The organism is Salipiger mangrovisoli (assembly GCF_015223355.1).
GTDB lineage: Bacteria > Pseudomonadota > Alphaproteobacteria > Rhodobacterales > Rhodobacteraceae > Salipiger > Salipiger mangrovisoli.
The window spans coordinates 1-111922 of the sequence record NZ_JADFFK010000016.1; the positions used below are offsets into that span (position 1 = coordinate 1).

113 protein-coding genes and 1 riboswitch (1 of these 114 cut by a window edge) are annotated in these 111922 nt (G+C 66.7%); of the genes, 67 read left to right on the plus strand and 46 right to left on the minus strand.

Annotated features, from left to right (window positions below; genetic code table 11):
- Positions 1-197: 197 nt before the first annotated feature.
- Positions 198-596, minus strand: a complete 399-nt coding sequence (locus tag IQ782_RS19260) for a hypothetical protein (RefSeq protein WP_194136301.1) — start codon at positions 594-596, stop codon at positions 198-200.
- A 349-nt stretch (positions 597-945) separates the two neighbouring features.
- Here IQ782_RS19260 and IQ782_RS19265 point away from each other — a divergent pair, with 349 nt between their 5' ends.
- Together IQ782_RS19265 and IQ782_RS19270 are read left to right on the plus strand one after the other, a co-directional pair.
- Positions 946-1362 (plus strand): hypothetical protein, encoded by a 417-nt coding sequence (locus IQ782_RS19265; protein WP_194136302.1) that lies wholly within the window; start codon positions 946-948, stop codon positions 1360-1362.
- Positions 1363-1364: 2 nt separating this feature from the next.
- The gene (locus tag IQ782_RS19270) at positions 1365-2600 is read left to right on the plus strand and encodes an HlyD family secretion protein (RefSeq protein WP_194136303.1); all 1236 of its coding nucleotides are present in this window, start codon (positions 1365-1367) and stop codon (positions 2598-2600) included.
- A gap of 22 nt (positions 2601-2622) precedes the next feature.
- Here the strand turns inward: IQ782_RS19270 and IQ782_RS19275 are convergent, their stop codons facing one another.
- Positions 2623-3255, minus strand: a complete 633-nt coding sequence (locus IQ782_RS19275) for an isochorismatase family protein (RefSeq protein WP_194136304.1) — start codon at positions 3253-3255, stop codon at positions 2623-2625.
- Between the two features lie 327 nt (positions 3256-3582).
- Here IQ782_RS19275 and IQ782_RS19280 point away from each other — a divergent pair, with 327 nt between their 5' ends.
- The gene (locus IQ782_RS19280) at positions 3583-5097 is read left to right on the plus strand and encodes an acetyl-CoA hydrolase/transferase family protein (RefSeq protein ID WP_194136305.1); all 1515 of its coding nucleotides are present in this window, start codon (positions 3583-3585) and stop codon (positions 5095-5097) included.
- A 77-nt stretch (positions 5098-5174) separates the two neighbouring features.
- On the opposite strand, the gene IQ782_RS19285 is transcribed toward IQ782_RS19280, so the two are convergent.
- From IQ782_RS19285 to fabA, 3 genes are read right to left on the minus strand one after another with little or no spacing between them, the layout of a single operon-like run.
- The gene (locus tag IQ782_RS19285; protein WP_194136306.1) at positions 5175-5966 is read right to left on the minus strand and encodes an enoyl-ACP reductase FabI; all 792 of its coding nucleotides are present in this window, start codon (positions 5964-5966) and stop codon (positions 5175-5177) included.
- Positions 5967-5982: 16 nt separating this feature from the next.
- Entirely contained in the window at positions 5983-7212 is a 1230-nt protein-coding gene (fabB, locus tag IQ782_RS19290; protein ID WP_194136307.1) for a beta-ketoacyl-ACP synthase I, read from the minus strand.
- Between the two features lie 14 nt (positions 7213-7226).
- A complete protein-coding gene (gene fabA / locus IQ782_RS19295) occupies positions 7227-7736 on the minus strand; it encodes a bifunctional 3-hydroxydecanoyl-ACP dehydratase/trans-2-decenoyl-ACP isomerase (protein WP_194136308.1) in 510 nt (169 codons plus the stop codon).
- A gap of 188 nt (positions 7737-7924) precedes the next feature.
- Between fabA and irrA the strand changes: the two genes are divergently transcribed.
- Positions 7925-8341, plus strand: a complete 417-nt coding sequence (gene irrA, locus IQ782_RS19300; RefSeq protein WP_194136309.1) for an iron response transcriptional regulator IrrA — start codon at positions 7925-7927, stop codon at positions 8339-8341.
- A 200-nt stretch (positions 8342-8541) separates the two neighbouring features.
- Complete coding sequence (locus IQ782_RS19305) at positions 8542-9228, plus strand: FAD-binding oxidoreductase (RefSeq protein WP_194136310.1); 687 nt, start codon at positions 8542-8544, stop codon at positions 9226-9228.
- A 33-nt stretch (positions 9229-9261) separates the two neighbouring features.
- On the opposite strand, the gene IQ782_RS19310 is transcribed toward IQ782_RS19305, so the two are convergent.
- Complete coding sequence (locus tag IQ782_RS19310) at positions 9262-10143, minus strand: hypothetical protein (protein ID WP_194136311.1); 882 nt, start codon at positions 10141-10143, stop codon at positions 9262-9264.
- A gap of 112 nt (positions 10144-10255) precedes the next feature.
- On the opposite strand from IQ782_RS19310, the gene miaB reads away from it, so the two are divergent.
- The 15 genes from miaB (at position 10256) to IQ782_RS19385 (ending at position 24354) form a co-directional block, all read left to right on the plus strand.
- Positions 10256-11578 carry a tRNA (N6-isopentenyl adenosine(37)-C2)-methylthiotransferase MiaB gene (gene miaB, locus IQ782_RS19315; protein ID WP_194136312.1) on the plus strand — a complete coding sequence of 441 codons (1323 nt, stop codon included), beginning with the start codon at positions 10256-10258 and terminating at the stop codon, positions 11576-11578.
- A gap of 238 nt (positions 11579-11816) precedes the next feature.
- Complete coding sequence (locus IQ782_RS19320) at positions 11817-12425, plus strand: OmpA family protein (protein ID WP_194136313.1); 609 nt, start codon at positions 11817-11819, stop codon at positions 12423-12425.
- 13 nt (positions 12426-12438) lie between these two features.
- The gene (locus IQ782_RS19325) at positions 12439-12750 is read left to right on the plus strand and encodes a hypothetical protein (protein ID WP_194136314.1); all 312 of its coding nucleotides are present in this window, start codon (positions 12439-12441) and stop codon (positions 12748-12750) included.
- Between the two features lie 150 nt (positions 12751-12900).
- Positions 12901-13881: a PhoH family protein gene (locus IQ782_RS19330; RefSeq protein ID WP_194136315.1), complete on the plus strand. Its 981-nt coding sequence runs from the start codon at positions 12901-12903 to the stop codon at positions 13879-13881.
- Between the two features lie 68 nt (positions 13882-13949).
- A complete protein-coding gene (ybeY, locus tag IQ782_RS19335; RefSeq protein ID WP_194136316.1) occupies positions 13950-14465 on the plus strand; it encodes an rRNA maturation RNase YbeY in 516 nt (171 codons plus the stop codon).
- A gap of 23 nt (positions 14466-14488) precedes the next feature.
- Complete coding sequence (locus IQ782_RS19340; RefSeq protein ID WP_240989413.1) at positions 14489-15463, plus strand: hemolysin family protein; 975 nt, start codon at positions 14489-14491, stop codon at positions 15461-15463.
- 94 nt (positions 15464-15557) lie between these two features.
- On the plus strand, positions 15558-17045 hold the full coding sequence (lnt, locus tag IQ782_RS19345; RefSeq protein WP_338092613.1) for an apolipoprotein N-acyltransferase: 1488 nt from the start codon (positions 15558-15560) through the stop codon (positions 17043-17045).
- A 36-nt stretch (positions 17046-17081) separates the two neighbouring features.
- Positions 17082-17130: riboswitch (SAM-SAH riboswitch) on the plus strand.
- A gap of 3 nt (positions 17131-17133) precedes the next feature.
- Positions 17134-18315, plus strand: coding sequence for a methionine adenosyltransferase (gene metK / locus IQ782_RS19350; protein WP_194136317.1), 1182 nt, complete (start codon positions 17134-17136; stop codon positions 18313-18315).
- 148 nt (positions 18316-18463) lie between these two features.
- The gene (locus IQ782_RS19355; protein WP_194136318.1) at positions 18464-19366 is read left to right on the plus strand and encodes an EamA family transporter; all 903 of its coding nucleotides are present in this window, start codon (positions 18464-18466) and stop codon (positions 19364-19366) included.
- A 68-nt stretch (positions 19367-19434) separates the two neighbouring features.
- Entirely contained in the window at positions 19435-20223 is a 789-nt protein-coding gene (locus IQ782_RS19360) for an exodeoxyribonuclease III (RefSeq protein WP_194136319.1), read from the plus strand.
- Positions 20224-20340: 117 nt separating this feature from the next.
- Positions 20341-21759, plus strand: coding sequence for a cardiolipin synthase (gene cls / locus IQ782_RS19365; protein ID WP_194136320.1), 1419 nt, complete (start codon positions 20341-20343; stop codon positions 21757-21759).
- 11 nt (positions 21760-21770) lie between these two features.
- Positions 21771-22502: an endonuclease/exonuclease/phosphatase family protein gene (locus IQ782_RS19370; RefSeq protein ID WP_240989414.1), complete on the plus strand. Its 732-nt coding sequence runs from the start codon at positions 21771-21773 to the stop codon at positions 22500-22502.
- An 83-nt stretch (positions 22503-22585) separates the two neighbouring features.
- Positions 22586-23497, plus strand: a complete 912-nt coding sequence (trxA, locus tag IQ782_RS19375; protein ID WP_194136321.1) for a thioredoxin — start codon at positions 22586-22588, stop codon at positions 23495-23497.
- Between the two features lie 27 nt (positions 23498-23524).
- Positions 23525-24169 (plus strand): LON peptidase substrate-binding domain-containing protein, encoded by a 645-nt coding sequence (locus tag IQ782_RS19380; RefSeq protein ID WP_194136322.1) that lies wholly within the window; start codon positions 23525-23527, stop codon positions 24167-24169.
- Positions 24166-24354 (plus strand): Trm112 family protein, encoded by a 189-nt coding sequence (locus IQ782_RS19385; RefSeq protein WP_194136323.1) that lies wholly within the window; start codon positions 24166-24168, stop codon positions 24352-24354. The genes IQ782_RS19380 and IQ782_RS19385 overlap by 4 nt, the downstream gene beginning before the upstream one ends.
- 101 nt (positions 24355-24455) lie before the next feature.
- Here the strand turns inward: IQ782_RS19385 and IQ782_RS19390 are convergent, their stop codons facing one another.
- Entirely contained in the window at positions 24456-25427 is a 972-nt protein-coding gene (locus tag IQ782_RS19390; protein WP_194136324.1) for a threonine ammonia-lyase, read from the minus strand.
- A 65-nt stretch (positions 25428-25492) separates the two neighbouring features.
- Between IQ782_RS19390 and IQ782_RS19395 the strand changes: the two genes are divergently transcribed.
- From IQ782_RS19395 to pnp, 4 genes are all read left to right on the plus strand, one after another.
- Complete coding sequence (locus IQ782_RS19395) at positions 25493-26044, plus strand: DUF1643 domain-containing protein (RefSeq protein ID WP_338092614.1); 552 nt, start codon at positions 25493-25495, stop codon at positions 26042-26044.
- Between the two features lie 89 nt (positions 26045-26133).
- Positions 26134-27132: a calcium-binding protein gene (locus tag IQ782_RS19400; RefSeq protein ID WP_194136325.1), complete on the plus strand. Its 999-nt coding sequence runs from the start codon at positions 26134-26136 to the stop codon at positions 27130-27132.
- 152 nt (positions 27133-27284) lie between these two features.
- The gene (gene rpsO / locus IQ782_RS19405; protein ID WP_194136326.1) at positions 27285-27554 is read left to right on the plus strand and encodes a 30S ribosomal protein S15; all 270 of its coding nucleotides are present in this window, start codon (positions 27285-27287) and stop codon (positions 27552-27554) included.
- Positions 27555-27831: 277 nt separating this feature from the next.
- Entirely contained in the window at positions 27832-29973 is a 2142-nt protein-coding gene (pnp, locus tag IQ782_RS19410) for a polyribonucleotide nucleotidyltransferase (protein ID WP_194136327.1), read from the plus strand.
- Between the two features lie 88 nt (positions 29974-30061).
- On the opposite strand, the gene IQ782_RS19415 is transcribed toward pnp, so the two are convergent.
- The gene (locus IQ782_RS19415) at positions 30062-30850 is read right to left on the minus strand and encodes a hypothetical protein (RefSeq protein WP_240989415.1); all 789 of its coding nucleotides are present in this window, start codon (positions 30848-30850) and stop codon (positions 30062-30064) included.
- A 542-nt stretch (positions 30851-31392) separates the two neighbouring features.
- Positions 31393-32079 carry a response regulator transcription factor gene (locus tag IQ782_RS19420; RefSeq protein WP_095880623.1) on the minus strand — a complete coding sequence of 229 codons (687 nt, stop codon included), beginning with the start codon at positions 32077-32079 and terminating at the stop codon, positions 31393-31395.
- Positions 32080-32293: 214 nt separating this feature from the next.
- On the opposite strand from IQ782_RS19420, the gene ribA reads away from it, so the two are divergent.
- Both ribA and IQ782_RS19430 read left to right on the plus strand, forming a co-directional pair.
- Positions 32294-33385, plus strand: a complete 1092-nt coding sequence (gene ribA / locus IQ782_RS19425; RefSeq protein WP_194136328.1) for a GTP cyclohydrolase II — start codon at positions 32294-32296, stop codon at positions 33383-33385.
- Between the two features lie 8 nt (positions 33386-33393).
- Positions 33394-33915 (plus strand): L,D-transpeptidase family protein, encoded by a 522-nt coding sequence (locus tag IQ782_RS19430; protein ID WP_194136329.1) that lies wholly within the window; start codon positions 33394-33396, stop codon positions 33913-33915.
- 125 nt (positions 33916-34040) lie between these two features.
- Here the strand turns inward: IQ782_RS19430 and argE are convergent, their stop codons facing one another.
- A complete protein-coding gene (gene argE, locus IQ782_RS19435) occupies positions 34041-35204 on the minus strand; it encodes an acetylornithine deacetylase (protein WP_194136330.1) in 1164 nt (387 codons plus the stop codon).
- Complete coding sequence (locus tag IQ782_RS19440; protein ID WP_194136331.1) at positions 35201-36394, minus strand: M24 family metallopeptidase; 1194 nt, start codon at positions 36392-36394, stop codon at positions 35201-35203. Before IQ782_RS19440 ends, argE begins: the two co-directional genes overlap by 4 nt.
- 422 nt (positions 36395-36816) lie before the next feature.
- Here IQ782_RS19440 and IQ782_RS19445 point away from each other — a divergent pair, with 422 nt between their 5' ends.
- The 5 genes from IQ782_RS19445 to IQ782_RS19465 all read left to right on the plus strand — a co-directional run bounded on the left by IQ782_RS19445 (position 36817) and on the right by IQ782_RS19465 (position 43456).
- Entirely contained in the window at positions 36817-37920 is a 1104-nt protein-coding gene (locus IQ782_RS19445; protein ID WP_194136332.1) for an ABC transporter ATP-binding protein, read from the plus strand.
- A 121-nt stretch (positions 37921-38041) separates the two neighbouring features.
- Entirely contained in the window at positions 38042-39148 is a 1107-nt protein-coding gene (locus tag IQ782_RS19450) for an extracellular solute-binding protein (protein WP_194136333.1), read from the plus strand.
- 104 nt (positions 39149-39252) lie between these two features.
- Positions 39253-40896 carry an ABC transporter permease gene (locus IQ782_RS19455; protein WP_194136334.1) on the plus strand — a complete coding sequence of 548 codons (1644 nt, stop codon included), beginning with the start codon at positions 39253-39255 and terminating at the stop codon, positions 40894-40896.
- 5 nt (positions 40897-40901) lie between these two features.
- A complete protein-coding gene (locus tag IQ782_RS19460; RefSeq protein WP_194136335.1) occupies positions 40902-42089 on the plus strand; it encodes an ABC transporter permease in 1188 nt (395 codons plus the stop codon).
- 116 nt (positions 42090-42205) lie between these two features.
- Positions 42206-43456 carry a PAS domain-containing protein gene (locus IQ782_RS19465; protein WP_194136336.1) on the plus strand — a complete coding sequence of 417 codons (1251 nt, stop codon included), beginning with the start codon at positions 42206-42208 and terminating at the stop codon, positions 43454-43456.
- A gap of 100 nt (positions 43457-43556) precedes the next feature.
- Here the strand turns inward: IQ782_RS19465 and IQ782_RS19470 are convergent, their stop codons facing one another.
- Complete coding sequence (locus IQ782_RS19470; protein ID WP_194136337.1) at positions 43557-44426, minus strand: branched-chain amino acid aminotransferase; 870 nt, start codon at positions 44424-44426, stop codon at positions 43557-43559.
- Positions 44427-44581: 155 nt separating this feature from the next.
- Here IQ782_RS19470 and IQ782_RS19475 point away from each other — a divergent pair, with 155 nt between their 5' ends.
- The 10 genes from IQ782_RS19475 to queF all read left to right on the plus strand — a co-directional run bounded on the left by IQ782_RS19475 (position 44582) and on the right by queF (position 52371).
- The gene (locus IQ782_RS19475; RefSeq protein WP_194136338.1) at positions 44582-45094 is read left to right on the plus strand and encodes a MarR family winged helix-turn-helix transcriptional regulator; all 513 of its coding nucleotides are present in this window, start codon (positions 44582-44584) and stop codon (positions 45092-45094) included.
- Positions 45091-45795 carry a response regulator gene (locus IQ782_RS19480; protein ID WP_194136339.1) on the plus strand — a complete coding sequence of 235 codons (705 nt, stop codon included), beginning with the start codon at positions 45091-45093 and terminating at the stop codon, positions 45793-45795. The genes IQ782_RS19475 and IQ782_RS19480 overlap by 4 nt, the downstream gene beginning before the upstream one ends.
- Positions 45796-45886: 91 nt before the next feature.
- Positions 45887-46813 (plus strand): histone deacetylase family protein, encoded by a 927-nt coding sequence (locus IQ782_RS19485; RefSeq protein ID WP_194136340.1) that lies wholly within the window; start codon positions 45887-45889, stop codon positions 46811-46813.
- Positions 46810-47052, plus strand: coding sequence for an exodeoxyribonuclease VII small subunit (locus tag IQ782_RS19490; protein WP_194136341.1), 243 nt, complete (start codon positions 46810-46812; stop codon positions 47050-47052). Before IQ782_RS19485 ends, IQ782_RS19490 begins: the two co-directional genes overlap by 4 nt.
- A 6-nt stretch (positions 47053-47058) precedes the next feature.
- On the plus strand, positions 47059-47928 hold the full coding sequence (locus IQ782_RS19495) for a polyprenyl synthetase family protein (protein WP_194136342.1): 870 nt from the start codon (positions 47059-47061) through the stop codon (positions 47926-47928).
- A gap of 17 nt (positions 47929-47945) precedes the next feature.
- Complete coding sequence (gene dxs, locus IQ782_RS19500; protein ID WP_194136343.1) at positions 47946-49886, plus strand: 1-deoxy-D-xylulose-5-phosphate synthase; 1941 nt, start codon at positions 47946-47948, stop codon at positions 49884-49886.
- A gap of 217 nt (positions 49887-50103) precedes the next feature.
- A complete protein-coding gene (queC, locus tag IQ782_RS19505; protein ID WP_194136344.1) occupies positions 50104-50805 on the plus strand; it encodes a 7-cyano-7-deazaguanine synthase QueC in 702 nt (233 codons plus the stop codon).
- Positions 50805-51173, plus strand: a complete 369-nt coding sequence (locus IQ782_RS19510; RefSeq protein ID WP_194136345.1) for a 6-pyruvoyl trahydropterin synthase family protein — start codon at positions 50805-50807, stop codon at positions 51171-51173. The genes queC and IQ782_RS19510 overlap by 1 nt, the downstream gene beginning before the upstream one ends.
- Position 51174: 1 nt before the next feature.
- Positions 51175-51882, plus strand: a complete 708-nt coding sequence (queE, locus tag IQ782_RS19515; RefSeq protein WP_194136346.1) for a 7-carboxy-7-deazaguanine synthase QueE — start codon at positions 51175-51177, stop codon at positions 51880-51882.
- 24 nt (positions 51883-51906) lie between these two features.
- The gene (gene queF, locus IQ782_RS19520) at positions 51907-52371 is read left to right on the plus strand and encodes a preQ(1) synthase (RefSeq protein WP_194136347.1); all 465 of its coding nucleotides are present in this window, start codon (positions 51907-51909) and stop codon (positions 52369-52371) included.
- Positions 52372-52455: 84 nt separating this feature from the next.
- Here the strand turns inward: queF and IQ782_RS19525 are convergent, their stop codons facing one another.
- Complete coding sequence (locus IQ782_RS19525) at positions 52456-53310, minus strand: SDR family oxidoreductase (protein ID WP_194136348.1); 855 nt, start codon at positions 53308-53310, stop codon at positions 52456-52458.
- Positions 53311-53450: 140 nt separating this feature from the next.
- Between IQ782_RS19525 and IQ782_RS19530 the strand changes: the two genes are divergently transcribed.
- Complete coding sequence (locus IQ782_RS19530) at positions 53451-53948, plus strand: lytic transglycosylase domain-containing protein (protein ID WP_194136349.1); 498 nt, start codon at positions 53451-53453, stop codon at positions 53946-53948.
- Between the two features lie 3 nt (positions 53949-53951).
- On the opposite strand, the gene IQ782_RS19535 is transcribed toward IQ782_RS19530, so the two are convergent.
- On the minus strand, positions 53952-54935 hold the full coding sequence (locus IQ782_RS19535) for a DNA topoisomerase IB (RefSeq protein WP_194136350.1): 984 nt from the start codon (positions 54933-54935) through the stop codon (positions 53952-53954).
- Positions 54936-55063: 128 nt separating this feature from the next.
- On the opposite strand from IQ782_RS19535, the gene IQ782_RS19540 reads away from it, so the two are divergent.
- Entirely contained in the window at positions 55064-56548 is a 1485-nt protein-coding gene (locus tag IQ782_RS19540) for an AMP nucleosidase (RefSeq protein ID WP_194136351.1), read from the plus strand.
- A 132-nt stretch (positions 56549-56680) separates the two neighbouring features.
- On the plus strand, positions 56681-56968 hold the full coding sequence (locus IQ782_RS19545) for an HU family DNA-binding protein (protein WP_095881830.1): 288 nt from the start codon (positions 56681-56683) through the stop codon (positions 56966-56968).
- A 66-nt stretch (positions 56969-57034) separates the two neighbouring features.
- Here the strand turns inward: IQ782_RS19545 and IQ782_RS19550 are convergent, their stop codons facing one another.
- Positions 57035-57733: a GNAT family N-acetyltransferase gene (locus tag IQ782_RS19550; RefSeq protein ID WP_194136352.1), complete on the minus strand. Its 699-nt coding sequence runs from the start codon at positions 57731-57733 to the stop codon at positions 57035-57037.
- A 1-nt stretch (position 57734) separates the two neighbouring features.
- The gene (locus tag IQ782_RS19555) at positions 57735-59132 is read right to left on the minus strand and encodes an aminotransferase family protein (protein WP_194136353.1); all 1398 of its coding nucleotides are present in this window, start codon (positions 59130-59132) and stop codon (positions 57735-57737) included.
- A gap of 373 nt (positions 59133-59505) precedes the next feature.
- Here IQ782_RS19555 and IQ782_RS19560 point away from each other — a divergent pair, with 373 nt between their 5' ends.
- From IQ782_RS19560 to IQ782_RS19570, 3 genes are all read left to right on the plus strand, one after another.
- Complete coding sequence (locus IQ782_RS19560) at positions 59506-60498, plus strand: taurine ABC transporter substrate-binding protein (protein ID WP_194136354.1); 993 nt, start codon at positions 59506-59508, stop codon at positions 60496-60498.
- Between the two features lie 115 nt (positions 60499-60613).
- Positions 60614-61429, plus strand: coding sequence for a taurine ABC transporter ATP-binding protein (locus tag IQ782_RS19565; protein ID WP_194136355.1), 816 nt, complete (start codon positions 60614-60616; stop codon positions 61427-61429).
- Positions 61426-62691 (plus strand): ABC transporter permease, encoded by a 1266-nt coding sequence (locus IQ782_RS19570; protein ID WP_194136356.1) that lies wholly within the window; start codon positions 61426-61428, stop codon positions 62689-62691. The genes IQ782_RS19565 and IQ782_RS19570 overlap by 4 nt, the downstream gene beginning before the upstream one ends.
- Positions 62692-62793: 102 nt before the next feature.
- Here the strand turns inward: IQ782_RS19570 and IQ782_RS19575 are convergent, their stop codons facing one another.
- On the minus strand, positions 62794-63726 hold the full coding sequence (locus IQ782_RS19575) for a zinc-ribbon domain-containing protein (RefSeq protein ID WP_194136357.1): 933 nt from the start codon (positions 63724-63726) through the stop codon (positions 62794-62796).
- 159 nt (positions 63727-63885) lie between these two features.
- On the opposite strand from IQ782_RS19575, the gene IQ782_RS19580 reads away from it, so the two are divergent.
- From IQ782_RS19580 to IQ782_RS19600, 5 genes are all read left to right on the plus strand, one after another.
- Positions 63886-64563 (plus strand): ATP-binding cassette domain-containing protein, encoded by a 678-nt coding sequence (locus tag IQ782_RS19580; protein WP_194136358.1) that lies wholly within the window; start codon positions 63886-63888, stop codon positions 64561-64563.
- Complete coding sequence (locus IQ782_RS19585) at positions 64560-65465, plus strand: FtsX-like permease family protein (RefSeq protein ID WP_194136359.1); 906 nt, start codon at positions 64560-64562, stop codon at positions 65463-65465. Before IQ782_RS19580 ends, IQ782_RS19585 begins: the two co-directional genes overlap by 4 nt.
- Positions 65465-66202 (plus strand): lysophospholipid acyltransferase family protein, encoded by a 738-nt coding sequence (locus tag IQ782_RS19590; protein ID WP_194136360.1) that lies wholly within the window; start codon positions 65465-65467, stop codon positions 66200-66202. The genes IQ782_RS19585 and IQ782_RS19590 overlap by 1 nt, the downstream gene beginning before the upstream one ends.
- The gene (locus IQ782_RS19595) at positions 66189-66794 is read left to right on the plus strand and encodes a pyridoxamine 5'-phosphate oxidase family protein (protein WP_194136361.1); all 606 of its coding nucleotides are present in this window, start codon (positions 66189-66191) and stop codon (positions 66792-66794) included. Before IQ782_RS19590 ends, IQ782_RS19595 begins: the two co-directional genes overlap by 14 nt.
- 94 nt (positions 66795-66888) lie before the next feature.
- Positions 66889-67761, plus strand: a complete 873-nt coding sequence (locus IQ782_RS19600; protein WP_194136362.1) for an intradiol ring-cleavage dioxygenase — start codon at positions 66889-66891, stop codon at positions 67759-67761.
- An 80-nt stretch (positions 67762-67841) separates the two neighbouring features.
- Here IQ782_RS19600 and IQ782_RS19605 read toward each other — a convergent pair whose 3' ends face one another.
- The 14 genes from IQ782_RS19605 to IQ782_RS19670 all read right to left on the minus strand — a co-directional run bounded on the left by IQ782_RS19605 (position 67842) and on the right by IQ782_RS19670 (position 83614).
- A complete protein-coding gene (locus IQ782_RS19605; RefSeq protein ID WP_194136363.1) occupies positions 67842-68462 on the minus strand; it encodes a YdeI/OmpD-associated family protein in 621 nt (206 codons plus the stop codon).
- A gap of 271 nt (positions 68463-68733) precedes the next feature.
- Positions 68734-70128: a dihydrolipoyl dehydrogenase gene (lpdA, locus tag IQ782_RS19610; RefSeq protein ID WP_194136364.1), complete on the minus strand. Its 1395-nt coding sequence runs from the start codon at positions 70126-70128 to the stop codon at positions 68734-68736.
- Positions 70129-70300: 172 nt separating this feature from the next.
- Positions 70301-70693, minus strand: coding sequence for an MAPEG family protein (locus IQ782_RS19615; RefSeq protein ID WP_194136365.1), 393 nt, complete (start codon positions 70691-70693; stop codon positions 70301-70303).
- On the minus strand, positions 70690-70923 hold the full coding sequence (locus tag IQ782_RS19620) for a hypothetical protein (RefSeq protein WP_194136366.1): 234 nt from the start codon (positions 70921-70923) through the stop codon (positions 70690-70692). Before IQ782_RS19620 ends, IQ782_RS19615 begins: the two co-directional genes overlap by 4 nt.
- A gap of 102 nt (positions 70924-71025) precedes the next feature.
- A complete protein-coding gene (gene odhB / locus IQ782_RS19625; protein WP_194136367.1) occupies positions 71026-72537 on the minus strand; it encodes a 2-oxoglutarate dehydrogenase complex dihydrolipoyllysine-residue succinyltransferase in 1512 nt (503 codons plus the stop codon).
- A 4-nt stretch (positions 72538-72541) separates the two neighbouring features.
- Entirely contained in the window at positions 72542-75511 is a 2970-nt protein-coding gene (locus IQ782_RS19630; protein WP_194136368.1) for a 2-oxoglutarate dehydrogenase E1 component, read from the minus strand.
- 145 nt (positions 75512-75656) lie between these two features.
- Positions 75657-76541: a succinate--CoA ligase subunit alpha gene (gene sucD / locus IQ782_RS19635; RefSeq protein ID WP_194136369.1), complete on the minus strand. Its 885-nt coding sequence runs from the start codon at positions 76539-76541 to the stop codon at positions 75657-75659.
- 79 nt (positions 76542-76620) lie between these two features.
- On the minus strand, positions 76621-77814 hold the full coding sequence (gene sucC, locus IQ782_RS19640; RefSeq protein ID WP_194136370.1) for an ADP-forming succinate--CoA ligase subunit beta: 1194 nt from the start codon (positions 77812-77814) through the stop codon (positions 76621-76623).
- 301 nt (positions 77815-78115) lie between these two features.
- A complete protein-coding gene (gene mdh, locus IQ782_RS19645) occupies positions 78116-79078 on the minus strand; it encodes a malate dehydrogenase (RefSeq protein ID WP_194136371.1) in 963 nt (320 codons plus the stop codon).
- 293 nt (positions 79079-79371) lie between these two features.
- Entirely contained in the window at positions 79372-80097 is a 726-nt protein-coding gene (locus tag IQ782_RS19650; protein WP_240989427.1) for an ABC transporter permease, read from the minus strand.
- Between the two features lie 8 nt (positions 80098-80105).
- A complete protein-coding gene (locus tag IQ782_RS19655) occupies positions 80106-81041 on the minus strand; it encodes an ABC transporter ATP-binding protein (RefSeq protein ID WP_194136373.1) in 936 nt (311 codons plus the stop codon).
- Entirely contained in the window at positions 81038-82081 is a 1044-nt protein-coding gene (locus IQ782_RS19660) for an ABC transporter permease (protein ID WP_240989416.1), read from the minus strand. The genes IQ782_RS19655 and IQ782_RS19660 overlap by 4 nt, the downstream gene beginning before the upstream one ends.
- A 143-nt stretch (positions 82082-82224) precedes the next feature.
- On the minus strand, positions 82225-83127 hold the full coding sequence (gene osmF, locus IQ782_RS19665; RefSeq protein ID WP_194136374.1) for a glycine betaine ABC transporter substrate-binding protein OsmF: 903 nt from the start codon (positions 83125-83127) through the stop codon (positions 82225-82227).
- Between the two features lie 127 nt (positions 83128-83254).
- Entirely contained in the window at positions 83255-83614 is a 360-nt protein-coding gene (locus IQ782_RS19670; RefSeq protein ID WP_240989417.1) for a hypothetical protein, read from the minus strand.
- A 303-nt stretch (positions 83615-83917) separates the two neighbouring features.
- On the opposite strand from IQ782_RS19670, the gene IQ782_RS19675 reads away from it, so the two are divergent.
- The 11 genes from IQ782_RS19675 to IQ782_RS19725 all read left to right on the plus strand — a co-directional run bounded on the left by IQ782_RS19675 (position 83918) and on the right by IQ782_RS19725 (position 92190).
- Positions 83918-84769, plus strand: coding sequence for an HpcH/HpaI aldolase/citrate lyase family protein (locus IQ782_RS19675; RefSeq protein ID WP_194136375.1), 852 nt, complete (start codon positions 83918-83920; stop codon positions 84767-84769).
- 39 nt (positions 84770-84808) lie between these two features.
- Entirely contained in the window at positions 84809-85354 is a 546-nt protein-coding gene (locus IQ782_RS19680; RefSeq protein WP_194136376.1) for an NnrU family protein, read from the plus strand.
- A gap of 20 nt (positions 85355-85374) precedes the next feature.
- Positions 85375-85578 (plus strand): DUF1737 domain-containing protein, encoded by a 204-nt coding sequence (locus IQ782_RS19685; protein ID WP_092425002.1) that lies wholly within the window; start codon positions 85375-85377, stop codon positions 85576-85578.
- Complete coding sequence (locus IQ782_RS19690; RefSeq protein WP_194136377.1) at positions 85578-86609, plus strand: MaoC family dehydratase; 1032 nt, start codon at positions 85578-85580, stop codon at positions 86607-86609. The genes IQ782_RS19685 and IQ782_RS19690 overlap by 1 nt, the downstream gene beginning before the upstream one ends.
- Positions 86610-86876: 267 nt before the next feature.
- Complete coding sequence (gene sdhC, locus IQ782_RS19695) at positions 86877-87272, plus strand: succinate dehydrogenase, cytochrome b556 subunit (RefSeq protein ID WP_194136378.1); 396 nt, start codon at positions 86877-86879, stop codon at positions 87270-87272.
- Positions 87273-87286: 14 nt separating this feature from the next.
- Positions 87287-87658 (plus strand): succinate dehydrogenase, hydrophobic membrane anchor protein, encoded by a 372-nt coding sequence (gene sdhD / locus IQ782_RS19700; RefSeq protein ID WP_194136379.1) that lies wholly within the window; start codon positions 87287-87289, stop codon positions 87656-87658.
- A gap of 15 nt (positions 87659-87673) precedes the next feature.
- Complete coding sequence (sdhA, locus tag IQ782_RS19705) at positions 87674-89476, plus strand: succinate dehydrogenase flavoprotein subunit (protein WP_194136380.1); 1803 nt, start codon at positions 87674-87676, stop codon at positions 89474-89476.
- Positions 89476-89784: a hypothetical protein gene (locus IQ782_RS19710; RefSeq protein ID WP_194136381.1), complete on the plus strand. Its 309-nt coding sequence runs from the start codon at positions 89476-89478 to the stop codon at positions 89782-89784. Before sdhA ends, IQ782_RS19710 begins: the two co-directional genes overlap by 1 nt.
- A 9-nt stretch (positions 89785-89793) precedes the next feature.
- Positions 89794-90573 carry a succinate dehydrogenase iron-sulfur subunit gene (locus tag IQ782_RS19715; protein WP_194136382.1) on the plus strand — a complete coding sequence of 260 codons (780 nt, stop codon included), beginning with the start codon at positions 89794-89796 and terminating at the stop codon, positions 90571-90573.
- 187 nt (positions 90574-90760) lie between these two features.
- Positions 90761-90922 (plus strand): hypothetical protein, encoded by a 162-nt coding sequence (locus IQ782_RS19720; RefSeq protein WP_194136383.1) that lies wholly within the window; start codon positions 90761-90763, stop codon positions 90920-90922.
- Between the two features lie 422 nt (positions 90923-91344).
- Entirely contained in the window at positions 91345-92190 is an 846-nt protein-coding gene (locus IQ782_RS19725) for an urea carboxylase-associated family protein (RefSeq protein WP_194136384.1), read from the plus strand.
- A gap of 48 nt (positions 92191-92238) precedes the next feature.
- Here IQ782_RS19725 and deoD read toward each other — a convergent pair whose 3' ends face one another.
- From deoD to IQ782_RS19740, 3 genes are all read right to left on the minus strand, one after another.
- The gene (gene deoD / locus IQ782_RS19730) at positions 92239-92943 is read right to left on the minus strand and encodes a purine-nucleoside phosphorylase (protein ID WP_194136385.1); all 705 of its coding nucleotides are present in this window, start codon (positions 92941-92943) and stop codon (positions 92239-92241) included.
- Positions 92943-93254, minus strand: coding sequence for an H-NS family nucleoid-associated regulatory protein (locus IQ782_RS19735; RefSeq protein WP_194136386.1), 312 nt, complete (start codon positions 93252-93254; stop codon positions 92943-92945). The genes deoD and IQ782_RS19735 overlap by 1 nt, the downstream gene beginning before the upstream one ends.
- A gap of 159 nt (positions 93255-93413) precedes the next feature.
- Positions 93414-95390, minus strand: coding sequence for a protein meaA (locus IQ782_RS19740; protein ID WP_194136441.1), 1977 nt, complete (start codon positions 95388-95390; stop codon positions 93414-93416).
- A 326-nt stretch (positions 95391-95716) separates the two neighbouring features.
- Here IQ782_RS19740 and ccrA point away from each other — a divergent pair, with 326 nt between their 5' ends.
- Positions 95717-96997: a crotonyl-CoA carboxylase/reductase gene (gene ccrA / locus IQ782_RS19745; protein WP_194136442.1), complete on the plus strand. Its 1281-nt coding sequence runs from the start codon at positions 95717-95719 to the stop codon at positions 96995-96997.
- A 144-nt stretch (positions 96998-97141) separates the two neighbouring features.
- On the opposite strand, the gene IQ782_RS19750 is transcribed toward ccrA, so the two are convergent.
- The 8 genes from IQ782_RS19750 to IQ782_RS19785 all read right to left on the minus strand — a co-directional run bounded on the left by IQ782_RS19750 (position 97142) and on the right by IQ782_RS19785 (position 105238).
- On the minus strand, positions 97142-99307 hold the full coding sequence (locus tag IQ782_RS19750) for a 3-hydroxyacyl-CoA dehydrogenase NAD-binding domain-containing protein (RefSeq protein ID WP_194136387.1): 2166 nt from the start codon (positions 99305-99307) through the stop codon (positions 97142-97144).
- Complete coding sequence (locus tag IQ782_RS19755) at positions 99304-99783, minus strand: cupin domain-containing protein (protein WP_194136388.1); 480 nt, start codon at positions 99781-99783, stop codon at positions 99304-99306. The genes IQ782_RS19750 and IQ782_RS19755 overlap by 4 nt, the downstream gene beginning before the upstream one ends.
- Positions 99783-100994, minus strand: coding sequence for an acetyl-CoA C-acetyltransferase (locus IQ782_RS19760; protein WP_194136389.1), 1212 nt, complete (start codon positions 100992-100994; stop codon positions 99783-99785). Before IQ782_RS19760 ends, IQ782_RS19755 begins: the two co-directional genes overlap by 1 nt.
- Before the next feature lie 51 nt (positions 100995-101045).
- Positions 101046-101684, minus strand: coding sequence for a glutathione S-transferase family protein (locus tag IQ782_RS19765; protein ID WP_194136390.1), 639 nt, complete (start codon positions 101682-101684; stop codon positions 101046-101048).
- Positions 101685-102108: 424 nt separating this feature from the next.
- Positions 102109-102321: a hypothetical protein gene (locus tag IQ782_RS19770; protein ID WP_194136391.1), complete on the minus strand. Its 213-nt coding sequence runs from the start codon at positions 102319-102321 to the stop codon at positions 102109-102111.
- 35 nt (positions 102322-102356) lie between these two features.
- Positions 102357-104162, minus strand: coding sequence for an acyl-CoA dehydrogenase family protein (locus tag IQ782_RS19775; RefSeq protein WP_338092615.1), 1806 nt, complete (start codon positions 104160-104162; stop codon positions 102357-102359).
- A gap of 49 nt (positions 104163-104211) precedes the next feature.
- On the minus strand, positions 104212-104607 hold the full coding sequence (locus tag IQ782_RS19780) for a MerR family transcriptional regulator (RefSeq protein ID WP_194136392.1): 396 nt from the start codon (positions 104605-104607) through the stop codon (positions 104212-104214).
- A gap of 259 nt (positions 104608-104866) precedes the next feature.
- Entirely contained in the window at positions 104867-105238 is a 372-nt protein-coding gene (locus IQ782_RS19785) for a MerR family transcriptional regulator (protein WP_194136393.1), read from the minus strand.
- Positions 105239-105354: 116 nt separating this feature from the next.
- Between IQ782_RS19785 and IQ782_RS19790 the strand changes: the two genes are divergently transcribed.
- From IQ782_RS19790 to IQ782_RS19800, 3 genes are all read left to right on the plus strand, one after another.
- Positions 105355-105819: a PaaI family thioesterase gene (locus IQ782_RS19790; protein ID WP_194136394.1), complete on the plus strand. Its 465-nt coding sequence runs from the start codon at positions 105355-105357 to the stop codon at positions 105817-105819.
- Complete coding sequence (locus IQ782_RS19795) at positions 105816-106325, plus strand: PaaI family thioesterase (RefSeq protein WP_194136395.1); 510 nt, start codon at positions 105816-105818, stop codon at positions 106323-106325. Before IQ782_RS19790 ends, IQ782_RS19795 begins: the two co-directional genes overlap by 4 nt.
- 91 nt (positions 106326-106416) lie before the next feature.
- A complete protein-coding gene (locus tag IQ782_RS19800) occupies positions 106417-107745 on the plus strand; it encodes an MATE family efflux transporter (RefSeq protein WP_240989419.1) in 1329 nt (442 codons plus the stop codon).
- A gap of 365 nt (positions 107746-108110) precedes the next feature.
- Here the strand turns inward: IQ782_RS19800 and glmM are convergent, their stop codons facing one another.
- The 4 genes from glmM to IQ782_RS19820 all read right to left on the minus strand — a co-directional run.
- The gene (gene glmM, locus IQ782_RS19805; RefSeq protein ID WP_194136397.1) at positions 108111-109457 is read right to left on the minus strand and encodes a phosphoglucosamine mutase; all 1347 of its coding nucleotides are present in this window, start codon (positions 109455-109457) and stop codon (positions 108111-108113) included.
- Complete coding sequence (gene folP, locus IQ782_RS19810; RefSeq protein WP_194136398.1) at positions 109454-110458, minus strand: dihydropteroate synthase; 1005 nt, start codon at positions 110456-110458, stop codon at positions 109454-109456. The genes glmM and folP overlap by 4 nt, the downstream gene beginning before the upstream one ends.
- A 52-nt stretch (positions 110459-110510) precedes the next feature.
- A complete protein-coding gene (locus IQ782_RS19815; protein WP_194136399.1) occupies positions 110511-111440 on the minus strand; it encodes a dihydroneopterin aldolase in 930 nt (309 codons plus the stop codon).
- Between the two features lie 96 nt (positions 111441-111536).
- On the minus strand, positions 111537-111922 hold the 3' portion of the coding sequence (locus tag IQ782_RS19820) for a cell wall hydrolase (RefSeq protein WP_194136400.1). Its footprint extends 259 nt past the window's final position; only the last 386 of its 645 coding nucleotides appear in the window; its start codon lies off the right edge, out of view; its stop codon occupies positions 111537-111539.

The window sequence follows — 111922 nt, forward strand, 5'->3', positions numbered from 1 at the left end:
TGCTTACGATCGCGGAAGTGCCTGTAACGGGAGTAGAACCGCAAATCTGCGGAGCCAACTCCGGCCGCGGGTACCAAGGGTTGATCGGTCGCGGGCGTGCGGCGTGATCGCGTTTGCGCAGTCCGCTTTTGCGCAGGGCCGCGCGCCATGCGAGTGGTCACGGCGCGCGGGATTGGCGCCCGAAAGGCGCTTGGCTGTCAGTTGCCGACCATCGCCTTGATCCGGGCTGCCTTTTGGTCATGGTTTTCATCTCTGCTGATGATCGCCAGGGCATCGCCGATTTGCTGTCCAGACATTTTCGCAACCACGTCAGGTGGGACGTAGTCCTCGAGAAGCGCGATCTGGGCCTCGGAGAAGGTCATAGGTTCGGTGCCGCCGCCGCCGGCGATGAACGCGATCTGCGCCCGCTTTTCCGCGTCAGTGTCGCTGCCGTTCGCGGCGGCGAAGGCGGCGGCGACCTGCTGGTCGCTCATCATCGAGACGTCGACGTCGGGCGCGTACTGATTGATGGCTGCGGCCTGTGCGGGCGTGGCCTCGGCATGGGCTGTGCCGGTGGCGAGACCCGCCGCGAGCAGCGCTGCAATGACAGGTTTCATGGTATCCTCCCTTTCCAAGGGCAAGATTGTGACCTCGGTCGCGGCGTGTGATGCACATCCCTTCCTGCCGTCTCTGCACGGGTGGCGCGCGGGGCGCCGGGAACTCGGCAAGGAACAAAGGGCCTTCGCGTCGCCCGAGAGCGTCGGAGTGACCATGTCGCTGCACGACCCCCGACCTTTCCCTAGGTAAGTGCGAACGGCCGAAGGTCCAGAGCCCCTCACCACCTTGTCAGCGGACGCGCCTGCGCGGCTGCCCGAGGCCCGACGCAACCCGTCAGAAAAAAAGCTGACCGCATCGGTGCGAATCCGCTTACGCTGCGGCAATCTACTGAAATCAAAGGAGTTGCCGGTGGAGAGTCAGACAGTTCACCCCTTGGCCCCCGATCACATTCCAGGATACGTGGTCGGAGCCGACGGAAGCGATGTATTGTTCACCGCGATGACGATCTTCGGGATTGTGCTCGTCGTCGGCCTTGGTGTCCTCTACCTGACGCTGCACTCCATTCCCGAGCGGATGGCGCATAAGTCCAGCCACCCGCAGTTGCAGATTGTCGGCATCCTCGCGCTGCTGGCGCTGTTCACCCACAACAACCTGTTCTGGGTCGCGGCCGTGCTGGTCGCTGGCTTCCAATTCCCGGACATGCTTTCGCCGCTGCAGTCCATCGCGCGCTCGCTGGCGCGGCTCGCGGGCCGCCCGGTCGAGGAGGACATCCCCGAGGCCGAGCTGTCCGGTCCGGCTTTCCACCACCGCGACGGGGAGGGCTGACCATGCTCGAAGCCATTCTCTGCTCGCTGGTCACGCTGCTGCCCGACTACCTCTACCGCCGCTACGCGCAGGGCAAGCAGTTCGGCCGGGAGCTGACGCTCTTCTCTGTCTGGTACGAGCTGCGCTGGGGGCTGACGCTGTGGATCTTCCTGACCGTGTCGCTGATCACCGTGCTGTTCTACTACCACCCGGCGAGTCTTTCGGTATCGTCCTACTTCCGCACCGTGACGATCCTTCCGCAGGTCAGCGGGCGGGTGTCGGACATCTACGTGAAGAACAATCAGAAGGTGTCGGCGGGCGATCCGCTGGTGCGGCTCGACGGTCTGTCGCAGCAGGCACAGGTGGATGCGGCGCAGGCTCTTCTGGCCGAAACCGAGGCGTCGGCGAAGCTGGCGCAGACCGATCTGGCGCAGGCCGATGCGGGTATCGCGCAGGCCCGCGCGGCGCTGGTGCAGGCGCAGGAGGAGTTGCAGCGGAACGAGCAGCTGCGTGACCAAGGGTCGAGCGCCGTGCGACTCGTCGAGATCGAGCGCTACGAGAACATCGTCGATCAGCGCGAGGCGCAGCTGCGCGCCGCCGAGCTGCAGAAGGAGAGCGCCCAGCAGCAGATCGACGCGGTGCTGCCGGCCAAGCTCGAAAGCGCGCGGGCCCAGCTGGCATTGGCCAGGGCGGAAATGGACAAGACGCTGATCTCTGCCGGGGTCGACGGGCGTATCGAGCAGCTGGCCCTGCAGGTTGGGGATTTCATCAGCCCGCTCGCCCGGCCCGCGGGCATCTTCGTGCCCACCGGGGCAGGGGCCGAACGCTTTCAGGCCGGGTTCAACCAGATCGCGGCCCAGGTGATCCATCCCGGCATGGTTGGCGAGATGGGCTGCATGAGCAAACCGCTCGACATCATCCCGATGGTGGTGACCGAGGTGCAGGATGTGATCCCCTCGGGGCAGCTACGGCCTTCGGACCGGCTGGTCGACCCGCAGGACGACGTCCGGCCGGGCAGCGTGCTGGTCTACCTCGAGCCGCTCTATACCGATCAGCCGACGAAGGTGCCGCCCGGAAGCAGCTGCACGGTCATGCTCTACACCGACAACCACCACCGGCTCGAGCACGAGGAGATGGGCACCGGCAAGCGCATTTTCCTGCATGTGGTGGACACCATCGGCGTGGTTCACGCTGCCGGGCTGCGGCTGCGCATGCTGTTCATGCCGGTGCAGACGCTGGTTTTCTCCGGCGGACACTGAACAGGCCGGAAAGGGCGGCCGTTCAGGCCGCCTGCGGCAGGCTCTCGAGATGCGTCAGCACCTCGCCGAGCGGCAGCACATCCGCGTAGCGCCGACCCATGTCGCCGAGATTGGCGGCATGGGTCTGCGGGTCGTGGTCGCCGCAGCACTCCTCGGGGAGGATGACCCGGAATCCATGCGAGAAGGCGTCGATCACAGAGGCCCTGATGCACCCCGAGGTGGCGCATCCGGTGACGATCACCGTGTCCACGGCCTCTTGCGTGAAGAAGCTCGAGACGCCGGTCTGGAAGAAGATCGACGGGGCGCGCTTGATGACCTGCGTGTCGTAGGCGGGGTCGATAATGCGGGGATCGAACTCGCAGCCCGGTGTGCCGAGGATCCAGTTCTCGACGTCGGCGATCTTCCAGCGCAGCGCGTCGCGCGTCGAGCTGTAGCCGGTGACGCAGCTGGCCACGGGCAGGCCCGCGGCGCGGGCCGGGGCAAGCAGCCGCGCGGTCGCCTCGACCGCGGCGTCGATGCGGGGGCCGCCGCCCATCGGAAAGGCCGGGTCGGTCAGGCTGCGCTGGAAGTCGACGACGACGATGCCGCAGCGTCGCCCGAAGCCAATCTGCCCGGTGCCGAAGCCGAGGCGCGCGTAACGGGTGAGCAGGTCCATCAGGGTCTCCGGTAAAAGTCCGGACAATCTGGGGCGGTCGTGGTGGCGCTTGTCAAGCGGTACGCGGGCCGGACGGTGGCGGCGACGCAACCTTCCTCAAAGCTGCACAATGGGCAAGCGCCACGGCGCGTCGTCGCGCAAGGCATGCGCCCGTCGCGTAGCTCATGCCCTTATCTATGCATTAAGTGCATGGCTGATTTGCGGAGGCGATCTCCATCTGGTGACCGCCGCCGAGTCTTGCGTAGATGGGGGCAAGGACCGCGGCAGGGCTGTGGCGCGGGCAGGGGTCCGCGGACGCAGTTCGGGACCGCACAGGAGGACTTCCGCATGAACACCCACGCGCGTATCGCTTTTCCCGCCCTCCAGGCCCGGACCATGAGCGCCGAGGATGCCGCCGCGCTGATCCACGACGGCATGACCATCGGCATGAGCGGCTTCACCGGCTCGGGCTATCCGAAATCGGTGCCCGTGGCGCTCGCGGCGCGGATCGAGGCGGCACATGCGGCGGGCGATCCGTTCCGTGTGAAGGTGTTCACCGGCGCCTCGACCGGTCCCGAGCTTGACGGCGCGCTGGCCAAGGCAAATGGTATCGAGTTCCGGCTGCCCTACAACTCCGACCCCATCGCCCGCGAGCAGATCAACTCAGGCGAGATGAACTACGTCGACATGCACCTCAGTCAGGTCGCTCCGGTGGTCTGGGAGGGCTTCCTCGGCAAGCTCGACATGGCGGTGGTCGAGGTGTCGGGCATCACGCCGGACGGCGACCTGATCCCCTCGACCTCGATCGGCAACAACAAGACCTGGCTCGATCAGGCCGAGAAGGTGATCCTCGAGGTCAACCACTGGCAGAGCCACGCGCTCGACGGAATGCATGACATCTACTACGGCACGGCGCTGCCGCCGAACCGTGTGCCAATCCCGCTCGTCCGTCCCGACGACCGCATCGGGCAGACGCATTTCCGCATCGACCCCGCCAAGGTGGTCGCGGTGGTCGAGACCGAGGCGCCGGACCGCAACCTGCCCTTCGCCAAACCCGATGCCGTGGCTGAGGCCATCGCCGGGCACCTGCTGGAGTTCCTCGGCCATGAGGTCGCGCGGGGTCGGCTGCCGGAGAACCTGCTGCCGTTGCAGTCAGGGGTGGGCAACGTGACCAACGCGGTTCTCTCGGGGCTGATGGATGCGCCTTATCACGGCATGACCGCCTTTACCGAGGTGGTGCAGGACGGGATGCTGGATCTGCTCGACGCGGGCAAGCTGCGCATGGCCTCTGCCACCGCCTTTTCGCTCAGCCCCGAGGCGGCGGAGCGCTTCAACCGCGACGCGCTGCGTTACCGCGACAAGCTGGTCCTGCGCCCGCAGGAAATCTCGAACCACCCCGAGCTGGTGCGCCGCCTTGGCTGTATCGCGATGAACGGGCTGATCGAGGCGGACATCTACGGCAACGTCAACTCGACCCATGTGATGGGCTCGCGCATCCAGAACGGCATCGGCGGCTCGGGCGACTTCGCGCGCAATGCCTACCTGTCGATCTTCATGACGCCCTCGACCGCCAAGGGTGGCAAGATCTCGGCCATCGTGCCGCAGGTGGCGCATGTGGACCACATCTCGCAAGACGTGCAGGTCATTGTCACCGAGCACGGGCTCGCGGACCTGCGGGGGCTGGCGCCGCGCCAGCGTGCCGGGGTGATCATTGACCGCTGCGCCCACCCCGACTTCAAGCCGATGCTGCGCGACTACTACGCGCGGGCGCTGCAGGGGTCCTTCGGCAAGCACGCCCCGACGCTGCTGAACGAGGCGTTGAGCTGGCACCAGCGTTACGTCGAAACCGGCTCGATGAGGTAGGGCAGGGCCTTGCCGCCGCAGAAAGCGGAAAGCCCGGCCAATGGCCGGGCTTTCGCGTCTCTCGAGGGGCGGGACCCTCAGATGAATTCGGCCTGCGGCATGCCAAGGATATGGAAGCCGCCGTCCACGTGCAGGATCTCGCCCGTGGTGCAGGCGCCCGCGTCCGAGACAAGGTAGACGGCGGTGCCGCCCACGGCCTCGAGCGTCGCGTTGCTGCGCAGCGGGGTGTTCTGCTCGGTGAACTTGTAGGTCTTGCGTGCGCCGCCGATCGCCGCACCGGCAAGCGTCTTCATCGGGCCGGGCGAGATCGCGTTGACGCGGATGCCGTCCGGGCCGAGGTCGTTGGCAAGATATCGGGTCGCCGATTCCAGCGCCGCCTTGGCCACGCCCATGACGTTGTAGTTCGGCACGACCTTGACCGAGCCGTCGTAGGTCAGCGTCAGCAGCGTGCCACCGTTCTCGACCATCAGCGGGTGCGCGCGGCGCGCCACCTCGATGAACGAGTAGCAGGAGATGTCCATCGAGTTCTTGAAGTTCGAGCGGCTGGTGTTGAGGAACCGGCCGGTCAGCTCGGACTTGTCGGAAAACGCGATGGCATGCACCACGAAATCAATGGTCGGCCAGCGTGCGCCAAGCTGCTCGAAGGCGGCGTCGAGCGAGGCGTCGTCGGTGACGTCGACATCGACCATGAAGTCCGACCCGATGCTCTGCGCCAGCGGCTCGAGCCGCTTGCCGAAGGCATCCCCCTGGTAGGTGAAGGCAAGCTCCGCCCCCGCCTCGTGCAGCGCCTTGGCGATGCCCCACGCGATGGAGCGGTCGTTCGCCACCCCCATGATCAGCCCGCGCTTGCCCTTGAGAAGCTCGCCCATGTCCGTCTCTCGCTTGTTATTCTTGATATTTGCTCAGCAGCATCGACCCGTTGGTGCCGCCGAAGCCGAAGGAGTTGGTCATCACCGTGTCGAGCCCCGCGTTCTCGACGAGGCTGGTGGCAATCTCTTCGGGTTTCAGCGCCGGATCCAGCGTCTCGACGTTGATCGAGGGGGCGATGAAGTCGTTCTGCAGCATCAGCAGGCAGTAGATCGCCTCCTGCGCGCCGGTGGCACCCTGGCTGTGGCCGGTCATCGACTTGGTCGAGGAGACCAGCGGCGTGCTGCCGGGGCCGAAGACGCGGCGCACCGCCTCGATCTCGCCGACATCGCCGACCGGGGTCGAGGTGCCGTGGGCGTTGATGTAGCCGACCTTGCGGTGCTCGGGTAGGGACTGCAGCGCGAGGCGCATGGCGCGCTCGCCGCCCTCGCCCGAGGGGGCGACCATATCATGCCCGTCGGAGGTGGCGGCGTAGCCGGTGACTTCCGCGTAGATTTTCGCGCCGCGCGCCTTGGCGTGCTCGAGTTCCTCAAGCACGACGATGCCGCCGCCCGCCGAGATGACAAAGCCGTCACGGCCCGCATCGAAGGCGCGCGAGGCCTTCTCGGGGGTGTCGTTGTACTTCGAGCTCATCGCGCCCATCGCGTCGAAGAGGCACGAGAGGGTCCAGTCGAGCTCTTCGCCGCCGCCGGCGAACATCACGTCCTGCTTGCCCATCATGATCTGCTCTGCGGCGTTGCCGATGCAGTGAAGCGAGGTCGAGCAGGCCGAGGTGATCGAGTAGTTGATGCCCTTGATCTTGAAGGCGGTCGACAGGTTCGCCGAGATCGTCGAGCACATCGCTTTGGGCACCGCGAAGGGGCCCACGCGCTTGGTCGCGCCGGTGCTCAGAACGGTCTGATGCGCGGTCAGCAGCGCCGAGGTCGACGGGCCACCCGAACCGGCGACGAGGCCGGTGCGCGGGTTGACGATGTCACTCTCTTCGAGACCCGCATCGGCGATCGCCTGGCTCATGGCGATATGCGCGTAGGCCGCGCCCGGACCCATGAAGCGCAGCGTGCGCTTGTCGACGTGTTCGGACACGTCGAGATCCACGGCCCCCGCGATCTGGCTGCGGAAGCCGTGTTCCTTCATCTGCTCGTTGGCGGTGATGCCGGAGCGGCCTGCCTTCAGCGAGGCAAGGACTTCTGCGGCATTGGTGCCGATGGATGAAACGATACCCAGTCCCGTGACGACGACTCGACGCATGGGAAACCTCCCTCTCAGCTCTCGGAAAGAGCGACTTTCATGTCTTTGACCTGGTAGATGACTTCGCCATCCGCCTCGACGATGCCGTCGGCGACACCCATGGTCAGCCGGCGGGTCTGCACGGCCTTGGTGAAATCGACCTTGTAGGTCAGCATTTTGCGGTCCGGGCGCACCATGCCGGTCAGCTTCACCTCGCCCACGCCGAGCGCGTAGCCGCGGCCCAGCCAGCCGCGCCAGCCGAGGTTGAAGCCGGTGAGCTGCCACAGGCCGTCAAGACCAAGGCAGCCGGGCATGATCGGGTTGCCGGGGAAATGGCAGTCGAAGAACCACAGGTCCGGGGTGATGTCGAACTCAGCGACCACGTGCCCCTTGCCGTGCAGGCCACCGTCCGACGAAATATCGGTGATGCGATCCATCATCAGCATGGGCGGCGCAGGAAGCTGCGCATTGCCCGGTCCGAAGAGCTCGCCGCGCGCGCATTTCAGTAGATCTTCCTTGCCGAAGCTGGTGGGATAGTCGGCCATGCAGGCACGCCCCTTTGTCCATAGTTTCAGGTTGCGCCTCCTCTATCACCGCGAAACCGCGCCATGCAAGCCTGCGCATCGACGGGTCACCTTGCGACGCGGACCATGCCGGCGGTGGATTTCCGTTTGAAAAGGGGCGCTGTGCACCATTATATACAGTCCATGAAGCTAGGTAACCGGACTGAGCGATGACAACCGAAGCGGTACAGAGAGGCAGCGACTGGCTGAACCAGGCGGGGCTGAGGCCCACGCGGCAGCGCGTTGCGCTGGCGGCGCTGCTGGTGGGAGACGGGAAGCATCGTCACTTCACCGCCGAGAGCCTGTTCGCCGCCGCGCAGGCCGAGGGCGAGAGCGTCTCCTTGGCCACGGTTTACAACACGCTGCGCGCCTTCTGCGATGTCGGGTTGATCCAGGAGGTCACCGTCGACGGCAGCCGCAGCTATTTCGACACCAACACCCACGACCACCCGCATTTCTTCTGGGAAGACGAGGGCCACCTGACCGACGCCCCCTCGGAGGAGCTGGTGATCTCGAAGTTGCCGAACGCGCCCGAAGGCGCGGAGATTGCCTCGGTTGACGTGGTGATCCGCCTGCGCAGGAAGTGAGCCGCGGCTGACGCCGCTGCGTCAGGGGCGCTGCCCCTCTTCGCCATGTCTGCTTGCGCCTATCGCGCGGGAATGGTGACCCTTCGGCCGATTCATTCCGGCATATTTCTAAGAAGACGAAGCAGGCGGGCGCCGGCGCGGGGCCGGGAACCCTCTGCGCCATGAGGACGTTTTTCCGGCAAACGGAAAAGGAGGTTCCCATGAGCCGCAAGCTGACATTGCAATCGATCGAGCCGCTGACCCACGACGTGCACCACCTGGTGTTCGACCGCCCCGAGGGGCTGGACTTCGTGCCGGGGCAGGCCGTCGACATGGCGCTCGACCGGGACGGCTGGCGCGAGGAGCGCAGGCCCTTCACCTTCACCTCGCTGCCCGAGGAGACGCGGCTGGAGTTCGTCATCAAATCCTATCCCGAGAGCGCCGAGGGGCACGACGGGGTGACCGCGCGGATCGGCCGTCTGCAGCCCGGCGACAGCGTGCTGGTCGAGGAGCCCTGGGGGGCCATCGAGGACAAGGGGGACGGCGTCTTCATTGCGGGTGGCGCCGGGGTCACGCCGTTCATTGCCATCCTGCGCAACAAGCTGGCGCAGCGCGGCACGCTGGAAGGCAATACGCTGGTGTTCTCCAACAAGACCGAGGCGGACATTCTTCTGCGCGAGAGTTTCGAGCAGATGCCCGGCCTGCGCACGGTCTTCGTGGTGACGGACGAAGAGGACAGCCCGCGCCACCGCGAAAGGATCGACGGCGAGCTTCTGGCGCAGGTCGTGGTGCCCGAGCGGGACCTTTGCTACATCTGCGGACCTGATGCGATGCTCGACGACATGTCGCAGGCGCTGCGGGACATCGGGGTCGCCGATGCGCGCATCGTCACCGAAGAGTTCGACTGAGGCGTGCCCGACCTGGGCCGGACGGGGCGGCGGTCAGAACCATTGCCCCGGTTCCATCAGCCCCAGGTCGAGCAGTTGCCGTGAGTGCCATTCGAACTGCGCCGAGTTGTGCCAGCGGAAACTGCGGATCTGATCGCTCGATCCCGGATTGCGCTTCAGCGCCTTTGCGGTGCGGAAAGAGGCGATGGCAGCGGTGACATTGTGATGCCAGGGGCAGGCATAGGTATTGTATTCCTCGTCGCTGAAGGTGTGATCGTTTCGCAGCTCCAGCCCCTTCTCGGCACGGAAGAGCGCGATACGGTCGATCTTGCGGCGGGCTTTCGGCACGTGCTCCTCGAACCGCCAGCGCAATCCGCCGAAGAAGTCGAGCTGCCGCTCCTTGGGGCGGTTCGCACGCGCCGGATCGGGGCGGGCCAGGGCGTAATAGCCCGAGCGGTCGAGCCAGGCGTCGTCGAGCGAAACGGCATTCGGCGCCGCCGCGAGGTCGCCGGCATAGAGGTCCACCACGTAGCTCAGCATGGCATCGCGCCGCTCTTCGGCGTGGAAGGCCAGCATCTCGCCGATGCTGCGCGTCTCGCAGAACGGGTAGAAGAGGAACTCGGCGTTGTAGCAGTAGTACATCCAGCGGCCGGGCGCCGCCGCCGCCACGCGGGTCACCGTGCGCGTCACCGCGTCCTCGGCGTGCGGGTCGAAGTCGATCCGATGCGCGCGTTCGGCCACATCGGCTGCCAGCGTCAGGTGGCGCGGCATGAACAGCAAGACCGGCGCGAAGCCGAGCTGCATGTGATGGCGCGCGGTGGTGCTCACCTCTGCCTGATCCTCGCAGAAGATCATCGCCAGCGGCCTGTCGTCCGCGCGCGCCCCAAGACCTGCCGCACCCCGTTTCAGGAACTCGTTCAACCCGCTATACTGCATGCGCTCTTCGCCCGGCGTTTTGCCCCGGACAGTCGGGGAAAACCCCGCGCATTGCAAGCACGGGCCGTCTTGCGCTATGCCAGCGCCCTGAACCGCGAAACCGGAGTCTCCCATGTCCCAGTCGAAGACGGCCCAGCCGAAGAAACTCTTCATCAAGACCTACGGCTGCCAGATGAACGTCTACGACAGTGAGCGCATGGTCGAGGCACTTGGCGGGCAGGGCTATGTCGAGACGCAGAGCCCCGACGACGCGGACATGATCCTGCTCAACACTTGCCACATCCGCGAGAAGGCCGCCGAGAAGGTCTATTCCGAACTGGGCCGGCTCCGTCACCTCAAGGAGGAGAAGCCCGATCTGAAGATCGGCGTTGCGGGTTGCGTGGCCCAGGCCGAGGGCGCAGAGATCATGCGCCGTCAGCCGCTGGTCGATCTCGTCGTCGGCCCGCAGAGCTACCACCGCCTGCCCGAGCTCGAGGCGAAGGCAGGGCGCGGGGTTCGGGCGCTCGACACCGATTTTCCCGAGGAGGACAAGTTCGAGAAGCTGGCATCGCGTCCCAAGGCGAAGCGCGGCCCGACCGCCTTCCTCACGGTGCAGGAGGGCTGCGACAAGTTCTGCGCGTTCTGCGTGGTGCCCTATACCCGCGGCGCGGAGGTCTCGCGCCCGGCCGCACGGGTGCTCTCCGAGGCGCGTGACCTGGTTGAGCGTGGCGTGCGCGAGATCACCCTCCTGGGGCAGAACGTCAACGCCTACCATGGTCATGAGAAGGGCCTTGCCGGGATCATACGCGAGTTGGCCAAGATCGACGGGCTCGAGCGCATCCGCTTCACCACCTCGCATCCGAACGACATGGACGACGCGCTGATCGAGGCCCACGCCGAGATCGGCAAGCTGATGCCCTACCTGCACCTGCCGGTCCAGGCAGGCTCGGACCGGATCCTCAAGCGGATGAACCGCCAGCACACCGCAGAAAGCTACCTGAAGGTCGTCGAGCGCCTGCGCGCCGCGCGTCCCGACCTGCACTTGTCGGGCGACTTCATCGTCGGCTTCCCGGAAGAGACCGAGGCGGATTTCCGGGCCACGCTCGATCTCGTCGAGGCGGTGCAATACGGCTCGGCCTTTTCGTTCAAATATTCCGAACGTCCCGGCACCCCGGCGGCAGAGCGCCCGCAGGTCTCCGAAGTCGAGAAGGACGATCGCCTGCAAAGGTTGCAGGCGCTGCTCGGCCGTCAGCAGCGCGCGCTTCAGGATGCCATGGTCGGACGCGAGGTCGGGGTCCTGTTCGAGAAGCCCGGCCGCCGGCCGGGGCAGATGGGAGGCAAGTCGGACTACCTGCACGCGGTGCATGTCGCCGGCGACGACCTGCGGGTCGGCGATCTGCGCCGCGTGCGCATCGTCGAGTCCGGCCCGAATTCGCTGAAGGGCGAGCTTGTCTGATCCGGCGCACGCCGCATTTTTGTCACAGCCGGCAGGGAAACCTCGGGCATTGATCTGCGCCGGGCGACAATCCACGGTCGGCGGCGTCGATGATCGCCAATTCGACACAATATATGGTGGTTTCCCCTTCACAGGAAAGAAATTGCTGATACTCTCCCGTCGCGTAAGGGGTTTGGCCAGAAGCGGAGCGTTCCGCGTCTGACGGCCATGGGTATCAACATTGAAGGGGACACAGGCTGTGGCGACACGCTTTTCCAAGGCCCTCCGCGGCGTTCTGTGGGGGGCAGCCGTATCCGCGCTTGCCCTGACCGGCGCCGCCGCACCGGCGGCCGCCGCGGACGGACTGAACACGCCGCTCATTTCCACGCAGAACACCCGGACCATTCGTGGCGAGCGATATATTCCCGGTATTTCGCTGTCGCCGGACGGATGCGAGATCTGGGTCATGGACGACGGAGCAGAGGGCTATGCCGTCTCGCGCGTGACCCGCGATGGCCGTCCGGTCTGCCACGAGATCAACATCTGCGGCACGCTCAAGGCGGACCAGTATTTCGCCACGGACAGCTACAAGATCTACCCGCAGAGCCGCTACCGGCTCGACGAGTTCTTCCGCGATGCCAAGGCATTCGGCTACATCATCGTCGGCCACACCGATGCCCGTGCCAGCAACGCCTACAACGACCGGCTGAGCCTCAACCGGGCCAATTCCGTGGCCGCGGTGGCCCATGCCAACGGCGCGCGGGTGATCGACGTGCGCGGGTATGGCGAGAACTACCCGGTGGCGACCAACAGCACCGCCGAGGGCATGGCGCAGAACCGCCGTGTCGAAATCCTGTGCGTGCGTTGAGGGGATGAGCCAGATGAACATTGCCAAACTCGCGCTGGTGCTTGCCGCCGCCCTCGGCCTCGCCGCCTGCGACATGCCGATCGGCGCGGACAAGAGCCAGGACGTCAACCTGATCGACCGCAACGACCTGTCGCAGATCCGCTGGGGCGTCTGGGTCGATCCGGACGGCTGCGACAACTGGATCGCCGACGACGGCGTCGAGGGCTACCTCGCGCGCCGTCTCGACAAGTACGGCAAGCCGGTCTGCTCCGGCATCGCCCCGCCCACGGTCGCCACGGGCGACTTCAAGCAAGGCGCCACCTCGGTGATCGGGGACCCGCTCTGAGGCGGGATCCCACATACCAATGCCAACGGCCGCGCGGTGCCCACCGCGCGGCCGTTTTGCTTCTTTCCTCCCTGTGCCGGGCCGAAGCCGCTTGACCTGAGCCCCCGGGGCTTGGCACCATAACCTTGCACTCAAGCGCAGGAGACATGCGTGAACACAGGCATCCTGACCGAAGCCATCCTGGAATTTCCGGACAACCGCCTCCTCATCGATCTGTGCGGTGAATACGACCGCAACCTCACCGACATCGAAGCCCGAACCGGCGTGCAGATCTTGCGCCGCGGCAACCAATTGGCACTGCACGGCCCGGCCGAGGCGCAGGAGGCCGCGCGCGAGGTTCTGAACGCGCTCTACCAGCGGCTGGAGCAGGGTCGCTCGGTCGGCCGCGGCGACATCGACCGCGAATTCCGCCTCGCCCCCGAGGAGCAGGAGCCGGGCGACCAGCTCGAGATGTTCTCGGGCGGCAAGGTCGAGATCAAGACCCGCAAGAAGCTCATCGAGCCGCGCACCGACGCGCAGAAGGCCTATGTCCGCTCGCTGTTCGAGCACGAGCTGGCCTTCGGCATCGGCCCGGCCGGCACCGGCAAGACCTATCTCGCCGTCGCCGTGGGGGTGAACCTTTTCATCACCGGCCAGGTCGACAAGATCATCCTCAGCCGTCCCGCGGTCGAGGCGGGCGAGAAACTCGGCTACCTTCCCGGCGACATGAAGGACAAGGTCGATCCCTACATGCAGCCGCTCTACGACGCGCTGAACGACTTCCTGCCCGGCAAGCAGCTCGCGAAGATGATGGAGGAGAAGACCATCGAGATCGCGCCGCTCGCCTTCATGCGCGGCCGGACCCTGTCGAACGCCTTCGTGGTGCTGGACGAGGCGCAGAACGCCACCTCCATGCAGATGAAGATGTTCCTCACCCGTCTCGGCGAGGGCAGCCGCATGGTGATCACCGGCGACCGCAGCCAGGTCGACCTGCCGCGCGGCGTGCAGTCGGGCCTGCAGGACGCCGAGCGCCTGCTGACCCATATCGACAAGATCAGCTTCAATTACTTCACCTCTGCCGACGTGGTGCGCCACCCCCTTGTGGCGAAGATCATCGAGGCCTACGAGAAGGACGCGGAGCGCGGGGCCTGACGGTCCCCGCCCGTTCTTCTAGGTTCAAATATCCCGGGGGTCCGGGGCAGCGCCCCCGACTTGCACATATGGCTCAGCTGACCGACACGATCATCGAGGACGACCGTTGGGAGGAGGCCGGGCTTGAAGACCTCGCCGAGACCGCGGCGCGGGCCGCGCTCACGCATCTCGGGCTCGATCCCGCGGCCTTCGAAATCGCCGTGCTGGCCTGCGACGACGCCCGCATCGCCGAGCTGAACGCCGAGTTCCGGGAAAAGCCCACTCCGACCAACGTGCTCTCCTGGCCGTCCGAGGAGCGTGGCGCCGAGCATGAGGGCGCGATCCCCGAGCCGCCCGAGACCGAGGACGGCCCCTTCACGACCGAGCTCGGAGATCTGGCAATCGCCTATGAGACCTGCGCGCGCGAGGCGCGCGAGGGGGGAAAATCGCTCACCGACCACGTGACGCATCTGGTTGTTCATGGAACCTTGCATCTTCTGGGTTATGATCACGTGCGTGAGGGCGATGCGACGCTCATGGAAAATATAGAAACGGAAATACTTGGCAAAATGGGTATCGCGGACCCATATTCGTCTGACCTCTGAGAGACACAGGAACAAAAGGACCGATGGGAGACAACGACGGCTCGTCTAATGCAGCGCATGGCGCGCAGGAAAACGAGCAGATAGACCGGCCCCCGGGCTTCTTCAGACGCATCTTCTCCGGCCGTGTGAACGGGACCGGAGAGGACGGTGAACCGGGGCAGGACCTCGTGGCCGCTTACGAGCGACCCGTACATGGCATGATGAACCTGCGGCGCATGCGCGTCGAGGATGTGGCGATTCCCAAGGCGGAAATCGTCGCCGTGCCCGACACACTCACCAAGGACGAGCTTGTGACGGTCTTCCGCGACAGCGGCATGACCCGTCTGCCGGTCTATTCCGGCACGCTCGACACGCCGGTGGGCATGGTGCACCTCAAGGACTTCGCGCTGCGGCACGGGTTCAACGGCAATGGCACCGAGTTCGACCTCAGCAAGATGCTGCGCCCGCTGCTCTTCGTGCCGCCGTCGATGCCGATCGGCGTGCTGCTCACCAAGATGCAGACCGAGCGCCGCCACATGGCGCTGGTGATCGACGAATACGGCGGTGTCGACGGTCTGGTGACCATCGAGGACCTGATCGAACAGGTCATCGGCGAAATCGAGGACGAGCACGACACCGAGGAGGGGCGCAACTTCTTCCGCGAGAAATCGGGCAGCTGGCTGGCGCTCGCCAAGACCCCGCTCGAGGAGTTCGAGGCGGCAACCGGCATCGCGCTCACCGATCCCGACGAGATCGACGAAGAGGAGATCGACACGCTTGGCGGCCTCGTCTTCATGCTCGCGGGCCACGTTCCCGCGCGCGGCGAGGTGATCCCGCATCCCGACGGCATCGACTTCGAGGTGGTGGACGCCGACCCGCGCCGCATCAAGCGGCTGCGCGTGCGCCCGTCGTCACCGGCGGCCGACGCCGGCGCTGCGACGCCCGTGCTGCTGCCTCCCGCGAAACCCGAAGCCGTCCCGCAGGTGACCGGCGGCGAGGCCGGGGCCGGGCGTGGCTGACCAGCAGGCGCAAACCGACGCAGGACATGCAGGCGGGCCCCTCGGGGGGCTTGCCGCGGTGTCCGCACCGACCGGCGAGTCGCGAGTCCGTCGCGTGCTGACCGGCCGCGCCCGCGTGCTGCCCGCGCTGCTGTGCGGCGGGCTCATGGCGCTCGGGCAGGCACCGTGGAACCTGTGGTACCTCGCCCTCGCCGGGCTGGTCCTGTCGATGGCGCTGTTCTCGATCCAGCGCGGCTCGCGCGCCGCGCTGGTGGTCGGCTGGGGCATGGGCACCGGCTATTTCGGCCTCGCGCTGAACTGGCTCACCGAACCGTTTCAGGTTGATGCCGCGGTGACCGCCTGGATGGCGCCCTTCGCGCTGGTCCTCATGGCGGCAGGGCTGGCGCTGTTCTGGGCGCTGGCCTTCTGGGGCGCGGCGCAGGCCCCGCGCGCGAAGCTCTTCGCGCTGGTGGCCGCCTGGGCGCTGGCGGAACTGGCCCGCGGCTACCTCTTCACCGGCTTTCCTTGGGCGCTCGTCGGCTACCTCTGGGAGCCGACACAGGCGATTCAATGGGTTGGCTGGACGGGCTCTTACGGGCTGACGCTGGTCACATTGGCGCTGGCGGCGCTGCTCGCCTCCGCGCTGCGCGGCGGCTGGCGCTCCGGCGCGGCGGGCATGATGCTTCTGGGCGGGCTGCTCTGGGGCGGGGCGCAGATGCTGCCGCCCCTGCAGGACCTCGACGGTCGCCCGGTGGTGCGTCTCGTGCAGCCCAACGCGCCGCAGACGCAGAAATGGGACCGGGGCTTTGTCCCGCTCTTCTTCGATCGCCAGGTCGAGTTCACCGCCGCTCCGGCGCAGGACGGGCTGCCGCGCCCCGAGCTGATCGTCTGGCCCGAGACCGCCGTGCCGCGTCTGCTCGAGAACGCCGAGGCCGAATTGCGGGTGATCACCGATGCCGCGCTGCCGGGCCGGGTGGTGCTCGGTATTCAGCGCAGCGAGGGGTACGACTATTACAACTCGCTGGCGCTGGTCACCCAGGGACCGAAGGTTGAAGCGGTCTATGACAAGCACCACCTCGTTCCCTTCGGCGAGTACATGCCCTTCAAGGAGCTGTTCCGCCACATCAACGTCAGCGGCATCGCCGCGCGGGCCGAGGGCGGCTATTCCGCCGGGCCGGGCGCGCAGCTCGTCGATCTGGGCGGTGAGATCGGCTTCGCGCTGCCGCTGATCTGCTACGAGGCGGTCTTTCCGCAGGACCTGCGCGCCGCCGCGCGACCCGACCTGCTGCTTCAGATCACCAACGACGCCTGGTTCGGCAACTTCTCGGGCCCCTACCAGCATCTCGCACAGGCGCGGATCCGGGCCATCGAGCAGGGACTGCCGCTGCTGCGCGCGGCCAATACCGGCGTCTCGGCGGTGATCGACGGGGCGGGGCGGGTGCTCAAGGCGCTGCCGTTGAACGAGGCCGGGTTCATCGACGCCCAGCTGCCGCCGCCGCTGCGCGTGACCCTCTACAGCCGCACCGGTGACCTGCCCCTTCTCGCGCTGCTGGCGCTGCTCATGGTGCTGGCCTTCGTGCCGCACCGCCGCAAAACCGATTGACGCCGCAATCTTTGGCGCGTAGCGAGAAGTTTCATATCCCTGTCACAACGGCTTCCTGGCGTGACAGCTGGTACCCAATGGAGCAATTATGTCCCGACAAAACTATATCTTCACCTCGGAATCCGTTTCCGAGGGACACCCGGACAAGGTGTGCGACCGCATATCCGACGCCGTGCTCGATGCGCTTCTGGCCGAGGACCCGTTGGCACGGGTCGCCTGCGAGACCTTCGCCACCACCAATCGCGTGGTGATCGGCGGCGAGATCGGGCTGACCGACCAGGACAAGCTGCATGAGTACATGGAGCGCATCCCTGAGATCGCGCGCGCCTGCATCAAGGACATCGGCTACGAGCAGGACAAGTTCCACCACGCCACCTGCGAGGTCACCAACCTGCTGCACGAACAGTCGGCGCATATCGCTCAGGGCGTCACCGGCGCGGGCAACCGCGACGAGGGTGCGGGCGACCAGGGTATCATGTTCGGCTACGCGACCAACGAGACGCCCGAGCTGATGCCGGCGCCGATCCTCTACTCGCACGCGGTGCTCAAGAAGCTCGCCGAGGTGCGCAAGTCGGGGGTCGAGCCGATGCTGGGACCGGATGCCAAGTCGCAGATCTCGGTGCGCTACGAGGGCGGCAAGCCGGTCGGGGTGACCTCGATCGTGCTGTCGACGCAGCACACCGACGAGGGCCAGACCTCGGATGACATCCGCGCCATCGTCGAACCCTACATCCGCGCGACCCTGCCCGAAGGCTGGATCTCCCCCGAGACCGAATGGTGGGTGAACCCCACCGGCACCTTCGTGATCGGCGGGCCGGATGGCGACGCGGGCCTGACCGGGCGCAAGATCATCGTCGACACCTACGGCGGTGCGGCCCCGCACGGCGGCGGTGCCTTCTCGGGCAAGGACCCCAGCAAGGTCGACCGTTCCGCCGCCTATGCCGCGCGCTATCTTGCCAAGAACGTCGTCGCGGCGGGGCTGGCAGAGCGCTGCACCGTGCAGCTGTCCTATGCCATCGGCGTGGCCAAGCCGCTGTCGATCTACGTCGACACCCATGGCACCGGTGATGCCGATGCCGAGGCGATCGAACGCGCGATCCCCAAGGCCATGGATCTGACGCCGCGCGGCATCCGCACGCATCTCGAGCTGAACAAGCCGATCTACCAGCGCACCGCGGCCTATGGCCACTTCGGCCGCGCGCCGGAGGCGGACGGCGGCTTCTCCTGGGAGCGCACCGACCTTGCCGAGGCACTGAAGCGCGCGCTCTGAGGCCGGGCAAGTCCCTTCGAAGGGACTTGCAAATTCGGTCGACCGAATTTGGCAAAGGGTTGGGCGGGCCGGGGGACACCTCCGGCCCGCTGCGCTTTTGTCTTGTAACCTATGGTCAATCTTCCAGCCGCGTGCCATTGGCACTGGCATGGATTTGTGGATTGTCGTCACCCTTTGCGCTGCCTTCTTCCAGACCTTGCGCTTCATGCTGCACAAGGTCCTGAGCACGGGCGGGCTGACGGCAACCTCCTCGACCTTCGCGCGCTTTGCCTATGCCGCCCCTGCCGCCGTGCTGGTGGTCGGCGGCTACCTGATCGCCACGGGGCAAGACTGGCCGCAGCTTGGCGTGGTCTTCTGGGCCTATGCGCTTTTCGGCGCGCTGGGGCAGATCCTTGCCACGGTCTTCGTCGTGGCATTGTTCCGGCAGCGCAATTTCGCGGTGGGCATCACCTTCAAGAAGACAGAGGTGATCCAGACCGCGCTGGTCGGCCTTGCCGTTCTGGGCGAGACCATCTCCGCGGCGGGCTGGGGGGCAATCCTGGTGGGCCTCGTCGGGGTGCTCCTGCTGTCGGACACTCCGGGACTGTCCGGCAACTGGCTGCGCCGCATGGGCAGCCGGGCCGTGGCGCTCGGCCTTGCCTCGGGGTTCTTCTTCGCCATCTCCGGTGTCGGCTACCGCGGCGCCTCGCTCGAGATCGCCTCGGATGCGCCGTTCCTGCGCGCCGGGGTGACGCTGGTCTGCGTGGTGCTGTCGCAGGCGCTCGGCATGGCGCTCTGGCTGCGGCTCTTCGAGCCGGGACAGATCAGCGCGGTCTGGCAGGCGCGGCGCACCGCGATCTGGCTCGGTCTCACCTCGATGGCCGGAAGCCTGTCATGGTTCACCGCCTTCACCCTGCAAACCGCCGCCTACGTGCAGGCGCTGGGGCAGGTCGAGCTGATCTTCTCGCTCATGGCCTCGGTGCTGGTCTTCAAGGAAAGCATCACCCGCCGCGAACTCACCGGCATCGGCTTTCTGTGCCTGTCGGTGCTGATCCTCGTCCTGGTGCTCTGAGCGCGGGTTCCGGGTTGCGCGCGGGACGGCGGGCTGACATTTTCCGCGCCAGAAAAGGAGCCCGCCCCATGTCCTTCACCCTTGCCACCTGGAACATCAACTCGGTCCGCCTGCGCGAGCCCATCGTCCTCAAGCTGCTCGCCGAGCAGGGGCCGGACGTGCTGTGCCTGCAGGAGACCAAGAGCCCGGTCGACAAGATCCCGCTCGAGCAGTTCGCGGCGCTCGGCTACCACCACATCGTGGCGCGTGGGCAGAAGGGCTACAACGGTGTCGCCATCCTGTCGAAGCTGCCGCTGCTGGACGCCGGAGACCAGGATTTCGCCACGCTCGGCCATGCCCGCCACGTCGCGGCCAAGCTCGAGAACGGCGTCACCATCCACAACTTCTACGTGCCGGCCGGCGGTGACGAGCCCGATCGCGAGATCAACGAGAAGTTCGGCCAGAAGCTCGACTACCTCACCGAGATGCGCGACTGGTTCCACGCCGAGAAGCCCGAGAAGGCGATCCTCGTCGGCGACCTCAACATCGCCCCGCGCGAGGATGACGTCTGGAGCCACAAGAAGCTGCTGAAGATCGTCTCGCACACGCCGATCGAGGTCGAGCATCTGGCGCAGGCGCAGGAGGCGGGTGGCTGGGTCGACATCACCCGGCAGGATATCCCCGAGGGGCTGCTCTACTCGTGGTGGTCCTATCGCGCCCGTGACTGGGACGCGGCGGACAAGGGGCGGCGGCTGGACCACGTCTGGGCAACGCCCGACATCTCGAACGCCGGGCACGGCTCGCGCATCCTGCGCGACGCGCGCGGCTGGGAGAAGCCCTCGGACCACGTGCCGGTCTTCGCCAGCTTCGACCTCTGAGCCATCGCAGCGCCCGGAGGTGACACAAGTCCGGGCGCTTGCGGAACAATCCGCGATGCGCTCTGGTTGAGGCGGGACCCGGACATGGTTTCCGGCCGCAACCTTGGAGCGCCGTGCATGGGCTCGAACACCACCATCTTCGCCGTCCTGCTGGCGGTTGTCCTGTCCCTCACGGTGGCTTTCGCCGTCTGGCGCGCCATCTCGACCGCCCGAACGCCACAGGGCGCGGCGGCCTGGACGGTGTTCCTTTTGGCGGCCCCCTGGTTTGCGCTGCCAGCCTATCTCATTTTGGGCCAGCACAAGCTGAAGGGCTACCGGGTCACCCGGCGCAGCAGCCGCCTGGTGCGCCGCGAGATGGATGCCTTCTGCGCCGACTACCCGCCCGCCGATCCCGGTTCCCGGCGCTACCGCGCCTTCGAGCGCCTGGCGGCGATGCCTGCGGTCGGAGGCAATTCAGCCGAGCTGCTGGTGGATGGCCGCGCGACCTTTGATGCGGTCTTCGCAGCGATGGACCGGGCAGAACACTACCTTCTGGTGCAATTCTATACCATCGCCGAGGACGGCGTCGGCAACGACATGGCCGCGCGGATGATCGCGGCGGCGGAGCGCGGCGTGCTGGTCCGGTTGATCTTTGACGGTGTGGGCAGCTACGGGCTGCCGGCGCATTACCTGAAGGCGCTGCGCGACGCCGGCGTCGAGGTCGTGGACCCCGCCAATGCGCCCGGCCCGACCTCGCGTTTCCAGATCAATTTCCGCAACCACCGCAAGACGGTGATCATCGATGGCGAGGAAGGCTTCATCGGCGGGCACAACGTCAAGGACGACTACCTTGGCAAGAATCCGACCTTCGGTCCCTGGCGCGACACCCACCTGCACCTGCGTGGCCCGATGGTGGCGCAGCTCCAGCTGGTCTTCGCCGAGGACTGGCACTGGGCAACGGGCGAGAGCATCGGCAGCGGGCTGAACTGGCGGCCCGAGAGCGCCGAGGCGAACCTCTCGGGCCTGGTATTGCCCTCGGGGCCCGCTGACGACATGGACACGGGCGCGCTGTTCTTCATCTCGGCGCTGGCAGAAGCGCGCGCGCGGGTGTGGATCGCTACACCCTATTTCGTGCCGGACCAGGACGTGCTTTCGGCGCTTGTCAGCGCGGCGCTGCGCGGCTGCGACGTGAAGGTCCTGGTGCCCGACACGATCGACCACTACCTGCCCTGGCTCGCGGCCCATGCCTTTTTCGACGAAGTGCGCGCGGCGGGGGTCGAAGTGCTGCGCTACGAAGGCGGCTTCGTGCACCAGAAGGTGATGCTGGTGGATGACGACCTGGCCGCCGTGGGCTCGGCCAATCTCGACAACCGCTCTTTCCGGCTCAATTTCGAGACAATGGCAGTGATTTTCGACCGCGGCTTCGCGTCGCGGGTGGCGAAGATGCTGGAGGCCGATTTCACCAGGGCTTACAAGATGGACAAGCCGCTGAGTGCGCATCCATTGTGGGTCCGCGCCGCCGCGCCCCTTGCGCGGCTGCTGGCCCCGATCCTGTGAAGGTGCCTGCCATGTCCTCTGTATCGACTGCGCCCGAACCGGCCACCACCGCATCGCCGAAGGCGGCGCTGAAGGTCGCCAGCTACAACATCCGCAAGGCCATGGGCATCGACCGCCGCCGTGACCCGGCGCGCATCCTGCACGTGCTGAACCAGATCGGCGCCGACGTCGTGGTCTTGCAGGAAGCCGACCTCAGGCTCGGCCCGCGCCCCGCCGCCATTCCGCGCTTCCTGATCGCGCAGGAGACCGACTACGAGGTGGTCAATCTTGCCCGCAACGATGTCAGCCTCGGATGGCACGGCAATGCTATCTTCGTTCGAAAGGGATTTGCGGTGACCGAAATCCGCCGTTTCGAACTGCCGGGGCTGGAGCCGCGCGGGGCGGTCATGGCGCGGGTCGAGGGGGTCAACGTGGTCGGCGCGCATCTCGGGCTGCTCCGCCGCTACCGTCTCAAGCAGATGACCGAAATCCGCGAACAACTGGGTGAACTGCGCGCCGAGGCGGCGATCTTCGGCGATTTCAACGAATGGTCCGATGTGCGCGGCTACGAACCTTGGGAACGGGACTTCACGCTCACCCTGCCGGGGCGCAGCTACCATGCCTCGCGCCCCTTCGTGGCGCTTGACGGGATCGCCTATGGCAGCGCGCTGGCGCTCGATGATGCCGGGGTAGAGGAGGGAGGTGCGGCGCGGCGCGCCTCGGATCACCTGCCGATCTGGGCGCAGCTCTCGCGACGGGGATGAGACCCGCCGCCGCGGTGGCCTTGCATCGCGGCAGGCCATACGCCATGTAACACGCCAAGCTAACCGCCGCAGCGGAGGACAACATGCTGGAACTGGGCAAGACAGAGGCCCCCAAGGGCGATCTCATCAAGGACGTCAGCGAAGCCGACTTCATGGCCGAGGTGGTGGATGCCTCGCAGGACGTGCCGGTCATCGTCGATTTCTGGGCGCCCTGGTGCGGCCCGTGCAAGCAGCTCGGACCGGCCCTTGAGGCGGCGGTGACCGAGGCGCGCGGCGCGGTCAAGATGGCCAAGGTCAACGTCGACGAGGCGCAGATGATCGCCGGTCAGCTGCGCATCCAGTCGATCCCGACGGTCTATGCCTTCTACAAGGGCCAGCCGATCGACGGTTTCCAGGGGGCGCTGCCTGCCTCCGAGCTGAAGGCGTTCATCGACCGCGTTGTCCAGGCTTCGGGCGGCGACGCCTCGGGCGGGCTCGACGAGGCGGTGGCCACCGCAGAAGAGATGCTCGAGCAGGGCGCCGCCGCCGATGCGGCGCAGGTCTTCGCGGCGGTGCTCGAAGAAGATCCCAAGAACGCCAAGTGCTTTGCCGGGCTGGTGTCCTGCTACCTGGCCCTCGGCGAGATCGAGCAGGCCGAGGCGGTGCTGAACGGCGCCCCGGCCGAGATCTCGAAGGCGCCCGAACTGGAAGCGGCCCATGCCAAGATCGAACTCGCGAAGCAGGCCAGCAGCGCCGGCCCGCTGGCCGAGCTGAGTGCCAAGGTCGAGGCGGAGCCGACCAACCTGCAGGCGCGGTTCGACCTGGCGCAGGCGCTGCATGCCAATGGCCAGACCGAGGCCGCCGTGGACCAACTGCTCGACATCTTCCGCCGCGATCGCGAGTGGAACGACAGCGCGGCCAAGACCCAGCTCTTCACCATCTTCGACGCGCTCAAGCCGAACGATCCGGTGGTGCTGAATGGGCGGCGCAGACTCAGCTCGATGATATTTGCCTGAACGCCGATGCGCCCTAGCTGGCAGGTCATGGTGAGACGAACCGATCTTCCGGGCACGATCCCGGTGTTTCCGCTTCCCGGAGCGCTGCTGCTGCCGCGCTCGCGGCTGCCGCTGCACATCTTCGAGCCGCGCTATCTGGCGATGCTCGACGATGCGTTGAAAAGCGATGCGCGGCTGATCGGCATGGTGCAACCCGCGGGCAACGGCTCGGATACCCGGCCGTCGCTTCAGCGTATCGGCTGCGCCGGGCGGATCACCCAGTTCTCGGAGACCGAGGACGGGCGCTACATGATCACCCTCTCGGGCCTGTCGCGCTATCGCGTGATGGACGAGGTGGACGGCTTCACCCCCTACCGGCGCTGCAAGGTGAGCTGGAGCGGCTTCGAGCACGATCTTGATCCCCATGCCGACAGCGACGAGAGCTTCGACCGGGGCGCCTTCCTGCGTCTTCTGGACCGCTATTTCGACGCGCGCGGCCTGTCCGCCGACTGGGACACGCTGAAGGACGCCGAGGACGAGCTGCTGATCAACTCGCTTTCGATGCTGCTGGATTTCGCGCCCGAGGAAAAACAGGCGCTGCTGGAAGCGCCGCGCCTGGGCTCGCGCCGCGAGACGCTGGTGACATTGATCGAGTTCGCCCTGCGCGGCGGAGAAGAGGACCTGATCCAATGACCGAAGAAACAATTTCCTTCGACCGCCACATGCTCGAGGCATTGGTGTGCCCGGTGACCCATGCGGTGCTGGAATACGATGCCGAGCGGCAGGAGCTGGTCAGCAAGAGCGCGGGCCTGGCCTTTCCGATCCGCGACGGTATCCCGGTGATGCTGATCGACGAGGCGCGGCGCCTCGACGCCTGAGCGGAGCGGGGCGAGGGGCCAGCCCCTCGCGCTCCCCGGCGTATTTTGAAAGAGAAGACAGGCGCGGTCCGGATGGGCCGCGCCTTTGTCCTGGCCGGGGCTCAGATTTCGAGCGCCAGGGCGCGGGCGAGGATCGCCGGGTCGACGTTGCCGCCCGAGACGGTGCAGATCACCGCGTCGCCCGCGATCTCGTCCTTGCGGAACAGCGCCGCGGCCAGTGCCACCGCGCCGCCGGGTTCGGCGACGATCTTCAGGTGGCGCGCGGCGAGCTGGATGGCCTTCAGCGCCTCTTCCTCCGAGACGGCGAGGCCCGGACCGCAGAGCCGGGACATGATCGGGAAGGTGATATTGCCCGGCTGCGGCGTGACGATGGCGTCGCAGATATTGCCGCCGAGCGCGGCGTTGCGCTGGATGCTGCCCGTGGCAAGCGAGCGTTTCACGTCGTCGAAGCCCTCGGGCTCGGCCGGGCGGACGCGCAGACCCGGCGCCTTGGCCTCCAGTGCCAGCGCGATGCCCGAGGTCAGCCCGCCGCCACCGCAGCAGACGATCACGTCCGCCTCGGTCACGCCGGCCTCGGCGGCCTGCGCGGCGATCTCCAGACCACAGGTGCCCTGGCCGGCGATCACCTCGGGCTCGTCGAAGGGTTTGACCAGCGTCAGGCCGCGTTCGGCAGCAAGCTTGGCGCCGAGCGCGTCGCGGTCTTCCGTCTCGCGGTCGTAGAGCACGACCTCGCCGCCAAGACCCTTCGTGCCGGCGATCTTCGCGGCGGGCGCGTCGGCGGGCATGATGATCACCGCGGGCACGCCGAAGCCCCGCGCCGCGGCGGCGATGCCCTGCGCGTGGTTGCCCGATGAGAAGGCGATGATCCCCTTGGCGCGGACCGCGGGGGCGAGCGCCGACAGCGCCGACCAGGCGCCACGGAACTTGAAGCTGCCGGTGTGTTGCAGGCATTCGGCCTTCACCAGAAGGCGGCGTCCGGCGATCTCGTCGAGGAAAGGCGAGGAAAGCAGCGGCGTGCGGCGGGCGTGGCCTTGCAGCCGCTCGGCGGCGGCCTCGATACGGGTGATGTCCATGGAATGTCCTCGGCTTTGCGATCTTGGCCAGACCCTGTTCCCGCGCGGAGGCAGTGTCAACGGGCTTGCCAAGCCGCTCCGGCGGCGGCGAGATGGGTGCCATGATCGAACGGCGGCACGCGCAGGAGGGGATGCGCTCGCGGGCACTCTATTCGCCCTGCGGGACCTACCGCTACGGGCTCGAACGGGTCTGGCAGGACGCGCCGGGGCCGCTGCTGCTCTGGATCATGCTCAACCCGGCGCGCGCCGACGAGCGCCGCAATGATCCGACGATCGCGCGGTGCCAGCGCCGGGCGCAGGCGCTGGGGTTCGGCGGTATGCGCATCGCAAATCTCTTTGCCTTCCGCGCGCCCACACCCGCGGACCTGCGCCGCGCCGAGGCACCGGTGGGGCCGGAGAACGATCCGCTGCTGCTGCGCTGGCACGGCGAGGCCGCAATGACGCTGGTGGGCTGGGGTCTGCATGGCGCGCATCTGGGTCGCGGCGCGGAGGTCACGGCGCGGCTGACCGGACCGCTGCATGTGCTCGGCCTGACCAAGGGCGGTCACCCGCGCCACCCGCTCTATGTGCCCTACCGCGCGCAGCCGCGCCTTTGGCGCCGCGAGGGTGCGGCCTAGCGGCTGGTTAACCTTGCACGGGGATTGGCCTTGGTTACCGGGGCGCGTGCGCGGCAGGATTGCGCCTTCGCTGACCCTGGAGAGCTGCGATGCTGATGCTGGCCGGAATGATGGGCATGGCGCTGCTGGGCGCGCTGACGGTCTTTGCCATGCCCGAAGCGGAGGATGACGCCGATGCGGGGACGGATGTGGCGGAGGACGCGCCGCTCGAGGGTCCTGCGACGAGTTTCGATCCGGAACCGGAGGGGGTGGCGGCAGAGGCTCCGGTGGCGGAGACGGCGGGCCGCATCGAGGCCGGCACGGCGCTCGGCGACACGCTCCTGGGGACGCCGTTCACCGACATGCTGGACGGCGGGGCGGGCGAGGACGTCCTAGACGGGCGGGCGGGGGACGACGAGCTGCTCGGCGGGGGTGGTGACGACAGCGTGCTGGGCGGCGCGGGCAACGACACGCTGCACGGTGGCGAGGGCCGGGACACGCTCTACGGCGGAAACGGCGACGACCAGCTCTTCGCCCATGACGGCGGTGGCGTCCTGGACGGCGGATCGGGCGACGACGAGGCGCAGGGTGGGCTCGGGGACGATCTGTTGCTCGGCGGCACGGGGCAGGATGCGCTGTTCGGGCGCGAGGGCGCCGACACGCTGATCGGGGGGCTCGGGTCCGACACGCTGTTCGGCGGGGCGGGGGATGACGTGCTGTCAGGGGTCGAGATGGACCGGACCGGCGCGGATGCGGACGACGAAGATTTCCTCAATGGCGGGGCGGGGGACGACATGCTCTGGGTTGGGCGCGGCGATCTTGCCAGCGGCGGCGACGGGCAGGACAGCTTCTTTCTTGGCGACTGGAACCCGGGGGGCGAGGTGGCGGATGTGGCCGATTTCGATCCGGCGCAGGACCAGCTGGTGGTGGTCTGGTCGGGCGGCGTGCCGCCGGTGCTGGACCTGAGGGCCAGCGCGGAGGATCCGGGGCTGACCGAGATCTGCGCCGATGGCGAGGTGCTTGCGGTGATGCCCACCGCGGATGCGCCGGGTCTCGACGCGATCGCGCTGATCGATGCGCAGCTGGCCGGGCTGCCGGGCGCGGCCTGAGACAGCGGCGGGACCGCCCGCGTTTCGGGCTTCCCTTTCGGGCTGAATCGCCCTATACGCGCGCATCCGGCCATGCGGGCCGGTGCTCTCCAAGGGCCCTGCTGGACGACATCCCGGCTTGAGCCATCCCTCTAACCTTTAAGGAGACCCCGATGTCGATCACCGTTGAAGAAAAGAACCGCCTGATGAAGGAATTCGCAACCAAGGAAGGCGACACCGGTTCGCCCGAAGTTCAGGTTGCCATCCTCACCAGCCGCATCTCGACCCTGACCGAGCACTTCAAGACCCACAAGAAGGACAACCACTCGCGTCGTGGCCTTCTGAAGCTCGTGGCTCAGCGCCGCAAGCTGCTGGACTACCTGAAGGGCAAGGAAGAGGCACGTTACACCGACCTCATCCAGCGCCTCGGCATCCGCCGCTGATCCGCTCAGGATACGGAATTCTCGACGCCCGCTCCCCTGGAGCGGGCGTTTTGCGTTTCGGTGCGGAGCGCAGTCGCCGGCGCGCACTGGCCTGTGCCGTGGCGGACCACGCTTATCGCTTCCCAAAAGCCGGATTCTCCTGTATGCGCGCCCCATCTGAGACGTGACGCCCCTGGCTCCCGGGCACATGCAAGAGGATAGGGAGCGGCGGCAATGGGGCCGCCATGCAAACGGGAGACCCGGAGGGCCGGGAGTGCTCCCTTACAGGATACGCTACATGTTCAACGTAACGACGAAATCCATGCAGTGGGGCGAGGAAACCCTCACCCTCGAGACCGGCAAGGTTGCCCGTCAGGCAGACGGCACCGTCATCGCCACCCTCGGCGAGACCTCGGTCATGGCCAACGTGACCTTCGCCAAGGAACCGAAGCCGGGTCAGGATTTCTTCCCGCTGACCGTCCACTACCAGGAAAAATACTACGCCGCGGGCAAGGTGCCCGGTGGCTTCTTCAAGCGCGAGGCGCGTCCGACCGAGAAAGAGACGCTGACCGCACGCCTGATCGACCGTCCGATCCGTCCGCTCTTCGTCCCCGGCTTCAAGCATGAAGTGCTGGTGATGTGCACCGTGCTGTCGCACGACCTGGTCAACGACCCCGACGTCGTGGCGATGATCGCCGCTTCGGCCGCGCTGACCATCTCGGGCGTGCCCTTCATGGGCCCGATCGCCGGCTGCCGCGTCGGCTTCACCGATGGCGACTACGTGCTGAACCCGACCGTCGACGACATGCAGGGGCTGCGCAACAACCCCGATCAGCGTCTCGACCTCGTCGTCGCCGGCACCAAGGACGCCGTGATGATGGTGGAATCGGAAGCCTACGAGCTGACCGAGGACGAGATGCTGGGCGCCGTGACCTTCGCGCACGCGCAGATCCAGCCGGTCATCGACCTGATCATCGACCTGGCGGAATCCGCCGCGAAAGAGCCCTTCGACTTCCAGGCACCGGACTACTCGGAGCTGTTCGAAGTGGTGAAGGGCCTTGGCGAAGCCAAGATGAAGGCCGCCTACGCGATCACCGACAAGCAGGCGCGCGTCGCCGCCGTGTCGGCCGCGAAGGAAGAGATCAAGTCCCAGCTGAGCGAAGAGCAACTCGAAGACGCGAACCTCGGTTCGGCGATCAAGAAGCTCGAGTCGGTCGTGCTGCGTTCGGACGTGGTGAAGAACAAGCGCCGCATCGACGGCCGCGCGCTCGACCAGGTTCGTCCGATCGTGTCGGAAACCTCGGTCCTGCCGCGCACCCACGGCTCGTCGCTGTTCACCCGCGGTGAAACCCAGGCGCTGGTCGTGACCACGCTCGGCACCGGCGACGACGAGCAGATCATCGACGCTCTGCACGGCAACTTCCGCTCGAACTTCCTGCTGCACTACAACTTCCCGCCGTACTCGGTGGGTGAAGTGGGCCGCGTTGGCTCGCCGGGTCGCCGTGAAATCGGCCACGGCAAGCTGGCATGGCGCGCGCTGCAGGCCGTGCTGCCCGCACCGACCGACTTCCCCTACACCATCCGCGTGGTGTCCGAGATCACCGAATCCAACGGCTCGTCCTCGATGGCCTCCGTCTGCGGCGGCTCGCTGTCGATGATGGATGCGGGTGTTCCGCTGAAGGCGCCGGTGGCCGGTGTGGCCATGGGCCTCGTGCTGGAAGACGACGGTGAGTATGCGGTGCTGACCGACATCCTCGGCGACGAGGACCACCTCGGCGACATGGACTTCAAGGTCGCAGGCACCGAGAACGGCATCACCTCGCTGCAGATGGACATCAAGGTCGCGGGCATCACCCCCGAGATCATGAAGCAGGCGCTGGCACAGGCCAAGGACGGCCGGATGCACATCCTCGCCGAGATGGCCAAGGCGCTCACCGAAGCCGGTGAGTTCTCGGTCCACGCACCTCGCATCGAGACCATGCAGATCCCGACCGACAAGATCCGTGAAGTGATCGGCTCGGGCGGCAAGGTGATCCGCGAGATCGTCGAAGTGTCGGGCGCCAAGGTCGACATCAACGACGATGGCGTGATCAAGATCGCCTCGGCCAACGGTGAAGCCATCCAGAAGGCCTACGACATGATCTACTCGATCGTGGCGGAGCCGGAAGAGGGCTCGATCTACAAGGGCAAGGTCGTGAAGATCGTCGACTTCGGCGCCTTCGTGAACTTCTTCGGCAAGCGCGACGGCCTCGTGCACGTCAGCCAGATCGAGAACCGCCGCCTGAACCATCCGTCGGATGTGCTGAAGGAAGGCCAGGAAGTCTACGTGAAGCTGCTTGGCTTCGATGATCGCGGCAAGGTGCGCCTCGCCATGAAGATGGTCGACCAGGAAACCGGCGAAGAGCTGGCAGCGGACAAGAAGGAAGAGACCGCGGAGTAATCCGCGGCCTCGGCCACTTCTGAAAAAGCGAACGCCCCGGCCTTTCGGTCGGGGCGTTTTGCATCGGGCGTTGTCAGCGGGGGCCGGATCAGTGCAGCAGGGCAGGGGTTCGCGGCTGGTCCAGCACCAGTGACGAGGTGCCCGCGCCTGCCCAGAAGCCTTCGAGGAAGCGGGCCGGGTCGGCTTTCTGGCGCATCTCCTCGGTCAGCGCGAGCAGGCCGGTCACCTGGTCCTGTGACCAGCTCAGCAGCAGACCGGGTGCCGAGATCGCCGAGATCGGCGCATCCATCAGGGCAACCGGCGCCTCGTCGCGGTGGAAGGCTTCGACCGGGCAGTCGAGCGACGAGGTTCGGGTCTCGTCCCAGAGCGTCACCTCGTCGAGGCCGAGCGCTTCCAGATAGGGCACCAGCATCGGTTCGAGCACCAGCGGCAGCCAGTCCTCCTCGGGCTTGTAGAGGCCCTCGTTGCGGCAATGGCGGGCGATCCTCGAGACCAGCGTGGCATCGAGGTCCGGCGGCTCGGCCCCGATCACCCAGAGCCAGACCGTGCGCGCAAAGTGCCGGAAATCGCTGACACCAAGTGCCTGCGCAATCATGTCCCAGCGCACCGGCTGGCCGGTGGTCTTGATGATCTCGTCGAACGCTTCCGGGGCCTGATCGGGTTGCGGGCCGCCAAGGCTCTCGAGCAACGCCTCCAGTTCCTGCGGCGTTGTCGCCTCACTGCGCAGCGGCCCCCAGGCGGTGGTCTCCGGCGTGAAGCCGGGCACGCGGAAGAAGGGGTTGAGCACTACGAAGACATGATCGTAGTCGCGCATCCACCAATGCAGCAGCTGCGCATTCATGTTGGGATGTTCGAGACGTCGTGGCGTGTCGGTCAAGCTTGGTCCTTTCCGGCCGGAGCGCCGGGCTTCTATCATCTCTTGCAGCACGAGCAAGCATCGGGGAGGGGCGCCAGCGAGGACGGAGAATCTCGCCCCTCGTTTCCGGTTTGTTAACGATTTTCGGCGCTGATCAAAAGAGCAAGCCGTCGTGCGACCACTCACGGAAACTGACGACCGGGTTGTTTGCGTTCCGAGCCCCGGATTGGGATGGCCGGAGTTCGGAACGCAGTTTGCAATCGAGCATCTTTCGCCCGCATTCCGGCGGCTTCTGCACGCGCTGCGCTTGGGTGACGTGGCGGCCTGCCGGTCATAACGTGACAGCCTGCCTGTCAAAAAAAGGCCGGGCTCGAAGCCCGGCCCAGTCCAACAGGGAGGTGCATGTGATGACCCGCACATGCCACGGGAACTCAAAATGTGCCTCGGTCAGGAGACCTATCCAAAAGGCTAGGTCAGAGTATCACCAAGTACAGTGTCAACCAATGGGCGAGCGGATTTTGATTGGCGAAAAACCGCTATCACGTGACATTTCCGCCGATTCTTCAGGCGACGAGGCGATAACCCCCGGATTCCGTGACCAAAATGCGGGCGTTGGAAGGATCGGGCTCGATTTTCTGGCGCAGGCGGTAGATGTGGGTTTCGAGCGTGTGGGTTGTCACGCCCGCATTGTAGCCCCAGACCTCGTGCAGCAGAATCTCGCGCGGGACCACGCCTTCGGTCGAGCGGTAGAGGAACTTGAGGATGTTCGTTTCTTTCTCGGTCAGGCGGATCTTGCGGTCGTCCTCGGTCACCAGGAGCTTCATCGACGGCTTGAACGTGTAAGGCCCGACGGTAAAGACCGCATCCTCGGATTGCTCGTGCTGGCGCAGCTGCGCGCGGATCCGTGCCAGCAGCACGGGGAACTTGAAGGGCTTGGTCACATAGTCGTTCGCGCCCGCGTCGAGGCCGAGAATCGTGTCGGCGTCGGTGTCATGCCCGGTAAGCATGAGGATCGGCGATTTGACCCCCTGCTTGCGCATCAACTTGCAAAGCTCGCGGCCGTCGGTGTCGGGCAGACCGACGTCGAGGATGAGCAGGTCGTAGACCTGTTCCTTCACCCGCGCCATGGCTGCAGCGCCGGTCTCGGCCTCGAAGACTTCGAAATCCTCGGTCATGACCAGCTGTTCGGCCAGCGCCTCGCGCAGGTCGTCGTCGTCGTCCACCAGCAGGATATTCTTGATCTGGGCCATCTGCCTCTCCGTCTTAGCGCCGTCCGTGTCTTGCTGGACCACATGTAAGCGCAGGGGGGGACAAACAAGTTTTGCTGCAGGGTTCTCACGCTCTCGTGTTGCGCGCAGGCTTTTGTTACAGGAACGAAGCTGCTTTGTTTCAGCGCCTTTCCGGGCTGGCTGGTCCGGGTGTACCATCCGCCCGGTTTGCCGCGGCCAAGACAGGAAGACGCCGATGTCCCTCGCGCCCGATCTCGGAGAACTGCTCGCCCGTGCCCGTGCCGACCTGCGCATGGGGGTGCCGGTGGTCCTGAAGGCGGCGCAGGGCGGTGCGCTGGTGGTGGCGGCCGAGACGGTCTCGGCGGCGCGGCTGGCCGTGATGCGCGCGCTTGGCGGAGAGCTCGACCTGGCGATCACCGCGCGCCGGGCCGAGACGTTGAAGGCGCGGGCCTATGACGGCGACCTGGCACGGGTGATCCTGCCCGGCGATGCCGGGCTGCAGTGGGTGCAATCCATCGCCGATCCGGCGGATGACCTGGCCGCGCCGATGAAGGGTCCGCTGGCGACGCGCCGCGGCGGCGATACCGGGCTGCACCGGCTGGCGATCACCCTGGTGAAGTCGGCGCGGCTGCTGCCCGCGGCGCTGATCCTGCCACTGGACGACGCAGAGGCTTTCGCGCGGGGCGAGATGCTGACGGTGGTCGAGGCCGACCCCGCGGGGCCCTACATGCTGACGCTGGCGCGGCTCGACCACGTGGTCTCGGCCAAGGTGCCGCTGCGCGCGGCGCAGAACGCCCGGCTGCACATCTTCCGGCCCGAGGACGGCTCGGATGAGCATTACGCCATCGAGATAGGCCGCCCCGACCGCTCCAAGCCGGTGCTCTCGCGGCTGCATTCGGCCTGTTTCACCGGCGATCTCCTGGGGTCTTTGAAATGCGATTGCGGCCCGCAGCTCAATGCCGCGCTGGCGCAGATGGGCGAGGAGGGGGCGGGCGTTCTGCTCTACCTCAACCAGGAGGGGCGGGGCATCGGGCTCGCGAACAAGATGCGCGCCTACGCCTTGCAGGACCAGGGCTTCGATACGGTCGAGGCAAACCACCGGCTGGGCTTCGAGGATGACGAGCGCGACTTCCGCCTTGGCGCCGAGATCCTGCGCAAGATGGGCTTCGGCGCGGTGCGGCTGCTGACCAACAACCCCAACAAGATGGCAATGATGGAGCGCTGCGGCATCAGCGTCGCCGAGCGGGTGCCGCTGAAGGTGGGGCTGAACGCCTACAACGAGCGCTACCTCGCCACCAAGGCCGAGAAGTCGGGGCACCTGCTGTGAGCGGTGCGGTGTCGCCGGGTGATCTGGTGCTGACCCGCGCCGGCCTGCGCTTCGCGGGGCGGACATGGCCCTGTGTCATCGGTCGCGGTGGCGTGCGTGCCGGCAAGCGCGAGGGCGATGGCGCGACTCCGGTGGGCGTGCACCGGGTGGTCGCCATGCTCTACCGGCCCGACCGCATGGCGCGGCCCGCCTTCTGGGCCGAGCCGATCCGGCCGCGCGACCTCTGGTGCGACGACAGCGCCTCGGCTGCCTACAACCAGCTGGTGCGTGCGCCCTTCGCGCCGAGCCACGAGACGCTGCGCCGGGCCGACCCGCTTTATGACCTGGTGCTGATCACCGACTGGAACTGGCCCGAGGCCGAACCCGGCCGCGGCTCGGCGATCTTCCTGCACCAATGGCGGCGTCCGGGCTATCCGACCGCGGGCTGCGTCGGCTTCGCGCCGTCGGACCTGCGCGAGATCGCCGGGCGGATGCAGCCGGGGGCGCGGCTGGTGGTGCCGGTGCCGTTGGACGGCTGGCGCGCGGGCTGAGCGCGCGCGGCACGGCCCGAACCCGCCGAGCCGCGGGGGTTTCACACCCCCGCACCCCCGTGGGATATTTCCGCCTAGAAGAAGCCAGGCCCGCGCGGGCGGGAGGGGGCGCGGCCAAGGCGGTGTCAGGCCGCGAGGCTGCGCGCGACGCCTTCGAGCATGCCGAGGCATTGCGCGAGCTGGCCACGGGTGACGAACTCGTCGGGTTTATGGGCCTGGGCGATCTCGCCGGGGCCGCAGACGACCACCGACATGCCCATCTGCTGGAACAGCCCGGCCTCGGTCCCGAAGGGCACCACGTCGGCGGACGTGCTGCCGGTGAGGCGGCAGATCAGGTCGCGCGCCGCGTTTTCCGCCATCGGGATCAGCCCCGAGACCTCGCCGATCACCTCGGTGGTGATCTCGGCCGAGGGGTGGATGGCGCGCATGGCGGGCAGCAACTCCTGCGCGACGCACCGGGCCAGCGCCTCCTTGACGAAGTCGGCGTCGCCGGGCTGGACCGGGCGCATTTCCCAGTCGATCTCGGCCTTGCCGGGGATGACGTTATGCGCGGCGCCCCCGGCAAGGCGGCCGATGTTCACCGTTGTCCAGGGCGGATCGAAGCGGCTGTCCCGCGGGGCGCGAGTCTTCAGCGCCTCGGCGAGGTCCATCAGCCTCTGGGCATAGCGCAGCGCGTAGAGCACGGCGTTGACGCCCCGGTCGGGGGCCGAGCCGTGACCCTCGAGCCCGGAGAAGCGCGTGGTGTACTCGCAGCAGCCCTTGTGGCCCTCGATCAGCCGCATGCCGGTGGGCTCGCCGATGATCGCCATGCGCGGCGCGTAGCCGCGGCGTTGCAGTTCGGGCACCAAGGCGCGGGCGCCGAGGCAGCCGACCTCTTCGTCATGGGTGAAGCACAGGTGCAGTGGCCGGCGCAGGGCCATCTGCGACACCGGCCCGGCCAGCGCCAGGGCGGCGGCGATGAAGCCCTTCATGTCGCAGCTGCCGCGGCCGTAGAGACGGTCGCCCCGCTCCGCCAGGGTGAAGGGGTCGCTGCTCCAGTCCTGGTCGGTCACCGGCACCACGTCGGTATGGCCCGAGAGCACCACGCCGCCCGGCACGTCGGGGCCGAGCGTGGCGAAGAGGTTGGCCTTTGTCCCGGAGCCGTCCCGCAGGATCTCGACCTTCGCGCCGAGGTGTTCGAGCTGGTCGCCGATCATCGCGATCATCGCGAGATTGCTCTCGCTCGAAACCGTCGGGCAGGCGATCAGGTCCCCGAGGTGCGCCTCGGTAGCGGGAAGAAGGGAGCTCATGGTTTCACGAAAAGCTGGCGGGGACGGTCACAGAAGCATTCGGCGGGACCGCTCTCGGTGATCAGGATGGACTCGGTGATCTCGAGGCCCCAGTCGGTCATCCACAGGCCGGGCATAAAGTGGAAGGTCATCCCCGGTTGCAGCTCGGTCTCGTCCTCGGAGCGCAGCGAAATGGTGCGCTCGCCCCAGTCGGGCGGGTAGGAGAGGCCAATCGGGTAGCCGCAGCGCGCGCCGCGCTCGATCCCGGCGCGCTCCAGCGGCGCGGCCAGCGCATTGGCAATGTCGCAGGCGCGGTTGCCGGCGCGGGCGGCCTCCAGCCCGGCCTCCAGCCCCTCGACCAGCGCGGCTTCGGCGCGGCGGATGAATTCGGGCGGGGTGCCGAGGAAGATCGAACGGCAGAACGGCGCGTGGTAGCGGCGGTAGCAGCCGGCGATCTCGAAGAAGGTCGCCTCGCCGCTGCGGAAGGGCTGGCCGTCCCAGGTGAGATGCGGCGCGGCGGCATCCGAGCCCGAGGGCAGCAGCGGCACGATGGCGGCATAGTCCCCCCAATGGCCGTCGGCACCGCGGATGGCGTCGCGCTGGATTTCGGCAACGACCTCGTTCTTCGGGATGCCGGGCTCGACCCGTTCGAGCAGCCCGTCGACGATTTTCTCCGAGATCCGCGCGGCGCGGCGCAGGAAGGCGATCTCCTCCGGCGACTTGATGCCGCGCTGCCAGTTGACCAGCGCCGTGGCATCGGAGAACTGCGCCTGCGGAAGGGTTTCGGCCAATGTCGCGAACGCCTTGGCGGAGAAATAGTAGTTGTCCATCTCGACGCCGATGCGCGCCTTTTCCAGCCCGGCGCCGGCCATGCGCACGGCAAGGTCGGTCATCGGGTGACGCTCGACCGACTGCACGTAATTGTCGGCGTAGCCCCAGACGTTGTCGTCCTCCATCCAGACGGTGCGCAGCGCGCCGTTGCAGTCCTGCGCGCGGCCCCACCAGACCGGATCGGCGTCATGGCGCAACAGCACGCCCTGGTGGACGTAGAACGACCAGCCGTCATAGCCGGTGAGCCAGGCCATATTCGACGGATCGGTGATCCAGAGCGCATCGAGACCGGCGGTCTCCATGGCCTTGCGGGTGAGAGACAGGCGGCGCGCATATTCCGCTGCCGAGAACGGGAGATCCTTGGAAAACTTCTGTATCATGACCCTCACCTTGTCGCCTTCGCAGCCAGATGACCGCATTTGCACAGGCACAACGCGCCCGAATACGACCTGTTTCGGTCGCCCTGCGTAGCGATTGACGCTTTTTCTCGCAGATGCTCGGGAAACGGGCGATCGCTGGCGGGAATGCAGGGCGCGCGGAAACGATTCTGCGACGAAATTCGGCATCGCGGATCAGGAACGCCATCTCCGGACCCAACGTCAGGCGCGGGAGATCGGCCTGAATAAATCTGTGTCACGCCGATTTTTCACCGCAAAGAGCCGTATTTGTGCCCGAAGGTTTCGCAGTGGCGCGAATCTCTTCGTGTTGGCGGCAACATGGTTGCAACGTGGGTCCGGACGCGTTTTTATCTGTCTCAAGACAGCGGAGAAAAATCCGCGGAACACACAATGGGGAGCCGGATTTGCAAGATACCGGGACTAGCGACGCGTTTGTCGCCTTCGAACGCGTGCAGAAGAGCTATGATGGCGAGACCCTTGTCGTCAAAGATCTGAACCTGAGCCTGCCCAAGGGCGAATTCTTGACCATGCTGGGGCCGTCCGGTTCGGGCAAGACCACTTGCCTGATGATGCTCGCCGGTTTCGAGACCGCCACCCACGGCGAGATCAAGCTCGATGGCAAGCCGATCAACAACATCCCGCCGCACAAGCGCGGCATCGGCATGGTGTTCCAGAACTACGCGCTCTTCCCGCACATGACCGTGGCTGAGAACCTCAGCTTCCCGCTCGAGGTGCGCAAGATCGGCAAGTCGGACCGCGAGGCCAAGGTCAAGCGCGCGCTGGACATGGTCGAGATGGGCGCCTTCGGCGGTCGCCGCCCGGCGCAGCTTTCGGGGGGGCAGCAGCAACGGATCGCGCTGGCGCGGGCGCTGGTGTTCGAGCCCGAGCTGGTGCTGATGGACGAGCCGCTTGGCGCGCTCGACAAGCAGCTGCGCGAGAAGATGCAGTTCGAGATCACCAGCCTGGCGCATCAGCTTGGCATCACCACGGTTTACGTGACCCACGACCAGACCGAAGCTCTGACCATGTCGGACCGCGTTGCCGTGTTCAACGACGGCCGGATCCAGCAGCTGGCCCCGCCGGACATCCTTTACGAGGAGCCCGAGAACAGCTTCGTGGCGCAGTTCATCGGTGAAAACAACACGCTCGAGGGCACCGTCGCCGAGATCAACGGCGACCGCTGCGTGGTCAAGCTCGACGGCGGCGAGGTGATCGACGCCAAGCCGGTGAACGTTTCCAAGGTTGGCGAGCGCACCCGCGTGTCGATCCGCCCCGAGCGCGTCGAGTACAACAAGGATCGCCTCCAGCAGGGGGCACATACGCTCAAGGCGAAGGTGCTCGAGTTCATCTACATGGGCGACATCTTCCGCACCCGTCTGGAAGTGGCCGGAAACCGCGAGTTCGTCATCAAGACCCGCAACGCGCCGGACCAGGTGCGTCTGTCGCCGGGCACGGAGATCGAGATCGGCTGGCTGCCCGAGGATTGCCGGGCGCTCGACGCCAACTGACAAGGATCTGCCCGCGTTGCCTTCCCGGCGTCGGGCAGGCGGTGCGGGCCGGAAAGATTCCGGTGGTCTGCCCGTGTTCCGGAATCCCAAATACACAACGGGTTACCTAAGGGAGTTACAAATGAATCGGACCAAGACCCTCCTGGCCACGACCGCGCTCACGGTTGCCGCAGGTGCCGTCTCCGCGGAGGATATGGCCAACTCGATGACCATCGTTTCCTGGGGCGGGGCCTATCAGAACAGCCAGCTGAAGGCCTATGCAGAGCCCTATGCGGCGATGCACCCCGAAGTCAGCATCTCGTGGGACGAGAGCTCGGCGGAAGCGGTGGCCAAGCTGCGCGCGATGAACGAAGCCGGCAACATCACCTGGGACCTCGTCGACGTGGAAGCGGCGGATTCGATCCGCCTGTGCGACGAAGGCCTGGCGATGGAAGTCGATGTCGACGAGATGCTCGCACCGGGCGAAGACGGCTCGTCGGCCGAGGACGACTTCGGCGACTCGCTGATCTCGGACTGCTTCATCCCGCAGATCGTGTTCTCGACCACCGTCGGCTACCGCACCGACATGGTCGGCGACACGCCGCCCTCCGACATCTGCGCGATCTTCGATCTCGAGACCTATCCGGGCAAGCGCTCGCTGAACAAGCGTCCGCCGGCCAACATGGAATGGGCGCTGCTCTGCGATGGTGTCGCCAAGGAAGACATCTACGACGTGCTGGCCACCCCCGAAGGCCAGGATCGCGCGCTGGCCAAGCTCGGCACCATCAAGGACCAGACCATCTGGTGGACCGCCGGCGCCGACACGCCGCAGCTGCTGGCCGATGGTGAGGTCGTGATGGGCTCGACCTACAACGGTCGTCTGTTCTCGGCCATTGCCGAGCAGAACCAGCCGATCGGCATGCTCTGGGACGCCGAGATGCTGGACTTCGACGGCTGGGTGATCCCCGAGGGCCTGCCCGAGGATCGTCTGGCGCGGGTGCTCGACTTCGTGAAGTTCGCGACCGACACGCAGCGTCTTGCTGACCAGGCCGCCTACATCTCCTACGGCCCGGCGCGCGCCTCCTCGGCCCCGCTGGTCGGCCAGCACGCCGAGCTCGGCATCGACATGGCGCCGCACATGCCGACCGACCCGGCCAATGCGACCAATGTCTTCGTGACCCAATACGCCTTCTGGTCGGACTACCGCGACGACATCGACGCCAAGTTCCAAGCGTGGCTCGCGCAGTGATCCGCTGACTTGTGAAGGGGAGGGGCCGCTTGCGGCCCCTTCCAGACAACACCCGGCCGAACCCATGGCCGCACAAACAATAGAACAGACCCGCAGGGGGTAGGATGACCGCTTCGACGACCGATCCGGAGAAAGCTGCCAAGGGGCCGATGCTGGCCGCCGACGGCACGCCGCTGAAAAAGAGCCTGTCCCGTGCGCTGAGAGTGCAGAAGCTTCGCGCTCTGGCCCTGGTCGCGCCGTTGCTCATCTTCGTCCTGGTGACCTTTATCGCTCCGATCGCGGATATGTTGTTCCGCTCGGTGGAGAACCAGATCGTCTCGGACACCATGCCGCGGACCACCAAGGCACTCGGCGACTGGGACGGCACCGGCCTGCCGCCCGAGGTGGTCTTTGAAGACGCCTATTACGATCTTTTCGTGGCCGCCGAGCGCAAGGAACATACCCGCCTCGGATCGCGCCTCAACTACGAGCTGACCGGCGCGTCGTCGCTGTTCCGCAAGTCGGGACGCGGGCTCGACGAACTCGGGGAGGTCTATCAGGACCAGTTCAAGGACCTCGACAAGAACTGGGACGAGGCGCAGCCCTGGGCCGAGATGATGGGCTCCGACGACTGGCTGGCCAAGGAAGCCGCCTGGGAGAAGGGCGAGCGCCTGCCGAAGTTCGAGCTGCGCGACGGGGTGGACGAGCTGCTGCCGCGCACCGCAGAGCAATATGCCGCCTTTGCCACCTTCACCCACAATGACGACCGCAAGTCCTTGCTGAAGGAAGAACCCTGGTCGGCGGTGCACACCGCGCTCTATCAGGACCTCGCGGCGAACGACTACTCGGGCTACAGCGGCCCGCATGCCGACATGCTGAAGGCCGCCGACACGCTGGTGGCGAGCCCGGATTTCCAGACGCTTCCATTCAAGGACGGCTTCGGCGAGATCGACAAGGACTGGCTCGAGCCGGGAATCTGGCGCACGCTGAAGCTCTATGCGCCCAAGTACACGTCGGGCTACTTTCTCAACTCGGTGGACATGAAGCTGACGCCGGAAGGGGTCGAGGCGCGCCCGCAGAACGAGCGCATCTACATCATGCTCTTCAAGCGCACGCTGTTCATGAGCCTGGTGATCACCTGCAGCTGCATCCTGCTCGGGTACCCGGTGGCCTACATCCTGTCGAACCTGCCTTCGCGTACCGCCAACCTGCTGATGATCCTCGTGCTGCTGCCGTTCTGGACCTCGCTGCTGGTGCGCACCTCGGCATGGAAGATCATGTTGCAGCAACAGGGCGTGATCAACGACGTGCTGGTCTGGATCGGGCTGGTCTCGGATGACGCGCGACTGACGATGATCAACAACCAGTTTGGTACGATCGTGGCGATGACGCACATCCTGCTGCCCTTCATGATCCTGCCGATGTACTCCGTGATGTCGACGATCCCGAAAACCTACGTGCGGGCGGCGAAATCTCTGGGCGCGACCGACTGGACGACCTTCTGGCGGGTCTACTTCCCGCAGTCGGTTCCGGGCATCGGCGCGGGCTCGATCCTCGTCTTCATCCTCGCCATCGGCTACTACATCACCCCCGAGATCGTCGGCGGCACCACCGGCACCTTCATCTCGAACCGGATCGCCTATCACATCTCGACCTCGCTGAACTGGGGCCTCGCGGCCGCGCTCGGCTCGATCCTGCTGGCGGTGGTGCTGCTGCTCTACTGGGCCTACGACCGCATCGTCGGCATCGACAACGTGAAGCTGGGGTAACTGCCATGAGCGACGTCATTCTCACTCCCGCAATCAAGAAACCCCTGTCGCTGACCCTGCTGGTGGTCGCCGCCGCCGGGGGCTTCGCCGGCATCTTCATCGGCGCGGCCAACGGCTCGGTCCTGCTGGGGATCGTGCTCGGCGCGCTGGTCATGGCCGGCTTTGCCTTCCTCGCCATGGCGCTGTCCAAGGAACTGGAAAAGCCGCTGCGCTGGGGTCTCATCGCGGTCTTCCTGGTGCTCGGCTTCCTCGCAGGCGGCATCTCAGGCGGCATCGTCGGCGCGATCTTCGGCTGGTTCTTCGGCTGGTTCACCTATTGGATCGGCTACGGCCGCTACCGGGTGAAGCTGGTGCCCTACCTGTCATCGGGACAGGTGCTCTGGCACTATACCTTCCGGGTGATCTGCGGGGCGATCTTCGTCTTCCTCATCACCCCGATCCTTGTGGTCATGCCGCTGTCGTTCAACGCGCAAGACTTCTTCACCTTCACCCCGGAGATGCTGCGCTTCGACCCCGCGGGCTACTCGCTGAAGCACTACAAGGACTTCTTCACCAACCCCGAGTGGACCGGGGCGGTGAAGAACTCGCTGATCATCGCGCCCCTGGCGACGATCATCTCGGTGAGCCTTGGCACCCTGGCCGCGATTGGCCTGTCGCAGAGCCATGTGCCCGGCAAGCGCGCGATCATGGCGATCCTGATCTCGCCGATGATCGTGCCGCTGATCATCTCGGCCACCGGCATGTACTTCTTTTACTCGAAGATCAATATCGTCGGCACGCTCTGGGGCGTGGTGCTGGCGCATGCGGTGCTGGGCATTCCCTTCGTGATCATCACCGTCACCGCCACGCTGGTCGGCTTCGACCGAAGCCTTGTGCGGGCGGCGGCGAACATGGGGGCGAACCCGGTGACCACCTTCTTCAAGGTGCAGATGCCGCTGATCCTCCCCGGCGTGATCTCGGGCGCGCTCTTTGCCTTCATCACCTCCTTTGACGAGGTGGTCGTGGTGCTCTTCATCGGCTCGGCGGAGTTGCAGACGCTGCCGTGGCAGATGTTCACCGGCCTGCGCGAGCAGCTCTCGCCGACCATCCTCGCCGCGGCGACGGTGCTGGTGGCGATCTCGATCCTGCTGCTCGCGGCGGTCGAGATGCTGCGCCGCCGGTCCGAACGGCTGCGGGGCATGTCCCCGGGCTGATCCCCGGTGCCGGGCTGACCTTCGAAAGAGCCGCGGATTTCCGCGGCTCTTCATCATTCGGAAACCCCGCAAGGGGCATGCTGCGCGCATATCCCGATCCCAGCCGCGTGGCCCCCATGACCCAGCATGATTCCCAGCTTATCGCGCAGACCCGCAACAGCACCGTCGGCGAAGTACCGTTCGAGCTGAAGGACCTCTTCTTCTCGCGCACGGATGAGCGCGGCGTGATCATCCACGGCAACAGCGTGTTCCGGAAGATCTCGGGCTTCACCTGGGAAGAGTTGAAGGGCGCGCCGCACAAACTCGTGCGCCATCCCGACATGCCCAAAGGTGTGTTCCAGCTCTACTGGGACAAGCTCAAGGCGGGCGAATATGTCGCCGCCTATGTGAAGAACAAGGCGAAGGACGGGCGCTACTACTGGGTGCTGGCCGTCGCCTGGCCGATCGAGGGCGGGTATATCTCGGTCCGCGTGAAGCCCTGCTGCGGCCTGCTCGAGCAGGTGAAGGACATCTACGCCCGTCTGCGCGCGGCAGAGACCGAGCAGGGCGTGAGCCCGGTACGCAGCAAGGACATGCTGCTGGCAGAGGTCGAGGAGCTTGGTTTCTTCTCCTATGAGGGCTTCATGACCGCCGCGCTCGCGCAAGAGTTGGAGGCCCGCGCGCAGCGCATGGGCGCCAAGCTTGGGCCAAGGCAACTGCGTTTCATGACCATGGCCAAGACCATCCTGCAAATCCGCGAGGAAACCGACCGCATGACGGAGATCATCAAGGCGATCCGCACGGTGCCGATGAACATGCGCATCCTCGCCTCGCGTCTGGAAAATGCCGGGGGGCCGATCAGCGCGATTTCCGTGAACTACGGGTCGATGCTCGATGAGATGGCGGCATGGGTGCGCGGCTTCGTCGAGGGTGAGGACAGCACCTACATGCGCATGCTGACCACCATTCAGCAGGGCCAATTCCTCGTCTACGCCGGAAGCCTGCAGGCCGAGATGTCTGCGATCTTTCAGGAAGACGTGCGCCACGCCGCCGCCAAGGACGACGTGATCCGTGACAAGGAAACGCTGATTGCCGAGGAGGTGGCCTTCCAGAAGGCCGCGATCGACGCCCTCAAGGTCGTCGAGATCGAGGCGACGCGGCTCGGCCGGTCGGTGCTTGACATGAAACGCTATGTCACCGGCCTCAGCTCAACGCGGATGATGTGCAAGATCGAAAGCGCGGCTCTCAGCGGCACCGGCGACTCTCTGGCGGGGATCGTCGACCAGCTGGACGCCGGTCAGGATGAGATCGAGGCGCGGCTGGCGCGGATCGTCGAGCTCAACACGGTGATCCAATCGAATACGGCAATGCTGCGCGCCATGAGCTGAAGCCGGGGGTGCGGCCTCAATTGCAAACGGCCCGCGCAAAGCGCGGGCCGTTGTCGGGATGCGAAGCCCGGAGCTGGGGCAGATGCCCCGAACCCGCCGCTCAGGAGCGGACGAGCTTTTCGTAGGTCTCGGCGATGTCGCGGGTCAGCGCGCCCACTTCGAAGGTGTAGTCGCCGATTTGGCCCACCGGTGTCACTTCGGCGGCGGTGCCGGTCAGCCAGCATTGCTCGAAGCCTTCCATCTCTTCGGGCTTGATGTGGCGCTCGTGCACGGTGACGCCCTTTTCCTTCAGCAGCTTGATCACCGTCTGACGGGTCAGGCCGTTGAGGAAGCAGTCGGGCAGCGGCGTGTGCACCTCGCCATCCTTGACGAAGAAGATGTTGGCGCCGGTCGCCTCGGCCACGTAGCCGCGGTAGTCCATGAACAGCGCGTCCGAGCAGCCCTTGGCCTCGGCCGCGTGCTTCGAGGTGGTGCAGATCATATAAAGACCGGCCGCCTTGGCGTGCACGGGGATGGTCTCGGGGCTCGGGCGTTTCCACTTCGCGATGTCGAGCTTGGCACCCTTCATCTTCGCGTCGCCGTAGTAGTTGCCCCAGGACCAGGCCGCGATCGCCAGGTGCACCGGGTTGCGTGCCGAGGCAACACCCATGTCCTGACCCGCGCCGCGCCAGGCAACCGCCCGGACGTAGGCATCGGTGAAGCCATTCGCCTTCAGCACGGCATCCTTGGCCGCGTCGATTTCCTCGACGGTGTAGGGGATCTCGAAGTCCAGCTCGCCGGCCGAGAAATGCAGCCGCTTCGAGTGCTCGTGGCCCAGGAAGATCTTGCCGTTATAGGCGCGCTCGCCCTCGAAGACAGAGCTCGCGTAGTGCAGCGCGTGGGTCAGGATGTGTACCTTGGCATCGCGCCATTCCACCATCTGGCCATCCATCCAGATCTTGCCGTCGCGATCGTCGAAAGCTCCGTCCATGGGTCATCTCCTTCACATAGGCGCTTTGCATTAATTGCGCTTGTTAGGTCCGGAATGGACATAATGTTGCGCAAAAACTGCGACTCGCTAACAGTTCGCACTTGGAATGTCAACAACGCTGACTTAAAGTGCAGAAAACGAATGCAGAGGGATTTATGGCAGACGCGTCGGCAAGTCAGATACTGGGCGGAGAGTCGCTTCTCTTTCTGACGGATGAGCAGCTGCGGCAGGGGATCGAGGCGATGTTCTTCGCCTATCGCGGTTTCACGGCCGACCCGGATCGCATTCTGCAGGGGCTCAGCTACGGCCGGGCGCATCACCGCGCGATCCATTTCATCCATTGTGCACCGGGCACCACGGTGAACAACCTGCTCAACATCCTGGGCGTGACCAAGCAGTCATTGAACCGCGTGCTGCGCACCCTGGTCGAGGACGGGCTGGTCGAAAGCCGCGTTGGCCGCGCCGACAAGCGCGAACGGCACCTCTATCTGACCGACTCCGGCGATGCGCTGGAAAAGCAGCTTTCGGACGCGCAGCGCGCCAGGATGCGCGCCGCCTACCGGCAGGTCGGTCCCGAGGCGGTGGCGGGTTTCAAGCAGGTGCTCGAGGCGATGATGGACCCCGAGATGCAGCGCCAGTACCAGAAATTGCGGGAGAACCGCGGATGAGCGATCCCGACGCACATCTGCTGATTGTCGACGACGACGAACGTATCCGGAGCCTGCTGCAGAAGTTCTTGATCCGCCACGGTTTCCTGGTGAGCGCCGCGCGCGATGCGGCGCATGCGCGGCGGCTCATGGCGGGGCTCGACTTCGATCTGATCGTGCTCGACGTGATGATGCCGGGCGAGGATGGCATCAGCCTCACCCGTGCCATCCGCGAGACCCGGCGCACGCCGATCATGCTGCTCACCGCGCGCGGCGAGACCGAGGATCGGATCGCCGGTTTCGAAGCCGGGGCGGACGACTACCTGCCCAAACCCTTCGAGCCGAAGGAGCTGCTGCTGCGGATCAACGCCATCTTGCGGCGGATGCCCGAGAGCCCGGCGGCCGACACGATGCATCCCAAGCTGCTGACGCTCGGTCCGATCCGCTACGATATCGAGCGCGGCGAGATGTGGCACGGCGACGACCTCGTGCGGCTGACCGCGACCGAGAGCCAGTTGATGCGCATCTTCTCGGCCAAGCCGGGCGAAGCGTTGAGCCGCACGCGACTGGTCGAGGAACTCGGGCGCGACAAGGGGCAGGCGCAGGAACGCGCGGTCGACGTGCAGATCACTCGCTTGCGCCGGAAGATCGAGAGCGATCCAAAGCAGCCGCGCTACCTGCAGACGGTGCGCGGGGCGGGCTACATGCTCGCGCCGGACTGATCAGGTACCGTTCCGGAAAGGGCGGCACGCCCTTGTTCCTCCGCGGGAATCACGCTCTGCTTCGCCAAACCCGCAACCGAGGAGGGCTGCGATGGGAACCGCGCTGATCACCCATGCCGACTGTCTTGATCACCTGACCCCTGAGGGGCATCCCGAGCAGGTGGCCCGGCTCGACCATCTGCTGCACGCGCTTCAGGGGCTCGACCTTCTGCGCATCGCCGCGCCACGCTGCGACGACCGGGATATCCTGCGCGTGCATCCGCAGGCCTACCTCGACCGGCTGACCGCGGCGTTGCCCCGCGATGGGCTGCACCCGCTCGACGAGGACACCTGGCTGTCGCCGCGCTCGCTCGAGGCGGCGCGCCGCGCGGTCGGTGGCGCGGTGCGGGCGGTAGATGCGGTGCTGGCGGGCGAGGTGAAGACCGCCTTCTGCGCCACACGCCCGCCCGGACACCATGCCGAGGCCGAAACGCCGATGGGCTTCTGTCTCTTCGGAACTGCGGCGATCGCTGCCAAGCACGCGCTGGATCACCACGGGCTCGACCGCGTTGCCATCGTCGATTTCGACGTGCATCACGGCAATGGCACGCAGGCGCTGCTTTGGGACGAGCCGCGCGCGCTGGTCATCACCTCTCAGCAATACCCGCTCTGGCCGGGCACCGGCGCGGCAAGCGAGACCGGCGGTCACGACAACGTGCTCAACCTGCCGCTCCCGCCCGGCAGCGGCGGGACCGAGATGCGCCTGGCCTATGAAGGGCATGCCTTTCCGCGACTGGAGGGGTTTCAACCCGATCTGATCATTCTGTCAGCCGGATTCGACGCCCATGCCGACGACCCGCTGGCCGAGCTGCGCTGGGTGGAAGAGGATTTCCGCTGGCTTACGCACGAGTTGTGCCGGATTGCACAGGGCTCGGCGCGGGGGCGGGTGGTCTCGGTTCTCGAAGGTGGCTATGATCTCCGCGCGCTCGCGGACTCGGCCCGAGTGCATGTACAAGAATTGATCGAGGCAGGAAGATGAGCGAGACCCCCGTCGCGGAAATGAGCTTTGAACAGGCAATGGCAGAGCTCGAGCAGGTGGTGACCCAGCTCGAGCGCGGCGAGGTGCCGCTGGAGGAGTCGATCTCACTCTACCAGCGCGGCAGCGAGCTGAGGAAACACTGCGAAACCAAGCTTAAAGCCGCCGAGGAAAAGGTCGCCGCCATCACGCTCGACGCGGCTGGCGAGCCGACGGGCACCAAGCCGGTCGAGGGACTCTGAGCCACCATGTTCGCGCAATCCCTGGTCGGCGCGGCGGCGGCGGTCGCCGCCCATCTCGAAACTTTGCTCGCCGAGCACCAGGCGCTGCCGGTGGTCGAGGCGATGGGCTATGCCACGCGCGGCGGCAAGGCGCTGCGCGGTTACCTGGTGCTGGAGTCGGCGCGGCTGCACGGCGTGCCCGAGGGTCATGCGATCTGGCCGGCCTGCGCCATCGAGGCGGTGCACGCCTACTCGCTGGTGCACGACGACCTGCCCTGCATGGACGATGACGATCTGCGCCGCGGCTTGCCCACCGTGCATCGCAAGTGGGACGAGGCCACCGCGGTCCTTGCGGGCGACGCGCTTCAGGCGCTCGGCTTCGAGTTGGTGAGCGACCCGCGCTGCCACCCGTCGGGCGAGGTGCGCGCCGATCTTGCGCTGTCGCTTGCCCGTGCCGCGGGCGCGCGGGGCATGGTCATGGGGCAGGCGCTCGACATGGCCGCCGAGGCCACCGACGTGCCGCTTGATCTCGCGCAGATCACCGCGCTCCAGGCCGGCAAGACCGGGGCGCTGATCCGCTGGTCCGCCGAGGCCGGCGCGCGGCTGGCCGAGGTCGATCCCGCGCCACTCACCGCCTATGCGGATCGCCTCGGTCTCGCCTTCCAGATCGCCGACGACATTCTCGACGTCGAGGGCGATGCGGCCATGATGGGCAAGGCGGTGGGCAAGGACGCCGGGCGCGGCAAGGCAACCTTCGTCTCGCTGCTGGGGCTGGATACGGCGAAGCTGCGCGCGCGCCAGCTGGTGGACGAAGCCTGCGACGCGCTATCTCCCTATGCAGACCGGGCGGAAAACTTGCGGGCCGCAGCCCGCTTCGTTATCTCCCGCAGCAACTGACGCCAGAGGTGCACCCCATGTCCTCCCGCCCCGAGACCCCCCGTCCTGCGACCCCTCTGCTTGACCGGGTGACCACGCCCGCCGATCTCAAGCGGCTCTCGGATGACGAGCTGGTGCGCCTTGCGCATGAGTTGCGCGCCGAGACCATTTCGGCTGTTTCCGAAACGGGCGGTCACCTCGGCGCCGGCCTCGGCGTGGTCGAGCTGACCGTGGCGCTGCACGCGGTCTTCGACACGCCGCGCGACAAGCTGATCTGGGATGTTTCGCACCAGTGCTACCCGCACAAGATCCTCACCGGCCGCCGCGACCGCATCCGCACGCTGCGCATGAAGGACGGGCTGTCGGGCTTCGCCAAGCGCTCGGAGTCGCCCTACGATCCCTTCGGCGCGGGCCACAGCTCGACCTCGATCAGCGCCGCGCTCGGCTTTGCCATGGCGCGCGAGCTGGGCGGCAGCTGCGAGACCGGCCTCGGCGATGCCATTGCGGTGATCGGCGATGGCTCGATGTCGGCGGGCATGGCCTTCGAGGCGATGAACAACGCCGGCCACCTCGGCAAGCGGCTGATCGTCATCCTCAACGACAACGAGATGTCGATCGCCCCCCCCACCGGGGCGCTCTCTTCCTATCTCAACCGGCTCTATGCCGAGGCGCCCTTCCATGATCTCAAGGCCGCGGCCAAGGGCGCGGTGAACCTGCTGCCGCCACCTTTCCGCGAGGGTGCCAAGCGCGCCAAGGATGTGCTGAAGTCGATGACCGTGGGCGGCACGCTCTTCGAGGAACTGGGATTTTCCTACGTCGGCCCGATCGACGGCCACGACCTTCACCAACTGCTGCCGGTGCTGCGCACGGTGAAGGCGCGCGCCACCGGGCCGATCCTGATCCACGCGCTGACCAAGAAGGGCAAGGGCTACGCCCCGGCCGAGCATTCCGCCGACCGCGGCCATGCCCGCGGCAAGTTCGACGTTGTGACCGGCGAGCAGAAGAAGTCTCCCTCGAACGCGCCAGCCTACACCAAGGTCTTTGCGCAGACGCTTACCCGGCTCGCCGCGGTGGACCCGCGCATCTGCGCGGTGACCGCCGCCATGCCCGACGGCACCGGGCTCGACCTGATGGCCGAGCGCTTCCCCGACCGGGTCTTCGACGTCGGCATCGCCGAACAGCACGGCGTGACCTTCTCAGCCGGTCTCGCCGCGGGCGGGATGAAACCCTTCTGCGCGATGTATTCGACCTTCCTGCAGCGCGGCTACGACCAGGTGGTGCACGACGTGGCGATCCAGCGCCTGCCGGTGCGCTTCGCCATCGACCGCGCCGGTCTGGTGGGCGCCGACGGCGCGACCCATGCCGGAGCCTATGATGTCGCCTTCATGGCAAACCTGCCGGGCATGGTGGTCATGGCGGCCGCCGACGAGGCCGAACTGGTGAACATGGTCGCCACCGCCGCCGCGCATGACGAGGGCCCCATCGCCTTCCGCTATCCGCGCGGCGAGGGCGTGGGCGTCGAGATGCCCGAGACCCCGCAGATCCTGCCCATCGGCAAGGGCCGGATGATCCGGACCGGCAGCCGCGTCGCGATCCTCAGCTTCGGCACCCGCCTGTCGGAGGTGCTCAAGGCCTGCGAGAAGCTCGAGGCGCGCGGCGTCTCGCCGACCGTCGCCGACGCCCGTTTCGCCAAGCCGCTCGACCGCGACCTCATCCTGCAGTTGGCGCAGGACCACGAGGCGCTGATCACCATCGAGGAGGGCGCGGTCGGCGGCTTCGGCAGCCATGTCGCGCAGCTGCTGTCGGACGAGGGCATCTTCGATCACGGGTTGAAGTTCCGCTCGATGGTGCTGCCGGACACGTTCATCGACCATTCCAGCCCCGCCGACATGTACGCGACGGCCGGTCTCAACGCCGAGCAGATCGAGGAAAAGGTCCTCACCACCCTCGGCGTCGACGTCCTCAACAAGCGCGCCTGACCGGGGCCGGGTGCTGGCCCGGCCCTTCTTCTAGGTCCAAATATCCCGGGGGAGTCCGCGAAGCGGACGGGGGCAGCGCCCCCGCTTCCGCCCCGGCCCGCGCGCGCGGACCCGCTCCCCGCCACAAAGCAACCCTTGCCCCACCGGGCCGGACCCGTTAGGACGCGCCCCACACCGGTCGCAGCCTACCCGGTCATCAAAACAAGGGTTCAAAAATATGAAGACGATTGTCATCTGCTCCGGCGGGCTGGATTCCGTCTCGCTCGCCCATATGGTCGCAGCCGAGCACGAGCTCACCCGCCTTGTGTCCTTCGACTATGGCCAGCGCCACGCCAAGGAGCTGGACTTTGCGAAGGCCGCCGCCGACCGGCTCGGCGTGCCGTTCCAGCGTATCGACATGCGCGGCATCGGCGCGGCGCTCACCGGCTCGGCGCTCACCTCGGACATCGACGTGCCCGACGGGCATTACGCCGAGGAGACCATGCGCATCACCGTGGTCCCCAACCGCAACGCCATCATGCTCGCCATCGCCTTCGGCGTCGCGGCGGCCAATGGCGATGACGCGGTGGCCACCGCCGTGCATGGCGGCGACCATTTCATCTACCCCGATTGCCGCCCCGGCTTCACCCGCGCCTTCGAGGTGATGCAGCGCCATGCGCTCGAGGGCTATGCAGAGGTCGCGCTCTACACGCCCTTCGTCGAGCGCACCAAGGCCGACATCGTGGTCGAGGGGGCGAAGCACGGCACCCCCTTCGAGAACACCTGGTCCTGCTACAAGGGCGGCGCGCAACATTGCGGCTGCTGCGGCACCTGCGTCGAGCGGCGCGAGGCCTTCCATCTCGCGGGCCTCGAGGATCCCACGGTCTACGCCGACCCCGACTTCTGGAAACGGGCCGTGGCCAGCCGGGAGGAGGCGTGATGTTCCGGATCAGCAAGGAATTCCACTTCTCTGCATCGCACCAGTTGACGCATCTGCCCGAAGGTCACCAATGCGCCCGGATGCACGGTCACAATTACATCGTCGTGGTCGAACTGGCGGCGCGCGAGCTCAACGCGGACGGTTTCGTGCGCGATTACCATGAACTGGCGCCGCTCAAGGCCTATATCGACGAATGCTTCGACCACCGGCATCTCAACGACGTGCTGAACGTCGCTTCGACCGCCGAGAACCTCGCGCTGCATTTCTACGACTGGTGCGCCGCGCGCTGGCCCGAGACCGCCTCGGTCAAGGTCAGCGAGACGCCGAAGACCTGGGCCGAGTACCGGCCCGCGCCGCTGGCGGCCTGACATGGGTCTGCGCATTGCCGAGATCTTCGGCCCGACGATCCAGGGCGAGGGCGCGCTGATCGGCGAGCCCACCGTCTTTGTCCGCGCCGGCGGCTGCGACTACCGCTGCAGCTGGTGCGACAGCCTGCACGCGGTGGACAGCGCCTATCGCCACAGCTGGACCCCGATGAGCGACGACGAGGTCTGGGAGGAGGTCACGCGGCTCTCGGGCGGGCGGCCGATCACCGTCTCGCTCAGCGGCGGCAACCCGGCGATCCAGGATTTCGGCCCGGTGATCGAAATGGGCCGGGCAGAGGGCTACCGCTTCGCCTGCGAGACGCAGGGCTCGGTTGCCCGCCCGTGGTTCGGACAGCTCGACACGCTGGTGCTCAGCCCCAAGCCGCCTTCGAGCGGTGAGAGCGTGGATTGGGACGTCTTTGAGGACTGCGTCGCCGCAGGGCAGGGCGCGCGGCAGGTGGTGATGAAGATCGTGATCTTCGACCGGCGCGACTACGCCTGGGCGAAGGGCGCTCACGCCCGGCACCCCGAGCTGCCGCTCTATCTGCAGCCGGGAAACCCTGAGGTTGACCCGGACGTGCCGGTCGACCCGCAGAGCTTGGCCGACCGGTTGCTCTGGCTGGTTGACATGACCACGGGCGACGGCTGGTTCGCTCCCCGCATCCTGCCGCAGCTGCATGTGCTCCTCTGGGGCAACAAGCGCGGCGTCTGACTTCCCATTTCCGGAGATCCCGAAATGACCGACAGCATCTACAGCAATCTCAAGCAACTCGGCGGTGCCACGGTGCTGCCGACCTCACCGGAAGAGGCCGAGCTCGAGCGCGTGCCGAACCCGCAGGCCGATGTCGCCTACAACGTGCGCTTCACCGCGCCCGAGTTCACCTCGCTCTGCCCGATGACCGGCCAGCCCGATTTCGCCCACCTGGTGATCGACTACGTGCCGGGGCAGTGGCTGGTCGAGAGCAAGGCGCTGAAGCTCTACCTCGGCGCGTTCCGCAACCACGGCGCTTTCCACGAGGATTGCACCATCTCCATCGCGCGGCGTCTGGTGGCGTTTCTCGAGCCGCAATGGCTGCGCATCGGCGGCTACTGGTACCCGCGCGGCGGCATTCCGATCGATGTCTTCTGGCAGACAGGCCCGATGCCCGAGGGCGTGTGGATCCCCGACCAGGGCGTGCCGCCCTATCGCGGGCGCGGCTGAGGAGGGCGGCGTTGGGGGGCGCTGCCCCCGTCCGCTGCGCGGACTCCCCCGGGATATTTGGGCCTAGAAGAACGGGGCGGCGGGTCAGCCTTCCTCGGCCAGCAGCGCCGCGAGGCCGGCGCGGTAGTCCGGGTAGAGCAGCGTCACGCCGAGCTCATCCTTGATCCGGTCGTTTCTTACGCGCTTGTTCTCGGCGTAGAAGCTGCGCGCCATGGCGGACATCTCGGCCTCGTCGAAGCGCTCCTCGGGCGGCGGCGGCAGACCGAGAAGGCGGGCGGCATGTTCGAGCACCTCCTCGGGCGGAGCGGGATCGTCGTCGCAGAGGTTGTAGATCGCACCGGGGCGGGGCTGGCGGATCGAGGCGTCGAGCACCTGGGCGATGTCCGCGACATGGATGCGGCTGAACACCTGTCCGGGCTTGACGATGCGCCTGGCCGTGCCCTGGCGGACCTTCTCGAACGGACCCCTGCCGGGGCCGTAGATGCCGGCGAGGCGGAAGATGTGCAGGGGCAGGCCGGGGATCGCCTGCCAGGCCGCCTCGGCCTCGGTCCGGGCCCTGCCACGCACCGTGCTGGGCGACAGCGGTGTCGTCTCGTCCACCCAATCACCGCCGTGATCGCCGTAGACCCCGGTGGTCGACAGGTAGCCGACCCAGTCAAGATCGGCGGCCCGCGCGGCGATGGCGGAGCCGATCTCTGCCAGGGCCGGATCGCCGCCGTCGCGCGGGCCGGCGGAGACGAGAATATGGCTTGCCTGCGCCAGCGCGGCCGTCAGTGCGGCACGCTGCCAGAGCACCGGCTCGACTCCCTCTGAGGCGAGCAGAGGCGCCTTGGCCGGGTCGCGGTGGGTGCCGAGGATGCGCCAGCCCTGCGGCAGCAGGCGGCGGGCGAGGGCGGCGGCGGCATAGCCATGGCCGAGCGTGAGCAGGATGCGTGTCATGCGCGGCAAACTGGGGCGCGCCGTGCGGTTTGGCAAGTCCGGGCGCACCGGCATTGTTTCGCTCATCGGCCAATCTGCAGGATAGGCCCGCAGGCCCATCCGGAGTATCAGGGCGCATCAGAGGCTATTTGGACTTCGGAATGTCCCGAAACACCGAAATAACCCGGCGGGCCTGCCTGTCCGTCGTGCTCCTGCCGCTGGCGATCTCGCTGGGGGCCTGCGCCGCGAAGCAGGAAGAGGTCGAGGTGACGCGCTACGACCCGCCGCTCTATCCGAACGAGACGCCGGAACTGCGCGCCTCGATCAACAAGTGGTCCGACTACTACGAGGTGCCCCGGCGGCTGGTCCACCGTCTTGCGATCCGCGAGAGCACCCATAGTCCCGGAGCACGCAACGGTCCCTACTACGGGCTCTTGCAGATCCTTCCGGCGACGGCGCGCACCATGGGCTTCCAGGGACAACCGCGCGAGCTGCTGGATGCGGACACCAATCTCGAATTCGGCGTGAAGTATCTGCGTGGCGCCTGGTTGCTGTCGGATGGCAATCCGGATGCGGCGATCGGCCTTTATGCCAAGGGATACTACTACGAAGCCAAGCGTCGCGGCATGCTGGTCGAGACCGGGCTGCGCCGGGGCTGAGGGTCACAGCTCGAGCAGGGCAAGCAGCTGCGCTTCGGCGCGGCGCAGCCCGGGCCGGTCAGGCGCCCGCGCCAGCACGGACCCTTGGTCGGACGGGTCTTCGGCCAGGGCAATCACCCGCGGATGGATGTAAGACCTGCGCGCCACGGCAGGCGTGTTGGCGAGGCGTTCCGCGGCCGCCTCGGCCATCTGCCTGATGCTTCGGGTCTCGCTGGTCAGCACCGCTTCCAGCGCCGCGACGCTGCCGTTCCAGGTGCGGAAGGTCTTGGCGGTGAGGGCCGGGTCGCCGGTCCGCTCGGCGAGCCATCGGTTGATTTCGTCCGAGCGCAGCGCGTGCGGGACCCCGTCCTCGTCGAGCCAGGAAATCAGCTCGTTTCCGGGCAGGTCGTCCAATCGGGTCAGCGCGCGCTGCAACGTGCGGTCGCGCAGCTGCTTGTGCACCCGCTTGCCGCCCTTTCCGGGAAAGCGCAGATGCAATGTTCCGCCATCCAGGCGCAGATGCGTGCCGCGCAGGGTGGTCGCGCCGTAGCTGCCATTCTCCGCCGCGTAGTCGGCATTGCCAACGCGCAGCCCCGCGCGGTCGAGCAGGGCGAGCGTGGCAGCAAGGGCAAACGCCTTGTCTCCCGGCGCGCGGGCCCGCAGCTGGCGCAGGATGCTGCGGCGCAGGCCAGGAAGCGCCGCGCCGAAGGTGGCGAGATGGCCGTATTTCCGCTCGGCCCGAAATGCTGTCCAATCGGGATGATAGCGATATTGCTTGCGGTCTCGTGCATCGCGCCCGGTGGCCTGCAGGTGGCCGTTGGGCCGCGGGCAGATCCACACCTCCTCATAGGCTGGCGGCACCGCGAGCGCCTTGATCCGCGCGCGCTCCTCGGCCGCATCGATGCGGGTTCCGTCGGGCGCGATGTAGGAAAATCCGCGACCGCAGCGCCGTCGCAGGATGCCGGGGCGGCTGTCAGGGTAGTAGAGGAGATCCGGGTGCGGGGTCATGCCTGCGAACGCGGGGTGTCGCGCGCAGGTTCCGCTTTGTCGGCACGGAGGCGCGAGCCGACGCCGCGTCTTGAACCCGTCACCTCTTCCTGCCACGCTGGCCGGCAAAATAGCGGAAGGAGCCGCAGATGCAGGACATGCAGGCGAAATTGCAGATCGTTTCCCCCGAAGCACCGGGCCCCGAGCTTTTCGACACCGCCGAGGCGGCTGTCGAGCGGCTCTGCGTGCTCTATGCCCAGGCCGCGGAATTCCTCAAGGAGCGGTTCCTGTCCTCCATGGCTCAGGGCCACCCCGGCGTCCGCTACCGGGCCTTCTATCCAGAGGTTCGGATCACCACCTCCAGCTTTGCCAAGGTCGACAGCCGGCTCAGCTTCGGCCACGTCTCGGCCCCCGGCACCCATGCCACCTCGATCACCCGGCCGGACCTGTTTCGGCAGTACCTGAAACAGCAGATCGGCCTGCTCATCGAGAACCACGGCGTGCCGGTGCAGGTGGGCCTGTCCGAGACGCCGATGCCGGTGCATTTCGCGGTGGCCAACTACCCCGAGCTGACCGTGCCGCAGGAAGGCGCGGGCAGCTTCATCCTGCGCGATGTCTTCGATGTGCCGGATCTGACCACCACCAATGATGACATCGTCAATGGCGTGGCGCGCCCTGCGCCCGACGGCACCGAACCGCTGGCCCCCTTTACCGCGCAGCGGGTGGACTACTCGCTGGCGCGGCTGGCGCATTACACCGCGACCGACCCGGCGCATTTCCAGAACCACGTGCTGTTCACCAACTACCAGTTCTACGTCAGCGAGTTCGAGGCCTATGCCCGCAAGCAACTCGCCGACCCCGACAGTGGCTACATCTCCTTCGTGTCGACCGGAAATGTCGAGATCACCGACGCCGGGACCGAGATCCCGCTGACTGCGAAGATGCCGCAGATGCCGACCTATCACCTCAAGCGCAGGGACGGCTCGGGGATCACGCTGGTCAATATCGGGGTGGGGCCGTCGAACGCAAAGACCGCGACCGACCATATCGCCGTCCTGCGCCCGCATGCGTGGCTCATGGTCGGCCATTGCGCCGGGCTGCGCAACTCGCAGAGCCTTGGCGATTTCGTGCTGGCCCACGCCTACCTGCGCGAGGACAAGGTGCTGGACGACGACCTGCCGGTCTGGGTGCCGATCCCGGCGCTGGCCGAGATCCAGGTGGCGCTGGAGGATGCGGTCGAGGAAGAGACGCAGCTTTCGGGGTATGATCTCAAGCGGGTGATGCGCACCGGCACCGTTGCCTCGGTGGACAACCGAAACTGGGAATTGCGCGACCAGCGCGGGCCGGTGCAGCGGCTGAGCCAGTGCCGGGCGGTGGCGCTCGACATGGAAAGCGCAACGATCGCCGCCAATGGGTTCCGGTTCCGCGTGCCCTACGGCACCTTGCTCTGCGTCAGCGACAAACCGCTGCACGGCGAGCTGAAACTGCCTGGAATGGCTTCGGATTTCTACAAAACCCAGGTGGCGCGTCACCTGATGATCGGGATAAGAGCCATGGAACATCTCCGCAGCATGCCCCTGGAGCGGATCCACAGTCGCAAATTGCGTAGCTTCGACGAAACAGCCTTCCTGTGATCTGGCAGTTTGCAGCTCAAACCGCGTAGATTTCGCTTGCAATAACCCACTATTCGTTGTGTTTCGACTCTACATAGAGTTAAGTGACCTCAATGGGGCCCAAGTACTCGGGCAGTTCAAGGAGACCATGAAATGGCGAAGCCGATGACCAAAACCCAACTCGTGGCTGCACTGGCAGAAGAGATGGGCGCAGACAAGAAGACCGCGTCGACCGCTCTGGAAGCGATCACCGACATCATCACCAAGGAAGTTGCAGGCGGCGGCGCCGTGACCCTCCCGGGCGTTGGCAAGATCTACTGCCGCGAGCGTCCCGAGCGTATGGTGCGCAACCCCGCCACCGGCGAGCAGTTCAAGAAAGAGGCCGACAAGGTGGTCAAGATGACCATCGCGAAGGCGCTGAAGGACAGCGTCAACGGCTGATCTTTCCTGCTCGACTGAGCATCAGGGCCGCGGTTTCGCGGCCCTTTTTTGTTGTTTTGCAGATAGTTACAGGTCCTGTAGGCGGGTGATCTGCCGACCTTCGGCGTCGAAGTTCGCCGGCTGCAGCCAGGCCTCGAAGCGCGCGCGCAGGTGCGGCCACTCACCGTCGAGGATCGAGAACCACGCCGTGTCGCGGTTGCGGCCCTTGGTCACCACCGCCTGCCGGAAGGTGCCCTCGTAGGTGAAGCCGAGCCGCTCCGCCGCCTTGCGCGAGGGGGCGTTGAGCGCATCGCATTTCCACTCATAACGCCGGTAGCCCAGCTCGTCGAAGGCGCGCTTCATCATCAGGTACATGGCCTCGGTCGCCGCCGGGCTGCGCTGCAGCAGGGGGCTGAAGTGGATGTGCCCGACCTCGATCACGCCATTGGCCGGGTCGATCCGCAGGTAGGAGGCGATTCCCACCGGCGTGCCGTCCGGGGTGCAGAGCGTGTGGAACAGCGGATCCGTGCTGTCCGCGCAGCGACTGACCCAGTCCTGCGCTTCAGCAAGGTCGCGCAGCGGCGCGCCGGGCAGGTAGGTCCAGTTCGCGCCGCTGTCATCCTTCGCGAAGGCCTCGAAGAGCGCCTCGGCGTGGTCTGCGCGCGTCGGCTCCAGGGTCACGAAGCGGCCCGCCATCGGGCTGCGCGGGGGCAGGGGTCGGGGGAAGGTGCCGGCGACGGGCAGCCCGATGGGCTGCCCGTGTTCGTTCATGCGGTGCTCGGTCATCTCAGCCGAAGACCGTTCCCAGCGCGCCGTCCACGGCCTCGACGATCTGGTCGACGTCGTCCTTGGTGGCGATCAGCGCCGGGGCGAAGCACAGCGTGTTGTTGTAGCCGGGGATCGAGCGGTTGGTCATGCCGATGATGACGCCGCGCTTGTTCACCTCGGCGACCACGGCGGCGGTACGCTTCTCGTCCATCGGCTCGCGGGTGGCGCGGTCGGTCACCAGCTCGGCGCCGAGGAAAAGACCCTTGCCGCGCGCCTCGCCGACGACCGCGTGCTTGTCCTTCAGCGCCTCGAGTTGGCCGAGCATGTACTCACCCATTGCCGTGGTGTTCTCGAGCAGGTTCTCGTCTTCGATGATCCGCATGTTCTCGATCGCTGCCGCCGGTCCTGCGGTGCAGCCGCCGAAGGTCGAGATGTCGCGGAAGTAGTTCATCGGATCCGAGGCGTCGTCCTTGAACAGGTCGAAGACGCGCTCGTTGGTGACGCAGCAGGCGATCGCCGCGTAGCCCGAGGCGAGGCCCTTGGCCATGGTCACGAAATCGGGCTCGACGCCGTAGTGCTGGTAGCCGAACCAGGTGCCGGTGCGGCCGACGCCGCAGACCACCTCGTCAATGTGCAGCAGCACGTCGTACTTGCGGCAAATCTCTTGCACGCGCTGCCAGTAGCCTGCCGGGGGCACGATCACGCCGCCGCCCGCGGTGACCGGCTCGAGGCAGAGGGCGCCGACGGTGTCGGGGCCTTCGCGCAGGATCACCTCTTCGATGGCGTCCGCGGCGCGCTGTCCGTAGGCTTCGCCCGACAGATCACCCCAGCCCTGATCTCCGGCGCGGTATTCAAGGCAATGCGGCACCGACACGAAGCCGGGGGCAAAGGGGCCGTACTGCGCATTGCGCTCCAGCTGGCCGCCCGCCGAAAGCGCCGCGATGGTGGTGCCGTGGTAGTCGCGCTCGCGGTAGAGGATCTTGTGCTTCTTGCCGCCGTAGCGCTTGTGCGCGATCTGGCGGACCATCTTGAAGGCCTTCTCGTTCGCCTCGGAGCCGGAGTTGCAGTAGTAGACGCGGCTCATGCCCGGCATCTTCGAGATCAGCTTCTCGGCGAAGAGCGCGCCGGGGATCGAGCCCGCGGCCCCGGCGTAGTAGTTGAGCTTCATCAGCTGCTCGGAGATCGCGTCGACGATGCTCTTGCGGCCGTAGCCGACGTTCACCGTCCAGACCGCGCCCGAGACCGCGTCGAGCTGTTCGCGCCCGGTCTGGTCCCAGACCCGCATGCCCTTGCCCTCGACGATGATCTTGGGATCCGAGGTCTCGAACTGCTTGTGCTGAACCAAGTGGTGCCAGACGTGCGCCTTGTCGGCTTCGACGACGTGGCTGAGGTCGTTCTGGGTGAGGGTGCCGTCCATGGAAGCTCTCCTGAATTCCGGGCGCCGCTGAGGGCGCGAAAGCGTGACTCCGCGATGCGGGATGCTAGCACATGTGCCAGAAGAAGGAGGAAGTCTTAGTGCCAGATTTCGCCTCGATATAAGGCCAGATCGACCCGCCAACGAGCCAGGCAGAAGAAGTTGCCAAGAATGACGGGAGAATTCTGGCATGGCAGTGCCCGGTGATTGGGCAACTTACCCTGCTGCCCCCAATGTATCTGCTGCATCCGCAGGCATCGCCCATTGATCGAGCGCGTCTTTTCCGGTCCGATCACTGGCGAGCCTGGTGTCCCCAAGGCATCGGCCACGCACAAGCCTCGCGCAGCATGACGGGGCAGCAAACGGGAGAGACGAGATGACACTCAAGCAAAGCCTGATGGGCGCGGCGGCCGCCGCAGCGCTGCTGGCAGGTGCCGCGAGCGCCCAGAGCATCACCGTGGGGTATTTCCTCGAATGGCCGATGCCCTTCGAATACGCCAAGGCGACGGGCATGTACGAAGAGGCCGTGGGGACCGAGATCAACTGGGTCAGCTTCGATACCGGCACCGCCATGTCGGCGGCCATGGCCTCGGGTGACGTGCAACTTTCGGTCAGCCAGGGTGTGCCGCCCTTCGTGGTCGCAACCTCGGCGGGGCAGGACCTGCAAGCGCTCGACGTGGCGGTGAGCTACGCCGACAACGACAACTGCGTGGTGCGCTCCGATCTCGAGATCGACAAGGACAGCGCCGGCGAGCTGGAAGGCAAGAAGGTCGCGGTGCCGCTGGGCACCGCCGCTCACTATGGCTTCCTCAAGCAGATGGACCACTTCGGCGTGGCGCTCGACAGTCTCGAGATCGTCGACATGGCTCCGCCTGATGGCGCGGCCGCCATCGCGCAGGGCGCGGTCGACATGGCCTGCGGCTGGGGCGGCTCGCTGCGCCGCATGAAGGAGCATGGCAACGTGCTGCTCACCGGCGCCGAGAAGGAAGAGCTCGGCATTCTCGTCTTCGACGTGACCTCCGGCCCCGCGGGCTGGGTGGCCGAGAACTCGGACCTCGTGGCCAAGTTCCTCGCGGTGACCGCCGAGGCCAACGCAATGTGGGCGGATGAGGCCAACCACGCCGAGATGCTGCCGGTGATCGCCAAGGACGCAGGCATGGACGAGGAGGCGACCGCCGAGACCATGGCGACCTTCGTGTTCCCGACCGCCGAGGAGCAGCTCTCGGGCAAATGGCTCGGCGGCGGTGCGGGCGATTTCATGAAGGGCGTCGCCGACGTCTTCGTCGCCGCCGGGTCGATCGACGAGGCGCTCGACAGCTATGCGGACCATGTGAACACCGCGCCGCTCGCCGCTGCGGGCTCGATGTAGGGCCGAACGGTCATCCGTCCCGGCGGTGGGGGGCTGCCGCCGGGGCCTTCGCATCAGAACGACATTTTGGGGGCGGAACCCCCGAGCCGCGGCTTCAGGCCGCGAAAGGCAGATCATGAGCGGATTATCCATCCAGAACCTGTCGATGCGCTTCGACCTGCCCAACGGCAGCTCGGTGCAGGCGCTGCAAGACGTCTCGCTGGACCTCGCGCAGGGCGAGTTGCTGTCGGTGCTGGGTCCATCGGGCTGTGGCAAGACCACGCTGCTCAACATCGTCGCGGGGTTTCTCGCGCCGACCGAGGGCCGTATCCTGCTCAACGGCCACGAGGTGCGCGGCCCCGCCGCCGAGCGCGGCATGGTGTTCCAGCAGGGCGCGCTCTTCGAGTGGATGAACGTGCGCGACAACGTCAGCTTCGGGCCGCGCATGGCCGGCAAGCGCGAGCGGGACTACGGCGCCACTGTCGATCACCTGCTCGAGGTGGTGGGGCTGCGCGACTTCAAGGAAAAGGCGGTCTACGAGCTTTCGGGCGGCATGCAGCAGCGCGTGGCGCTGGCCCGCTGCCTTGCCAATGATCCCGACGTGATCCTCATGGACGAGCCGCTGGGGGCGCTGGATGCGCTGACCCGCGAGAAGATGCAGAGCCTCGTGCTGAAGCTCTGGAAGGAGACCGGCAAGACCATCATCCTGATCACCCATTCGGTCGAGGAAGCGCTGCTGCTGGGCGAGCGCCTGCTGGTCATGGCGCCGCGCCCCGGTCGCATCCACCGCGAGTACCGTCTGCCCTTTGCCGATCTCGGCGCCGGACAGGACCTGCGCGCGGTCAAGAAGCACCCCGATTTCGCGACGAAGCGCGAAGAGATCCTCGGGATGATCTGGGACATGGAGGAAGAGATCATGGGCCGCAGCGAGCGCGCGGGGGCGCCGGCATGATCGTATTTGCCCTCTACATCGCGATCTTCGCGGTCAGCTGGCTGCTGGTGAAACTGCTGGTGCATCGCGCGTTGAACGATTTCACCGCCCGCAAGACCGTGACCTTCGGCGACGAAAGCGCCGTGCGCCCGAGCCGCATCGCCAGCGTGGTCTCGATCCTGACCATCTTCCTGCTCTGGGGGGCCTTCACCGGCTCGCACTGGGTGCCGAAGTTCCTGCACGCGCCGGGACCCTTCGTCGGCGATGCCAGCTTCACCTATACCGCCGAGGCGGAGGGGGTCGCGCCAGACGAGGCGACGGTCATCGTGCGCGTCTTTCCCGTCGGCGAAGAGAGCGCGGACCCCGAGGTCGATCCCGGCGAGGGGTGGGCGAAGAACGACGCGGCCAGCATCGGGGCTTGGCGCTCGGGGCTTGTGCGGGTGGACGAGAACGACGACTACGGACGCGATGCCGGGCACAGGGTTGTCGCCGTGAATGGCCAGCCGATCGCGCCCGGCACCTCGGTGGACACCGAGCATGGCCGGGTCGGCATGTCGCCCAAGGGCACGCTGAACTTCGAGCCCGCCAAGGGCTGGCAGATGGAGCCGATCTGGCTTCCCGCCCCCGAAGCGGTTGTGGCGCGGTTGGGCGATATCGCCCGCGACGGCTACCGCGACAGCACGCTCTGGGAGCACCTCGGCTGGTCGCTGTTCCGGGTCATCGCCGGCTTCTTCTTCGGCGCGTTGATCGGCATCCCGCTGGGCTATGCCATGGGCCTGTCGGATTGGTTCCGTGGCTGGTTCGACCCCATCGTAGAGTTCATGCGGCCGGTGCCGCCGCTGGCGCTCATTCCGCTTGTGATCATCTGGGCGGGCATCGGCGAGGCCGGCAAGATCATCCTGCTGTTTCTCGCGGCGCTCTGGATCATGGCGATCGCCGCGCGCTCGGGCGTGTCGGGGGTGAAGATCTCGAAGGTCCACGCGGCCTATTCTCTGGGCGCCTCGAAGGTACAGATCCTGCGCCACGTGATCATCCCCAACTCGCTGCCCGACATCTTCACCGGCGCGCGGGTCGCCATGGGGGTGTGCTGGGGCACCGTCGTGGCTGCCGAGCTGGTGGCGGCGGAGAAGGGCGCGGGCATGATGATCATGGTCGCCTCGAAGTTTCAGCTCACCGACATCGTGATCATGGGGATCATCCTGATCGGGGTGATCGGCTTCGGCATCGACATGCTGATGCGCGTGGCCGAGCGCAGGCTGGTGCCCTGGAAGGGCCGGGGTTGAGCGCGGGCGGCACGGGCGGAGCGAGGGGGCTGTCTGCCCCCTCGCGCTCCCCCGAGGATATTTTTGCCTAGAAGAATGGCTGGGCGGGGCGCTCGGCCCAGCTCAGCCCAGCAGCGCCGCGAGCTGGCTGTCGAGCCAGAGCCGCATGCCGTCCACCGTGGCGACATAGGGATCGAGCAGCGGTGCCATCGCCGGCACCGTGTCGGTGATCGACGGAGCCAGCGCGTAGAGCAGCACCGCCAGAAGCGCGAGGATCAGCACCGTGCCGAAACCGCGGGCAAAGCCGCTGCCATGCTGTTCCTCTTCCTCGGCATGGAGCGCCCGGCCCTGCGGGGTTTCCATGCGGCGCGGCTCGGGGGTGACGCGCAGCGTCTGGTTGATTTCCTCGATGTCCGGCAGCAGGTCGCGGCGCGAGGGGGCGACGGCGGGATGCTCCGGCTCCGACGTCACGAAGTCGGGGCGCTCTGCAGCGCGGGGCTCGGGCGCGAATGACGGGAAGGACTCGGGCGCGGTCTCGGGCTTGGGGGCCTCCGTCTCGGGGCGCGGGGCATCGCGGTTGATCCGCGCCATGTCGGCGCGCGCGGACCGCGCACGGCGCGCAGCGTCCTCGTCGTCCGGCTCGGCAAGACCAAGGTCGGGCTGGGTTTCCAGCGGTTCGGGATCGGTGCGGCGGCGCGCCTCGCGCTCGGCCTCTTGGCGCAGCACCTCGGCGACCGACGGGTCGAGCCCGCGGGCGCGTACCGGGCGGCGTGGCACCGGCGCAGGGTCCGGGCCAGGGACGGGAGGCGTCGGCGCTGCGGGGATGCCGGGCTCGGCCCGCGGCGGGAGCTCGGTGGGCGCGGCCATGGCACCCTCGTCCATCTCTTCCCAGAGGTCGTCCGGGGTGTCCGGCTCTTGTGGCAGCGGGGCATCCTGCGGGTGCAGCTGGAACCAGGTGTGGCCGCAGTTCGAGCATTGCACGTCGCGCCCGCCCGCGGGGACCGCGTCGACCGGCACCTCGTACTGCGCGCCGCAATTGGGGCATATCAGCCGCATATTGTCCTTAGCTTTCCATCTGTTCTGGCCATCATCCCAAGCCTGACAATAGGTTGCCGCAGCGGAGCGGGAAAGCCCATTTTCGGCCCGGTGGGCGGATTGCAACTGCGCCGCGGCTCGGGCACAACAGGACATCTTTTCTACCGGGGGCGCGCGGGCGTGATCGAACTGGATAATGTGGCCTACAGCTACGGCGGCGGAGAGCTGCTGAGCGGGCTCACGCTGCGGCTGGCGCCCGGGTCCTTCCATTTCCTGACCGGCCCCTCCGGGTCGGGCAAGACCACCTTGCTCAAACTCTGCTACGGCGCGCTGGTTCCGACCGCGGGCCACGCGCGGCTCTTCGGCGAGGACGTGCGGCGCATGGACCGGGATGCCATCGCGCTCAGTCGCCGCCGCATCGGGGTGGTGCACCAGGATTGCCAGTTTCTCGATCACCTCTCGGTGGCCGAGAATGTCGCGCTGCCGCTCACCGTGGCGGGCGAGGGCGGTCAGGAGCTGGAGCAGAACCTGATCGAGCTGATGACCTGGGTCGGGCTGAAGAGCCGCGCCGACGCCTTGCCGCCGGAGCTCTCGGGCGGCGAGCGGCAGCGCGCGGCGCTGGCGCGCGCGGTGATCATGTCGCCAGAGGTGATCCTCGCGGATGAGCCCACCGGCAACGTCGACTGGGAAATGTCGCAGCGGCTGTTGCGGCTGCTGGTCGAGCTGAACCGCATGGGCAAGACCATCCTCATCGCCACACACGATCTTGGCCTCATCCGCTCGGCCAAGAGCCAGGTGCAGGCCCGGGTGCTGCGCATCTCGAACCGCAAGCTGCAGTCGGCGGGGGCGGACCTGTGAGGCTGATCCGCGATTCCCTCGGGGCCTTCACCGGCTCCGACACCGGCGCCGACCGGGTGGTGCCACCCACGGGCTTCACCGCCTCGCTCACGCTTTTTGCCGCCGGGGCCATGGCCTTCCTTGCGGTCTTCGCGCTGGCGCTGTCGCTGGCCGCCGGGCGGCTTGCCACGAGCTGGGGCGAGGAGCTGGCGCGCGCCTCGACGCTGCGCATCTCGGCCCCGGCCGGGCAGCAGGCGCAGCAGACCGAGGCGGCGCTGCGGCTGCTGGCGCAGACACCGGGCGTGGCCTCGGCGCGGGCGCTGTCCGAAGACGAGCAGCAGGCGCTGCTGGAGCCCTGGTTCGGGCCAGACCTGCCGCTTGCCGACCTGCCGGTGCCGCAGCTGATCGAGATCATCGAGGAAGGCGAAGGTTTTGACGGCGCGGGGCTGCGGCTCAGGCTGCAGGCCGAGGTGCCAGGCGCGGTGCTCGACGATCACACCCGCTGGCGCCGCCCGCTGGTCGCGGCGGCCAGCAAGCTGCGGCTGCTCGGCGCGGTGTCGATCCTGCTGATCGCCGGGGCGGTGGCCGCGATGGTGACGCTGGCGGCCAATGCCGCGCTGGCGGCCAATGCGCAGGTCATCGCGGTGTTGCGGCTGGTGGGAGCGACGGACGGCTTCATCGCCCGCGCCTTTGTGCGGCGGTTCACCCTGCGCGCGCTGGGCGGGGCGGCAGCCGGTGCCCTGGTGGCCTCGGGCGCGCTGCTGCTGATGCCCTCGGCTGGCGAGACCGCGGGCTTCCTGACCGGGCTGTCCTTCGTGGGCTGGCACTGGATCTTCCCGCTGCTGGTGCCGCTGCTGACCGCCGCGGTGGCCTTCGCGGCAACGGCAATAGCGGCGCGGCGGGTGCTGGGAGACTTGAGATAATGCGATACGCCATCCAATGGGCCCGTTCGCTGCTCTTTGTCGGGCAGGTCTACCTGGCGATGGGGGTGATCGGGCTGCTGTTCTTTCCCTGGGCGCTCTTCTCGGACCGCGGCGCGCGCTGGGTCTGCAAGTCCTGGTGCCAATGGGTGCGCTGGACCGCCGGCTGGATGGTCGGGCTGAAGAGCGAGATCCGCGGCGAGGTTCCCTCGGGTGAGCTGCTCATCGCCGCCAAGCACCAGAGCTTCTTCGACATCATCCTGCTGTTCGGCGCGGTGCCCGCGGGCAAGTTCGTGATGAAGCGCGAGCTGCTTTTCACCCCGGTGCTCGGGCAATACGCCACGCGCATCGGCTGCATCCCGGTGAACCGCGGCAAGCGCGGCGCGGCGATCTCGAAGATGGTCGCCGACGTGAAGAAGAGTGCCGAGGAGCATCCCGGCCAGCTTATCATCTATCCGCAGGGAACCCGCGTGCCGCCGGGCACGAAGCTGCCCTACAAGGTCGGCACGGCGATCCTTTACGGCCAGAGCGGCGAGGCCTGCGTGCCGGTGGCGACCAATGTCGGCGTGTTCTGGCCCAAGCGCGGCATCTACCGCAAGCCGGGCACCGCGGTGATCGAATTCCTGCCGGTGATCGAGCCCGGCATGCCGAGCAAGGTCTTCCTCGCGAAGATCGAGGCGGATGTGGAGGCGGCCTCGAACCGCCTGATGGCGGAGGCCGGGTTCCATGCGGAAGATTGACAGCATCGAAGCGCTGGAAGCGCTCTACGGCACGGCGGCCGGGGCATCGATCGACAAGGTGGTGCGGCGCATGACGCCGCTCTATCGCAAGTGGATCGAAGGCTCGAAGCTTTGCGTGCTGAGCACCGTGGGACCGGCGGGCACCGATGCCTCGCCGCGCGGCGATGATGGCCCGGTGGTGCTGGAGATCGACCCCGGCACGCTGGCGATGCCCGACTGGCGCGGCAACAACCGGCTCGACTCTCTGCGCAACGTGGTCGAGGACGGGCGGGTGTCGCTGATGTTCTTCGTGCCCGGTAGCAACAACGTGGTGCGGGTGAACGGCACGGGCTGGCTCACGGATGATGCGGAGATGCGCGGGCGCTTTGCCAAGGACGGAAAGCGCCCAGCGACCGTGCTGATCATCGAGATCGCCGAGATCTACACGCAATGCGCGCGGGCGCTGGTGCGCGCCGGAACATGGCGCGCCGGGGATGAGAGCGCCGGGCTGCCGACCATCGGCCAGTTCCTCGCCGAGGCGACGCAGGGTGCCACAGACGGCGAGGCCTATGACCGCGAATGGCCCGAGCGCGCCGCGAAGAGCCTGTGGTGAGCTTCTGACGGTTTCGTGATCCGCCGCCGCCGACGGATCTTCGTCGTCCCTGCGTGAGAGCTTTAACAAGGTTCAGACGCAAAGGACTTCGAGCATGCCTGATTTCATCGAGCGCCCCAGCCGCCGTGCCCTTCTGACCGGGCTGGCGGTTTCCCCGATCGCCGTGGCCGGGATCGGCTCCTTCTCCGGCACCGCCCGCGCGCAGGCGCAGTCCGCCGGGCTGATCACGCCGAACGTCTGCATGGTCATGCCCGAGGTGACCGAGGGACCCTATTACCTCGATGAAGACCTGGTCAGGGCCGACATCACGGAGGATCGCGAGGGGGTGCCGATGCGGCTGCGGCTGCAGGTGGTGACCGCCGATTGCACCCCGGTGGAGGGCGCACGGGTGGATGTCTGGCATTGCGACGCGCTCGGCAACTATTCAGGCTATGCCACGCAGGGCAGCGACGGCACCAATGACACCAGCGATTTGACCTTCCTGCGCGGTACGCAGGCCACGGGCACCGACGGGGTGGCCGAGTTTCGCACCATCTATCCCGGCTGGTACCGGGGCCGGACCACCCACGTGCACTACAAGGTCTTTCTCGACGAACGCACGGTGCTGACCAGCCAGATCTTCTTTCCCGATGCGCTGAGCCAGTATCTCTTCCAGTCGGTGAGCCCGTACAACGAGCGCAGCGGTGCCGAGCGCGACACGATGAACACCAACGACGGTATCGCCAAGCAGGCGGGCGAGGGGGCCTACGCCTCGATCCGCGAGCAGTATGAGTACTATGACGCGGCGCTGGTGGTGGGGATCGACCCCGAGGCGACCTCGAGCGAGGGCATGGGCGCGGGCGGCCCCGCCGGGGGTCCGCCGCCGTCCGGAGAGCGCCCGGACGGCCCGCCGCCGGATGGCATGGGCGGCGCGCAGGAGGGGGAAGCCGCCGAGGTCTTCATCCCCGGCCGCACCGCGACGGACTGAGGCAAATCTCTTCGAAGAGATTTGCAAGAGCCTTCCAAGGCTCTTGGCGGGCGGGTCCGAACGGAGCCGCCCGTCCTCTTTCAGCGGTCGAGCGCGCCCTTTCCCGCGAGGATTTTCGGGCGGAGCTTCTCGATCCGCGCCGTGCGTGTCTCGGACTTCTTCGCGCCACCGATCTGGATCGCGTGGCTTTTCTGCCGTCCCGGTGTCAGCGCGTGGAAGGCTTCGGCCAGTTCCGGGTCGGCGTCGAGCGCGGCAAGCAGCTCCTCGGGCAGTTCGAGCTCGGCCTCCTCCTTCGGAGGCATGAGACCCTGTTCGGCATATCCCTTCGCCTCGGTGAGATAGGCTGCGAGCGTGGGACGCAGCTCTGCGACCCGCGCGGCCGAGGAGAAGCGGATCACGTTCGGATGGCGGGTGTTGCTTCCCTGTCGCTCCAGCACGCCCTCGGGGTCGGTCATCAGCGCGGGGTTGAAAAAGCCTAGCGTGAACGCGCCGCGAAAGGCGCCGATCAGCGCGACGTTGCGCTCGCCCTGCATGTAGACGGGATGCCCCCATTTCGCGGTTTCCCGAAGACCCGAGGCAAGGCAGATCGCACGCAATTCGGCCAGACCCTCGGCCCAGAGCCGGGTGGCGCAGTCCGGCGTGTCAAAGCGCGCGCAGCGTCCGCAGCCGAGGCGGAAGTAGTCGTCGACATCGGTGATCATGTTGGCTCCCGGCGGTGGCTTCTGAAGAGCCTAGCCTGGTGACGCTTGCCTGGCGAGGGGGACGGCGGCCCACATCTTGAGAATGCCGCTGCCGCCTCTCGCGTCGGACGTATCTCCGGTCGGCATCGGTCGCGTTTCGTTGCGAAGTGCGGGGACACTCTCGGCGCTGGTGGCCCCTCAGGCGATCAGCTTCCTGCGCATTGCAGCCGGGCAAACGAAAAGACCCCCGGAGCGTCGCTCCGGGGGTCCATGTCTTGCGGTGCAAGTGGGATCAGGCGTGGATCGCGCCGTCGCCGCAGGCCAGCGCCGCCTCGCGCACCGCTTCCGAGAAGGTCGGGTGGGCGTGGCAGGTCAGCGCGACGTCCTCGGCGGAGGCGCCGAATTCCATCGCCACGCAGATCTCGTGGATGAGATCCCCGGCCGACGGGCCGATGATGTGGCAGCCCAGAACGCGGTCGGTTTCCTTGTCGACGATCAGCTTGACGAAGCCGTCGCCGGCGAAGACGGCCTTGGCGCGGCCGTTGCCCATGAAGGAGAACTTGCCGACCTTGTAGGCGCGGCCCTCTTCCTTGAGCTGCTGCTCGGTCTTGCCGACCGAGGCGACCTCGGGGTGGGTGTAGATCACGCCCGGGATGACGTCGTAGTTCACGTGGCCCGCCTTGCCGGCGATGACCTCGGCGCAGGCCATGCCCTCGTCCTCGGCCTTGTGGGCCAGCATCGGGCCCTCGATGGCGTCGCCGATGGCATAGATGCCCTTCACCGCGGTCTGCCAGTGGCCGTCGGTCTCGATCTGGCCGCGCTTGGTCAGCTTCACGCCGAGCGCATCGAGGCCGAGCCCGTCGGTGTAGGGCGCGCGGCCGGTGGCGCAGAGCACCACGTCCGCCTCGGTGCTGTGCTCGCTCTCGTCCTTGCGCAGCTTGTAGGTCACCGTGGCCTTGCCGCCCTTGGTCTCGACCTTGGAGACGGCCGCGCCCATGGTGAACTTCAGGCCCTGCTTGGTGAGCATCTTCTGGAAGGTCTTCTGCACCTCGGCGTCCATCCCGGGGGTGATGGCGTCGAGGAATTCGATCACCTCGACCTCGGTGCCGAGACGCGCGTAGACCGAGCCCATCTCGAGCCCGATCACGCCGGCGCCGATGACGACCATCTTCTTGGGGATCTTGCCAAGCTCCAGCGCGCCGGTGGAGGTGACGACGATCTTCTCGTCGACCTCGACCTCGGCGCCCGGCACGGAGGCGGGCACGGAGCCGGTGGCGATGATGATGTTCTTGGCCTCATGGACCTCGTCACCGACCTTGACCTTGCCGGCCCCGGGGATCGAGCCCCAGCCTTTCAGCCAGTCGACCTTGTTCTTCTTGAACAGGAACTCGATGCCCTTGGTGTTCTGGCCGATCACGTCGTCCTTGTAGGCGAGCATCTGCTTCCAGTCGACCTTGGGCGCGGCGCCCTTGAGGCCCATCTTGGCGAAGTTGTGCTCTGCCTCGTGCAGCTGGTGCGAGGCGTGCAGCAGCGCCTTCGAGGGGATGCAGCCCACGTTCAGGCAGGTGCCGCCGAGGGTTTCGCGGCCCTCGACGCAGGCGGTCTTCAGGCCGAGCTGGGCGCAGCGGATGGCGGCCACGTAGCCGCCCGGTCCGGCGCCGATCACGATGACGTCGTATTGTGCCATTGGGGTCTCCTATCGGGTCTTTCTGGGGGCACGGGGCATGCACGGGGCATGCGCATCCCGCGCATAGGGGAAAGCAGGGCGGGGAGCGGCGCAGAGGGGGCTCTGCCCCCGTCTGCCAGCGGCAGACTCCCCCGGGATACTTGGGCCTAGAAGAAGGCTCATGGGATCAGGGTCATGGGAACAGCACCAGCAGCAGCATCAGGGCTGTCGCGAGGTAGCCCGCGAACCAGATCAGCGAGCGCCAGGGCGCCCAGCCGAAGAGATAGGCAGGCACATAGGCGACGCGCGCGACGAGGTAGAGCAGCGCGCAGACCGCGGTCAGGCTGTTGCCCTGATCGGTGTAGCTGACGAGGAAGACCGCAATGGCAAAGAGCAGCAGCCCCTCGAAATGGTTGTTCATCGCCCGCTGGGCGCGGCCCGCGCGGCCGGTCAGGCTGCGGCCCTCGTCACGCGGCGAGGCGGCGTAGCGCGGGCCGACCTGGCGTTGCGCAAGCACCGAGAAGAGCGCCATCTGGGCAAGCTGCAGCAGGGTCGCGAGGGTCAGTGCAAGGAGTTCCGGCGTCATGCGGTGCTCAGCATGTGGGACGCGGAGGGCCCGTGACCCAGCGATTGTTCCTGGCCGAGCCAGGCCTGTGCCTTCTCGACGTCATTGACGGAGAAGAGCGCCCAGTGCGCGGTGCTGCCCTCGAGCCAGAGCTGGAGCAGGGTGAGCCCGGCATTGGCGCGGGTTTCCGCCTCGGCGTCGAAGCGGCTGCGATCGAAACTGTCGAAACGGAGCAGAAGCTGGTGGCTCATCTTGCCCTCCCTTCGGGGTGTCGCGGGACGCTGGAGCGCCCCGCCCGACTGTCCGGGCGGGGCAGGTCTGTCATGCGGGGCACGGGGCCCCGGCGTGCGGGATCAGAGATCCATCAGCAGGCGGCGCGGATCCTCGAGGGCTTCCTTGACGCGGACCAGGAAGGTCACGGCGCCCTTGCCGTCGACGATGCGGTGATCGTAGCTCAGCGCCAGGTACATCATCGGGCGGATTTCCACCTTGCCGTTGATCGCCATCGGGCGGTCCTGGATCTTGTGCATGCCGAGGATGCCCGACTGCGGGGGGTTCAGGATCGGCGAGGACATCAGCGAGCCGTAGACACCACCGTTGGAGATGGTGAAGGTGCCGCCCTGCATCTCGGCCATCGAGAGCTTGCCGTCACGGGCGCGCTTGCCCTTCTCGTTGATCTCTTTCTCGATCTCGGCGAAGGACTTCTGGTCCACGTCGCGCAGCACCGGAACCACGAGGCCCTGCGGCGTGCCGGCGGCGATGCCCATGTGCACGAAGTTCTTGTAGACCACGTCGGTGCCGTCGATCTCGGCGTTGACCTCGGGGACTTCCTTCAGGGCGTGCACGCAGGCCTTGGTGAAGAAGGACATGAAGCCGAGGCGCACGCCATGCTTCTTCTCGAAGAGGTCCTTGTACTGGCTGCGCAGCGCCATCACCTCGGTCATGTCCACCTCGTTGTAGGTGGTCAGCATGGCCGCGGTGTTCTGCGCGTCCTTGAGGCGCTTGGCGATGGTCTGGCGCAGGCGGGTCATCTTGACGCGCTCTTCGCGGGCGGCGTCCTCGGCGGCCACCGGGGCGCGCGGTGCTGCGGAGGGCGCGGCAGCGGCCGGGGCCGACTTGGCAGCGGCGAGCGCGGCGGAGACATCATGCTTCATGATGCGGCCGTCCTTGCCGGAGCCGGTGACCTGATCGCGGTTGAGGCCGGCCTCGGCCATCGCCTTCTTGGCGGCGGGGGCGTCCTCGACGTCTTTGCCATCTGCGGCCGGAGCGGCTGCCGGGGCTGCCGCGGGGGCGTCGGCCGGAGCTGCGACGGCACCTGCGCCGCCGAGCACGGCGAGCTGGCCGCCGGCCTGAACGGTGGCACCTTCCTCGGCGAGGATCGCGGTCAGCGTGCCGGATGCCGGCGCGGGGACCTCGACCGAGACCTTGTCGGTCTCGAGCTCGCAGAGCATCTCGTCGGCGGCGACGGTGTCACCGACCTTCTTGAACCAGGTGGCGACGGTGGCTTCGGAGACGGATTCGCCCAGCGTGGGGACCATCACCTTGACCTCTTCGCCGCCCGAGGAGGCGGGTGCTTCGGCGGCCTTGGCCGAGGGGCGTTCCTCGACCTGCTCGGCGCCGGCTTCGCCCGCGGGGGCGACATTGGCGAGCAGGGCGTCGACGCCCACGGTGTCGCCTTCCTTGGCCACGATGTCGGCGAGCACGCCGGCGACCGGGGAGGGGACCTCGACGGTCACCTTGTCGGTCTCGAGCTCGCAGAGCATCTCGTCCACGGCGACGGCGTCACCGGGCTTCTTGAACCAGGTGGCCACCGTGGCTTCGGTCACGGATTCACCCAGCGTGGGGACGCGCACTTCGGTCGTCATCGCTTCATTTCCCTTCGATGGTCAGCGCTTCGTTCACAAGCGCCTCTTGCTGTGCCTTGTGCTGGCTGGCCAGACCCGTTGCGGGCGAGGCCGAGGTGGCGCGACCGACGTAGACCGGCCGCTTGTGCGTGGCGTCGATACGCCCCAGCACCCATTCGATGTTGGGCTCGATAAAGGTCCAGGCGCCCTGGTTCTTGGGCTCTTCCTGGCACCAGACCATCTCGGCGCCCTTGAAGCGTTCCAGCTCCTTGACCAGCGAGATCGCCGGGAAGGGGTAGAACTGCTCGATCCGCAGCAGGTAAACATCTTCGATGCCGCGGGCGTCGCGCTCTTCGAGCAGGTCGTAGTAGACCTTGCCCGAGCACATCACGACGCGCTTGATCTTGTCGTCCGACACCAGCTTGGTTGCGCTCTCGCCCGATTCCGCGCTGTCCCAGAGGACGCGGTGGAACGAGGAGCCGGTGACGAAGTCCTTCGCCTCGGAGACCGCCAGCTTGTGACGCAGGAGCGATTTCGGCGTCATCAGGATCAGCGGCTTGCGGTAGCTGCGGTGCAGCTGGCGGCGCAGGATGTGGAAGTAGTTCGCCGGGGTCGAGCAGTTCGCCACGATCCAGTTGTCCTGGCCGCACATCTGCAGGAAGCGCTCGAGGCGTGCCGAGCTGTGCTCGGGGCCCTGGCCCTCGAAGCCGTGCGGCAGCAGGCAGACGAGGCCCGACATCCGCAGCCACTTCGATTCACCCGACGAGATGAACTGGTCGAACATGATCTGCGCGCCGTTGGCGAAGTCGCCGAACTGCGCTTCCCACAGGACGAGCGAGTTGGGCTCGGCCAGCGAGTAGCCGTATTCGAAGCCCGAGACCGCGTATTCCGAGAGCGCCGAGTCGATGACCTCGTAGCGGGCCTGGCCCTCGCGGATGTTGTTGAGCGGGTAGTAGCGCTCTTCGTTGTCCTGGTTGATCAGGCCGGAGTGGCGCTGCGAGAAGGTGCCGCGGGTGCTGTCCTGGCCCGCCAGGCGCACCGGGAAGCCCTCGGTCAGCAGCGAGCCGAAGGCCATCGCCTCGCCGGTCGCCCAGTCGAAGCCCTTGCCGGTCTCGAACATCTGGCTGCGCGCCTCGAGGAAGCGGCCCACGGTCTTGTGCAGCGGGAAGCCTTCGGGAACGGTGGTCAGCCCCTTGCCGACATCGGCCATGGTTTCCGGCGCGATCGCCGTCTCGCCGCGCTGGTAGTTGCCTTCCTTTTGCGCGTCGAGGTGCGACCAGCGGCCGTCGAGCCAGTCGGCCTTGTTCGGCTTGTAGGTCTTGCCGGCCTCGAATTCCTCGTTGAGGTGCGCCTGGAAGGCGGCCTTCATGTCCTCGATCTCGCCCTCGGGGATGAGACCGTCCTTGACGAGGCGATCGGTGTAGAGCGTCAGCGTGGTCTTCTGCTGCTTGATCTTCTTGTACATGATCGGGTTGGTGAACATGGGCTCGTCGCCCTCGTTGTGACCGAACCGGCGGTAGCAGAACATGTCGATGACCGCGTCCTTGCCGAACTTCTGGCGGAACTCGATCGCCACCTTGGCGGCGTGCACCACGGCCTCGGGGTCATCACCGTTGACGTGGAAGATCGGTGCCTCGACCACCAGCGCGTTGTCGGTGGGGTAGGGCGAGGAGCGCGAGAAGTGCGGCGCGGTGGTGAAGCCGATCTGGTTGTTCACCACGATGTGGATGGTGCCGCCGGTGCGGTGGCCGCGCAGGCCCGAGAGCGCGAAGCACTCGGCCACGACGCCCTGACCGGCGAAGGCCGCGTCGCCGTGCAGCAGCACGGGCAGGACCTGGGTGCGCTCGGTGTCGCCGAGCTGATCCTGCTTGGCGCGGACCTTGCCCAGAACCACCGGGTTCACCGCCTCGAGGTGCGAGGGGTTGGCGGTCAGCGACAGGTGCACCTTGTTGCCGTCGAACTCGCGGTCCGAGGAGGCGCCGAGGTGGTATTTCACGTCGCCCGAACCGTCCACGTCATCGGGCTTGAACGAGCCGCCCTGGAATTCGTTGAAGATCGCGCGGTAGGGCTTCTGCAGCACGTTGGCGAGCACCGACAGGCGGCCGCGGTGCGGCATGCCGAAGACGATCTCCTTGATGCCGAGGCTGCCGCCGCGCTTGATGATCTGCTCCATCGCGGGGATCAGCGACTCGCCGCCGTCGAGGCCGAAGCGCTTGGTGCCCATGTACTTGACGTGCAGGAACTTCTCGAAGCCCTCGGCTTCCACCATCTTGTTGAGGATCGCCTTGCGGCCCTCACGGGTGAATTTCACTTCCTTGCCGTAGCCCTCGATGCGCTCCTTGAGCCAGGCCGACTGCTCGGGGTCCGAGATGTGCATGTACTGCAGCGCGAAGGTGCCGCAGTAGGTACGCTTCAGCACACCCATGATCTCGCGCATCGACGCGACCTGCAGGCCGAGCACGTTGTCGATGAAGATCGGGCGGTCCATATCGGCCTCGGTGAAGCCGTAGGCCTTGGGGTCGAGCTCGGGGTGCGCGTCGCGGCCGTGCAGGCCCAGCGGGTCGAGATCGGCGGCGAGGTGGCCGCGGATGCGGTGCGCGCGGATGATCATCAGCGCGCGGATCGAGTCGAGCACGGCGCGCTTGATCTGGTCGTCGGTGACGGCAACGCCCTTTTCGGCGGCCTTCTCGGCGATCTTCTTGCCGGCGCCCTTCGCCTCGGCGGCGGGCATCATCGGCCATTCGCCGGTGAGCGCCGCGGTCAGGTCGTCGCTCGGGGTCGGCGGCCAGTCGGCGCGTTCCCAGGAGGCGCCCTGCGCCTCGGCCTTCACGCTGGTCTCGTCGTCGCCGAGCTGTTTGAAGAATTCGCTCCATGCCTCGTCCACGGCGGAGGGGTCGTTGGCATAGCGGGCGTACATCTGTTCGAGATATTCCGCGTTCGCGCCCTGCATGAAGCTGAGGGCGTGGAACTGGTCATTCGAGCCTTGATCCGTCATCGTGCGCATTCCTTTCTGACCGATCTTTGAAGCAGCAGGAGGGGGGCCTTTCGGAAAGGCCCCCGTCATGATGCTCCGGGTAGGTTTCGGGCCGGAACCCTGAAGGGGCGCGCGGGGCGGGCGATGCCGCCCCGCGAAGTGTTATTTAGCCCTTGATGGCTTTCATGACAGCTTCACCAAGCGTCGCCGGGCTGTCCGCCACCACGATACCGGCGGATTTCATCGCCTCGATCTTGGATTCGGCGTCGCCCTTGCCACCGGCGACGATCGCGCCGGCGTGGCCCATGCGGCGTCCCGGAGGAGCGGTGCGGCCCGCGATGAAACCGGCGGTCGGCTTCCAGCGGCCTTTTTTCTTCTGCTCCTTGAGGAACTCTGCGGCTTCCTCTTCGGCCGAGCCACCGATCTCGCCAATCATGATGATCGACTGGGTTTCCGGATCGTCGAGGAACATGTCCAGCACGTCGATGTGCTCGGTGCCCTTGATGGGGTCGCCGCCGATGCCGACGGCCGACGACTGGCCGAGGCCCATGTCGGTGGTCTGCTTCACGGCTTCATAGGTCAGCGTGCCGGAGCGCGAGACCACGCCGACCGAGCCACGCTTGTGGATGTGGCCGGGCATGATGCCGATCTTGCAGGCGTCGGGGGTGATGACACCGGGGCAGTTCGGGCCGATCAGGCGCGACTTGCTGTTCACCAGCGCGCGCTTCACCTTCATCATGTCGAGGACGGGGATGCCCTCGGTGATGCAGATGATCAGCTCGATCTCGGCGTCGATGGCTTCGAGGATCGAATCCGCTGCGAAGGGCGGCGGCACGTAGATCACCGAGGCGTTGGCTTCGGTCACGTGCTTGGCTTCGTGGACCGAGTTGAACACGGGCAGGCCGAGGTGCTCCTGGCCGCCTTTGCCGGGGGTCACGCCGCCGACCATCTTGGTGCCGTAGGCGATCGCCTGCTCGGTGTGGAAGGTGCCCTGCGAGCCGGTCAGGCCCTGACAGATGACTTTGGTGTTTTCGTTAACGAGGACTGCCATTGTGGCGTTCTCCTGATTGTCGCTGCGGCGGGCGCAGCCTGAATTCCGGGGAGGGAGCGCCGGGGCGCCCCCAAATACGTCAGCCCTTGACCGCTTTCACGATCTTCTCGGCACCGTCGGAGAGGTTGTCGGCAGCGATCACGTCCAGGCCGGACTCGTTGATGATCTTCTTGCCAAGTTCCACGTTGGTGCCTTCGAGGCGGACGACGAGCGGAACCTGCAGGCCCACTTCCTTCACCGCGGCGATGACGCCCTCGGCGATGACGTCGCAGCGCATGATGCCGCCGAAGATGTTGACGAGGATGCCCTTCACGTTCTTGTCGGACGTGATGATCTTGAACGCCTCGGTCACCTTCTCCTTGGTCGCGCCGCCACCCACGTCGAGGAAGTTGGCAGGCTCTGCGCCGTAGAGCTTGATGATGTCCATGGTCGCCATGGCGAGGCCCGCGCCGTTCACCATGCAGCCGATCTCACCATCGAGGGCGATGTAGTTGAGGTCGTACTTGGAGGCTTCGAGTTCCTTGGCGTCTTCCTCGGTCTCGTCGCGCAGGTTGGCGATATCGGGCTGGCGGTACATCGCGTTGCCGTCGAAGCCGAGCTTCGCGTCGAGCACCTTGAGGTTGCCGCCGGGCATGAGGATCAGCGGGTTGATCTCCAGCATCTCCATGTCCTTCTCGATGAAGGCCTTGTAGAGCTGGCCCATCAGCTTGACGCACTGCTTCATGGCAGCGCCTTCGAGGCCGAGCGAGAAGGCGACGCGGCGGCCGTGGAACGGCTGGTAGCCGGTGGCCGGGTCGACGGAGAACGACAGGATCTTCTCGGGGGTCGAGGCTGCGACTTCCTCGATGTCCATGCCGCCCTCGGTGGAGCAGACGAAGGACACGCGCGAGGTGACGCGGTCGACCAGCAGGGCGAGATAGAGTTCGCGCTCGATGTCCGAGCCGTCTTCGATGTAGATGCGGTTGACTTGCTTGCCGGCCGGGCCGGTCTGGTGGGTCACCAGCGTCTTGCCGAGCATCTTCTTGGCTTCTTCAGCCGCCTCTTCCACCGATTTGGCCAGACGGACGCCGCCCTTCTCGCCAGCTTCGGCTTCCTTGAACTTGCCCTTGCCGCGGCCACCTGCGTGGATCTGCGCCTTGACGACCCAGAGCGGGCCATCGAGCTCGCCGGCAGCGGACTTGGCTTCGTTGGCGCTGAGCACGACACGGCCGTCCGAAACCGGGCAGCCGTATTCGCGCAGGAGCGCTTTCGCCTGATATTCATGGATGTTCATGGAAGACTCTTCCCGTCTTGCTGCGATTTCGCGGCCGGTATACGCGCCTCGTTCGCCTCGTGCGAAGGGATTTTTGGCTTTCGGCGAAGATTTGCGAGATTTTTTGCCGGTTGTGATCACGGCCTCAAAAAGCGTGATCACAAACATGCGCCGCGTAAGATTCTGTTAGCGTCTCACGTCGAAAGAATCAGCGCGCTGCCGCTGCGCGAGGCAGATTGCGAAGCTCGGGAAAAGACAAAGGCCCCGGCGCTTTCGCGACCGGGGCCCGGAATGATCTGGGCCCGGATGGGCCCGCCAGGGCTTATGCCAGGCTGCCGTCGATGCCCTTGCAGGCTTCAACCAGGCCGTTCACCGCGGCGACCGACTTGTCGAACATCTCTTGCTCTTCCTTGTTGAGCTTGATGTTCACGATCTTCTCGATGCCGCCGGCGCCGATCACGGTGGGCACGCCCACGTACATGTCTTTCAGGCCGAACTCGCCGTCGCAATAGGCGGCGCAGGGCAGGACGCGCTTCTGGTCCTTGAGGTAGGCTTCCGCCATCTCGATCGCCGATGTCGCGGGCGCGTAGAAGGCCGAGCCGGTCTTCAGCAGGCCGACGATCTCGGCGCCGCCGTCACGGGTGCGCTGCACGATGGCGTCCAGCTTATCCTGCGTGGTCCAGCCCATCTCGACCAGGTCGGGCAGCGGGATGCCGGCGACGGTGGAGTAGCGGACGGAGGGGACCATGGTGTCGCCGTGGCCGCCGAGCACGAAGGCGGTGACGTCCTTCATCGACACGTCGAATTCGACGGCCAGGAAGTGACGGAAGCGCGCCGAGTCGAGCACGCCTGCCATGCCGCAGACCTTGTGCGCGGGCAGGCCCGAGAACTTCTGCAGCGCCCAGACCATCGCGTCGAGCGGGTTGGTGATGCAGATGACGAATGCGTCAGGAGCGTTTTCCTTGATGCCTTCGCCGACCGATTTCATGACCTTGAGGTTGATGCCCAGCAGGTCGTCGCGGCTCATGCCCGGCTTGCGCGGCACACCGGCGGTGACGATGCAGACGTCTGCGCCCGCGATGTCGGCGTAGTCCTGGGTGCCCTTGAGCTTCGCGTCAAAGCCTTCCGAGGGGCCGGATTCCGCGATGTCGAGCGCTTTGCCTTCCGGGGTGCCTTCCGAGATATCGAAGAGCACGACGTCGCCGAGTTCCTTCAGGGCCGCGAGATGTGCAAGCGTGCCGCCAATCTGTCCCGCGCCGATGAGGGCAATCTTGGGTCTGGCCATGGATCTGTTCTCCGCTCCATTTGTGAAGTCCGCCGCTTGCGTAAGGTCTCTGCCGCCGACGCGCAAGGGCGCTGCAGGGCAGCATCACGGAAGCTCGATTGCTGACCACGCGGCATGGTTGCGATAAATGTATTAATTTTCAATGTAATGCGCTCTGTATGCGAGGGTATGCGTTCCGCGCGTGACGAGCGTCGCCGTGGTCGAAAGCGCTGCAACCTCTGGGCGCAAAATGCCGCATTCACGGGCAGCCGGGCGATTCTGCTTCCGCGGCGAGGCGCCAAGAGCGCTCCGGGTCAGCCTCGCCCGTTGCGTTTTGTGAGGTAGGTCTCGAGTTGCACCAATGCGTCATGGATCAGCACTGCGAAGAGGCCGACGATCAGCCCGCCCTGAAGCACGAAGGCGGTGTTGCTGGTGAGAAGCCCGGCGATGATCACCTCGCCGAGGGTGCGCGCAGCGACCGTCGAGCCGATTGTTGCCGTTCCGAGGGCGATGACCACCGACAGGCGGATGCCGCCGAGGATCACCGGCATGGCCAGCGGCAGCTCGACCCGCCAGAGTCTCTGCCAGCGGTCAAGGCCAAGCCCGCGTGCGGCCTCCATCGTGGCGGCGGGCAGGGTCGAGAGGCCGGTCATCGCGTTCTCGAAGATCGGCAGCAAGCCGTAGAGGAAAAGCGCCACCAGCGTGGGCCCGGCGCCGAAGCCGAGCGCCGGGACCGCAAGGGCCAGAACCGCGACCGGCGGGAATGTCTGGCCGACGTTGGTGATCGTGCGCGACAGCGGGCGGAAAGCGGCACCGGCGGGGCGGGTGACCAGGATCGCCAGCGTCACCGCCACCAGCGTCGCGGCAACAGAGGCCACTGCCACGAGGCCGAGGTGGCTCAGGGACAGGGACAGAAGCGAACTCCGGGTGTAGATCACCGGCCCCTTCTCCGGCGCGAAGGGCGCGAAAACAGAGGTGAATGCCTCGGGCTTCAGGACCAGCGCCAGCAGCAGCGCGATCAGCGCCACGCGCAGGATCATACCCGGTTTCACGCGTGGCGCTCCGCCCGTGCGCGGATCGCCGCGAGGGTGACGCGCCCGGCGGGAACGCCGTCGCGCTGGATGGGGATCGCTTCGCGCCCGGTCCAGAGGCAGGCGGAGAGGGCTTCGCGCAGGCTGGCGTCGGCGGCAAGGGACGGACCCTCGGCGGGGCCGGTCTCGATCAGCTCGGAGACCGGGATGAGCGAGAGCAGCCGCATGGGCCGCTCGGCGTCTCCCACCATATCCGCAACGAAGGGGGTCGCGGGCTCTGCGATGATCTCCTCCGGGGGGCCGTATTGCACCAGCCTGCCGCCATCCATCACCGCGATGCGGTCGCCGAGGCGGATCGCCTCGTCCATGTCGTGGGTGACCAGCAGGATGGTCGAGCCGAGCTTGCGCTGGATCGTGCGAAGATCCTCCTGCGCGCGGGTGCGGATGATCGGATCGAGCGCGCCGAAGGGTTCGTCCATCAGCAAAAGGTCGGGCCGCGAGGCAAGAGCGCGCGCGACCCCGACGCGCTGCTGCTGTCCGCCCGAGAGCTCTAGCGGCAGGCGGTTGCGGAAAGCGGCGGGCTCCATGCCGAAGAGAGTCAGCAATTCGTCCACCCGCGCGGCGATCTTTTCCTCGGGCCAGCCCAGAAGCTCGGGCACCGCGCCGATGTTGCGCGCCACGCTGTGATGGGGAAACAGGCCGTGGCCCTGGATGGCGTAACCGATGCGGCGGCGCAGCAGGTGCGGTTTGACCGTATGGGTCGGCTCGCCGTTGATGCGGATCTCGCCGGAGGTCGGTTCGACCAGGCGATTGATCATCCGCAAGAGCGTGGTCTTGCCCGAGCCGGAGGTGCCGACAAGCACCGTGATCGTGCCGGTCTCGGCGGTGAGCGAGACGGTATCGACGGCGCGGGTGCTGCCGTAGAGCTTGGTGATCCGGTCGATCTCGATCATGGCAGGGGCTCCGGGATGCGGCGGGCAAGGTCGACGAGGATGTCCATGACGATCGCCGCGACAAGGGCCATGACCACGGTCGGCAATGCGCCCAGCAGGATGAGGTCGGTGGCGGTCTGGTTGAGGCCCTGGAAGACGAAGCTGCCGAAGCCGCCGCCTCCGATCAGCCCGGCTATGACCGCTAGTCCGATGTTCTGCACAAGCACAATGCGCAGCCCGGCAAGGATCACCGGCATGGCCAGCGGTAGCTCGACCTTCCACAGCCGCTGCGCGCCGGTCATGCCCATGCCGCGGGCGGCCTCGATGGCGGCCGGAGGCGTGGCTGCCAGCCCGGTGACCGTATTGGCGACCACGGGCAGCAGCGCGTAGAGCACCAGTGCAATGAAGGCGGGGGCGAAGCCGATGCCGGCGATGCCGATGGCCCGTGCTGCCGGGGAGGCGGCGGCCAGCCAGCCGAGGATCGGGATCATGATGCCGAACATGGCGAGCGAGGGGATGGTCTGCAAGAAGCTCAGCACCGGCAGTGCCGCGCCGCGCAGTGCCGCGTTGCGGTGGCAGAGAATGCCGAGCGGGAAGCCGATCGCCGCCGCCGCGCCGAGCGAGCCGAGCGCCAAGGCGAGGTGGCGCAGGGCGGCACTGCGGAAGGCGTTCTTGCGGCTGGTGAATTCCTGCATGACCGAGAGGTCCGAAAGCGTGCCGGACCAAAGCAGCGCCAAGAGCGCGACCAGCATCAGCGCCAGCAGACCGGCGCGGGCGCGTGGGCCGGGGTTCAACTGAGCCAGCGCATCGGCCATCAGCAGCATCAGCACCAGCAGCAGGCACCAGGCCCCTGCCGCGGGAGAGACGCGGGCGAGGTCCCCGGCGCCGTCGAGCTGGGCGCTGGCCCCTTGCACCAGAACAAAGATCAGCCCCGCGAGCCCGAGCAGGCTGCCACCGAGGCGGCGCAGTGGTGCACCGGCGGGGATGCCAAGGGCAAGACCGGCGGCAAGCGCGACACCGCCTGCAATCACCGAGCCCGATGGGGCACAGTCCCAGAACATGAGCCCTTCGCCTGCAACGATGCGGTTGGCGCGCAGGGTGAGAAAGGGCAGGGCAAGCGCTGCCAGCGCCAACGCCGCGAAAAGCAGGCCAGGCGGTGAGAGGGACCGCCCGCGCTCTGCGCCCGGGTCGGAGGCAGCGGGGATCAGTCCAGCACTCCGGTCTTGGTAAGATAGTCACGGGCCACGGCATCGGCGGGTTCACCGCCAACCTGAATGCGGCCGTTGAGCTCCTGCAGGGTCTCCATGGAGAGGCCTTCGAAGATCGGGTTCAACACTTCGGGGATCGAGGGGTATTCCTCGAGGACCGCGTCGCGGACGATGGGGGTGGGCTCGTAGACCGGCTGCACGCCCTTGTCGTCCTTCATGACCTTGAGGCCGGTCGCGCCGACGCCGCCGTCGGTGCCGTAGACCATCGCCGCATTTACCCCCGAGGTGCCGCGCGCCGCGGCCTGGATCGTCGCGGCGGTGTCGCCGCCCGACAGGATCACGGTCTGGTCGTCGGTCAGGGCAAACCCATAGGTCTCTTGCATCGCAGGCAGCACCGCGGGGGAAGAGACGAACTCGGTGGAGGCGGCGAGCTTCACATCGCCCCCGCCCGCGACCCAGCTTCCGAAATCGCTCATCGTGTCGAGGCTGTTCTCCTCGGCGACGGGGCCGGTCACGGCTATGGCCCAGGTGTTGTTCGCCGGGGCCGAGCTGAGCCAGGTGATACCGTTCTCTGCGTCCAGCTCCTTGGCGCGGTCATGGGCGGCGGCGGCATCCTTCCACAGGTCGGCGTCGGCCTCGTTGAAGAAGAAGGCGGCGTTGCCGGTATACTCGGGGTAGATGTCGATCTGGTCGGCGAGGATCGCCTCGCGCACGACCTGCGTGCCGCCGAGCTGCAGGCGCCGCTCGACCGGTAGGCCGGCATCTTCGAGCGCTAGGGCGATCATGTTGCCAAGCAGCCCACCCTCGGTGTCGATTTTCGACGAGACGGTGATGTCGGCCTGTGCGGTGCCCGCGAGGCCAGCGGCAAGGCTGGCGGCAAATATAAGTCGGCAAGTCATGGCGCGTACGGCTCCCTTCCGTTGCGACCTGTCACCTGTGACAGAGTTCCGCATAAAACTTAGAAGGGCAGGGGCGGACGCCAAGTTTTTTGGTCCTCTTTTCGCAAAGAGTGGCCGCGGCGCGGCTTCAGGCGTCGGTTTCCTCTGCCGCGGGGCTTTCGGCGAGGGTTTCGAAGGCGAGACCGCTGGCGACGAGACAGGTGATGCTATTCGTGGTCGTGACGGTGATCGTCCAGCTGCCGGTCTCGTCCGAGGCGAAGAGTTCCATCACGGCGTTGTTGTTGCCAAGTCCGATGGAGTGGCGTGTCTCTCCGTATTTTTCCGCCAGCCGTGCAATCACGATGTCCCGCGGTGCACAGGCTTGGCTCTGGGCGGTCGCCGGCGCAGGCAGCACGGCGATGCCCGCGCACAGAAGCACGGCAAGGCGCGGCGGCGTCAGTCTTCTGGGGGCGGGGCCGCGCTGGGCTGTCGCAGGGTCTGACCTCATCATCATTGCCTTTGCGTTGAGGCGGCGGAGCTTGGTGCCGCTAGGTTGCATGGCGGGTTTTGCGCGGGCGGAAGATCGCGCTTCGTTCCCCTGCCTGGCGCCCTTCTGCGTGGTGTCGTTGCGGTGTCTTCGAGCCTGCAGGGCAAGTCCGAAGGATTGGTTAAGTATGCGCGCACGGCTAAAATCCGCCGCAAAACCGCGCCGGTCCCGACGGATTCTTCTGCGCCGCGGCGCAAAGTGGCTTGCAGTTTTCGGAAAAGAACGGCATCACTTGCGCAACTTTATTGCTCGACGGAGGACGGCATGGAATTCGCGCTTCGGCCCTATCGCTCGGTACTTTACATCCCCGGCTCGAAGGATCGGGCGCTCGACAAGGCGCGCGGCCTAGCGGTCGACGCGCTCATTTTCGACCTCGAGGACGCCGTTGCCCCGGCCGAAAAGGCAGCCGCGCGCGAGACGCTGGCGGCTGCGCTGGGCGTGGGCGGCTACGGCAAACGGACGCGGATCGTGCGGATCAACGGCCTCGACACGGACTGGGGCGAAGCGGATGCGCGGGCCGCCGACGGCATGGATTGCGATGCGGTCCTGTTGCCCAAGGTCGAGGACCCGGTGCAGCTCGACGCGCTTGCGGCGCTCACCGACAAGCCCCTCTGGGCCATGATGGAAACGCCGAAAGCCATGCTCAACGCGCAGGCGATCGCTGCGCATCCCAGGCTGGCGGGCATGGTCATGGGCACCAATGATCTGGCCAAGGAACTGAACTCGCGCTTCCGCGCTGACCGGCTGCCGATGCTGACCTCCTTGCAGCTCTGCCTGCTGGCGGCCAAGGCGGCGGGCTGCGTGATCGTCGACGGTGTCTACAATGCCTTCAAGGACGACGAAGGCCTCAGGGCCGAATGCGACCAGGGACGCGACATTGGCTTTGACGGCAAGACCTTGATCCACCCGGCGCAGGTCGAGATCGCCAATGCCGCCTTTGCCCCCTCCGAGGGGGAGATCGCGCTGGCGCGGCGGCAGATCCACGCCTTCGAGCAAGCGGAGGCGGCGGGGCAGGGAGTTGCCGTCGTTGACGGCAAGATCGTGGAGAACCTGCACGTGGTGACAGCGAAATCGGTGCTGGCCAAGGCCGACGCCATTGCCGCCATGGGGGCTTGAGGGCAGGGTCGGGTCAGGTTCGGCAACAGGAGATCCCCAATGCTGCTTCTGATTCTAGGCGTCGCGCTCTTTTGGGCGGCGCATCTGTTCAAGCGCTTCGCTCCCGAGGCGCGCGCGAAGATGGGCAGCGCGGGCAAGGGCGCGGTCGCGCTCGCCCTGCTTGTCAGCGTGCTCTTGATGATCTTCGGCTACCGCATGGCCGATGGAACTTTCTTCTATGGGCGCACCCCGGCCACGGTGGGGATCAACAACCTGCTGATGCTGGCGGCGCTCTATTTCACCTCGCCCGGGCCGAAGAAAGGGGCGCTTTTCTACAAGATGCGCCACCCGATGCTCACCGGCTTCCTGCTTTGGGCCATCGCGCACCTCATGGTGAATGGCGACACGCCCTCCTTCGTGCTGTTCGGCGGGCTCGGCATCTGGGCGCTGGTCGAGATGAGCACGATCAACCGCACCGAGCCCGAGTGGACTCCGCCCGCGAAGGGCGAGATCAAGAAGGACCTGATCTTCGTCGCGGCGAGCGTTGTGCTGCTCTTCGTGATCGGTGCGATCCACACTTGGCTCGGCTATCCCACCTTTGGATGACAACTACCGGAAATGACCAAATGAAAATCTACCGACTGCTGACCGAGGACGACACCTCGGCCTTCTGCCACAAGGTGTCCGAGGCCCTGAGCAAGGGCTGGGAGCTCTACGGCAGCCCGACCTATGCCTTCGATGCGGCCAACGGCGTGATGCGCTGCGGCCAGGCCGTAACCAAGGACATCGACACGCCCTACACGCCGGACATGAAACTGGGAGCCCAGTGATGGCCAAGACCAACCCCGGGCGCTTCTTCGAGGATTACCGCATCGGCCAGGTCATCGACCACGCCGTGCCGCGCACCGTTTCGGGCGGGGAAAGGGCGCTCTACCACGCGCTCTACCCGGCCCGGCATGCGCTCTATTCCTCGGACGAGTTCGCCCGGAGCGTTGGTCTGCCCTCGGCGCCGCTGGACGATCTGGCGGCGTTCCACCTCGTCTTCGGCAAGACCGTGCCGGACGTGTCGCTGAACGCGGTCGCCAACCTCGGCTATGCCGAGGGGCGTTGGCTGAAGCCGGTCTATGCTGGCGACACGCTGCGGTCCTCGTCCGAGGTGATCGGGCTCAAGCAGAATTCCAACGGCAAGTCGGGTGTCGTCTACGTGCGCACGCGCGGCACCAACCAGCGCGGCGAGACCGTGCTGGAGTACTGCCGCTGGGTGATGGTGCGGAAAAGGGACCTGGACGCCCCTGCGCCCGAGACGGTCCTGCCCGACCTGAAGAAGGTGCTCGCCCCCGAGGATCTGGTGATCCCCGAGGGGCTGGACTTCAGCAATTACGATTTCACCCTCGCCGGAGAAACGCACCGCTGGGGTGACTATGCGGTCGGCGAGCAGATTGACCACGTCGACGGGGTGACCGTCGAGGAGGCCGAGCACATGCTCGCCACCCGTCTCTGGCAGAACACCGCCAAGGTGCATTTCGACGCCACCCAGCGCGAGGACGGCAAGCGGCTGATCTACGGCGGCCATGTCATTTCGCTGGCCCGCGCGCTCAGCTTCAACGGGCTTGCAAACGCGCAGATGATCGTCGGCCTGAACGGCGGCGCACATGCAAACCCTTGTTTTGCAGGGGATACCGTCCGGGTCTGGTCCGAGGTCCTGGACAGGGCAGAGACGGCAGTGCCGGGTGTCGGGGCGCTGCGTCTGCGACTTGTCGCCACCAAGGGCGGCGCGCCCTTCGTGCTCAGGGACGCGGAGGGGAAATACCTGCCCGATGTGCTGCTCGACCTCGATTACTGGGCGCTGATCCCGCGCTGATCTGACGCAGGGTCGGCCGGCGGCGCGAAGGTTGAGTCGCCTCGCTGCGGTGCGGAAATCCGACTTAAACGCTTAGGAATAAGGTATCTCTGCGGAGAAACCCGTTAGCGTCGAAAATGTGATCACGCTTTTTCAAGTGTGATCACGTATTGCGATCATTTTTTGGAATTGGGTGGAAAAAACACGCCCAAGCCCCGTGCAGCCGCGTGACAGGGCGGGGCAAGAGGCGCTAGAAACCGGCCACAAGGGAACCGAAAAGGACAAGCCATGGCTGAAGAGAACCGGATCCAGCGCCCGCTCTCCCCCTTCATGATCGGGCCGTATTACCGACCGCAGCTCACCTCCATGAGCTCCATCCTCACCCGCATCACCGGCAACGCGATGATCGTCGCGGTCTTCCTCATCGTCTGGTGGCTGCTCGCTCTGGCCTCGGGGCCGGAGGCATTCGCCACCGCCGAATGGTGGATCACCAGCTGGGTGGGCAACCTCGTGATGTTCCTCTCGCTCTGGGGCATCTGGTACCACTACCTCGCCGGTCTTCGGCACCTGATCTTCGACGCGGGCAAGGGGCTCGACATTCCGACTGCCGAGAAGCTCGGCTGGATCTGCGTCTACGGCTCGGTGGTTCTGACCATCCTGTCCGTGATCATTTTCTGGATCTGAGGGAGACGACAGACATGCGTTACCTGACCGACCGCAAGCGCGCCGTTGGCAAGGGCTCGGCCCATTCCGGCGCGGAACACCACTGGCACATGATCGTCAGCGCCGTCGCGCTTGCCTTCATGGTTCCGACCTTCCTCTTCATCTTCGGCAACGCCCTCGGCTCCGGCTACGAGGCCGCGCTGGCGACCTTCCAGAAGCCCTTCGTGGCGATCCTGACCGGCCTCGTGCTGGTTGTCGGCCTGCAGCACTTCCAAAAGGGCGCCCGCATCATGCTCGAGGATTACACCTCGGGGAGCGCGCGCAAGCTGCTGATCATGCTGGTCATCGGCCTGTGCTGGGCGCTGACCGCTGCCGGCCTCTTTGCGCTCGCCAAGATTGCCCTCTGAGAGAAAGACTGAAAGATGGCTGCATACGAATACGAGACGCATGACTATGACGTTGTGGTTGTGGGGGCCGGCGGCGCCGGTCTGCGCGCCACCCTCGGCATGGCAGAGCAGGGCCTGCGTACCGCCTGCGTGACCAAGGTTTTCCCGACCCGCTCGCACACCGTTGCGGCGCAGGGCGGCATCGCCGCCTCGCTGGCGAACATGGGCCCGGACAACTGGCAGTGGCACATGTACGACACGGTGAAGGGGTCCGACTGGCTCGGCGACACCGACGCGATGGAATACCTCGCCCGTTCGGCCCCCGCCGCGGTCTACGAGCTCGAGCACTACGGCGTGCCCTTCTCGCGCACCGAGGAAGGCAAGATCTACCAGCGCCCCTTCGGCGGCCACACCACCGAGTTCGGTGAAGGCCCCGCCGTGCAGCGCACCTGCGCCGCGGCCGACCGCACCGGCCACGCCATCCTGCACACGCTCTATGGCCAGTCGCTGAAGAACAACGCCGAGTTCTACATCGAGTATTTCGCCATCGACCTGCTGATGGAAGACGGCGTCTGCAAGGGCGTGCTGTGCTGGAAGCTCGACGACGGCACCTTCCACGTCTTCAACGCCAAGATGGTCGTGCTGGCCACCGGCGGCTACGGCCGGGCATACTTCTCGGCCACCTCGGCGCACACCTGCACCGGTGACGGCGGCGGCATGGTGGCCCGTGCGGGTCTGCCGCTGCAGGACATGGAGTTCGTGCAGTTCCACCCGACCGGCATCTACGGCTCGGGCTGCCTGATCACCGAGGGTGCCCGCGGTGAAGGCGGCTACCTGACCAACAAGGACGGCGAGCGGTTCATGGAGCGCTATGCGCCCCAGTACAAGGACCTCGCGCCCCGCGACTACGTCTCGCGCTGCATGACCATGGAAATCCGCGACGGCCGCGGCGTGGGCGAGCATGGCGACCACATCCACCTGAACCTCTCGCACCTGCCCAAGGAAGCGCTCGCCGAGCGTCTGCCGGGCATCTCGGAAAGCGCGAAGATCTTCGCCGGTGTGGACGTGACCAAAGAGCCGATCCCGGTTCTGCCGACCGTGCACTACAACATGGGCGGCATTCCCACGAACTACTGGGGCGAGGTGCTGAACCCGACCGCCGAGAACCAGAATGCCGTCGTTCCGGGCCTGATGGCCGTGGGCGAGGCGGGCTGCGCCTCGGTGCACGGGGCGAACCGCCTTGGCTCGAATTCGCTGATCGACCTCGTGGTCTTCGGTCGCGCCGCCGCGATCCGCGCCGGCGAGGTGGTGGACCGTGCGGGGGCCGTGCCGACCGCGCCGAAATCGCAGATCGACAAGGCCTTCGACCGTTTCGACGGCGTGCGCAACGCTTCGGGCGCGATCCCGACCGCCGATCTGCGGCTCGAGATGCAGCGCACCATGCAGGCTGACGCTGCGGTGTTCCGCGCCTCCGAGACGCTGAAGGAAGGCAAGGAAAAGATGACCGAGATCGCCGGCAAGATGGGCGACATCAAGGTCACCGACCGCTCGCTGATCTGGAACTCGGACCTGATGGAAAGCCTCGAGCTGACCAACCTGATGCCGAATGCCATCGCGACCATCGTCGGTGCCGAGGCGCGCCACGAGAGCCGTGGTGCCCATGCGCACGAAGACTTCGCGAACCGCGATGACGAGAACTGGCGCGTTCACACCATCAGCCGCGTCGAGGGCAACAAGGTCGAACTCAGCTACCGCCCGGTGGTTGTCGACCCGCTGACCACCGAAGCCGAAGGCGGCATCTCGCTGAAGAAGATCGCGCCCAAGGCGCGGACGTTCTGATGCGGATCGCACTCGGCCTCGTCCTCGTGCTGGCGGCCTGTTCGGTCCAGACGCAAGACCAGATTGCGCGGCAGGCCGCGAAATCCACGGTCGCCCGCGTCGTGGCCGACAAGTATCCGGGCCTGCCGGTGGAACCGGCGCTGGATTGCGTGATCGACAATGCGTCCTCCACGCAAATCTACGCGCTGGCCGCCGACAGCGTCACCGGGCCGACCGCGAGCACCGTCGAGGTGGTTTCCGACATCGTCTCGAAGCCCGAGACCCTGACCTGCCTGGCAGCCGAGGGGCTGCCGGCCCTCATCCGATAGGAGAGCGACATGGTTCAATTGACACTTCCCAAGAACTCCAAGATCCGCACCGGCAAGACCTGGCCGAAGCCCGAGGGCGCGACCAACGTGCGGGCGTTCAAGATCTACCGCTGGAACCCCGATGACGGTGAGAACCCGCGGGTCGACACCTACTTCCTCGACATGGACAAATGCGGTCCGATGGTCCTGGACGCGCTGATCAAGATCAAGAACGAGATCGACCCGACGCTGACCTTCCGCCGCTCCTGCCGCGAGGGCATCTGCGGTTCCTGCGCGATGAACATCGACGGGATCAACACGCTGGCCTGCATCTACGGCCTCGACGAGGTCAAGGGCGACGTGAAGATCTACCCGCTGCCGCACATGCCGGTGGTGAAGGACCTGATCCCCGACCTGACGCATTTCTACGCGCAGCACGCCTCGATCATGCCCTGGCTGGAGACCAAGACGAACCGTCCCCAGAAAGAATGGCGGCAGTCGATCGAGGACCGCAAGAAGCTCGACGGTCTTTACGAGTGCGTCATGTGCGCGTCGTGCTCGACCGCCTGCCCGAGCTACTGGTGGAACTCCGACCGCTACCTCGGCCCGGCCGCGCTGCTGCACGCCTACCGCTGGATCATCGACAGCCGCGACGAAGCGACCGGCGAGCGCCTCGACAACCTCGAGGATCCGTTCAAGCTCTACCGCTGCCACACCATCATGAACTGCGCCAAGACCTGCCCCAAGGGTCTGAACCCGGCCAAGGCAATTGCGGAAATCAAGCGCATGATGCTGAATCGCCACGTCTGATCCGCGCCGCGCGATCTGTTGCTAGCGCCGTCTCCGAAAGGGGGCGGCGCTTTCCGTTTCGCGCTGCATGGCCGACGGTTGCGCTGTGCGCAGAGCGTGGTTGCAGGATCGGCGGGTGTGCCGCGGTGCAGAAAGCCCTATGTAGGGACCCGGACGGGAGGAGATCGAGAGATCAAGGATGGACGCTATGATCAGCACTGCAGCTAAGACCGAGACCACCGCCCGTGAAGCCCTCGACGCGCTCGAGCAGGCGTTTGCCTACTACCAGCCCGAACCCGTGCTCGTGCATGTCGCACATAAGGATGTGACCGCCGATCTGGGCACGCTGGACTACTACCGCGCCGCCTGAGGCTGGCCGCCGATGGCAGGATGCGCTAGGGTCCGGCCCATGCGCAACCTCCCCTGCACAGGACCGACCGATCGAGGCCCCCGGTGATTTTCGCGGGGGTCTTTGTCGTTGCGGTGGTTCTGCTGCTGGTCTTCAATTATCGGCACGGTGACACCCGGCTGTGCCGTTGGCGCGAGCGCCGAGGCGCAGGGGACAGCACCTGGACCTGCGTGCACTGCGGGGCCACCGCGCAGGGACCGAGGGGCGAGACGCCGCGGGTCTGCCAGCGCACCGGACACGCGCGCTAACCCGGAGCTGGCGTCGAGGGGGCTCCGCCCCCGTCCGCTGCGCGGACTCCCCCGGCGTATTTGGAAAGAGAAGAAGGGCGGGGCTTGCGTGCGTTGCGCGCGTGGGGTCATCTGACGGCAAAGAGGAGCCAAGACATGACCCAAGCCCCCGAAGATGCGGATTCACGCCGCGCGGTTGCGCCGGTGATCTGCTATCCCACCGACACCCTGCCGGAAGCAGACATGGCGCTCTACGCCGCGGCTCTGGCCGGCGCGGAACTGGTCGAGACCGTGGTGGCCGCGCCGCGCGATGCCTGCAGCTTTCGGGTGCCGGCGGGCGGCTTTTTCCGCATCCGAAGCGTCGAGGCACCGCAGGTGGGCGATCTCAACCTGTGGAACGCGAACGACCTGTCGGAGCGCTTCTACTCGGGCAAGACGCGGGCGTTGCACGGCACCCACCTGAGCACCGGCGAGCGGATGTGGTCTTGCTTCCCGCATCTGCGCCCGATGGCGACCATCGTCGAAGACAGCCTCGACTGGTATGGGATCGACGAATTCGGCGGGTCGGTGCACGACGTGATCGGCACGCGCTGCGATCCCCACACGCACCACCTGCTGAGCGGCGCGCAGTACCATCATTGCTGCCACTCCAACCTGACGCGCGCGCTGGCCGAAGCCACGGGGCTTTCCGCCGAGGCGGCGGCGCGCGAGGTGCATGATGTGCTGAACGTCTTCATGTGCACCGGTTTCACCCGCGACACCGGCCAATACTTCATGAAAGCCAGCCCGGTGCGTCCGGGAGACCATCTGACCTTCTTTGCAGAGATCGACCTGCTGGGCGCGTTGAGCGCCTGTCCGGGCGGCGACTGCGGCAGTGAGCACAGCTCGGACGTGGCGCGTTGCGCGCCGCTGGAGGTGGACATCCTGCGGGCGCCGGACGCGCTTCTGGCGGGTTGGCACGCACCCGCGCGCAATGGCTACGACGGCAGCCACGGGATGTGAGGGAGTGAGCACTTGCAGGGTGAGCGGGGCTTCTGCCCCGCCCTCCTGTCAGGCGAAGGCGGCTTCGAGCGCGACCTCGACCATCTCGGCGAAGGACCTCTGCCGGTCTTCGGCCGGCAGCGCCTCGTGGGTGAGGAGGTGGTCCGAGACCGTGAGCACGGCCAGCGCGCGCACCCCGTGGCGGGCGGCGAGGTTGTAGAGCTCGGCGGCTTCCATTTCGACGCCGAGAATGCCGTGCCGGGTCATGATCTCGTTGAGGTCGGGGCGCTCGTCGTAGAAGACGTCGGCGGAATAGATCCCGCCAACATGCGTGGTCGCGCCGATCCGCGCGGCGGCGTCGGCGGCTGCGCGCAACAGGCCGTAGTCGGCACAGGGCGCGAAGTTCAATTCGCGGAAGATCCCGCGGGAGGGGGTCGACAGGCTGCTTGCCGTCATCGCGAGGATGACATCGCGCACCGCGACGCTTTCCTGCATCGCGCCGCAGGAGCCGATGCGGATCAGGGTCTTCGCCCCGTAGTCCCGGATCAGCTCGTTGGCGTAGATGGACAGGCTGGGCATCCCCATGCCGGAGCCATGCACGGACACGCGGTGCCCTTTCCAGGACCCCGTGAAACCATACATGCCGCGCACCCGGTTGACGCATTCTGCGTTGTCCAGAAACGTTTCCGCCACCCATTCCGCGCGCAGCGGATCTCCGGGCATCAGCACCGTTTCGGCGATATCGCCGGGTTTTGCTCCGATATGGACCGTCATCAGAGGGCGAGGTCCTCGATCGACTTGCCGTCTTCGAGCGCGTCAATCACCCAGTTCGGCTTGCGGCCACGCCCGGTCCAGGTTTGCGCCGGATCCGCCGGATTGGCGTATTTCGGTGCGCCCTTGGAGCCCTTGGTGCCGCCGGCTGCAATGATTTCGTCGAGCGAGTATCCGAATTGCTTGGCGACTTGCTCGGCTGCGCGCTTTGCTTCGGCCTTGCGGCGCGCGTCTATTGTAACCAGAGCTTTCTCTACGTCAGCCTGCAGCTGCTTCAACTCGTCTTTTGACAGGGTATCAAGGTCAATATTCACGATAGTCTCCGTTTTCTGTGCCATAAAAATTCGGCAATCGGAGCATTTCTGCAAGGCATGGCTTTGTGTCAATTGAACTTTTCGCGTATTTCCGCTGGCGGCTGTCCACCTGTAACGTGAACAGCCGTATCTTTTTGCAACCCATGCGCGGATTGACGCTTATTGCGCGGCCGCACGGGCCGGATCGGCAAGGGAGACAATGTCTTTCATGATCTCGTTCAGTTCGAAATCCTTGGGTGTGTAGACCCTTGCAACTCCCAGTGCTTTCAGCGCCTTGGCATCTTCATCCGGGATGATGCCGCCGACAACGACGGGGATATGCTCCAGGCCTTCGGCATGCATCCGCTGCATCATATCCTCGATCAAGGGAATGTGACTGCCGGAGAGAATGGAAAGCCCCACCACATGCGCACCGTTTTTAGCCTGGCCGACTATCTGCTCCGGGGTCAGGCGGATTCCCTCATATTCTATTTCCATGCCGCAGTCGCGGGCACGAAAGGCGATCTGCTCGGCGCCGTTGGAATGGCCGTCGAGACCGGGTTTGCCGACCAGAAAGCGCAGGCGGCGCCCAAGCCGGTCACTGACCGCATCCACCGCGGCGCGCAGTTCGTCCAGGCCTTCGGTGCGGTTCGAGACTCCCTTGGCCACTCCGGTGGGGCCGCGATACTCGCCGTGCACGGCGCGCATCTGATGCGCCCATTCTCCGGTGGTCACCCCGGCTTTTGCGCAGATGATCGAGGCAGGCATGACATTTGCACCCGAAGCTGCCGCGGCGCGCAATTCGGCGAGCGCCGCTTCAACCGCGGCGGCGTCTCGGGCTAAGCGCCACTGCTCGAGGCGCGCGATTTGCTCGGCTTCGACCGCGGGGTCCACGAGCATGATGCCGCCGTCTTCGCCAACCAGCGGAGACCGCTCGGCCTCGGTCCATCGATTCACGCCGACCACGGTTGTCTCATTGCGCTCGATTCTACCGAGCCGGTCCGCATTCGCATCGACGAGCCGCGATTTCATGTAGTCGATCGCGCCAATGGCGCCGCCCATAGAGCCGATATTCGCCAGTTCAGCGCGCGCGCCGTCCTTCAGCGCCGCGACCTTTCGGTCCACCGCCGGATTGCCATCGAACAGGTCGTCGAATTCCAGAAGGTCGGTCTCGTAGGCGAGGATCTGCTGCATCCGCATCGACCATTGCTGGTCCCAGGGACGTGGCAACCCAAGCGCTTCGTTCCAGGCCGGCAATTGCACGGCGCGGGCGCGGGCGTTTTTCGACAGTGTCACTGCCAGCATCTCAATGAGAATACGGTAGACATTGTTTTCCGGCTGTTGCTCGGTCAGACCAAGGCTGTTGACCTGCACTCCGTAGCGAAAGCGGCGGTATTTCGGATCCGTGACGCCGTAGCGCTCCTGCAGGATTTCATCCCAAAGGTCGACAAAGGCGCGCATCTTGCACATTTCTGTAACAAATCGGATGCCGGCATTGACGAAAAAGCTGATGCGTCCGCAGAGCGCGGGGAAATCCTCGGCGGCAACGCGGCCTTTCAACTCGTCGAGAACATCGCAGGCTGTCGCAAGGGCAAAGGCCAGTTCCTGTTCGGGCGTCGCGCCGGCCTCCTGCAGGTGGTAGGAGCAGACATTCATCGGATTCCACTTGGGAACATGCGTGTAGCAATATTCCGCCACGTCCCCGATCATCTTCAATGACGGTTTCGGCGGGCAGATATAGGTGCCGCGGCTGAGATATTCCTTGATCAGATCGTTCTGCACGGTGCCCTGCAGCTGCGCGGTGTCGGCTCCCTGTTCCTCGGCCACCGCGATGTAGAGCGCCAGCAGCCAAGGGGCGGTGGCGTTGATCGTCATCGAGGTGTTCATCTGTTCCAGCGGGATCTGGTCGAAAAGTGCGCGCATGTCGCCCAGGTGGCAGACCGGCACGCCGACCTTGCCGACCTCGCCGCGCGCCAGCACGTGGTCGCTGTCGTAGCCGGTCTGCGTCGGCAGATCGAAGGCCACGGACAGGCCGGTCTGCCCCTTGGCGAGGTTCGCCCGGTAGAGGGCGTTCGAGGCGCTGGCGGTCGAATGGCCGGCATAGGTGCGGATCAGCCAGGGACGGTCGGGCTGGCGCGGGCTGGTGCTGTCTTTCATGTCATCCTCCCTCGGACGGCGCGATTCTTGCGAGCAATCATCTTGCGATTGGATGTGGATAGGAGAAATAAAATGTCTCGTCAATTCGCCGCATCGCGGCGGGCGCGCGTGGCTGCAGTGCAGCGGGCGCAGGTTCGTCCGGATCCCACTATACATGCGTTTGACTGGCTGGGCGCTGAATTTTTCTGCATCCGCGAAGTTATAAAATTTCTCAGGTGTCGCGGTTAGAGTTGCAATATTGCGCGATGGATTGTATTCCGATGGGGAGGAGCCCCGCGATTCTGCACTGCGGCGCGGGCGATGCAGGAGTGAGGAAGGAGGCCATGATGGCGCTCGACAGCAAGACCGAGATCGCGCCCTACAACGCACCGGTGAAGGACCTCTACGAGATCGGCGAGATGCCCCCGCTCGGCCATGTGCCGAAGCAGATGTACGCCTGGGCGATCCGCCGCGAGCGTCATGGCGAGCCCGACACCTCCTTCCAGAAGGAGGTGGTCGACACCTGGGAGATCGACAGCTCGGAAGTGCTGGTCCTCGTGATGGCCGCCGGGGTCAACTACAACGGTGTCTGGGCCGGGCTCGGCGTGCCGATCAGCCCCTTCGACGGGCATGGCGCGCCCTATCATATCGCCGGGTCCGACGCCTCGGGCATCGTCTGGAAGGTGGGCGAGAAGGTCACCCGCTGGAAGGTCGGCGACGAGGTGGTCATCCATTGCAACCAGGACGACGGCGACGACGAGGAGTGCAACGGCGGCGACCCGATGTTCTCGCCCAGCCAGCGCATCTGGGGTTACGAGACCCCGGACGGCAGCTTCGCCCAGTTCACCCGCGTGCAGGCACAGCAACTCATGCCGCGCCCGAAGCACCTGACCTGGGAAGAGAGCGCCTGCTATACGCTGACGCTGGCCACCGCCTACCGGATGCTTTTCGGCCACCACCCGCACGAGCTGAAGCCGGGCCAGAACGTGCTGGTCTGGGGCGCCTCGGGTGGACTCGGCTCCTACGCGATCCAGCTGATCAACACCGCTGGTGCCAATGCGATCGGCGTGATCTCGGACGAGAGCAAGCGCGAGTTCGTCATGTCGATGGGCGCCAAGGGGGTCATCAACCGCAACGAGTTCAAGTGCTGGGGCCAGCTGCCCAAGGTGAACACGCCCGAATACAACGAGTGGCTGAAGGAGGCGCGCAAGTTCGGCAAGGCGATCTGGGACATCACTGGCAAGGGCGTGAGCGTCGACATGGTGTTCGAGCATCCCGGCGAGGCGACCTTCCCGGTCTCGGCGCTGGTCTGCAAGAAGGGGGGCATGGTGGTGATCTGCGCCGGCACCTCCGGCTTCAACTGCACCTTCGACGTGCGCTACATGTGGATGCACCAGAAGCGTTTGCAGGGCTCGCATTTTGCCCATCTCAAGCAGGCCTCGGCGGCGAACAAGCTGATGATCGAGCGCCGTCTTGATCCCTGCATGTCCGAGGTCTTCAGCTGGGAGGAGATCCCGGCGGCGCATGTGAAGATGCTGCGCAACCAGCACAAGCCGGGCAACATGGCGGTGCTGGTGCAGGCCCCGCGGACCGGGCTGCGCACTTTCGAGGACGCGCTGGCAGGCTGAGTGGCGAGGGAGGGGGCGCTGCCCCCTCGGCGCTGCGCGCCTCACCCCCGGGATATTTGACCCTAGAAGAAGGCGCGGGCACGTGGCGCTTCTTCTCTTTCCAAATACGCACGGCGGCGCGGCATGGCCGGGCGCGCCCTGCGGTCAGCCGTAGAAGCTTCGGCCGGTGCGCGCCATCTCGGACAGCGTCTCGGGGCAGGCAAAGCGGCGGCCGTAACGCTCTGCCAGCTCTGCCGTACGTTCGGCGGCATAGGGGGCGCCGAGCATGTCGAGCCAGGAAAAGGGTCCGCCCGACCAGGGCGCGAAGCCCCAACCCAGCACCGCCCCCACGTCGCCCTCGCGCACGCCGGGCAGAACATGCCGCTCCAGCGCCCGCACCGCCTCGATCGCCTGCACGAAGAGCAGCCGATGCTGGAGCTCCAGAAGGTCCGGCTGCTCGGTGGCCACCGGCCATTCCGCGGCCAGCCCGTCCCACAACCCGAGGCGTCTGTCGCCCTCATAGGTATAGAAACCGGCACCGGACTTGCGTCCGAGACGCCCGAGATCCGCCATGCGTTCCAGCACCCCGTCCACATCCCCGTCGCGATAGGCGTCGCCCATCGCGACGCGGCTGGCCTGCGCGATCTTCAGCCCCAGGTCGATCGAGGTTTCGTCGATCAGCTGCAACGGTCCCAGCGGCATTCCGGCGAGCCGCGCGGCATTCTCGATCAGCGCCGGGGCCACGCCCTCGCGCAGCAGCCGCAGACCTTCGTTGAGATAGGGGATGATGCATCGGTTGGCGTAGAAGAAGCGCGCGTCGTTGACCACGATCGGCGTCTTGCGGATCGCCCGCACGAAGTCCAGCGCCTTGGCCACGGCGCGCGGCCCGGTGCGGGCGCCCTTGATCACCTCGACCAGCATCATCTTCTCGACCGGAGAGAAGAAGTGGATGCCAAGGAAATTCTCGGGCATCAGCGAGGCTTCGGACAGCTTGTTGATCGGAAGCGACGAGGTGTTGGTGGCGAAGATACAGCTTTCGGGCACGTGGCGCAGCGCCACGCGGGTGACCTCGGCCTTGACCTGAGGATCCTCGAAGACCGCCTCGATGATCATGTCGCAACCGGCCAGCGCGTCGAAGTCGGTGGTGGCGGTGAGCCGGTCCAGCACCGCCTGCTTCTGCGTCGCGCTGGTCTTGCCGCGCAGCACCTCCGCGTCGAGCGAGGCCTCGGCGCGGTCGCGGCCGCTGTCCGCCGCTTCCTGCGTGCGGTCGATCAGCACCACGGGGATCCCCGCCTGCGCCGCGACCAGCGCGATGCCCGCGCCCATCATCCCGGCACCGAGCACGCCGAGCTTCTTCACGGTCTGCGGTGGCACGTCCCCGGGGCGGCCAGCGCCCTTGTCCAGCGCCTCCTTGCCGACGAAGAGCGTCCGGATCATCGCCGAGGAACTGGGGTCGAGCAGCACATGGGTGAACCAGCGCGCCTCGATCCTGAGGGCGGTATCGAAGGGCACCTGCGCCCCCTCGTAGACCGCCGAAAGCAGCGCCCTTACCGCCGGGTAGACGCCCTTGGTCTTGCCGGACACCATGGCCGAGGCCCCGACGAAAGTCATGAACCCCGCCGGGTGGTAGGGCCCGCCGCCGGGCAGCTTGTGGCCCTTGCGGTCCCAGGGCTTCACCAGATCCTCGGGCGCGGCACGCAGCACCCAGTCGCGGGCGGCACCCAGCGGATCCTCGGCGATCTCGTCGATCAGCCCGGCCTTCTGCGCGGCGTCCGGCGCCAGCACCCTGCCTTCGAGAAGATAGGGCGCCGCGCCCATGGCCCCGAACCTGCGCAGCAGCCGGGTGGTGCCGCCGGCACCGGGGAAAAGCCCCACCTTTATCTCGGGAAGGCCAATCCTCGCCTTTGGCTCCGGCGCGGCGAAGATGCGGTGGCAGGCCAGCGCCAGCTCGTAGCCGAGCCCGAGCGCGGTACCGGGCAGCGCGCAGGCGATGGGCTTGCCGCCCCGGTTCTGCGCGTCCATCCCGGCGCGCTCGATCCGGCGCAGCACCGCGTGAAGGCGCATGATCCCGTCGAAGATGCCCTTTGCCGGATCGTCCCCCGCCGCCTCGCGCAGCGCGGCGAGCGTGTTGAGGTCCATGCCCCCGGCGAAGCTGCCGGGTTTGGCCGAGGTGATCACGATGCCGGTCACGGCGGGCTCGGCCAACGCGGCCTGCACCAGCGCGTCGAGCTGGCCGAGCGCCTCGAGGCTCATCACGTTCATCGATTTTCCGGGCGTGTCCCAGGTGATGGTGCAGACACCGCCCTCGGTGCTGGCTGAGAAATCGCTCATGTTCCTTCCTCCCCATCGTGCCGACCCAGTTCCGAGCCGTCGCGGCGACGGTAGACCCGCGTCGCGCCATGGGTCTCGGTCACCAGGTCGTGGTCACTGTAGTGAATGACGTCCGCGCCGCTGCGCGTGCCGATCACCAGGTAGCGCGCCGGGGCGTCCGAGCGGTTCTCGAGCCGGTGGCCGATGCCTTGTCCGGCCGGCCAGCAGGCGCAGTCGCCGGGGCCCATTGGCAGGTCCTCGTCCTCGATCAGCACCAGGGTGCCGCTCAGCACGTAGACCATTTCGTCCTCGTGCTCGTGCCAGTGGCGCCAGCCCGAAGCGGAGCCGGGTGGCAGCTCTTCGATGAAGGCGCCGAACTGCGTCAGCCCGCCGGGGTCCGACAGCAGTTGCACGCCATAGGGGCCGGGGCCGTCGCCGAGCACGCGGTGGCGGCTCGAACGGTGGGTGGTGACGGGTTGCGGATCAAGCTTTGGCATCACAGCCTCTCGATGATCATGGCCACGCCCATGCCAGAGGCAACGCAGAGGGTGGCAAGCCCGGTGGATTTGCCCGCGCGTTCGAGCTCGTCCAGCAGCGTGCCAAGCAGCATTGCCCCGGTGGCGCCGAGCGGGTGGCCCATGGCGATGGCGCCGCCGTTGACATTCACCTTGGCCGGGTCGGCGTCGAAGGCTTGCAGGAAGCGCAGCACGACCGACGCGAAGGCTTCGTTCACCTCGAACAGATCGATGTCGCCGATCCGCATCCCGGCCTTCCGGAGAACGCGCTCGGTGACCGGGACCGGCCCGGTCAGCATGATCGTCGGCTCGCTGCCGACGCGCGCCATGGCGCGGATGCGGGCCCGCGGCTTGAGTCCCATGGCCTCGCCGAACGCCTCCGATCCCACCAGCACGCCTGCCGCGCCATCGACGATGGCCGAGCTGTTGCCGGCGTGGTGGATGTGGCGGATGCGCTCCAGCTCTGGGTAGCGCATCAGCGCCACCGCGTCGAAGCCGGGCATCTGTTCGCCGATCTCCTTGAAGGAGGGCTTGAGCGCCGCAAGGCCCGGCAGATCGGTGTCCGGACGCAGCGCCTCGTCGCGATCAAGGATGGTCAGCCCGTTGATGTCGGTCACCGGCAGGATCGCACGTGCGAAGCGATCTTCCTGCCAGGCACGGGCAGCGCGCCTCTGGCTCTCCAGCGCATAGGCGTCGGCGTCTTCGCGCGTGATTGCGTATTTCGTCGCGATGAGATCCGCGGCAACCCCCTGCGGCACGAAATGCCGGGCCATGGCGAGCGCGGGATCGACCGCGATCGCCGCCCCGTCCGAGCCCATCGGCACCCGGCTCATCATCTCGGCGCCGCCCGCCACATAGGCCTGCCCCATGCCACCGGTGATCTGCGCCGCGGCGAGCATCACCGCCTCCAGCCCCGAGGCGCAGAAACGGTTGATCGACAGGCCGGGAATGCGCTCGTCAAGCCCCGAGGCCAGCACCGCCGAGCGTGCAAGACATCCGCCCTGTTCGCCGACCTGCGTGGCCGTGCCCCAGATCACGTCCTCGAGCACCGGTCCGTCAAGCCCGCAGCGGGCGCGCAGGCCGTCAAGAACCAGCGCCGAGAGCCGCAGCGCGGTGACCTCGTGCAGAGCGCCATCGGGCCGGCCCCGCCCGCGCGGGGTTCGGATCGCGTCGTAGATAAAGGCCTCGGTCATGGCTCCTCCTTCCATGTCGCGCGGGCTGGGTGCCGGGAGCCCGGCGTCCGGTCAAACCCGGTCGGCTGGCGAGCCCGGCATCAGATCGTAGGGGTGTTTCCAGCCCGGCAGCGCCTCGATCCCCGCGAGCCAGCGGTCGATATTCGGCCAGTCGGCGCGGGTGAAGCCGAAGGGCTCGGGATAGTAGAGATAGCCGCAGCAGCAGAAGTCCGCGTGGGTCGGTCCGTCGCCGACCATCCAGGCGCGCCCGTCGAGGTGGGCGTTCAGCACCTCATAGGCCGATTTCAGCCGCGCCTGCGTGAAGGCGATGACTTCGGCCGGGCGCTTCTCCGGCGGCAGGAAATTCATCAGGAACCGCGTCATCCCGGCCTGGCTGCTGAGCTTGTGGTTGTCCCAGAACTGCCAGCGCAGCACCTCACGCGCCTCGGCTGTGGTGGCGCCGCCGAACTTGCCGGTCTTCTCGGTGATATAGTGCTGGATCACCCCCGACTGGCTCAGCGTGACCGCGCCATCCACCAGCACCGGCACTTCGCCCATCTCGTTGACCTGGGAGCGATATTCGGGAGCGCGGGTGGCACCGGCAAAGAAATCCACTTTCACGGGTTCCCAGTCGAGACCCGAAAGATGCAGCGGCAAGGCCGCCTTGTAGGCATTGCCGGATTCTCCGAAACAATAGAGCTTGATGGTCATGCGCGAGGTCTTTCCCTGTAACTTGTGGTGCGGAGCGCCGCGGGGGCTTCGCGCCCCCGCACCCCCGCGGGATATTTGAACCTAGAAGAAAGCAACTTCGGTGTTGGTTGTAACCTGTTCTTAACCATGGTGCGGAAAGACTGTCCCCGCGGTACAGGCTGGGAAGCCGATGACCGCCCTAGGAGAAACCCCGCCGCCAAGCCGGCCGCTTTTTCAGGCGGGCAAGGCGGCGGGGCGGACCGAGTGCAGTCCCGAGAACCCCGGCGCCAGAAGTCGCAAGGGATCTTGGCGCGGACACGATGTGCGGTCCGCCGCGTTCTTCTAGGCAGAAATATCCCGCGGGGGTCCGGGGGCGCGAAGCCCCCGGTCCTTTGCCGGTTCCTTGGCCGCTCGCCCGAAGGACGCATCAGGGACGGCGCGGGTCTCATCGCTTGCGCGCCTCCAGATCCGCATTGAACAGCCTTAGCCGGTGTGCCAGCACCTCGCTGTCGGTCACGCTGTCGAAATTCTCGAACAGGAAGGACAGCGCCTCGCCTTCGTCGAGTCCCGCCGCCGCCGCGAAGCCCCGCAGTCCGCGATACCCATCCTCGGTCATGGCAACCGAGAAGCGGCGGGTGAGACGAAAGCGCTTGGCCATGGGCGGCTCCTTTGCGGCGTGTCGGGCTCAGGGTTTCATTCCGCGGCCCCGGCGTCCAGCGGCAAAGCGGCCACGGCTCCGGCCTCGATGCGGGCGAGATGGAGCGCGGTCGCGGGCAACTGGCGGGACATGTAGTGCCGCCCGGCATCGAGTTTGGCACGGCGCGCGGGCTCGGGCAGGGAGGCGGCGGCGCGGGCCATGCGGGCCCACATGTAGCCCAGGCAGACATGGCCGAAGAGATGCAGGAAATCGCTTGCCCCGGACAGCGCTGCCTCGGGGTCGCCGGCGCCGAAGGCCTGAAGTCGCAGCAGGGCGGACTGCAGGTCCTCCAGCGCGCGGCGCAGCGGAGCAAGGAAGATCTCGTCGAGCGCCTCGGTGGCGTCGGGCTCGTTGGCAAGGCGGTTCATCTCGTCAAGCAGGGCGAGCATCGCCGCACCGCCGTTCGCGCCGAGCTTGCGGGCGACGAGGTCCAGCGCCTGCACGCCATTGGTGCCCTCGTAGATGGTGGTCACCCGCGCATCGCGAAGGATTTGCGACAGGCCCATCTCCTCGATGTAGCCCGCGCCGCCCAACACCTGCTGCGCCGCCAGGCAGCAGTCCACGCCTTTGTCTGACAGAAATCCCTTGATCACCGGCGTCACCAGCGACAGCCGCGCGGCGGCGGCGGCATCGCCGGCGCGGGCGCTGTCGACAAGCTGTGCCCCCCAGAGCGTCAGCGCGCGGGCGCCTTCGGTGAACCCCCGGATGTCGAGCAGCATCCGCCGCACGTCGGGGTGCACGAGGATCGGGTCAGCGGCGGCGTCCGGGCGGGCAGGGGCCCCTGGGGCGCGGCCCTGCGTGCGGCTGCGGGCGAAAGCGAGCGCGCCCTGAAGCGCGCGGTCCGCCTGGGCATAGCCCTGCAGCCCGACGCTGATCCGTTCCTCGTTCATCATGGTGAACATCGCCGCGAGGCCCTGATGCGGGGCGCCCAGAAGCTCGGCCTCGGCCCCGTCATAGACCATCTCGCAGGTGGCATTGCCGTGAAGGCCCATCTTCGCCTCGATCCGTGCGGCGCGGAGCGCATTGCGCGCGCCGGGGCTGCCGTCTGCAGCGGGCAGGCGCTTGGGGGCGATGAAAAGCGACAGGCCCCTCACCCCCTCGGGGGCAAAGGGCAGCCGGGCGAGGACGAGGTGGAGAATGTTCTCGGCAAGCTCGTGCTCGCCCGCCGAAATGAAGATCTTGGTGCCGTAGAGCCGGAAGCGCCCCGCGCTGTCGGGGATCGCTTCGGCGCGGGTGCGGATGAGCCCGAGGTCGGTGCCGCATTGCGGCTCGGTCAGGTTCATCGTGCCGGTCCAGCGGCAATTGGCGAGCTTTGGAAGGTAGAGAGCCTTTTGGGCCTCGCTGCCGTGCGCGGCGATGGCACCATAGGCCCCATGGGTCAGGCCGGCGTGGATGTGGAAGGCCATGTTGGCGGCAGAGAGGATCTCTCCGACGGCGCAGTGCAGCATGTGCGGCAAACCCTGTCCGCCATGTTCGGGCGCGCAGTCGAGCCCGTACCAGCCGCCGGCGCAGACCTCGGCAAAGGCTTCGGGGAAGCCCTCGGGGCTGCGGACAACGCCGTTCTCGAGCCGACAGCCCTGCAGGTCGCCGGTGCGGTTGAGCGGCGCGAGGCGCGCTTCGGCAAGCCGCGCGACCTCGGTGAGGATCGCGGCGCAGGCGGTGCGGTCCAGAGAATCAAAATCGCCCCGGTCGATCTGCAGCACGTCGCAAAGGACGAAGAGCAGATCCGCGACCGGGGCGGTATATTCGGGCATTGCGCCCTGGGGTGCACCCTGGGGTGCGCCATGTGCTGCGCCTGGCATGGGGCCTCCTCTCCCGTCCGCCAAGACCTGCCGAGATCCGAATGCCGGATCAGCCGGCCTTGCGCTCGAGCTCGCGGAGCATCTGTTCGCCCCATGCAAGCTGTTCTTTCAGTTCCTCGATCGCCATGGTCAGATCATCGCGCTGACGGATCATGTCGGCAAGACGTTCTTGGCCGATCTCGTGGCTGCGCGTGATCTGGGTGCGCTGCTGGTCACCCTTGTCATAAAGCTCCAGGAGCTGGCGGATCTCTTCGAGGCTGAAGCCGAAGCGCTTGCCGCGCAGGATCAGTTTCAGCCGGGCCCGGTCGCGCCGGGTGAAGAGGCGCTTCTGCCCTTCGCGGATGGGAAAGAGCAGTTCTTTCTGCTCGTAGAAACGGAGCGTCCGCGGCGTCACCTCGAAGAGGTCGCACATTTCGCGGATCGTCATCAACTGGTCGTCACTCATGTCAGGTCTTCTACCTCACTTCGCGTCAAGATGACGGGTCACCTGCGCCTTTGGAGCGACTCCTACAACTGCCCCCTATCCTTTTGAGACTCGGACGCGGCGTCATTTGTCAATTTACGTAACATCATTAAGCGTCACGCGATGGCGCGAAGAATTTTCTTTCTCTGGTTGCGAGCCGGTTCGGCATGCAGAGCGCGGAATGTATGCCGCCGGGTACGGAACCAAAGCGGTTTCAGCCGCAAGAGGCCACTGATTCGGCCTAATCCCCGAGTTGCTTGAGGGTCAGATCCCGAAGCGCTTTGAGCTCCTCGATCGCCGCATCGAGCTGCCGACGCTGCTCCCCGAGCTGCACCAGCTGGCGATCTGCCATCTCGACCCAGGTGCGCATCTGCGCCCCGGTGCCCTCGCTCTCGTACATCTGGAGCCATTGCCGGATCTCTTCGAGCTGGAAGCCGAACTTCCGGCCGCGCAGGATCAGCGTCATGCGCGCCACCTCGCGCGGGCCATACCAGCGCGAGCGCCCCTCTCGTTCGGGGTTGAGCAGTTCGATATATTCGTAATAGCGCAAGGTTCGCGGGGTCACATCGAACCGCGCGCACATTTCCTTGAAGCTGAGACGTGTCTCGCTCATGGGCCCTCCTGACGTAGCGAAAGGTAATGCGGCACCGCGGCAAGGGCAATGGCTGCCCGGCTTGCGGTGCGCGGGCTCTCGCCGCATAAAGGCGTGAGACAGAAAGGGATATTGGCATGTCCACGGATGCGGTCGCCGGGTTCGACCCCGCGCTCTCGGAAGAGTTGATCCTGCGGCTGCCGCAGGCACGGGCCCTGGGGCTCAAGATCGCCAGTTTCGGCGGCGGTCGAGCCGAGATTCATATGCCTTTCGCCGAGCACCTCGTGGGCGACCCGAAAACCGGGGTGATCCACGGCGGCGCGGTCTCGACGCTGATGGACACCTGTGGCGGTGCCTCGGTCATGGCGCATCCCCTGGTCGAGGGGCACACGGCGACCATCAGCCTGCGCATCGACTATCTGCGTGCGGCGACGCCGGGGCAGGGGATCACCGCCCGCGCCGAATGTCATCACGTGACCCGCTCCGTCGCCTTCGTGCGCGCGGTGGCGCTGGACGAGGACGAGACGCGCCCGGTCGCCATGGCCACCGGCACATTCACCGTGCCGCAGCTCCGCGAGAGCGATGCGGAGGGCGCGGCATGAGCCTTCGCAAGCCCGAGCCGGTGCAGGTCGTCAAGCAGCGCCGCGATCTTGCCCTGCGCGCCTTGGCAGAAGGCGTTCCCTACGTGAATTTCCTCGGCATCACCTTCGACCGCCGCGGCGACGAGCTGACCGGCGTGCTGAACTTCGACGAGAAGCTGATCGGCAATCCCGATCTGCCGGCGCTGCACGGCGGGGTGACCGCCGCCTTCCTAGAGGTGACCTCGATCATCACATTGAGCTGGATGTCCCTCTGGGACGAGGTGGAATCCGGGCGGCTGGATCTTGCATCGCTGGAACAGGGGCGCCTGCCGCGTCTGCCCAAGACCATCGATTTCGCCATCGACTACCTGCGCCCCGGCCTGCCGCGCGATGCCTATGCCCGTGCGAGGGTCACCCGATCGGGGCGGCGTTACGCCTCGGTCCACGCCGAGGCCTGGCAAGATAACCGCGACCGCCCCATCGTGCAGGCCGTGGGCCATTTCCTGATGCCTTCCGAGGAGCGGTGAGATCGCATCCGCAGACCGCAGCGCTCCGATCGACCCCGCGCCCCATGCGCACTATGCCCAAGTGACGATGTCCTCCCAGACGCCTCCCCAGATGCCCGCCCAAACACCCCGCCTGACCCATCGCCGGGTCCTGCAGATCGCGCTGCCGATCCTTCTGTCCAACGCCACGGTGCCGATCCTCGGAGCGGTGGACACCGCCGTGGTTGGCCAGATTCCCAGCCCCGAGCCGATTGCCGCGGTCGGCGTCGGTGCCGTGGTGCTCTCTGCGATCTACTGGATCTTCGGCTTCCTGCGCATGGGCACCACCGGCCTTACCGCGCAGGCGCTCGGCGAGCGGGACAACTGCGAGGTCTCGGCCCTGCTGGCGCGGGCGCTGCTGATCGGTCTTGCCGGCGGGGTCCTGCTGATCCTCCTGCAATCGCTGGTCTTCCAGGTCGCCTTTGCCGTCTCACCAGCCTCCGCCGAGGTTGAGCACATGGCGCAGAGCTACATGCAGATCCGCATCTGGTCGGCACCGGCGGCGGTGGCGATCTACGGCCTTACCGGCTGGCTGATCGCGCAGGAGCGCACCCGCGCGGTGCTGGTGCTGCAACTCGGCATGAACTTCGTGAACGTGGTGCTCGACCTCGCGCTGGTGCTCTGGGTCGGCATGGGGGTCGAGGGCGTGGCGCTGGCCACCTTCGTCGCCGAGTGGACGGGGCTCGGGCTCGGGATATGGCTTTGCCGCGACGGGTTCCTCGGCGCCGGCTGGCGCAACAGGGCCCGGGTCTTCGACCCGGCGCGGCTGCGCCGCATGGCCGCGCTCAACGGTGACATCCTGATCCGGTCGCTGCTGCTGCAGGCCATCATCGTCTCTTTCATGCTTGTCGGCGGCCATTTCGGCGACGTGACGCTCGCGGCGAACCAGGTGCTGATGCAGTTCATGATGATCACCGCCCACACGATGGACGGCTTCGCCTTCGCCGCCGAGGCGCTGGTGGGTCAGGCGGTGGGCGCACGCAACGTGGCGCATCTGCGGCGCAGCGCGCGGCTGTCGGGGCTCTGGTGTGCGCTGGCCGCGGCGCTGCTGGCGCTGTTCTTCCTGGTCGCGGGCCCGTCCCTCGTGCGGTCGATCGCGGCCGATCCCGACGTGCGCACGGCCGCAGGCGTCTTCCTGCCCTGGATGGTGATGTCACCGCTGTTGCAGATCCTGCCCTTCATGCTGGATGGCATCTTCATCGGCGCGACGCGTTCGGCGGACATGCGCAACATGATGGCCGTGTCGGCGATGATCTACGTCGCGGTGCTGCTGCTCGCGGTGCCCGCGATGGGCAACCACGGACTGTGGCTTGCCTTCCAGGTCTCCTTCCTGGCGCGAGGCGTCACCCTGGCGCTGCGCTACCCGGCGCTGGAGCGCTGGGTGGCCCGGGGCGGAACGTGACACCGGCGAGACGCGCAGCGCCGCGATAGCGGCGCGGGCCGACAGCGGAGCACGAGACGTCGCGTGACGTTCAGACGGCGAACCCGCGGGCCCCGCAGCGCGCTCGCGGCCGACGAGGGGATGCTCTCGGATTGGGGCTCCAGGACACATCCCCTTCCGCCATGTCCCCGAAAGCTCCTTTGCCCGGTTCGGCAGGACCCGTCCAGCGCGCGGCATCGACGTACCCGAATTGGCCTTGGATGACCGCGCCGCCGCACGCTCGTGATCGGGGCTACGCAGGACACAGCGCGGGTCCACGGCTTCTTCTCTTTCCAAATACGCCCGTCCGACGCTCGCGCCGGGACCGCGGCTCCGGCAGGAGGAGGTCAGCCTGCGGCGGCCTGCACTTCGGCAACGATGCCGTCGACCACCTGCGCCAGCAGCGCCTCGTCCTCGCATTCGGCCATGACCCGGATCAGCGGCTCGGTGCCCGACTTGCGGATCAGCAGCCGACCGCGGCCCGAGAGCTGTGCCTCGGCCTCGGCGATGGCGCCCTGCACGCTCGCGGCGTCGAGCGGTGTCTGTCCGGCGCCGAAGCGCACGTTTTTCAGCAGTTGCGGCACCGGCTCGAAGTTGCGCGCGAGACGGCTGGCGGGCAAACCGGTGCGCACCATTTCGGCGAGGAACTGGAGACCGGCCATCAGACCGTCGCCGGTGGTGGCGTAATCGGTCATCACGATGTGGCCCGACTGCTCGCCGCCGAGGTTGAAGCCCTTGGCGCGCATCATCTCGACCACGTACCGGTCGCCGACCTTGGTGCGGGCGAGCGTGAGGCCGCGATCGCCGAGGTAGCGCTCGAGCCCGAGGTTCGACATCACGGTGGCGACCAGCGTGCCCCCGTTGAGCCGGTCTTCCTCGGCCCAGCGGCCAGCCATCAGCGCCATGATCTGATCGCCGTCGGCGACGGTGCCGGTCTCGTCGATCAGGATCACCCGGTCGGCGTCGCCGTCGAGGCAGATGCCGACGTCAGCGCCATGCGCCACCACCGTCTCGGCGGCGGTCTGCGGCTTGGTCGAGCCGCATTGGTCGTTGATGTTGAGCCCGTTGGGGTGGGTGCCCACCGGGATCACCTCGGCGCCGAGCTCCCAGAGCACCTCGGGCGCGGCGCGGTAGGCGGCGCCATTGGCGCAGTCGATCACCACCTTCATGCCGTCGAGCCGCATGCCGTGCGGGAAGCTCGACTTCACCCGCTCCTGGTAGCGGAAACGGCCATCGTCGATGCGCTTGGCGCGGCCGATGTTGCCGGCCTGCGCCGGCTCGACGCCCGCCTCGACCAGCGCCTCGATCTCGGCTTCTGCCTCGTCCGAGAGCTTGAAGCCATCGGGGCCGAAGAACTTGATGCCGTTGTCATGCGCGGGGTTGTGCGAGGCGGAGATCATGATGCCGACGTCGGCGCGCATCGAGGGGGTCAGCAGCCCGACGGCGGGGGTCGGCACCGGGCCGAGGAGCAGCACGTTCATGCCCGTCGAGGTGAGGCCCGCGGTCAGCGCGGTCTCGAACATGTAGCCCGAGAGCCGCGTGTCCTTGCCGATCACCACCCGGTGCGTGCCTCCCGCCTCGCGGCGGAAATAGCGCCCGGCGGCGGCGCCGATGGCCAGCGCCATCTCGGCGGTCATCGGGTGCATGTTGGCGGTGCCGCGCACCCCGTCGGTGCCGAACAGCTTGCGGGTCATTCCTGGCCTCCTTCTTCGACGGCCTGCCAGAGCGTCAGGGCCTGGCGCGTCTCGCGTACGTCGTGAACGCGGATGATCTGGACTCCCTGTGCGACGCCTGCAAGGGCGACGGCGATGGAGCCGGGGAAACGTCTGGCGGCCTCGGTCTCGCCCGAGAGCTTGCCGATGAAGCCCTTTCGCGACACGCCGAGCAGGATCGCGCAGCCAAGGCCGTGGAACAGCGACAGCCCGTGCAGCAGCGCGAGGTTCTGCTCCAGCGTCTTGGCAAAGCCGATGCCGGGGTCGACGAGGATCTTCTCGCGCGGCAGGCCGGCGTGTTCCAGCGCGTGGATTTGCGTCTCGAGGAAGTCGTAGACGTCGAGCAGAACGTCCGCGTAATCGGTCTCGGCGCTCATCGTCTCGGGGGTGCCGCGCATGTGCATGACGCAGACGGGCAGGCGGGACGAGGCGCAGAATTCGGTCATCTCGGGGTCGAAGACCAGTCCCGAGACATCGTTGATCAACGTGGCACCGGCCGCGGCGGCGGCGCGGGCGACCGCGGCCTTGCGGGTGTCGACCGAGATCGGGACACCTTTCAGCGCTTCGGTGACCGGCACGACGCGGGCGATCTCTTCTCTGGCCGGCACCTCGGGCGCGCCGGGGCGAGTGCTCTCGCCGCCGATGTCGAGGATGTCAGCGCCATCAGCGAGCATCTGGCGCGCGCGGGCGACGGAGTCCGCCACCGAGGCGTCGCTGCCGCCATCGGAGAAGCTGTCGGGTGTGACGTTGAGGATGCCCATGATGCGGCTGCCGTCCATGGGCAGTCCCGCGACGGGCTCACGCGCGGCGGTGAGCCGGGCCAGAACGTCCTGAGGGACCTCCGCGGCCACCACCACCTTCACCGCCTCGCCGCGGGCATGTCGGGCGCAATGGGTGAACCAGCGCGGCCCCCCGGCAAGCGGCAGGGCACCTTCGGGGCGGGTGTGTCCGGTCTGGACGAGGGGGCGGTATCGCGCGGTCATTAGCCGTCTCTGCCCGATGACGGCCATCTTGGCAAGCCGGGGGGGAGGGTGCTCAGAGCGTGGTATGTCCGACTGTTACAGCCCGCGCCGGAACCGTCACGCCGGCGGGCGGCTCTTCGCCGATCAGCACCAGTTCGCAGGCCTCCATCAGCCCGGCGAACCAGCCCGCCAACTCGGCGGGATCCTCCGGGTGAGCGGCCTGTCCGGCGGGTGTGTCGAGCACGATCTTCGACGGAGCCCAGATGCAGCTCTGGCCGTTCTTCATCGCCCAGTCGAGCTCGGTGCGGGTCGCGACCACCTTGGCGCGGGGATCGCGGGCGGCCAGCATCCAGGCATTCTGCTCGATCGCCAGCAGGTCGATGCGGCGCTGCGCCAGCGGATGGCGCGCCTGCGGCCGGCTGCCCTCGGGCAGGCCGACGCAAAGGATCACCGGGGCACCCATGGCCTCGGCCTGGTCGAGCCAGCCCTTCAGGGCCGCATCGGCAATGGCGGCGTTCGAGAAGTAGAGTACCCGCGGGTGCGGACGGGTGCGCGCATCGTCCTGTGCCGCGCCCACCGGCTCGCCGTCGCGGGCGCGCACGATTTCGACCCCCAGCGCGCCGGGGCCGCGGTCGAGCTTCTCGATCCGCACGAAGACCCGCAGGGCCTGAGGTTCGAGCAGGATACGCTCGGCGATGCGCTCGGCCAGCGTCTCGAGCAGGTTCAGCCGCTCGGCAGCAAGCTCGGCGGCGATGGCCTCGGTGACCTTGTCGTAGGAAAGAATGAGATCGACGTCATCCTCCAGCGCGCCCTTGCCCGGCGCCACTTCGACCACGACGTTGAACCGCACCCGTTGGCGATGGCCGCGCTCGGCCTGGAAAGCGCCGATCTCGACGTCGACGACATGATCACGCAGCGAGATGCGGTCACGGGGGATATCCCCGGCGGTGGCGATGGCGCGTTCGTCGGGATGGGCGAAGGCGAGGCGGATTTCGTCGGCCATGACAGTGGCTCCGGATGCGGACGTTGCGGCCTCTCTAGCAGCGGCTTTCCGCAGGGGCGACCCCGACAGCGGCGTCGTGGAGTTGAAAAGCGGCGCTCAGTTGCTGGTGCTGATGCGGTAGCTTCCGGCACCGCGATAGAAGAAGTGCGCCCCGATCGTTGCGGTCTTGGTGAACTTGCGCGCCCAGCTCGGGCGGACGCCGCGGGTGTGGTAGTAGGTCGCGCCCTGGGTCAGCGCGCGTGGCGCGCCCGTGATCACCGCCTTGGCGACCTTGGCAACGCGCTCCCACGCCGCCTTCTCGCTCACATGCTCGGGGCGGCCGTCGCAGGTGTAGGAAAACTGGCAGGCGTGAAGACGTCCGGTGCCCTGGTTGATCACGCCGCAGACCGAGTCCGGGAAACGCGGGCTGTCGACGCGGTTCATGATGACCTCGGCGACCGCGAACTGCCCCTGGAGGCTCTCGCCGCGCGCCTCGAAGTAGA

Coding starts and splice junctions, on each gene's coding strand:
- IQ782_RS19285 (WP_194136306.1), bottom strand. CDS start 5,966: ATGGGCGAGCTTCTCAAGGGCAAGCGCGGGCTGATCATGGGGGTGGCG.
- miaB (WP_194136312.1), top strand. CDS start 10,256: ATGTCCCAGTCGAAGACGGCCCAGCCGAAGAAACTCTTCATCAAGACC.
- IQ782_RS19750 (WP_194136387.1), bottom strand. CDS start 99,307: ATGAGCGATTTCTCAGCCAGCACCGAGGGCGGTGTCTGCACCATCACC.
- IQ782_RS19470 (WP_194136337.1), bottom strand. CDS start 44,426: ATGGACGGAGCTTTCGACGATCGCGACGGCAAGATCTGGATGGATGGC.
- IQ782_RS19475 (WP_194136338.1), top strand. CDS start 44,582: ATGGCAGACGCGTCGGCAAGTCAGATACTGGGCGGAGAGTCGCTTCTC.
- IQ782_RS19800 (WP_240989419.1), top strand. CDS start 106,417: ATGCCCGCCCAAACACCCCGCCTGACCCATCGCCGGGTCCTGCAGATC.
- ccrA (WP_194136442.1), top strand. CDS start 95,717: ATGGCGCTCGACAGCAAGACCGAGATCGCGCCCTACAACGCACCGGTG.
- glmM (WP_194136397.1), bottom strand. CDS start 109,457: ATGACCCGCAAGCTGTTCGGCACCGACGGGGTGCGCGGCACCGCCAAC.
- queC (WP_194136344.1), top strand. CDS start 50,104: ATGAAGACGATTGTCATCTGCTCCGGCGGGCTGGATTCCGTCTCGCTC.
- IQ782_RS19390 (WP_194136324.1), bottom strand. CDS start 25,427: ATGGACATCACCCGTATCGAGGCCGCCGCCGAGCGGCTGCAAGGCCAC.
- IQ782_RS19710 (WP_194136381.1), top strand. CDS start 89,476: ATGCGGATCGCACTCGGCCTCGTCCTCGTGCTGGCGGCCTGTTCGGTC.
- IQ782_RS19590 (WP_194136360.1), top strand. CDS start 65,465: ATGCGATACGCCATCCAATGGGCCCGTTCGCTGCTCTTTGTCGGGCAG.
- queF (WP_194136347.1), top strand. CDS start 51,907: ATGACCGACAGCATCTACAGCAATCTCAAGCAACTCGGCGGTGCCACG.
- IQ782_RS19760 (WP_194136389.1), bottom strand. CDS start 100,994: ATGACCGAGGCCTTTATCTACGACGCGATCCGAACCCCGCGCGGGCGG.
- IQ782_RS19815 (WP_194136399.1), bottom strand. CDS start 111,440: ATGGCCGACGAAATCCGCCTCGCCTTCGCCCATCCCGACGAACGCGCC.
- IQ782_RS19575 (WP_194136357.1), bottom strand. CDS start 63,726: ATGCGGCTGATATGCCCCAATTGCGGCGCGCAGTACGAGGTGCCGGTC.
- IQ782_RS19450 (WP_194136333.1), top strand. CDS start 38,042: ATGAATCGGACCAAGACCCTCCTGGCCACGACCGCGCTCACGGTTGCC.
- IQ782_RS19530 (WP_194136349.1), top strand. CDS start 53,451: ATGTCCCGAAACACCGAAATAACCCGGCGGGCCTGCCTGTCCGTCGTG.
- dxs (WP_194136343.1), top strand. CDS start 47,946: ATGTCCTCCCGCCCCGAGACCCCCCGTCCTGCGACCCCTCTGCTTGAC.
- mdh (WP_194136371.1), bottom strand. CDS start 79,078: ATGGCCAGACCCAAGATTGCCCTCATCGGCGCGGGACAGATTGGCGGC.
- IQ782_RS19480 (WP_194136339.1), top strand. CDS start 45,091: ATGAGCGATCCCGACGCACATCTGCTGATTGTCGACGACGACGAACGT.
- IQ782_RS19465 (WP_194136336.1), top strand. CDS start 42,206: ATGACCCAGCATGATTCCCAGCTTATCGCGCAGACCCGCAACAGCACC.
- odhB (WP_194136367.1), bottom strand. CDS start 72,537: ATGACGACCGAAGTGCGCGTCCCCACGCTGGGTGAATCCGTGACCGAA.
- IQ782_RS19380 (WP_194136322.1), top strand. CDS start 23,525: ATGGTGAGACGAACCGATCTTCCGGGCACGATCCCGGTGTTTCCGCTT.
- IQ782_RS19790 (WP_194136394.1), top strand. CDS start 105,355: ATGTCCACGGATGCGGTCGCCGGGTTCGACCCCGCGCTCTCGGAAGAG.
- IQ782_RS19615 (WP_194136365.1), bottom strand. CDS start 70,693: ATGACGCCGGAACTCCTTGCACTGACCCTCGCGACCCTGCTGCAGCTT.
- IQ782_RS19385 (WP_194136323.1), top strand. CDS start 24,166: ATGACCGAAGAAACAATTTCCTTCGACCGCCACATGCTCGAGGCATTG.
- IQ782_RS19355 (WP_194136318.1), top strand. CDS start 18,464: ATGGATTTGTGGATTGTCGTCACCCTTTGCGCTGCCTTCTTCCAGACC.
- ybeY (WP_194136316.1), top strand. CDS start 13,950: ATGGCTCAGCTGACCGACACGATCATCGAGGACGACCGTTGGGAGGAG.
- IQ782_RS19270 (WP_194136303.1), top strand. CDS start 1,365: ATGCTCGAAGCCATTCTCTGCTCGCTGGTCACGCTGCTGCCCGACTAC.
- IQ782_RS19595 (WP_194136361.1), top strand. CDS start 66,189: ATGCGGAAGATTGACAGCATCGAAGCGCTGGAAGCGCTCTACGGCACG.
- IQ782_RS19725 (WP_194136384.1), top strand. CDS start 91,345: ATGACCCAAGCCCCCGAAGATGCGGATTCACGCCGCGCGGTTGCGCCG.
- IQ782_RS19420 (WP_095880623.1), bottom strand. CDS start 32,079: ATGGCCCAGATCAAGAATATCCTGCTGGTGGACGACGACGACGACCTG.
- IQ782_RS19440 (WP_194136331.1), bottom strand. CDS start 36,394: ATGATACAGAAGTTTTCCAAGGATCTCCCGTTCTCGGCAGCGGAATAT.
- IQ782_RS19275 (WP_194136304.1), bottom strand. CDS start 3,255: ATGGACCTGCTCACCCGTTACGCGCGCCTCGGCTTCGGCACCGGGCAG.
- rpsO (WP_194136326.1), top strand. CDS start 27,285: ATGTCGATCACCGTTGAAGAAAAGAACCGCCTGATGAAGGAATTCGCA.
- IQ782_RS19670 (WP_240989417.1), bottom strand. CDS start 83,614: ATGAGGTCAGACCCTGCGACAGCCCAGCGCGGCCCCGCCCCCAGAAGA.
- sdhD (WP_194136379.1), top strand. CDS start 87,287: ATGCGTTACCTGACCGACCGCAAGCGCGCCGTTGGCAAGGGCTCGGCC.
- IQ782_RS19685 (WP_092425002.1), top strand. CDS start 85,375: ATGAAAATCTACCGACTGCTGACCGAGGACGACACCTCGGCCTTCTGC.
- IQ782_RS19780 (WP_194136392.1), bottom strand. CDS start 104,607: ATGAGTGACGACCAGTTGATGACGATCCGCGAAATGTGCGACCTCTTC.
- IQ782_RS19675 (WP_194136375.1), top strand. CDS start 83,918: ATGGAATTCGCGCTTCGGCCCTATCGCTCGGTACTTTACATCCCCGGC.
- IQ782_RS19370 (WP_240989414.1), top strand. CDS start 21,771: ATGTCCTCTGTATCGACTGCGCCCGAACCGGCCACCACCGCATCGCCG.
- IQ782_RS19775 (WP_338092615.1), bottom strand. CDS start 104,162: ATGCCAGGCGCAGCACATGGCGCACCCCAGGGTGCACCCCAGGGCGCA.
- sdhA (WP_194136380.1), top strand. CDS start 87,674: ATGGCTGCATACGAATACGAGACGCATGACTATGACGTTGTGGTTGTG.
- IQ782_RS19325 (WP_194136314.1), top strand. CDS start 12,439: ATGAACATTGCCAAACTCGCGCTGGTGCTTGCCGCCGCCCTCGGCCTC.
- fabA (WP_194136308.1), bottom strand. CDS start 7,736: ATGGCCGACTATCCCACCAGCTTCGGCAAGGAAGATCTACTGAAATGC.
- IQ782_RS19795 (WP_194136395.1), top strand. CDS start 105,816: ATGAGCCTTCGCAAGCCCGAGCCGGTGCAGGTCGTCAAGCAGCGCCGC.
- IQ782_RS19650 (WP_240989427.1), bottom strand. CDS start 80,097: ATGATCCTGCGCGTGGCGCTGATCGCGCTGCTGCTGGCGCTGGTCCTG.
- IQ782_RS19540 (WP_194136351.1), top strand. CDS start 55,064: ATGCAGGACATGCAGGCGAAATTGCAGATCGTTTCCCCCGAAGCACCG.
- metK (WP_194136317.1), top strand. CDS start 17,134: ATGTCCCGACAAAACTATATCTTCACCTCGGAATCCGTTTCCGAGGGA.
- trxA (WP_194136321.1), top strand. CDS start 22,586: ATGCTGGAACTGGGCAAGACAGAGGCCCCCAAGGGCGATCTCATCAAG.
- irrA (WP_194136309.1), top strand. CDS start 7,925: ATGACAACCGAAGCGGTACAGAGAGGCAGCGACTGGCTGAACCAGGCG.
- IQ782_RS19560 (WP_194136354.1), top strand. CDS start 59,506: ATGACACTCAAGCAAAGCCTGATGGGCGCGGCGGCCGCCGCAGCGCTG.
- IQ782_RS19525 (WP_194136348.1), bottom strand. CDS start 53,310: ATGACACGCATCCTGCTCACGCTCGGCCATGGCTATGCCGCCGCCGCC.
- IQ782_RS19765 (WP_194136390.1), bottom strand. CDS start 101,684: ATGACCATCAAGCTCTATTGTTTCGGAGAATCCGGCAATGCCTACAAG.
- IQ782_RS19660 (WP_240989416.1), bottom strand. CDS start 82,081: ATGTTCTGGGACTGTGCCCCATCGGGCTCGGTGATTGCAGGCGGTGTC.
- IQ782_RS19755 (WP_194136388.1), bottom strand. CDS start 99,783: ATGCCAAAGCTTGATCCGCAACCCGTCACCACCCACCGTTCGAGCCGC.
- IQ782_RS19510 (WP_194136345.1), top strand. CDS start 50,805: ATGTTCCGGATCAGCAAGGAATTCCACTTCTCTGCATCGCACCAGTTG.
- deoD (WP_194136385.1), bottom strand. CDS start 92,943: ATGACGGTCCATATCGGAGCAAAACCCGGCGATATCGCCGAAACGGTG.
- IQ782_RS19545 (WP_095881830.1), top strand. CDS start 56,681: ATGGCGAAGCCGATGACCAAAACCCAACTCGTGGCTGCACTGGCAGAA.
- IQ782_RS19655 (WP_194136373.1), bottom strand. CDS start 81,041: ATGATCGAGATCGACCGGATCACCAAGCTCTACGGCAGCACCCGCGCC.
- IQ782_RS19785 (WP_194136393.1), bottom strand. CDS start 105,238: ATGAGCGAGACACGTCTCAGCTTCAAGGAAATGTGCGCGCGGTTCGAT.
- lpdA (WP_194136364.1), bottom strand. CDS start 70,128: ATGGCACAATACGACGTCATCGTGATCGGCGCCGGACCGGGCGGCTAC.
- folP (WP_194136398.1), bottom strand. CDS start 110,458: ATGACCGCGCGATACCGCCCCCTCGTCCAGACCGGACACACCCGCCCC.
- IQ782_RS19620 (WP_194136366.1), bottom strand. CDS start 70,923: ATGAGCCACCAGCTTCTGCTCCGTTTCGACAGTTTCGATCGCAGCCGC.
- IQ782_RS19600 (WP_194136362.1), top strand. CDS start 66,889: ATGCCTGATTTCATCGAGCGCCCCAGCCGCCGTGCCCTTCTGACCGGG.
- queE (WP_194136346.1), top strand. CDS start 51,175: ATGGGTCTGCGCATTGCCGAGATCTTCGGCCCGACGATCCAGGGCGAG.
- IQ782_RS19495 (WP_194136342.1), top strand. CDS start 47,059: ATGTTCGCGCAATCCCTGGTCGGCGCGGCGGCGGCGGTCGCCGCCCAT.
- IQ782_RS19360 (WP_194136319.1), top strand. CDS start 19,435: ATGTCCTTCACCCTTGCCACCTGGAACATCAACTCGGTCCGCCTGCGC.
- IQ782_RS19550 (WP_194136352.1), bottom strand. CDS start 57,733: ATGACCGAGCACCGCATGAACGAACACGGGCAGCCCATCGGGCTGCCC.
- IQ782_RS19715 (WP_194136382.1), top strand. CDS start 89,794: ATGGTTCAATTGACACTTCCCAAGAACTCCAAGATCCGCACCGGCAAG.
- ribA (WP_194136328.1), top strand. CDS start 32,294: ATGTCCCTCGCGCCCGATCTCGGAGAACTGCTCGCCCGTGCCCGTGCC.
- IQ782_RS19770 (WP_194136391.1), bottom strand. CDS start 102,321: ATGGCCAAGCGCTTTCGTCTCACCCGCCGCTTCTCGGTTGCCATGACC.
- sucD (WP_194136369.1), bottom strand. CDS start 76,541: ATGGCAGTCCTCGTTAACGAAAACACCAAAGTCATCTGTCAGGGCCTG.
- IQ782_RS19690 (WP_194136377.1), top strand. CDS start 85,578: ATGGCCAAGACCAACCCCGGGCGCTTCTTCGAGGATTACCGCATCGGC.
- IQ782_RS19630 (WP_194136368.1), bottom strand. CDS start 75,511: ATGACGGATCAAGGCTCGAATGACCAGTTCCACGCCCTCAGCTTCATG.
- IQ782_RS19305 (WP_194136310.1), top strand. CDS start 8,542: ATGAGCCGCAAGCTGACATTGCAATCGATCGAGCCGCTGACCCACGAC.
- IQ782_RS19340 (WP_240989413.1), top strand. CDS start 14,489: ATGGGAGACAACGACGGCTCGTCTAATGCAGCGCATGGCGCGCAGGAA.
- IQ782_RS19555 (WP_194136353.1), bottom strand. CDS start 59,132: ATGGACGGCACCCTCACCCAGAACGACCTCAGCCACGTCGTCGAAGCC.
- sdhC (WP_194136378.1), top strand. CDS start 86,877: ATGGCTGAAGAGAACCGGATCCAGCGCCCGCTCTCCCCCTTCATGATC.
- IQ782_RS19565 (WP_194136355.1), top strand. CDS start 60,614: ATGAGCGGATTATCCATCCAGAACCTGTCGATGCGCTTCGACCTGCCC.
- osmF (WP_194136374.1), bottom strand. CDS start 83,127: ATGACTTGCCGACTTATATTTGCCGCCAGCCTTGCCGCTGGCCTCGCG.
- IQ782_RS19680 (WP_194136376.1), top strand. CDS start 84,809: ATGCTGCTTCTGATTCTAGGCGTCGCGCTCTTTTGGGCGGCGCATCTG.
- IQ782_RS19460 (WP_194136335.1), top strand. CDS start 40,902: ATGAGCGACGTCATTCTCACTCCCGCAATCAAGAAACCCCTGTCGCTG.
- IQ782_RS19490 (WP_194136341.1), top strand. CDS start 46,810: ATGAGCGAGACCCCCGTCGCGGAAATGAGCTTTGAACAGGCAATGGCA.
- IQ782_RS19720 (WP_194136383.1), top strand. CDS start 90,761: ATGATCAGCACTGCAGCTAAGACCGAGACCACCGCCCGTGAAGCCCTC.
- IQ782_RS19455 (WP_194136334.1), top strand. CDS start 39,253: ATGACCGCTTCGACGACCGATCCGGAGAAAGCTGCCAAGGGGCCGATG.
- fabB (WP_194136307.1), bottom strand. CDS start 7,212: ATGCGTCGAGTCGTCGTCACGGGACTGGGTATCGTTTCATCCATCGGC.
- IQ782_RS19260 (WP_194136301.1), bottom strand. CDS start 596: ATGAAACCTGTCATTGCAGCGCTGCTCGCGGCGGGTCTCGCCACCGGC.
- IQ782_RS19400 (WP_194136325.1), top strand. CDS start 26,134: ATGCTGATGCTGGCCGGAATGATGGGCATGGCGCTGCTGGGCGCGCTG.
- IQ782_RS19535 (WP_194136350.1), bottom strand. CDS start 54,935: ATGACCCCGCACCCGGATCTCCTCTACTACCCTGACAGCCGCCCCGGC.
- IQ782_RS19280 (WP_194136305.1), top strand. CDS start 3,583: ATGAACACCCACGCGCGTATCGCTTTTCCCGCCCTCCAGGCCCGGACC.
- IQ782_RS19605 (WP_194136363.1), bottom strand. CDS start 68,462: ATGATCACCGATGTCGACGACTACTTCCGCCTCGGCTGCGGACGCTGC.
- IQ782_RS19310 (WP_194136311.1), bottom strand. CDS start 10,143: ATGCAGTATAGCGGGTTGAACGAGTTCCTGAAACGGGGTGCGGCAGGT.
- pnp (WP_194136327.1), top strand. CDS start 27,832: ATGTTCAACGTAACGACGAAATCCATGCAGTGGGGCGAGGAAACCCTC.
- IQ782_RS19570 (WP_194136356.1), top strand. CDS start 61,426: ATGATCGTATTTGCCCTCTACATCGCGATCTTCGCGGTCAGCTGGCTG.
- sucC (WP_194136370.1), bottom strand. CDS start 77,814: ATGAACATCCATGAATATCAGGCGAAAGCGCTCCTGCGCGAATACGGC.
- IQ782_RS19485 (WP_194136340.1), top strand. CDS start 45,887: ATGGGAACCGCGCTGATCACCCATGCCGACTGTCTTGATCACCTGACC.
- cls (WP_194136320.1), top strand. CDS start 20,341: ATGGGCTCGAACACCACCATCTTCGCCGTCCTGCTGGCGGTTGTCCTG.
- argE (WP_194136330.1), bottom strand. CDS start 35,204: ATGAGCTCCCTTCTTCCCGCTACCGAGGCGCACCTCGGGGACCTGATC.
- IQ782_RS19740 (WP_194136441.1), bottom strand. CDS start 95,390: ATGAAAGACAGCACCAGCCCGCGCCAGCCCGACCGTCCCTGGCTGATC.